This is a genomic window from Corallococcus exiguus (genome assembly GCF_009909105.1).
Classification (GTDB): Bacteria; Myxococcota; Myxococcia; order Myxococcales; family Myxococcaceae; genus Corallococcus; species Corallococcus exiguus.
This window is the reverse complement of sequence record NZ_JAAAPK010000006.1, coordinates 115,344-229,548: the sequence shown is the minus strand read 5'-3', so window position 1 is coordinate 229,548 and position 114,205 is coordinate 115,344. Positions and strand designations below refer to the sequence as shown.

96 protein-coding genes and 2 pseudogenes (2 of these 98 only partly in view) are annotated in these 114,205 nt (G+C 69.5%); 54 read left to right on the top strand and 44 right to left on the bottom strand.

Features of this window, described 5'->3' with window-relative positions; translation table 11 throughout:
- The 5 genes from gspC to GTZ93_RS24305 all read right to left on the bottom strand — a co-directional run.
- Positions 1-863, bottom strand: the 5' portion of a protein-coding gene (gene gspC / locus GTZ93_RS24325; RefSeq protein ID WP_167548360.1) for a type II secretion system protein GspC. The gene continues 52 nt to the left of window position 1, outside the view; only the first 863 of its 915 coding nucleotides appear in the window; it begins with the start codon at positions 861-863; the stop codon falls past the left edge of the window.
- 200 nt (positions 864-1,063) lie between these two features.
- Entirely contained in the window at positions 1,064-2,470 is a 1,407-nt protein-coding gene (locus tag GTZ93_RS24320; protein ID WP_161663024.1) for a sigma-54-dependent transcriptional regulator, read from the bottom strand.
- Between the two features lie 45 nt (positions 2,471-2,515).
- Positions 2,516-3,526 (bottom strand): ParB/RepB/Spo0J family partition protein, encoded by a 1,011-nt coding sequence (locus tag GTZ93_RS24315; RefSeq protein WP_139923522.1) that lies wholly within the window; start codon positions 3,524-3,526, stop codon positions 2,516-2,518.
- Between the two features lie 63 nt (positions 3,527-3,589).
- Positions 3,590-4,936 (bottom strand): TldD/PmbA family protein, encoded by a 1,347-nt coding sequence (locus tag GTZ93_RS24310; protein WP_121756065.1) that lies wholly within the window; start codon positions 4,934-4,936, stop codon positions 3,590-3,592.
- An 8-nt stretch (positions 4,937-4,944) separates the two neighbouring features.
- The gene (locus tag GTZ93_RS24305) at positions 4,945-6,426 is read right to left on the bottom strand and encodes a TldD/PmbA family protein (RefSeq protein WP_161663023.1); all 1,482 of its coding nucleotides are present in this window, start codon (positions 6,424-6,426) and stop codon (positions 4,945-4,947) included.
- Between the two features lie 297 nt (positions 6,427-6,723).
- On the opposite strand from GTZ93_RS24305, the gene GTZ93_RS24300 reads away from it, so the two are divergent.
- From GTZ93_RS24300 to GTZ93_RS24290, 3 genes are all read left to right on the top strand, one after another.
- Positions 6,724-8,661 (top strand): FHA domain-containing protein, encoded by a 1,938-nt coding sequence (locus GTZ93_RS24300; protein ID WP_257979342.1) that lies wholly within the window; start codon positions 6,724-6,726, stop codon positions 8,659-8,661.
- A 104-nt stretch (positions 8,662-8,765) separates the two neighbouring features.
- Entirely contained in the window at positions 8,766-10,103 is a 1,338-nt protein-coding gene (locus GTZ93_RS24295) for a cyclic nucleotide-binding domain-containing protein (protein ID WP_139920261.1), read from the top strand.
- Position 10,104: 1 nt separating this feature from the next.
- Complete coding sequence (locus GTZ93_RS24290; RefSeq protein WP_139920263.1) at positions 10,105-10,596, top strand: hypothetical protein; 492 nt, start codon at positions 10,105-10,107, stop codon at positions 10,594-10,596.
- Here GTZ93_RS24290 and GTZ93_RS24285 read toward each other — a convergent pair.
- Complete coding sequence (locus tag GTZ93_RS24285; RefSeq protein ID WP_120580041.1) at positions 10,593-12,200, bottom strand: tetratricopeptide repeat protein; 1,608 nt, start codon at positions 12,198-12,200, stop codon at positions 10,593-10,595. The two genes, GTZ93_RS24290 and GTZ93_RS24285, sit on opposite strands and share 4 nt — an antisense overlap.
- 144 nt (positions 12,201-12,344) lie before the next feature.
- On the opposite strand from GTZ93_RS24285, the gene GTZ93_RS24280 reads away from it, so the two are divergent.
- A complete protein-coding gene (locus tag GTZ93_RS24280; protein WP_139920265.1) occupies positions 12,345-13,313 on the top strand; it encodes a homoserine kinase in 969 nt (322 codons plus the stop codon).
- Positions 13,314-13,328: 15 nt separating this feature from the next.
- Here the strand turns inward: GTZ93_RS24280 and GTZ93_RS24275 are convergent, their stop codons facing one another.
- The 3 genes from GTZ93_RS24275 to GTZ93_RS24265 form a co-directional block, all read right to left on the bottom strand.
- On the bottom strand, positions 13,329-13,799 hold the full coding sequence (locus GTZ93_RS24275; RefSeq protein ID WP_139920267.1) for a nuclear transport factor 2 family protein: 471 nt from the start codon (positions 13,797-13,799) through the stop codon (positions 13,329-13,331).
- A 73-nt stretch (positions 13,800-13,872) separates the two neighbouring features.
- On the bottom strand, positions 13,873-14,400 hold the full coding sequence (locus GTZ93_RS24270; RefSeq protein WP_139920269.1) for an SRPBCC family protein: 528 nt from the start codon (positions 14,398-14,400) through the stop codon (positions 13,873-13,875).
- 54 nt (positions 14,401-14,454) lie between these two features.
- On the bottom strand, positions 14,455-16,818 hold the full coding sequence (locus tag GTZ93_RS24265; RefSeq protein ID WP_180946117.1) for a hypothetical protein: 2,364 nt from the start codon (positions 16,816-16,818) through the stop codon (positions 14,455-14,457).
- A 25-nt stretch (positions 16,819-16,843) separates the two neighbouring features.
- Between GTZ93_RS24265 and GTZ93_RS24260 the strand changes: the two genes are divergently transcribed.
- From GTZ93_RS24260 to GTZ93_RS24245, 4 genes are all read left to right on the top strand, one after another.
- On the top strand, positions 16,844-17,245 hold the full coding sequence (locus GTZ93_RS24260) for a TIGR02266 family protein (protein ID WP_043321926.1): 402 nt from the start codon (positions 16,844-16,846) through the stop codon (positions 17,243-17,245).
- Positions 17,242-17,793 (top strand): DUF192 domain-containing protein, encoded by a 552-nt coding sequence (locus tag GTZ93_RS24255; protein WP_180946118.1) that lies wholly within the window; start codon positions 17,242-17,244, stop codon positions 17,791-17,793. Before GTZ93_RS24260 ends, GTZ93_RS24255 begins: the two co-directional genes overlap by 4 nt.
- 148 nt (positions 17,794-17,941) lie before the next feature.
- Positions 17,942-20,269, top strand: coding sequence for an alkaline phosphatase PhoX (locus GTZ93_RS24250; RefSeq protein ID WP_161663022.1), 2,328 nt, complete (start codon positions 17,942-17,944; stop codon positions 20,267-20,269).
- A 42-nt stretch (positions 20,270-20,311) separates the two neighbouring features.
- On the top strand, positions 20,312-21,973 hold the full coding sequence (locus GTZ93_RS24245; RefSeq protein WP_139920275.1) for a hypothetical protein: 1,662 nt from the start codon (positions 20,312-20,314) through the stop codon (positions 21,971-21,973).
- Between the two features lie 704 nt (positions 21,974-22,677).
- Here GTZ93_RS24245 and GTZ93_RS24240 read toward each other — a convergent pair.
- The 7 genes from GTZ93_RS24240 to cglC form a co-directional block, all read right to left on the bottom strand.
- The gene (locus tag GTZ93_RS24240) at positions 22,678-24,456 is read right to left on the bottom strand and encodes a GGDEF domain-containing protein (RefSeq protein WP_139921438.1); all 1,779 of its coding nucleotides are present in this window, start codon (positions 24,454-24,456) and stop codon (positions 22,678-22,680) included.
- 139 nt (positions 24,457-24,595) lie between these two features.
- Positions 24,596-25,828: a hypothetical protein gene (locus GTZ93_RS24235; protein WP_139921440.1), complete on the bottom strand. Its 1,233-nt coding sequence runs from the start codon at positions 25,826-25,828 to the stop codon at positions 24,596-24,598.
- A gap of 69 nt (positions 25,829-25,897) precedes the next feature.
- A complete protein-coding gene (gene ybaK / locus GTZ93_RS24230) occupies positions 25,898-26,374 on the bottom strand; it encodes a Cys-tRNA(Pro) deacylase (RefSeq protein ID WP_120581269.1) in 477 nt (158 codons plus the stop codon).
- 5 nt (positions 26,375-26,379) lie between these two features.
- Positions 26,380-27,522: a 5-(carboxyamino)imidazole ribonucleotide synthase gene (gene purK / locus GTZ93_RS24225; protein ID WP_139921442.1), complete on the bottom strand. Its 1,143-nt coding sequence runs from the start codon at positions 27,520-27,522 to the stop codon at positions 26,380-26,382.
- Entirely contained in the window at positions 27,519-28,022 is a 504-nt protein-coding gene (gene purE, locus GTZ93_RS24220; RefSeq protein ID WP_180946146.1) for a 5-(carboxyamino)imidazole ribonucleotide mutase, read from the bottom strand. Before purE ends, purK begins: the two co-directional genes overlap by 4 nt.
- Before the next feature lie 169 nt (positions 28,023-28,191).
- Positions 28,192-29,625 carry a vWA domain-containing protein gene (locus GTZ93_RS24215; RefSeq protein ID WP_121759953.1) on the bottom strand — a complete coding sequence of 478 codons (1,434 nt, stop codon included), beginning with the start codon at positions 29,623-29,625 and terminating at the stop codon, positions 28,192-28,194.
- Between the two features lie 114 nt (positions 29,626-29,739).
- The gene (gene cglC / locus GTZ93_RS24210; protein ID WP_139921444.1) at positions 29,740-30,246 is read right to left on the bottom strand and encodes an adventurous gliding motility lipoprotein CglC; all 507 of its coding nucleotides are present in this window, start codon (positions 30,244-30,246) and stop codon (positions 29,740-29,742) included.
- Positions 30,247-30,516: 270 nt separating this feature from the next.
- Here cglC and GTZ93_RS24205 point away from each other — a divergent pair, with 270 nt between their 5' ends.
- The 7 genes from GTZ93_RS24205 to pcnB all read left to right on the top strand — a co-directional run bounded on the left by GTZ93_RS24205 (position 30,517) and on the right by pcnB (position 39,901).
- Entirely contained in the window at positions 30,517-31,344 is an 828-nt protein-coding gene (locus GTZ93_RS24205) for an outer membrane beta-barrel domain-containing protein (RefSeq protein WP_120581361.1), read from the top strand.
- Positions 31,341-32,234: an outer membrane beta-barrel domain-containing protein gene (locus GTZ93_RS24200; RefSeq protein ID WP_139921446.1), complete on the top strand. Its 894-nt coding sequence runs from the start codon at positions 31,341-31,343 to the stop codon at positions 32,232-32,234. Before GTZ93_RS24205 ends, GTZ93_RS24200 begins: the two co-directional genes overlap by 4 nt.
- Before the next feature lie 5 nt (positions 32,235-32,239).
- Positions 32,240-34,285 (top strand): adventurous gliding motility protein GltC, encoded by a 2,046-nt coding sequence (gene gltC, locus GTZ93_RS24195; protein WP_120581358.1) that lies wholly within the window; start codon positions 32,240-32,242, stop codon positions 34,283-34,285.
- 111 nt (positions 34,286-34,396) lie between these two features.
- On the top strand, positions 34,397-35,710 hold the full coding sequence (locus GTZ93_RS24190; RefSeq protein ID WP_161663021.1) for an MFS transporter: 1,314 nt from the start codon (positions 34,397-34,399) through the stop codon (positions 35,708-35,710).
- Between the two features lie 10 nt (positions 35,711-35,720).
- Positions 35,721-36,755 (top strand): phosphate acyltransferase PlsX, encoded by a 1,035-nt coding sequence (gene plsX, locus GTZ93_RS24185; protein WP_120581642.1) that lies wholly within the window; start codon positions 35,721-35,723, stop codon positions 36,753-36,755.
- A complete protein-coding gene (locus GTZ93_RS24180) occupies positions 36,752-37,798 on the top strand; it encodes a phosphatase domain-containing protein (RefSeq protein WP_120581641.1) in 1,047 nt (348 codons plus the stop codon). Before plsX ends, GTZ93_RS24180 begins: the two co-directional genes overlap by 4 nt.
- Before the next feature lie 384 nt (positions 37,799-38,182).
- Positions 38,183-39,901, top strand: a complete 1,719-nt coding sequence (gene pcnB / locus GTZ93_RS24175) for a polynucleotide adenylyltransferase PcnB (RefSeq protein ID WP_161663020.1) — start codon at positions 38,183-38,185, stop codon at positions 39,899-39,901.
- Between the two features lie 84 nt (positions 39,902-39,985).
- Here the strand turns inward: pcnB and dinB are convergent, their stop codons facing one another.
- On the bottom strand, positions 39,986-41,191 hold the full coding sequence (dinB, locus tag GTZ93_RS24170; protein WP_121759948.1) for a DNA polymerase IV: 1,206 nt from the start codon (positions 41,189-41,191) through the stop codon (positions 39,986-39,988).
- A 41-nt stretch (positions 41,192-41,232) separates the two neighbouring features.
- On the opposite strand from dinB, the gene GTZ93_RS24165 reads away from it, so the two are divergent.
- Positions 41,233-41,646, top strand: a complete 414-nt coding sequence (locus GTZ93_RS24165; protein ID WP_014398332.1) for a secondary thiamine-phosphate synthase enzyme YjbQ — start codon at positions 41,233-41,235, stop codon at positions 41,644-41,646.
- Here GTZ93_RS24165 and GTZ93_RS24160 read toward each other — a convergent pair.
- Together GTZ93_RS24160 and GTZ93_RS24155 are read right to left on the bottom strand one after the other, a co-directional pair.
- A complete protein-coding gene (locus GTZ93_RS24160) occupies positions 41,643-42,584 on the bottom strand; it encodes an RluA family pseudouridine synthase (RefSeq protein ID WP_139923756.1) in 942 nt (313 codons plus the stop codon). The genes GTZ93_RS24165 and GTZ93_RS24160 overlap by 4 nt on opposite strands.
- Positions 42,581-43,699 (bottom strand): serine/threonine-protein kinase, encoded by a 1,119-nt coding sequence (locus tag GTZ93_RS24155; protein ID WP_161663019.1) that lies wholly within the window; start codon positions 43,697-43,699, stop codon positions 42,581-42,583. The genes GTZ93_RS24160 and GTZ93_RS24155 overlap by 4 nt, the downstream gene beginning before the upstream one ends.
- A 127-nt stretch (positions 43,700-43,826) precedes the next feature.
- Between GTZ93_RS24155 and GTZ93_RS24150 the strand changes: the two genes are divergently transcribed.
- Together GTZ93_RS24150 and GTZ93_RS24145 are read left to right on the top strand one after the other, a co-directional pair.
- Positions 43,827-44,717 carry a serine/threonine protein kinase gene (locus GTZ93_RS24150; RefSeq protein ID WP_161663018.1) on the top strand — a complete coding sequence of 297 codons (891 nt, stop codon included), beginning with the start codon at positions 43,827-43,829 and terminating at the stop codon, positions 44,715-44,717.
- 93 nt (positions 44,718-44,810) lie between these two features.
- Positions 44,811-46,724 carry a serine/threonine protein kinase gene (locus tag GTZ93_RS24145; protein ID WP_139923879.1) on the top strand — a complete coding sequence of 638 codons (1,914 nt, stop codon included), beginning with the start codon at positions 44,811-44,813 and terminating at the stop codon, positions 46,722-46,724.
- A 21-nt stretch (positions 46,725-46,745) separates the two neighbouring features.
- On the opposite strand, the gene GTZ93_RS24140 is transcribed toward GTZ93_RS24145, so the two are convergent.
- Entirely contained in the window at positions 46,746-47,567 is an 822-nt protein-coding gene (locus GTZ93_RS24140; protein ID WP_257979559.1) for a MopE-related protein, read from the bottom strand.
- A gap of 14 nt (positions 47,568-47,581) precedes the next feature.
- Complete coding sequence (locus GTZ93_RS24135) at positions 47,582-48,454, bottom strand: tetratricopeptide repeat protein (RefSeq protein WP_161663017.1); 873 nt, start codon at positions 48,452-48,454, stop codon at positions 47,582-47,584.
- Positions 48,455-48,592: 138 nt separating this feature from the next.
- On the opposite strand from GTZ93_RS24135, the gene uppS reads away from it, so the two are divergent.
- The 10 genes from uppS to GTZ93_RS24085 all read left to right on the top strand — a co-directional run bounded on the left by uppS (position 48,593) and on the right by GTZ93_RS24085 (position 58,672).
- Positions 48,593-49,390, top strand: a complete 798-nt coding sequence (gene uppS, locus GTZ93_RS24130; protein WP_120578794.1) for a polyprenyl diphosphate synthase — start codon at positions 48,593-48,595, stop codon at positions 49,388-49,390.
- On the top strand, positions 49,387-50,214 hold the full coding sequence (locus GTZ93_RS24125; protein ID WP_120578791.1) for a phosphatidate cytidylyltransferase: 828 nt from the start codon (positions 49,387-49,389) through the stop codon (positions 50,212-50,214). The genes uppS and GTZ93_RS24125 overlap by 4 nt, the downstream gene beginning before the upstream one ends.
- Before the next feature lie 84 nt (positions 50,215-50,298).
- Positions 50,299-51,930, top strand: a complete 1,632-nt coding sequence (gene rseP, locus GTZ93_RS24120) for an RIP metalloprotease RseP (protein WP_139920743.1) — start codon at positions 50,299-50,301, stop codon at positions 51,928-51,930.
- Positions 51,931-51,940: 10 nt separating this feature from the next.
- Positions 51,941-52,423, top strand: a complete 483-nt coding sequence (locus GTZ93_RS24115; protein WP_139920753.1) for a septal ring lytic transglycosylase RlpA family protein — start codon at positions 51,941-51,943, stop codon at positions 52,421-52,423.
- Between the two features lie 22 nt (positions 52,424-52,445).
- Positions 52,446-53,189, top strand: coding sequence for a tRNA (adenosine(37)-N6)-threonylcarbamoyltransferase complex dimerization subunit type 1 TsaB (gene tsaB, locus GTZ93_RS24110; RefSeq protein WP_120578789.1), 744 nt, complete (start codon positions 52,446-52,448; stop codon positions 53,187-53,189).
- A gap of 67 nt (positions 53,190-53,256) precedes the next feature.
- Entirely contained in the window at positions 53,257-54,288 is a 1,032-nt protein-coding gene (locus GTZ93_RS24105; protein WP_139920745.1) for an aspartate-semialdehyde dehydrogenase, read from the top strand.
- A 126-nt stretch (positions 54,289-54,414) separates the two neighbouring features.
- Entirely contained in the window at positions 54,415-55,449 is a 1,035-nt protein-coding gene (locus GTZ93_RS24100; protein WP_139920747.1) for an MXAN_2561 family MXYO-CTERM-anchored protein, read from the top strand.
- The gene (locus GTZ93_RS24095; protein ID WP_120597705.1) at positions 55,446-56,165 is read left to right on the top strand and encodes an MXAN_2562 family outer membrane beta-barrel protein; all 720 of its coding nucleotides are present in this window, start codon (positions 55,446-55,448) and stop codon (positions 56,163-56,165) included. Before GTZ93_RS24100 ends, GTZ93_RS24095 begins: the two co-directional genes overlap by 4 nt.
- 11 nt (positions 56,166-56,176) lie before the next feature.
- Complete coding sequence (locus GTZ93_RS24090) at positions 56,177-57,985, top strand: PKD domain-containing protein (protein WP_121754850.1); 1,809 nt, start codon at positions 56,177-56,179, stop codon at positions 57,983-57,985.
- Positions 57,986-58,009: 24 nt separating this feature from the next.
- The gene (locus GTZ93_RS24085; protein ID WP_120578784.1) at positions 58,010-58,672 is read left to right on the top strand and encodes a molybdenum cofactor biosynthesis protein; all 663 of its coding nucleotides are present in this window, start codon (positions 58,010-58,012) and stop codon (positions 58,670-58,672) included.
- 9 nt (positions 58,673-58,681) lie between these two features.
- Here GTZ93_RS24085 and GTZ93_RS24080 read toward each other — a convergent pair whose 3' ends face one another.
- The 4 genes from GTZ93_RS24080 to GTZ93_RS24065 form a co-directional block, all read right to left on the bottom strand.
- Entirely contained in the window at positions 58,682-59,362 is a 681-nt protein-coding gene (locus tag GTZ93_RS24080; RefSeq protein WP_139920749.1) for a hypothetical protein, read from the bottom strand.
- A gap of 85 nt (positions 59,363-59,447) precedes the next feature.
- Positions 59,448-63,248, bottom strand: a complete 3,801-nt coding sequence (locus GTZ93_RS24075) for an ATP-binding protein (protein ID WP_161663016.1) — start codon at positions 63,246-63,248, stop codon at positions 59,448-59,450.
- A 163-nt stretch (positions 63,249-63,411) separates the two neighbouring features.
- Positions 63,412-64,830, bottom strand: a complete 1,419-nt coding sequence (locus tag GTZ93_RS24070; RefSeq protein WP_139923290.1) for a M50 family metallopeptidase — start codon at positions 64,828-64,830, stop codon at positions 63,412-63,414.
- A gap of 21 nt (positions 64,831-64,851) precedes the next feature.
- The gene (locus tag GTZ93_RS24065; protein WP_120529920.1) at positions 64,852-65,274 is read right to left on the bottom strand and encodes an NUDIX domain-containing protein; all 423 of its coding nucleotides are present in this window, start codon (positions 65,272-65,274) and stop codon (positions 64,852-64,854) included.
- A gap of 73 nt (positions 65,275-65,347) precedes the next feature.
- Between GTZ93_RS24065 and GTZ93_RS24060 the strand changes: the two genes are divergently transcribed.
- Both GTZ93_RS24060 and acs read left to right on the top strand, forming a co-directional pair.
- On the top strand, positions 65,348-65,830 hold the full coding sequence (locus GTZ93_RS24060; RefSeq protein ID WP_257979513.1) for a hypothetical protein: 483 nt from the start codon (positions 65,348-65,350) through the stop codon (positions 65,828-65,830).
- A gap of 63 nt (positions 65,831-65,893) precedes the next feature.
- A complete protein-coding gene (gene acs, locus GTZ93_RS24055) occupies positions 65,894-67,846 on the top strand; it encodes an acetate--CoA ligase (protein ID WP_139923294.1) in 1,953 nt (650 codons plus the stop codon).
- Positions 67,847-67,874: 28 nt separating this feature from the next.
- On the opposite strand, the gene GTZ93_RS24050 is transcribed toward acs, so the two are convergent.
- The gene (locus GTZ93_RS24050) at positions 67,875-68,030 is read right to left on the bottom strand and encodes a hypothetical protein (RefSeq protein WP_158620742.1); all 156 of its coding nucleotides are present in this window, start codon (positions 68,028-68,030) and stop codon (positions 67,875-67,877) included.
- Positions 68,031-68,266: 236 nt separating this feature from the next.
- Here GTZ93_RS24050 and GTZ93_RS24045 point away from each other — a divergent pair, with 236 nt between their 5' ends.
- The 4 genes from GTZ93_RS24045 to dusA all read left to right on the top strand — a co-directional run bounded on the left by GTZ93_RS24045 (position 68,267) and on the right by dusA (position 72,788).
- Entirely contained in the window at positions 68,267-69,982 is a 1,716-nt protein-coding gene (locus GTZ93_RS24045; RefSeq protein WP_121754853.1) for a dipeptidase, read from the top strand.
- A gap of 138 nt (positions 69,983-70,120) precedes the next feature.
- On the top strand, positions 70,121-71,092 hold the full coding sequence (locus GTZ93_RS24040; RefSeq protein WP_139923834.1) for a squalene/phytoene synthase family protein: 972 nt from the start codon (positions 70,121-70,123) through the stop codon (positions 71,090-71,092).
- A gap of 84 nt (positions 71,093-71,176) precedes the next feature.
- Positions 71,177-71,707, top strand: a complete 531-nt coding sequence (locus GTZ93_RS24035) for a hypothetical protein (protein WP_120578777.1) — start codon at positions 71,177-71,179, stop codon at positions 71,705-71,707.
- Between the two features lie 79 nt (positions 71,708-71,786).
- Positions 71,787-72,788 (top strand): tRNA dihydrouridine(20/20a) synthase DusA, encoded by a 1,002-nt coding sequence (dusA, locus tag GTZ93_RS24030; RefSeq protein WP_120578776.1) that lies wholly within the window; start codon positions 71,787-71,789, stop codon positions 72,786-72,788.
- A gap of 1 nt (position 72,789) precedes the next feature.
- Here dusA and GTZ93_RS24025 read toward each other — a convergent pair whose 3' ends face one another.
- Positions 72,790-73,857: a ribonuclease T2 family protein gene (locus tag GTZ93_RS24025; protein ID WP_161663015.1), complete on the bottom strand. Its 1,068-nt coding sequence runs from the start codon at positions 73,855-73,857 to the stop codon at positions 72,790-72,792.
- Positions 73,858-74,022: 165 nt separating this feature from the next.
- Between GTZ93_RS24025 and GTZ93_RS24020 the strand changes: the two genes are divergently transcribed.
- Entirely contained in the window at positions 74,023-74,415 is a 393-nt protein-coding gene (locus tag GTZ93_RS24020; protein ID WP_120576628.1) for a cupin domain-containing protein, read from the top strand.
- Between the two features lie 11 nt (positions 74,416-74,426).
- Here GTZ93_RS24020 and GTZ93_RS24015 read toward each other — a convergent pair whose 3' ends face one another.
- A complete protein-coding gene (locus tag GTZ93_RS24015; RefSeq protein ID WP_139915677.1) occupies positions 74,427-76,214 on the bottom strand; it encodes a hydroxysqualene dehydroxylase in 1,788 nt (595 codons plus the stop codon).
- 454 nt (positions 76,215-76,668) lie between these two features.
- On the opposite strand from GTZ93_RS24015, the gene GTZ93_RS24010 reads away from it, so the two are divergent.
- The 11 genes and pseudogenes from GTZ93_RS24010 to GTZ93_RS23960 all read left to right on the top strand — a co-directional run bounded on the left by GTZ93_RS24010 (position 76,669) and on the right by GTZ93_RS23960 (position 88,167).
- Positions 76,669-78,381, top strand: coding sequence for a chemotaxis protein CheA (locus tag GTZ93_RS24010; RefSeq protein ID WP_167548367.1), 1,713 nt, complete (start codon positions 76,669-76,671; stop codon positions 78,379-78,381).
- Between the two features lie 28 nt (positions 78,382-78,409).
- Positions 78,410-80,101 (top strand): methyl-accepting chemotaxis protein, encoded by a 1,692-nt coding sequence (locus GTZ93_RS24005; protein WP_120576631.1) that lies wholly within the window; start codon positions 78,410-78,412, stop codon positions 80,099-80,101.
- A 15-nt stretch (positions 80,102-80,116) separates the two neighbouring features.
- Positions 80,117-80,677 (top strand): chemotaxis protein CheW, encoded by a 561-nt coding sequence (locus GTZ93_RS24000; protein WP_120576632.1) that lies wholly within the window; start codon positions 80,117-80,119, stop codon positions 80,675-80,677.
- A 4-nt stretch (positions 80,678-80,681) separates the two neighbouring features.
- Positions 80,682-81,575, top strand: a complete 894-nt coding sequence (locus GTZ93_RS23995) for a CheR family methyltransferase (protein WP_120576633.1) — start codon at positions 80,682-80,684, stop codon at positions 81,573-81,575.
- Positions 81,576-82,113: 538 nt separating this feature from the next.
- Complete coding sequence (locus tag GTZ93_RS23990) at positions 82,114-82,407, top strand: hypothetical protein (RefSeq protein WP_161663014.1); 294 nt, start codon at positions 82,114-82,116, stop codon at positions 82,405-82,407.
- A 156-nt stretch (positions 82,408-82,563) separates the two neighbouring features.
- Positions 82,564-82,920 carry a hypothetical protein gene (locus tag GTZ93_RS23985; RefSeq protein ID WP_139915674.1) on the top strand — a complete coding sequence of 119 codons (357 nt, stop codon included), beginning with the start codon at positions 82,564-82,566 and terminating at the stop codon, positions 82,918-82,920.
- Positions 82,921-82,948: 28 nt separating this feature from the next.
- Positions 82,949-83,317: pseudogene (locus tag GTZ93_RS23980) on the top strand (DUF6310 domain-containing protein); the annotation flags it as partial.
- Entirely contained in the window at positions 83,314-84,069 is a 756-nt protein-coding gene (locus GTZ93_RS23975) for a DUF5953 family protein (RefSeq protein ID WP_139915673.1), read from the top strand. The pseudogene GTZ93_RS23980 and the gene GTZ93_RS23975, both read left to right, overlap by 4 nt.
- A 101-nt stretch (positions 84,070-84,170) precedes the next feature.
- Positions 84,171-85,040, top strand: coding sequence for a DUF2381 family protein (locus tag GTZ93_RS23970; protein WP_139915672.1), 870 nt, complete (start codon positions 84,171-84,173; stop codon positions 85,038-85,040).
- Positions 85,037-86,843: pseudogene (locus GTZ93_RS23965) on the top strand (serine/threonine protein kinase). The gene GTZ93_RS23970 and the pseudogene GTZ93_RS23965 overlap by 4 nt, the downstream one beginning before the upstream one ends.
- Before the next feature lie 160 nt (positions 86,844-87,003).
- Complete coding sequence (locus GTZ93_RS23960; protein WP_257978968.1) at positions 87,004-88,167, top strand: serine/threonine protein kinase; 1,164 nt, start codon at positions 87,004-87,006, stop codon at positions 88,165-88,167.
- Here GTZ93_RS23960 and GTZ93_RS23955 read toward each other — a convergent pair.
- Entirely contained in the window at positions 88,151-89,053 is a 903-nt protein-coding gene (locus GTZ93_RS23955) for a CPBP family intramembrane glutamic endopeptidase (RefSeq protein ID WP_139915671.1), read from the bottom strand. The genes GTZ93_RS23960 and GTZ93_RS23955 overlap by 17 nt on opposite strands.
- Before the next feature lie 98 nt (positions 89,054-89,151).
- Between GTZ93_RS23955 and GTZ93_RS23950 the strand changes: the two genes are divergently transcribed.
- Entirely contained in the window at positions 89,152-89,532 is a 381-nt protein-coding gene (locus tag GTZ93_RS23950) for a type II toxin-antitoxin system PemK/MazF family toxin (protein ID WP_139915670.1), read from the top strand.
- Between the two features lie 52 nt (positions 89,533-89,584).
- On the opposite strand, the gene GTZ93_RS23945 is transcribed toward GTZ93_RS23950, so the two are convergent.
- Positions 89,585-91,777 (bottom strand): RCC1 domain-containing protein, encoded by a 2,193-nt coding sequence (locus GTZ93_RS23945; RefSeq protein ID WP_139915669.1) that lies wholly within the window; start codon positions 91,775-91,777, stop codon positions 89,585-89,587.
- A gap of 263 nt (positions 91,778-92,040) precedes the next feature.
- Here GTZ93_RS23945 and GTZ93_RS23940 point away from each other — a divergent pair, with 263 nt between their 5' ends.
- From GTZ93_RS23940 to GTZ93_RS43300, 3 genes are read left to right on the top strand one after another with little or no spacing between them, the layout of a single operon-like run.
- Positions 92,041-92,619, top strand: a complete 579-nt coding sequence (locus GTZ93_RS23940) for a TetR/AcrR family transcriptional regulator (RefSeq protein ID WP_121778198.1) — start codon at positions 92,041-92,043, stop codon at positions 92,617-92,619.
- 2 nt (positions 92,620-92,621) lie between these two features.
- Entirely contained in the window at positions 92,622-93,476 is an 855-nt protein-coding gene (locus tag GTZ93_RS23935) for an N-acyl homoserine lactonase family protein (protein ID WP_139915668.1), read from the top strand.
- Between the two features lie 2 nt (positions 93,477-93,478).
- A complete protein-coding gene (locus GTZ93_RS43300; protein ID WP_139915667.1) occupies positions 93,479-94,291 on the top strand; it encodes a HEAT repeat domain-containing protein in 813 nt (270 codons plus the stop codon).
- A gap of 24 nt (positions 94,292-94,315) precedes the next feature.
- Here the strand turns inward: GTZ93_RS43300 and GTZ93_RS23925 are convergent, their stop codons facing one another.
- Complete coding sequence (locus tag GTZ93_RS23925) at positions 94,316-95,272, bottom strand: hypothetical protein (RefSeq protein ID WP_139915666.1); 957 nt, start codon at positions 95,270-95,272, stop codon at positions 94,316-94,318.
- Positions 95,273-95,510: 238 nt separating this feature from the next.
- Positions 95,511-96,386: an aldo/keto reductase family oxidoreductase gene (locus tag GTZ93_RS23920; RefSeq protein WP_139915665.1), complete on the bottom strand. Its 876-nt coding sequence runs from the start codon at positions 96,384-96,386 to the stop codon at positions 95,511-95,513.
- Positions 96,387-96,480: 94 nt separating this feature from the next.
- Here GTZ93_RS23920 and GTZ93_RS23915 point away from each other — a divergent pair, with 94 nt between their 5' ends.
- The gene (locus tag GTZ93_RS23915) at positions 96,481-97,389 is read left to right on the top strand and encodes a LysR family transcriptional regulator (protein WP_139915664.1); all 909 of its coding nucleotides are present in this window, start codon (positions 96,481-96,483) and stop codon (positions 97,387-97,389) included.
- A 12-nt stretch (positions 97,390-97,401) separates the two neighbouring features.
- Here the strand turns inward: GTZ93_RS23915 and GTZ93_RS23910 are convergent, their stop codons facing one another.
- Positions 97,402-98,013 (bottom strand): hypothetical protein, encoded by a 612-nt coding sequence (locus GTZ93_RS23910; protein ID WP_139915663.1) that lies wholly within the window; start codon positions 98,011-98,013, stop codon positions 97,402-97,404.
- A 729-nt stretch (positions 98,014-98,742) separates the two neighbouring features.
- Between GTZ93_RS23910 and GTZ93_RS23905 the strand changes: the two genes are divergently transcribed.
- Positions 98,743-100,296 (top strand): AAA family ATPase, encoded by a 1,554-nt coding sequence (locus GTZ93_RS23905; protein WP_306464175.1) that lies wholly within the window; start codon positions 98,743-98,745, stop codon positions 100,294-100,296.
- Positions 100,293-101,915 (top strand): VWA domain-containing protein, encoded by a 1,623-nt coding sequence (locus GTZ93_RS23900; RefSeq protein ID WP_139915661.1) that lies wholly within the window; start codon positions 100,293-100,295, stop codon positions 101,913-101,915. Before GTZ93_RS23905 ends, GTZ93_RS23900 begins: the two co-directional genes overlap by 4 nt.
- A gap of 9 nt (positions 101,916-101,924) precedes the next feature.
- On the opposite strand, the gene GTZ93_RS23895 is transcribed toward GTZ93_RS23900, so the two are convergent.
- The 3 genes from GTZ93_RS23895 to GTZ93_RS23885 all read right to left on the bottom strand — a co-directional run bounded on the left by GTZ93_RS23895 (position 101,925) and on the right by GTZ93_RS23885 (position 104,851).
- Entirely contained in the window at positions 101,925-103,646 is a 1,722-nt protein-coding gene (locus GTZ93_RS23895) for a GMC oxidoreductase (protein WP_139915660.1), read from the bottom strand.
- A gap of 130 nt (positions 103,647-103,776) precedes the next feature.
- Complete coding sequence (locus GTZ93_RS23890) at positions 103,777-104,388, bottom strand: VOC family protein (RefSeq protein WP_139915659.1); 612 nt, start codon at positions 104,386-104,388, stop codon at positions 103,777-103,779.
- Positions 104,378-104,851, bottom strand: coding sequence for a MarR family winged helix-turn-helix transcriptional regulator (locus tag GTZ93_RS23885; RefSeq protein ID WP_139915658.1), 474 nt, complete (start codon positions 104,849-104,851; stop codon positions 104,378-104,380). The genes GTZ93_RS23890 and GTZ93_RS23885 overlap by 11 nt, the downstream gene beginning before the upstream one ends.
- Before the next feature lie 106 nt (positions 104,852-104,957).
- Here GTZ93_RS23885 and GTZ93_RS23880 point away from each other — a divergent pair, with 106 nt between their 5' ends.
- The gene (locus GTZ93_RS23880) at positions 104,958-106,763 is read left to right on the top strand and encodes a DUF885 domain-containing protein (protein ID WP_139915657.1); all 1,806 of its coding nucleotides are present in this window, start codon (positions 104,958-104,960) and stop codon (positions 106,761-106,763) included.
- 31 nt (positions 106,764-106,794) lie between these two features.
- Here GTZ93_RS23880 and GTZ93_RS23875 read toward each other — a convergent pair whose 3' ends face one another.
- The 8 genes from GTZ93_RS23875 to GTZ93_RS23840 all read right to left on the bottom strand — a co-directional run.
- Positions 106,795-107,820, bottom strand: a complete 1,026-nt coding sequence (locus GTZ93_RS23875; protein WP_139915656.1) for a zinc metalloprotease — start codon at positions 107,818-107,820, stop codon at positions 106,795-106,797.
- 103 nt (positions 107,821-107,923) lie between these two features.
- Positions 107,924-109,225: an SH3 domain-containing protein gene (locus tag GTZ93_RS23870; RefSeq protein ID WP_139915655.1), complete on the bottom strand. Its 1,302-nt coding sequence runs from the start codon at positions 109,223-109,225 to the stop codon at positions 107,924-107,926.
- 155 nt (positions 109,226-109,380) lie between these two features.
- Positions 109,381-109,743: a DUF3060 domain-containing protein gene (locus tag GTZ93_RS23865; protein WP_139915654.1), complete on the bottom strand. Its 363-nt coding sequence runs from the start codon at positions 109,741-109,743 to the stop codon at positions 109,381-109,383.
- A gap of 102 nt (positions 109,744-109,845) precedes the next feature.
- Positions 109,846-111,033, bottom strand: coding sequence for a C39 family peptidase (locus GTZ93_RS23860; RefSeq protein ID WP_139915653.1), 1,188 nt, complete (start codon positions 111,031-111,033; stop codon positions 109,846-109,848).
- Positions 111,034-111,147: 114 nt separating this feature from the next.
- A complete protein-coding gene (locus GTZ93_RS23855; RefSeq protein ID WP_121753611.1) occupies positions 111,148-111,783 on the bottom strand; it encodes a hypothetical protein in 636 nt (211 codons plus the stop codon).
- On the bottom strand, positions 111,780-112,658 hold the full coding sequence (locus GTZ93_RS23850) for a ribonuclease HII (protein ID WP_120576658.1): 879 nt from the start codon (positions 112,656-112,658) through the stop codon (positions 111,780-111,782). Before GTZ93_RS23850 ends, GTZ93_RS23855 begins: the two co-directional genes overlap by 4 nt.
- A 279-nt stretch (positions 112,659-112,937) precedes the next feature.
- Complete coding sequence (locus GTZ93_RS23845) at positions 112,938-113,327, bottom strand: carboxypeptidase-like regulatory domain-containing protein (RefSeq protein ID WP_167548359.1); 390 nt, start codon at positions 113,325-113,327, stop codon at positions 112,938-112,940.
- 67 nt (positions 113,328-113,394) lie between these two features.
- Positions 113,395-114,205, bottom strand: the 3' portion of a protein-coding gene (locus tag GTZ93_RS23840; protein WP_139915652.1) for a tol-pal system YbgF family protein. It continues 614 nt past the right edge of the window; only the last 811 of its 1,425 coding nucleotides appear in the window; its start codon lies off the right edge, out of view; it ends in the stop codon at positions 113,395-113,397.

Here is a 114,205-nt window from a genome sequence, read left to right as displayed (position 1 = left end):
ATCTCGATACGGGAGGAGTCCTTCAGCTTCGAGTAGATCTCCAGCGCCTTCTCGGGGCTGTTCATGTCGAAGCCGTTGATGCGGCGGATGACGTCACCGTTCTGGACGCCGATCTTCGAATAGATGCTGTCCGGGCGGATGGAGAACAGCTTGAAGCCCACCGCCTGGCCGTCCTTGAAGGCCGGCACGATGCGCGCCTGCATCGCCACGTCGTTGAGGTTGCTCAACGTCTTGTCGATTTCGGCCTTGGGGACTTCGTACTCGTTCTCACCCGTGGACTTGATGCCGTTGCCCAGGTTGTTGGTCGGGGTGGCGGTGGGGGCGACGGGAGGCGGGGTGTAGGCGGCGACGGCGCCGTCACCGGGCTGCCCGTCGATGAACTCGCGGCGGCCGTTGTTGTTGATGATCACGCGCTCGCGTTCGATCTCCATGACGGTGGCGCCCATCAGGTTGTTGCCGATCATGTACGTCTGCGAACGCTGCGTGTTCATGTCCTGGATGGACGCGAAGGACCAGTCCGGGTTGGCCGCGACGAGCGTGCCCAGCAGCTTCACGCGCAGGCCGCTCTTGGCCGGCGGGGCGTTGGCGTCGAACTCCGGCGACGTGGGCGGCTCCCTCACCGCGACCTCTTCCGCGGGCAGCTTCACGCCGGTGAGCCGCGACAGGCGCTCCGCGTCGATGGTGGCAAGGCCGCTGTCCGCGGCGTGGGTGCGCTGCGCGACGCGGGCGGGAGCCTCGGACGCGGGCGCGGGGGAGATGGAGGATTCGACGAACAGGTTCACCGTGCGCGCCGCCAGCAGGGCGACGAGCAGGATGAACAACAGGTTCACGCTCCAGAAGTACTTGCGAAAGAAGAGTTCCATCACGCTTCCGGGAGAAAGCCAGCCCCAGATGGGACCTTGAGCAAGGCAGGTGCCATCGCTGGGCGGGCGTCAAACCCACGACTTACGGCCAAGTCCTTGAAATTATTTCGGAATAGGACGGGGCCCCGACCAGGGGGACAGCCGGGACAGGACGTCCGGACAAATTGTCAAAAGCGGGCGGGGGCCGGTGTGACGGCCTGTCAGTCCGCGTTGGTGGGAGGGGAGGGGGGGACTGGAGGCGCGTCCGGGCCGCCCTGCTCGCGCTCGAGCTTGCGGTAGATGGTGCGCGCGGCGATGCCCAGCAGGCGGGCGGCGAGCGTCTTGTCCCCGCGCGTGTGGCGCAGGGTCTCGTGGATGACGCGCCTTTCAATCTCCTCCATGGGCGTCCCGATGGGGATGACCAGCTGTCCGGCGGAGCCCAGGGGCCCCTTGCGCACGGACTCCGGCAGGTCGCTGGCCTCCAGCACGTCCGTGCGGGCCAGCACCACGGCGCGCTCCACGGCGTGCTCCAGCTCACGCACGTTGCCGGGCCACGCGTAGTTCTCCAGCACGCCCAGGGCGTCCGGGGAGAAGCCGCGCAGCACCTTGCCGTTCTTCGCGGAGAAGCGGCGCAGGAAGGCCTCCGCCAGGAGCGGGATGTCCTCGCGGCGCGACGCGAGCGCGGGCACGCGGATCTCCACCACGTGCAGGCGGTAGTAGAGGTCCTCGCGGAAGCGCCCTTCGGCGACCTCCTTCTGCAGGTCCTTGTTGGTGGCGGCGACCAGCCGCACGTCCACCTTCACCGTCTGCGTGCCGCCCAGCCGCTCCAGCTCTCCCTCCTGGAGCACGCGCAAGAGCTTCACCTGCGCGGAGAGGGGCATCTCGCCCACCTCGTCCAGGAAGAGGGTGCCGCCGCTGGCGCGCTCGAAGCGGCCCTCGCGGCGGGTGACGGCGCCGGTGTACGCGCCGCGCTCCACGCCGAAGAGCTCCGCCTCCAGGATGCTCTCTGGAATGGCGCCGCAGTTGACGGCGATGAAGGACTGCTTCGCCCGGGCGGAGTGCTCATGCAGCGCTCTGGCGGCCAGCTCCTTGCCGGTGCCGGATTCGCCCAGCAAGAGCACCGTGGCGGTGGAGGGCGCCGCCTGGCGGATGGTGTCCAGCATGGCGCGGAAGGCGGGGGACTGGCCCACCATGGCGCGCCCGCCCGCGGGGTTGATCTCCGCGAGCTTCGCCTTGAGGGAGGTGTTCTCCTGGACGAGCGCCTGCTTCTCCAGCGCCTTCTGCACGGCCTTCACCAGGGCGTGGCGCTTGAGGGGCTTGGTGATGAAGTCGTAGGCGCCGTCCTTCATGGCGGCCACGGCTGTCTCCACCGTGCCGTAGGCGGTCATCAGCACCACCTCCACGTCCGGGCGGATGGCGCGGCTGGCCTTGAGCAGCTCCTGGCCGTCCATGCCGGGCATCATCAGGTCGGTGACCATGACGCTGACCTCGGGGCGACGGAGCATCTCCAGCGCCTCCGTGCCTTGCGCGGCGGACAACGTGGCGAAGCCTTCCCGCTGGAAGATGCGGGCGACGGAATCGAGGTTGGCGCGGTCGTCGTCGACGACCAGGACCGTGGGAGATGTCATGGGAGTGCGGGGCCTCTCAACACTGCCCTGCAATCCCCATTCCCATCAGGCCTGCTCTTCGTCCGGTTCCATGGGCCCGCCGCCCATGCGGCCAATGTCCTCGCGGCGCACCTTGTCCACGTTGAAGCGCAGGGCGCTGGTCAGCATGCGGCGCACGGTGGTTTCGAAGGTGGGAGGTGGGCCGTCCTTGCGAAAGCGCAGGAAGTTGAGCCGGGCGACGACGAAGTTCTTGAGGTAGGGGCTCTGGAGGCCTCGCTCCTTGAGGGCGTTGACGACGGCGACCACCGCGTCGTCCAACTCCAGCAGCTGCTCCGCCTGGGCGTCGCGCACGGCCAGGGCCTGTGCCAGCGGCACGTCCTGGAAGCCGTCCACCACCTTGACGAAGGGGTGGTAGGCGCCCGCGGAGAAGCGGGGGCGCTTCTCGTAGGCGGCGCCCAGGGTGAGGAAGGAGGGCTCCTCGAAGAGGTGGGAGAAGGCGGACTCCTTGCCCTGGCGGTTCGCGCCGACGAGTCCCCGCGCCATGCGGATGACCTCCAGCGAGCGCTCCTTCAGGTTGTGGGCCTTCTCCGTGTTGAGGGCGAGGATTTGATAGGCCACGTCCTCGTCCGGCAGGAGCAGCGCGACGATGGACTTCGCGCCCAGCAGCTTGCTGGCGTTGAGGCGGTGGTTGCCGTTGGGCGTCCAGTAGCGGCCGTTCATGCGCACGGCGATGACGGGGTCGAGGAAGCGGTCCAGGCGCTCCATGGCGGTCGCGAGCCGTTTGACGTGGGGCTCGGACAGGTCGCGCTGGTAGGGCGTGGGCTCCACCTTGTCGATGGGGAGCACGGCGAAGACGACGGGGTGTCCGCCCAGCGGGTCGCGGTAGACGGACAGCACCTGTCCGCCGTCCTCGCGCACGGCCTGGAGGAGGGTGTCGGGGAAGGCCACGGCCTCGCTCGCCACCTCCGCCGCGCTCAGGCCCCGTGACTTCGGTTCGGCCTTCTTGCGGCGCGGCTTGCGCGGGGTGGCCGACTTCGACTTCGCGGGGGCGGACTTGCGAGCGGACTTCGCGGCCATGCGCACGGACCTCGTACCGTTGGGGGAGGAGGTCCGCGAGCGTAGGCGACCGGGCCGGGCTGGCTACGCGCCCGACACGGTGAGCTGTCGGAAGCGGACAGTGGGCGCGCCCACGCTGCCGCCCCGGAACTGGAGGTCGCTGCCCACCGCGTCCACGTCCTTCAACATCTGGAGGAGGTGGCCCGCGACGGTCACCTCCTGCACCGGGTGGGTCAGCTCACCGTTCTCGATCCAAAGGCCGTTGGCCCCGCAGGACATGTCCCCGGACACCGGATCCGCGCCGTGGCCCAGCAGGGCGGTGACGTAGAGGCCCTGGGGCACTTCGCGGATCAGCTCCTCCGGCGTCTTGGTGCCCTTCTCCAGGTAGAGGTTGGTGGTGCCGATGCCCGGCAGCGCGCTGTAGCCGCGCGACGCGTTGCCCGTGGTGCGCGCCTTCGCCTTGCGCGCGGTGAAGGCGTCGTAGAGGAAGCCGGACAGCACGCCCTGATCCAGGATGGGCGTGCGGCGCGTGGGGACGCCCTCTCCGTCGAACGGCGCGGTGGCCAGGCCCCGGGGCAGCAGGCCGTCATCCACCAGCGTGACGTGCTTGCCCGCGAGCCGCTTGCCCAGGTGGGGCGCGAGCACGCTGGACTGCTGGTACACGGCGTTGCCGTTGGCGGCCTGGGACAGGTTGCCCACGAAGCTCGCGGCCACCAGCGGGTCGAACACCACCGGCACCTGCTGCGTCTTCACCGGCTTCGCGCCCAGCATGCGCACGGCGCGCTTCGTGGCCTCGCGGCCGATGGACTCGGGGGACTCCAGGTCGTCCAGGAAGCGCTTGTAGTCCAGCCAGTAGCCCGTCTGGAGCTGCCCGTTCTGAGACGCCACCGGCACCGCGACCAGGTACACGTACGTGCCGGAGTAGCCGCCGGACGTGCCCTCACTGGACGCGAGGTACACCTCCGCCACGAAGTCACCGGCGGACACGGAGTCGAAGGTGACGACGCGCGCGTCCTGGGCCCGGCCCGCGCGCTCCGCCTCCAGCGCGGCCTGGATCTTCCAGTCCCCGGGCAGGTTCGCGACCTTGGGGTCGAAGAGGATGCCGGTGTCGCCGCGCTTGCCCAGGTCCTTCGCGCCGGGCAGGCCGTTGAGCTTGTTGGGCGCGGCGGCCTCCGCCAGTTGCACGGCCAGGTCCACCACGCGCTCCAGGCCCGCGGGCGTGAAGTCGGACGTGTACGCGAAGCCCAGCCGGTCCTTCACGATGACCCGGATGCCCAGGCCCTTGCTGGTGGCCTCCGTGAGGTCCTCAATCTGTCCTTCGCGGACGCGCACGCTGCTCTGGCGGCCCACCTCCAGATACGCCTCCGCCTGCTTCGCGCCCTTCTTCACGGCGCGCTGAACGACCTTCTTCGCGAGCTGTTCGTAGTTCACGGTTGTCCTCAGCCGACCTTCGTTCCGCCCACGGTGACGTTGTCGATTCGCACGGTGGGCAGGCCCACCCCCACGGGCATCATCTGCCCGTCCTTCACGCAGACGCCCATGCCGGGGTCCGGCATCGGGTCGCAGCCCACGCGGCTGATGTTCTTCAGCGCCTCTGGCCCCACGCCAATCAGGATGGCGTTCTTCACCGGGCGGCCCAGCTTGCCGTCTTCAATCTGGTAGGCCTCGCTGACCTCGAAGACGAAGTTGCCGTTGCTGATGTCCACCTGTCCTCCGCCGAAGGTGGCGCAGTACAGCCCGCGCTTCACCTCCTTGAGGATGTCCTCCGGCGCGTGGTCTCCGGGCGCCAGGAAGGTGTTCGTCATGCGCGGCAGGGGCAGGCTCTTGAACGACTCCCGCCGGCCGCTGCCCGTGGAGCGCTGGTTCATCAGCTTCGCGTTGAGCTGATCATAGAGGTAGCCCTTGAGGACGCCGTTCTCGATGAGGACCTTGCGCTCGCCGGGCACGCCCTCGTCGTCGATGTTGATGGAGCCGCGCGCGCTGGACACCGTGCCGTCGTCGATGACCGTCACCAGCTCCGAGGCCACCTTCTCCCCCAGCTTGCCCGCGAACAGCGACGTGCCCTTGCGGATGAAGTCCGCTTCCAGGCCGTGGCCCACGGCTTCGTGCAGGAGGATGCCGCTCCAGCCCGGCGCCAGCACCACCGTCTGCGGCCCCGCCACGCAGTCCACCGCGCCCAGCGTGGCGATGGCCTGGCGCGCGGCCTCCTCCGCCACGGACTCCGGCGTCACGCCGTCCCAGTAGCTGAAGGACACCCGGCCGCCGCTGCCGTACATGCCGGTGCGCCGCTCGCCGTTCTTCCCCAGCGCCACCACGTGCACGCTCATGCGGGACTGGTCCTGCGTGTCCTCGCTGAAGCGGCCGGTGGTGTTGGCCACGGCGATGCGCTTGGTCTGATCCACGTAGGACGCGTTCACCTGCTGGATGCGCGAGTCGAAGGCGCGGGCGGCCGTGTTCGCGCGGGTGAGGAGCGCCGTCTTGCGCGCCACCGCCACGTCCTCCAGCGGCTGGGCCACGCGGTAGTGGCTGGGCACCGGCACGCGCTTGACGGGGTAGGCGCGCTCGGAGCCGCCGCCCTGGGCAATCATCGCGGCGGTGCGCGCGGCGCGGACGAGCGCGGCCTCGTCCCAGTCGTCGGAGTAGGCATAGCCCACCTTGGCCCCGGCGATGACCCGCACGCCCACGCCCTGCACCAGGCCCACCTGCGCGCTGCGGATGCGCTGCTCCTCCAGCACCACGGCGGTCGTGGACGTGCGCTCCACGTACACCTCCGCGAAGTCCGCGCCCCGGCCCATGGCTTCCGCCAGCAGACGTTCCAGGAGACCGGGGGGCAGGAGCGGGGAGGCGGCCGACTGCCTCGCGGCCGGGGGGGCGAGCTGGGCGGGACGGGCGCGCCGGGAGGACGCGAGGGCTCGGGGCATGGAGGGGCTCGTGGCTCTTGGGGAAGCGGGAATGGAGGAAACCTACATCGGAGACGGGACGCCGTGCGGGCCAACGAACCGGATTGAGCCCGTCTTCCCTGAAAGGAACGCTGGGAGCGCATTCCCACCGTGCGGTGGGCGCTCTAAGATGATCGCCGCTTCAACCTGGACCCACCCATGCCTCCTCGCCGTCCATCACCGTCATCGCGTTCGGGCACCGGCCGTTCGGCCGGAGGCGCGACGGCGGACCGCCGACCCAAAGCTCCCGCGGGGGGTGGCTCCCGCCGCGTCTCCGCCGTGCCGGATGAAGACTGGTCCGCGCCACTCTCCGGCGAAGACAGCCAGGACGGGGGAGACCCGGAGCTGTACGGCGACGCGGAGCCCGTTCGCTCGCGCACGGGCGAGACGCGGGTGGCCTCCATTGACGACGTGCGTCCGGAGGCGGAGGAGCCCGCCGAGGAGGAGGACAACTCCGAGACGACGCGCGCCGGCCCCCCGGTGCTGATGCTGGTGCTGGACGGCCCGGACAAGGGGCGCAAGAAGCGCTTCAAGGGCGTGCGCATGGTGGTGGGGCGCAGCAAGGACTGCGACTTCGCCCTGGGCGACCAGACGGTGTCCCGGCGTCACCTGGAGCTCGTCTACGGCGAGAGCGGCGTGGTGATGCGCGATCTGGGCGGCATCTCCGGCACCCAGGTGAACGACCAGAAGGTCGACGAGTGCATCCTGAAGCACGGAGACGAAATCTCCGTGGGCAAGACGCGCCTGCGCTTCGTGGACGAGGGCGAGCTCATCAAGGAGATGCGCGCCAAGGCCGAGTCCGGCGAGTCGGATGAGAAGAAGGAGGAAAAGAGGGAGGAGAAGAAGGACCCGCGCCTGGATGAGAAGACCAACGCGAACTACAAGATCGCGGACCTGATGCGCGACGAGAAGGCGCGCAAGACGGGCGTACCCCGTCCGCGTCCGGTGCGTTCGACGGCGCGCGAGGGCTTCAAGATCACCTTCAAGATGAAGGTGGGCGCGGCGGTGGGTGGCCTGGTGCTCCTGATGCTGATCGCCGGTCTGGCGATGTCCGGCGGGAACAAGCCGCCGCCCAAGCCGGTGGTGGACCCCAGCCAGGCGCGCGCCCAGGAACTGATGCAGCGTGCGCGCGACAAGGTGCGCGACGGCGACTATCCGGACGCGGTGCGCTTCGCCCAGGAGGCGGAGAAGCTGCGCGTGGGCATCGACGTGGACGGCGTGGCCAAGGCGGCCCAGCAGCTCCAGGACATCATGGACGCCTTCCAGGCGACCCGGGACCTGATGGCGGAGAACCGCTACCCGGACGCGCGCGCGAAGCTGACCGGCACGCCGCAGGGCACGGCGCGCACGGACGAGGTGCGCAAGAAGCTGGAGGAGGAGCTGGACGCCAAGGAGCAGGCGTACACGCTGAGCCTCGTGGAGGCCGCGCTGACGGAGCGCCGGCCGGACGACGCGCGCACCCTCATCGCGGAGCTGCCGCAGGGCACGCGCTCGCTCTATGAGGAGAAGCTCACGGACCTGGTGAACCAGCTGGCCAAGGAGGCGCAGCAGGCCGCGCGGCAGGCGGGCGTCCGGCAGGCGGTGGCCGCGGAGAACGCCAAGCAGCGCCGCGCGGAGTTCGTGGCGGAGGCCTTCCAGGACGTGGAGCGCCGCTTCAACGGCGGAGACTTCCAGCGCGCGTCGCTGGAGGTGGACCGGGTGATGGACAAGTACCGGAGCGAGGCGGACATCCAGGCCCGTGCGCGCAACCTGAAGAAGCTCATCCCCCAGTTCCGCTCCGCCTTCGAGGAGGGCCAGAAGAAGTACGAGAACAACTCGCTGGAGGCCTCCGTGAAGCCGCTGCGCCGCGCGGTGGAGGTGTACCGGCAGATTGGCTTCGCGGGCTCGCTGGGCGACACGCTGGACAACGAGCTGGCCTCCGCGTCGGTGGCGGCGGGGCAGGCGGCCTTCAAGCGCAAGGAGTTCCCGCTGGCGGGCCGCAGCTTCCGCGAGGCGCTGCGCCTCAACCCGGGTGACTCGCGCGCCCGCGACGGCCTGGACGAGCTGCAGAAGAAGGTGGAGGAGCTGTACCTGTCGGCGTACATCTCGCGCGACCGCGACCCGGCCCTGGCGACGGAGCAGTTCAAGATCGTCATCGAGTCCTCCGCGGAGGGCGCGGACGTGAAGCGCAAGGCGGAGATGGCGCTGAGCGACCTGCAGAAGGCCGGCGGTTCGTAGCGCGAAGCTGGAGTCAGGGGGCCGCCGCCCGTGGGATGAGGGTGGGCGGCCTCTTTCATGTATCCCTGTCACACCTGTCGTCGTGCGCGGTCTGGAGACACCGGATGAACGAGTCGTCGTTGCGTGAGCTGGGCATGGACCTGTTCGAGGAGCGCCAGTTCGAGCGCGCCCTCGCCGTCTTCGCGGAGGCCGTTCGCCGCGTGCCCGCGGACCACCGCTCGCGCATGTTGGCGTCCCGGTGTCTGGCGGAGCTGGGGGAGCGCGAGCGCGCCGTCACCGCGTACCACGCGTGCGCGGAGGGGCTGCTGCGCCGCGACTACCTCTTGAGCGCCATGGCCGCGTGCAAGCTGGCCCTGGAGCTGTCGCCGAACGAGCGCCGCCTGAAGGAGACGCTCTACCGCGTGCACTCGCGCGCCGCGCGCAGCGCCCCGGGCCGTGCCGCCGTGCCGCCGCCGCTGCCGCCGGAGCACCTGTACGACGGCAAGGTGGACACGGACCTGATGGGCCTGGTGGGCGAGGAGCTGTCCAACCGCGCCATTGAAGTGCTGGCCGCGCCGGACACCGGCGGCACCGCGGATCCGCAGAGCCGTCCGCCCCTGCCGCTGTTCGCGGACCTGGACCGGGACGCGTTCCTGGACCTGGTGGGGCGCATGGTGTGGCGCACCATCAAGCCGGAGGAGGTCATCAGCCGCGAGGGCGAGCCGGACGACCACCTGCACGTCATCGTCGCCGGCAAGGCGGAGGTGACGCGCCGGACGGACGGCGAGGAACGCACGCTGGGCTTCCTGGGCGGCGGCTCCATCTTCGGCGAGCTGGCGCTGCTCACGGGCGCGCCGCCCACCGCGTCGGTGACGGCGGTGTCGGACTCGGAAGTTTTTGAAATCCGCCGCGAACACCTCAACGCGGTGGCGAAGAGCCACCCGGCGGTGCCGCAGCTGCTGGCGGACTTCGCGCAGCAGCGCATGATGCGCAACCTGATGGCGAACTCGCCCCTGTTCCAGCAGCTGCCGGAGTCGGAGCGGGGCGCGTTCTTCCAGCGCTTCACCTTCCGCGCGCTGCAGCCCGGCGAGAGGGTCCTGGTGGAGGGCGAGTACTCCCAGGGCCTCTTCCTGGTGCTGGCCGGCGAGCTGACGGTGCAGAAGGAGGACCCGGCGGGCGGCATGGTGACGCTGGGCGTGCTGCGCGAGGGCGACGTGGCGGGAGAGATTTCACTGCTCACGGGCCTGAGGGCCACGGCCACGGTGTCGGTGACGCGCAAGACGGCGGCGGGGTGGCTCAAGCGCGAGGCCTTCCAGGAGCTGGTGACGTCCTTCCCCAACATCCGCACGTACCTGGAGCAGCTGTCCGACCGGCGCCTGAAGCAGATTGGCGAAGCGCTGCGCCCGCTGGAAATCATCGACGCGGACGACATGATGCTGGAGCCGGAGACCGGGGCCGCCTGAGATGGTGCTGACTCGAACCCGGGTGGTGAGCGGCATGGCGGCGGTGCTCGCCGCCGCGCTCGTGTTGTTCCTCTGGCCGCGCGAGGAGCCGGGCGTGAAGGACGCCGTCACCCGGCGCATCATCGCGATGACGCGCTCGGCGGAGGAGAAGGACGTGGGCGGGGTGATGGAGGGCGTGTCCGAGCGCTTCAAGACGAAGGAAGGCTGGAGCAAGCAGGACGTGCGCGGAATCCTGGCCGCGCAGGTGCTGCGGGGCCAGTGGGTCCGCATCTTCACCACCGACATCGACGTGCACGAGGTGTCGCCCACGCAGGGTGACTTCCAGGCGCGCTTCATCTTCGGCCGCTCGGAGGCGGACAAGCTGGAGGACCTGGCGAAGGACAGCGTCCTCAACGCCTACGCCATCGAGGGCACCTTCGAGAAGGAAGAGGATGGCGAGTGGCGCGTGGTGAAGGCGAAGCAGCGCCAGTTGGACCCCTCGGAGCTGCTCTAACGCGTCACCGCTTCGGGTGACTGCTGCTGGAAGAGCGGCCCTGCCTCCGTGAGCCAGGCCTTGGCCATGGCGGGCTGGCCGCTGGTCTCCAGGCGCTTCTTGATGTCGTTGGCGCGCGTGGCCAGCTGCTCCACGGGCGCGCCCTGGGCGCGGGCGCGCACGAGTGAGAAGTAGTGCTGCTGGCACCCGGAGGCGAACTCGCCCTGGGCGAAGAGCAGCTCGCCCAGCGCCGCGTACGCCTCCGGCATGCTGCCCGCGCCCGTCTCCGGAGCCACGGCGGTGAGCAGCGACTTCGCGCCGTCGAAGTCCTTGCGTGCGAGCAGCAGCGCGCCCTTGGCGTACTGCGCCCGCGCCAGCCCCACGCCGCGCGCCGAGAGCGCCTTGTCGTAGGCCGCGAGCGCGTCGTCCTGACGGCCGGCCGCCTCCATCACGCCGCCGCGCGTGAGCCAGTACCGGTCGTCCTTGTCCAACGCGGGCAGCTCCTTGCCGTCCGCCGTCCGCACCTTCACCTCGCGGAAGGTCTTCTCGTAGGCGTCCAGCATGGCCAGCGCGCCCTCGCCGTCGCCCTGGGCCTGGAGCAGCCGCGCGCCCTCCAGCGTCAGGAGCGGCGCGGTGGGCCGCTTCGCCGCCGCCGCCTCGAAGGCCTGGCGGGCGTCCGGGGCGCGCTTCACCGCGAGCGCACGGCCCCGGGTGAAGAGGGCGTAGTGCTCGTCCGGCCAGGCCTTGAGCGCCGCGTCCACGTGGGTGAGCGCCTCGTCCGGGGAGCCCTTCGCCAGGGAGACTTCCGCCTGGGCCACCGCCATGCGGGCCTGGAGCGCGGGCGTCAGCTCCTTGCCGCGCGAGCGCACCTCCTCCAGCAACGCCGTCACGCCGTCCGGAGGCCGCCCCGCGTACAGCTGCGCCAGGGCGGACGTCACCCGCGACAGCAGGTGGTCCGGGTTCGCGGTGGTGGCGCGCGCGAAGGCCTCCACGGCCTGGGGGAACATCCCCTCGTCGAGCAGCGCTTCACCGTAGGCCACGGAGAAGCGCGGATCCTTCCAGGCCCCTTCCGCCGCGCGCGCGAAGGCCTGGCGGGCCTCCGAGAGGTGCCCCTCCTTCTGCAGCAGCCGCGCCTGGGCCAGCGTCAGCCGGGGGCTGTTGGCGCCCTGGGACTTGAGCTCCTCCAGCAGCTTGTGCGCCTCCGCCGTCTGCCCCGAGCCCACGAGCAGCAGCGCCCGGGCGCCGTAGCGCTCACCGGAGCGCGAGCCCAGCGTCTCCGCGCGCTCCAACTGTTCGCGCGCCTTCGCTTCCGCGCCGGGCTGGTGGTGGGTGAGCCACAGCTCCGCCTGGAGGTCCGCGGCCAGCGCCCGCGCGTCGCGCGAGTCCGGCGCGAGCGCGAAGAGGGCCTCCAGGTTCTGCTGCGCCATGGCCAGGTCGCTGGGGTTGCCCTTCAGCACGGCGGAGCGCGCCGTGCGCAGGTGGGCGTCCACCTCCTGGCGCACCTGCCCCTGGTGCACGTACCAGGCGACACCCGCGGCGAGCAGCGCGGCGACGGCGCCAATCTGGGCCAGGGCGCTGCCCAGTCCCTCGCGACGCTTCCAGTCACCGCGGCCCGACGTTTCCATGGGGGTGGCCTCACGCGCAAAGATTGAAGATTTTCAGACAGTTATGCGAAGTAGGACGGGCATGGACAGATAGGTCCGGCCCCCTGGGGTGTCAACGGGTGGGGGCAGCACGCACGCGGGGGCGGCACGCCCCGGAGGCACGTCATGGCCGTCTACACGACACTTCCCCCCGAGGCCTTCACCCACGTGGCGGAAGTCTGGGGCCTGGGGGCGGTGCGCTCCATCACGCCGATTCCCCAGGGATCCATCAACACCAACCACCGGCTGGAGACGGACTCAGGCCGCGTCTTCGTGCGCCACACGACGGTGCGCTCGCCGGACGACCTGCGCTTCGAGGCGTCCCTGTTGGAGCACCTGTCCCAAGCGCACTTCCCCGCGCCGGTGCTGCTGGTGCCTCCGGGGCCCACGCCCTTCCTGGAGCTGCACGGCGGGCGGATCAGCGTCTTCAAGTGGCTGGCCGGCGAGGAGTACACCCGCGACCGCCTCACGCCGGAGGTGCTGGAGCGCCTCGGCGCCGAGCTGGGCAAGCTGCACCGGGTGACGCAGTCCTTCGGGGGCACGCGCGCGAACCCCTACGGCCCTGGCGTGGTGAAGGGCTGGCTGGAAGGCCTGTCCCAGCGGCCGGAGCCGGAGCTCGTCTCGGTGGCGACGGAGCTGGAGCGGTACCTCTCTCGCGTGGAAGCCGAGCGCCAGGGACTGGAGCCCCGGGGCGTCATCCACTCGGACCTCTTCCTGGACAACGTGAAGTGGCTGGGCGACCGCGTGGGCGCCTTCTTCGACTTCGAGATGGCCTGCGTGGACGCGTACGCGCTGGACGTGGCCGTCACCCTCAACGCGTGGTGCTTCGAGGGGGCCTACCAGCCGGAGCGGTGCCAGGCGCTGCTGCGCGGCTACCAGGACGCGCGGCCGCTGTCGGACGTGGAGAAGCGGGCGCTGTACGGCCACGCCCTCTACGGCGCGGTGCGCTTCACCACCAGCCGCATCCGCGACTACCACCTGTCCCCGCTGGGCGCGGACAAGCTCGCGCCCAAGGACTTCCGCACCTACCTGTCCCGCGCGCGGGCCCTGGATGACATGGGCCCGGACGGGCTGAGGGCGCTCGTGGGCGCCTGAGGGGAAGGCAGGTGGCTAGATGCCGGAGAGGATCTTCCAGTCGCCGCCGACCTTCTGGAACACCATCTGCTCCAGCTCCGAGTCCTGCTGGGGCCGGGCGTTGAGGCCGGGCATGCGCCAGGACGCGTTCCAGTAGTAGATGGCGAGCGCGACGTCGTCCTCGCGGAACTCCACGCGGCGGATGTTGAAGTCCACCTTGGGGTTCTGCAGCTTCTGGAAGAGGGACCGGAGGTGGGACTCGAGGTTGGCGGCGGTGAGGTCGTCAGACGGGTCGTCCGGGGTGCCGCCGTCGTCGCGGAACTTCGGGGACACCAGCGCCTGGATGGCCTTCGCGTCGCGGGCCTCCAGGGCGGCGCGATACTTCTCCATCACGGAGAGGATGGCGCGGGTTTCACCGGTGTCTTCCAGCTCCGTGCCGGGGATGCGCTTCGGGGCGCATGCGGCCAGGAAGAAGACGGCGCAGAGGGCGAGGAAGCGGTTGTGCATGGCGGGGCCTTATGGGTTCAACCGCATTTGTGTCAACCCATTCCCCGGCCCCGCCGCCCTCCGTGCGCTTTGACTATTTGGCGCGGATGACTTCAGCGATGAAGCGGTTGAGCACGGGCAGCTCGCCGTCGAGGATCTTGAGGCCCTCCGTCTTGATGAGCGGCTCGGCAATCATCGCCACCGGCTTGAGCAGGAAGGGCACCTTGAGCGACAGCTCGCCCTCCATCTTGCGCTCCGTCTGGCCATTGCCCAGGTCGCGCAGCTTCAGCACGCCCGAGTTCACCAGCATCTTGGAGATGGTGTGGGACGTGGGCGTGTTGGTGAACGTGAGCTGCTTGGTGCGCTTGTCGTAGGTGGACGTCTCGATGAAGGCGAACCACTCCGGCGACACCTTCTTGGGGCCCACGGAGGAGATGACGGGCTTGGGGCGGTAGCGCACCTTGCGGTGAACGCGGTCACCGTCGACGCGCACCTCCTGGGGCTGCAACTCCAGCAGCACGCCGTGGTGCTGGAGGAGGTACGGAAAGTAGCGCTCGTCCAAGAGCGCGCGCTCCACTTCGTCCACCGTCCCCTGGATGTACTGCGTCTTCTCGAAGTGCATGCCCCATCCACCTTTCCGTCGATGCGTGAGTCGTCTCTGCGCAGGGGCCCGCGTCTAGCGGAAAGCCTGACGCGGCACCAGGGGCCCGCGATAGGCCGTCTGCTCGAAGTCACAACGGGCCTGCCACTCGGAGGCCGACGCACGGAAGGCGGCCCCGTAGTCCGGCAGTGCGCCCATTTCATGCCGCACGGCGCCGCAGTCGCCCGCCAGGTAGGCGGCCTCGATTCGCAGCCGCGTGGCTTCCCGGCGGATGGCCTCCGGGAGGGTGGTGTCCGAAAGAGCGCGCTGGAGCTGTTCGCCCGCGAGCGCCGGGGCCCCCACCTGATGCAGCCGCCGCCCCAGCAGGTAGCGCAGCCATGGATCCATCGGCGAAGCGAGGAGGGCTCGGTCCAGCAGCAAGAGGCGCAGCTCCTCCTGCGGCGCGCGGAAGTACGCCTCGATGGGCGCGCGGCGCGACGGCGTCTCCAGCGCGGCCAGCTTCACCTGGGCGGTGCGCGTGAGCTCCGGCCCCGGATCCAACGCGAGCGCGGCCTGGAGGAAGGCGCGCGAACCCTCCACGTCCTCCAGGTGGAGGGCCACGTCGGCGCGGGCCACGGCCACCTCCGCGGCGAGCGCGGGCCGGTCCTTCACCTGGTCCGCGAGCGTGGCCAGCACCTTCGCCGCGTCGGGCCCGCGCTCCAGGGCGTCCAGGGCCACGGCCTGGCCCAGCTGGTAGGACGGCTCCTCCGGCTGGAGCCGGGCGGCGCGCTGGTAGCGCTGGAGCGCGTCCTGCGGGTCGCTGGCGAGCGATTCGCGGGCGGAGTCCGACAGGCGGGCCACCTCGCGGGCGCAGGCGCGGGTGAAGAGGCTGCCGGTGCGGAAGCGGGCGAAGGCGCGCGCGAGCGCGGACGCGTCCAGGGGCAGCGCGTCCAGGGTGCGCTCCCACTCGGTGACGAGCTCGTCCAGGGGGCGGCCGTAGGCTTCGTTGAAGTCCGCGTGCGCGTAGACGGCGCGCAGCCGGTCCGCGCCGTAGGTGTCCGCCAGGTAGCGCAGGAACGAACCCGCCACGGTGTACGCGCGCGCCGGGGCGGATTGGTAGAAGCCCTTGGGCCCCATGAGGTCGCGCATGTCCGGGGCCAGTCCCTGCCGGCGCATGCCCGCGGCCCACTGGTGCAGGGTGAGCTCGCCCTGGACGGGGTCGTCCGCGGCCACCGCGAGCCCTTCAATCACGCCCATCAACGGCCACACGCCCAGCCGGGTGGTGACGCGGAAGAAGCCGGAGCCCGCGGGGCCTGCCATCACGTGTGCCAGCTCATGGTGCAGCGTGGAGTGGGGGAAGGGCTTGTCCTGGATGTGCAGCTCCGTGCGCCAGGGCTTGGCGAACTGGGTGCGGCCGGCGCCCACCAGCCGCTGCTTCTCCTCCTCGGTGCGGTAGAGCCACACTCGCACGCGCTCCGTGGGGGCCACGCCCAGGAAGCCCGACGTCTGGGTGAAGCGGAACTCCAGGTCGCGGGCCATGCGGTCCACGTCCTGGCGCGCCTTGCCGCGCGGGTAGTGCAGGACGAAGTGCTCCGTCTCCCGCACGCCGCCCAGCTGCTCGGAGAGGTACGTGTCGCTCATCCGCAGGCCCAGCTGCGGCGCGCGGGACTCCAGCCAGAGGATGCCCAGGACACAGGGGAGCACCAGGCCCAGCAGTCCACCGGGGCGCGCGCCCTTCAGCGTCAGGCGCCCGGTGCGCACGTCCAGCAGCGCCATGGCGAGCCCCGCGAAGACCCCCACCCACAGGAGCGTCTCCAGGCGGAACCAGCCCAGCGCGGCCGTCATCTGGAGGGCCTCGTCGTAGAGCGGGCCGGGCAGGTGGCCCAGGAAGATGTTGAAGGCGAACACCTGGGGCCCGAAGACGATGGGCCACACCGTCACCGCCAGTGAGGCGAGGAGGAGCAGGGCGTACAGGCCCGCCGCGCCCCGGGGCCGGGCCGTCGCGAAGCCCAGGAGCACGCCCGCCGCGGAGGCCACCAGGGCGGAGGGGATGGTGAGCAGGGGGTAGAAGCCCGCCAGTTCGAAGGGGTCGCACGCGGTGCGAAGCCGGGCGAAGAGCAGGGCGCACACGAAGGGGGGGACGAGCACCCCCAGGTTCAGGACGGCGCTGGCGCCCAGGGCGCGGCCCACGGCGGTTCCGGGCAGGGCGGACGCTTCCACCCGGGCGGGCAGGGGGGCGGCGCCCGTGAGGATGCGGCGCTCCTGGGCGGCGGCGGCGATGCCTGTCCCCCCTCCGAGCAGGCCGACGGCGATGGACAGGGCCAGGCCCAGTTCGAAGCCGGGGACCCCGAAAAGGGGGAGGAGGACGAGGGCCGACCCCCCACCGCCGAGCAGCAGCACGGTGGCCAGGACGGCTGGACGGCCCAACAGTGCACGGGCACGGGGGAGGACTTGCCGCATGGCGTCCCCTATACTCCCCGGCCGCATGTCCGAACAGAAGAGCGGATCCGAACTGCGCACCCACGGTCGTGCGCCCATCGAGCTGAAGGTCGACTACAAGAAGCTCAATTCGTTCTTCGCTGACTACACGAAGAACATCAGCAAGGGCGGCACGTTCATCAAGACGAAGAAGCCGCTGCCCATTGGCACGCGCTTCCTCTTCAAGCTGACGGTGCCGCACCGAGAGGCACCTTTCGAACTACTGGGCGAAGTCGTCTGGTCCAAGGCCGACGCGGAGGAGCCCGGCATGGGCATCCGCTTCATCTACAGCAGCGAGTCCCAGCGCGTGGACTTCGAGACGCTGGTGGAGCGGCTCATGTCGGACAGCCTGGGCTCCGAGCTGACCGAGAAGCTGCTCAACAAGCCCCTGCATCCCCAGCATCCATGAAGATGCGCCTCACGTTCGTCCTGGCGGCGCTGGCCTTCGCGGGCGGCGCGTGTCAGGAAGCGCCCGCCGCGCCTCCGAAGCCCGCCGCGCCCGCTCCGGCGCGTCCCCGGTCCAAGGACGTGTCGGCGGAGGACTACGTGATGCCGACCCTGCCGCGTGCGCACGTGCGGCTGAAGGATGCCTACGGTGGTGTGCACCGCGTGGAGGTGGAGGTGGCCGCCACGGGCGAGTCGCGCACGCGCGGGCTCATGTGGCGCAAGGTGCTGTCGGCCGGGCAGGGCATGCTCTTCATCTTCCCGGATGAAGAGGTGCGCGGCTTCTGGATGCGCAACACGCTCATCCCGTTGGACATGTTGTTCATCACGTCCGAGGGCCGCGTCGTGGGCATCATCGAGAACGCGGAGCCGCGCACGCTGACGAACCGCACGGTGGGCATCCCCAGTCAGTACGTGCTGGAGGTGCCGGGCGGCTGGTGCCAGAAGAACGGCATCGTCCGCGGCGGCACGGCGGAGTTCGAGGGCGTCAGCACCATTCCCATCATGCCGTGACGCAAAGGGGGCCGGTGATGCGCGTTTGTCGCGCGCCCGGTTTGCCCGTGATGAAGAAGTGACGCGCTGCTCAAGGTAGCGCCACGCTGCCTCCGCAGGATTCGCGCCGCGCGTCGAAGCGCGCGCCACCTTCTGGAGGATGCACTGCATGGCTTCTCGTCTTTTGAGCCGCGCCACTGGCGCGATGCTCCTGCTTGGCACCGCGACGTGGGTGGGTTGCGAGGGAGACTCGGGTCCCGCGGGCGCGGATGGCCCCAAGGGCCAGGACGGAAAGGATGGCGCCCAGGGACCGGCGGGTGAGCCGGGCACTCCGGGCCCTGGCACCCAGGGACAGCCGGGGCCTGGTGCCACGGCGCGCGCGCCGGGCGTGGAGTCCAGCACGCCGCTGTCGTCCGTCATCGCCGTGACGTTCCGGGGGGACCTGGGCACGGGCGCGACCAACGTGGCGGAGTACGTGAAGGCGCGCGTGGAGCAGGTCGTCACGGGGAAGCTGCCCTCGCCGCTGGTGTTCCCGCTGTCATCCGCGTCCACGGACACGGTGCGTTCGGTGCCGGGGCTGTATCCGACCACGGTCATCAAGTGGATGGATCCGCTGGCCTTCGCGAAGGGCGGTGCGCGCTTCGGCGCGAACGTGGACTACATCGCCTTCTTCGGGGACGGCTGGTCGCAGGACGGACGCGCGCCGCAGTACCACGGGCAGGCCGCGGCCGGCTGGATGTGGATCAACCACGAGTACATCTCCGGCACGAAGCCGCGCGTGGGCACGGCGCCCATCGGCCAGCACCTGGACTTCGCGCGCTTCCTGCGCAACACGGGCTCGCTCTCCAACACGGTGGCGGACGGCACGCAGTGGCAGGCGGACGCGCTCGTCTCCTACAACCGCGAATGGAAGAAGCAGGTGGGCGGCACCTGGATGCGCGTGGTGCAGGACCCCGCGACGGGCGGCTGGGCGGTGGACCGCAACGCGGCCAACGTGCGCTACGACGCCTCCAGCGCCACCCTGGCGAAGGTGGTGGGTGTGACGCTCTCCGGCGAGGAGCATGACGACTCCGGCCTGGCGCTGGTGGCGGGCGTGGTGCCCGGCACGCACTCCAACTGCTCCGGTGGCCAGACGCCTTGGGGCACGGTCATCGTCGGCGAGGAGAACGTCCAGGGCGTCTATGGCGATCCGGAGGCCGCGCTGTGGACGGGGAAGAACGACTGGATTCCAGCGGCGCCGGGCTTCTCGCCGGGGGCTCCGCTCGCGCCTGATTTCTCCGCGCCGGCGGAGGGCGACATGATCAGCGGGGACCGCGACTCCACACACCTGAAGGATGGCTACGGCTACCTGACGGAGGTGGATCCGGGCCAGCCGGCGGACCTCTGGTACGGCAAGGACGCGGAGAAGCCGGGCGCGGGTCACCGCAAGCTGGGCGTGATGGGCCGCGCGCACTGGGAGAACGCCACCTTCGTGGTGGGCGCGGACTGGAAGCTGCTCGCGAACCAGCCCGTGGTCATCTACGGCGGCGATGACCGGCGCGGCGGACGCATCTTCAAGTTCGTGTCGCAGGGCCGGTACACGCCGGGGATGACGAAGGCGCAGGTGCGCGCGCTGCTGGACGTGGGCACGCTCTACGCGGCGCACTTCGCGGGCCTGGACAACGCGACGGGCGACACGCTGGTGGGCGGGGTTGTGCCCACGGACGCGGTGCCGGGCCACGGCCGGTGGATCCAGCTGGGCATGGACAGCACGGACCTGGCGCCGAACGGTGCGGCCTTCGGCCAGCCAACGCTCCAGGTGGGCGCGGCGCTGCGTGACGCGAACCACAACGCGATGGGCGGCTTCGTCAACGACGACCAGGTGCGCAAGCTCTTGTGGACGGCGGCGAACAAGGTGGGCGTGATGGAGCTCAACCGCCCCGAGGACACGGAGTGGAACCCGAAGGACCCCAGCGGCACGCCGCTGCTCTACGTGGCCTTCACCGAGCACGGTGACCCCACGGCGTTGGATCAACAGGGCCGGGTGGCCACCGCCGAGTTGAAGGACGGCGCGTGGGTGAAGAAGGATCGCGGCGCGCAGGACAACCGCGCGGTGGACAAGGTGGGCTCCCTCTTCGCCATCCGTGAGGCGGATCCGGCGGCGCCCGCGGGTTCGAAGACGTTCGACTTCTTCCGAGTGTGGAAGGGAGAGGCGGCGGCCACCAGCGCGGCGCCTGAGTTCGCGGCAGCCAAGCCGGACAACCTGGTCATCGACCGCGAGGGCGGCGTGTGGTTCGGCACGGACGGCAACTTCGGGGTCAACAAGGTCGCGGACGGCATCTTCTACCTGGACCAGGCGCCCGCGCACCGTGAGAGCCCGTACTTCCGCAAGGCGTTCCGAGTGCTCTCCATGCCGAGCGACGCGGAGGCCACAGGCCCGGCGTTCAACGCGGACATGACCAGCCTGTTCGTCAGCGTCCAGCACCCGGGCGAGGACAGCTTCAGCGTCTGGCCGTAGTCGTCGTTCCTTTCGATGGTCGACGAAGACGGAGCCTGACGCATGCGTTCATCCGTGCTCGATGGGGTGCGAGGCCCCGTCTTCATCGTCCTGACGTTGGGGGCCTTCGCCGCGGCGGCGGGCGTGTGGCGTTTGCGCACGCCCGCCGAGGTGGATGCTCCGTTTGATCCGCTCGCGCACGCCCTGGAGGCGGGGAGCCGGGTGGCCAACCGCGAGGCCCCGGTTCCGTCCATGTGTTACACGAAGACGGCCGGGGTCTCGAACCCATGCTGGACGTGTCACACGGGCGGCGTTGGCAACAACGTGATGGCGGACGACTCGCTCCAGGCGGAGTACGCCTTCAGCGACGTGGGGCTGACGAACCACTGGACGAACCTCTTCACGGACCGGACGCGCGCGATGGCGTCCATCACCGATGACGAGGTGCTCGAGTACATCCGCGAGGACAACTACACGCCGCTGCGCGCCGCGCTCCTGGGGCGCGCGGGCGGCTACAAGGGCTGGGTTCCGGACCTGGACCTGACGCAGGGCTTCGACGCGGAGGGCTTCGCGAGGGACGGCAGTGGCTGGCGGGCCGTGCGCTACAAACCGTTCCTGGGAACGTTCTGGCCCACCAACGGCAGCACGGACGATGTCTACGTCCGGCTCCCGGAGTCCTTCCAGAAGGATGCGCGCGGGCAGCCGTCGCGCGAGGTGTATCGCTTCAACCTCGCGGTGTTGGAGGCCGCGATGACGGTGGACCCGGACCTCCTGGACGTGAAGGGTGCGAGCCGCCGCGTGGAGCCGGTGGACGAGCGCGTGGGGAACATGGACCTGGATGGTGACGGCGTCCTGTCCCCGAGCGTGGATCGAGTGCGCGGGTTGCCAGCGCATTACGCGGGGAGCGCGGCGGACGTGAAGGTGCGGCGGTACACGTACCCGAAGGGCACGGAGTTCCTGCACACCGTGCGCTACGTGGATCCGGACGCGCCCTCGCTGCTGTCCACGCGGCTGAAGGAGCTGCGCTATTCGCGCAAGGACGAGGAGCCGGCGGACGACCGCGTGCGGAACTTCTACGCGGAGGAGCAGGAGAAGAAGGTGCGCGGCCGGCTGCCCGCGTTTCCTGGCACGCCGGAGTTGGGGCTGATCAACGAATTCGGCTGGCGCCTGCAGGGCTTCATCGAGGATGCGAAGGGACGGCTGCGCCTCCAGACCCTGGAAGAGCACGCCTACTGCATGGGCTGCCACACGAATCTGGGCGTGACGGTGGACCAGACCTTCGCGTTCCCCCGCAAGGTGCCGGGGCTCGAAGGCTGGCGGATCCAGGATCTGCGAGACCTGCCGGACGTGCCGCAGGCAGGCCACACCGCGCCAGAAACCGCGACGTACTTCGAGCGCGTGCAGGGCGGCGATGAGTTCCGTGCGAACGAAGAGTTGCTCGCGCGCTTCTTCCCGAACGGAGTGCTGGACCTGCCAGCGGTCAGGCGCGCGGCGTCGGGAGGAGACCGCGACCTCGCGTGGTTGGTGACGCCGTCACGGGAGAGGGCGCTTCAACTCGACAAGGCCTACCAGGCGCTGGTGCGGGAGCAGGCATTCGCGCTGGGACGGGACACGCTGCTCGCACCGCCCGCGAACGTGCACAGCGCCGTGGAGAACGGCTCCACCGAATTGGAGGCCACGGGTCGCCTCTACACCGACGGCCGGTTGCACCTCACCTGGGAGTAGGACGCGGTGCACGCGAAGCGGTCTGTCGCACAGCGTCGGGACCGGCCAGCGATTCGCCGCACCGCGTCCAGGAGCGACGATCACCCGCCCAAGCAATCCAGAGTGCCCGCCGTCCGCCGGACGCGGCAAAACCTGTCGGACAGTCGGACAAGTTTCCGCAGCACGGGTGGCGCCGAGGCCCTTGGCCCGGTCCGCCCAAGCTGTCGGACAGTCGGACAGCTTTCCGTGGGGCGAGCGGAGGGGCCGGGCCCCGGCCATGACCTTCAATACCTGTCGGACAGTCGGACAGGTTTTTGCTGCTCGGGTCGGAGGCGGCCTCGGCTCCTGGTCACGGACTTCCAATCCTGTCGGACGGTCGGACAGGTTTCCGGCGCCCAAGTGGCCGCCGCCATCGGCCCGGTCCGCCCAACCTGTCGGACAGTCGGACAGGTTTCCGCCGCGCGGCTGGACCAGGTGGCCCTCTCGCCACGGTGCATCCAAACTTGTCGGACAGTCGGACAGAGGTTTCCGCTACGCGAATGGGGCGGCGGGCCCCATCGCCGGTCCTCCCAACTTGTCGGACAGTCGGACAGGTTCGTGCGGGGGCCGCTGGCGGGGAGTCCCGGCGGGGCCGGGGCATCTCCGTAGGCCGACAGCGTGCCGTGCCGTTTCGGTGGGCTCGGACGGACGACCGCGCCTCACTCGGGACGTGAGGCGCGTGCCGGCTACTTCACCGCGCCCGGCTGGAACAGGAACGTGCTCGTGTGCGTCTGCGCGGAGACGGCCTTCACTCGCTTGCGCAGGGCCGCGGCGACGGCGGACAGCTCCGCGGGGTGGGGGTTGGCGGACAACCCCTGATGGTCCACCGCCGCGAGGCTCAGCGTCACCGGCACCGTGTTGCCTGCCGCGTCCTTGGCCGTGAAGCCGCCGCGCCGCAGGTCCTCCGGACCGTAGAGCGGCACCTTCTCCGCGTCGAAGCGCTGGCAGAGCGTGCGCAACACCTCCGGCGCCACCGCGTCCGGACACACGAGCACGAAGTCGTCGCCGCCCACGTGGCCCAGGTTCGAGCCTTCCGGTAGCAGGTGCAGGCACTCCGACAGCACGCTCGCCGTGTAGCGGATCACCCGGTCGCCCTGGAGGAATCCGTAGCGGTCGTTGTACGCCTCGAAGTGATCCAGGTCCGCGTAGATGACCGTGAACGCACTGCCCTGGAGCGCGGCGCGGATCCACCGTTCGATCATCCGGCTGCCGGGCAAATCGGTGAGCGGATGCGCGCCCGTCGCCGCGTGCTGCTCCAGGTCCGAGGCCCGCGCGATGAGCTGCTTCATCGTCACCGTGCCCAGGAAATGGCCCTTCGCGTCCGTCACCACCACCGGGTCGTAGACGGACTCGGGCGGACGGCGCATCGCCATGCGCGCCAGCGCCGTGATGGCCGTCGCGTCCTCCACCACCATCGGCGCCTCGCGCGGCTCGTCCGGAAGCGCGGACTCCGTGCTGGCGGCGGTTCCCCCGAAGCGCGCGTAGAAGCTCCGCCGCGTCACCACCGCGTGCGGCTGCTCGCCGTCCAGCAGCACGACGTGGTCCTCGCCCGGCGTGCGGCGAAAGAGCCGGTCCAGCTCCACCGCCTGCGCCGTCACCGGCGCGCACGGCGGGCGGATGATCATGCTGCCCACCGTCTCGTCATCTTCGTGCTCGCGGTGGTGCAGGGCGCGAATGGCTTCGCGGCAACGCTCCGCGAAGTCCGCTCCCGGCCGCTGCGGCGAGCTCACGGGCCGTGCCAGCAGGTAGCCCTGCGCGTGCCGGATGCCCAGGCGCAGCAGGACCGCCAGCTCGTTCCACGTCTCCACGCCCTCGGCGATGAGCACCGCGTCCACGCGCTGGGCGAACGCCACCAGCGACTTCACCAGGTGCTGCCGGTACGTGTGCAGGTGGATGTCCCGCACCAGCGCCTGATCCAACTTGATGAAGTCCGGCGCGCTGTGCACCAGAGTCACCAGACCCGAGTGCCCCGCGCCGAAGTCGTCCAGCGCGATGCCGAAGCCCTGCTCCGAATACCGCCGCGCGAGCATGCGCAGCTGCTCCGTGTCCTCGAACGTGCTGCGCTCGGTGATCTCCAGCACCAGCTGCTGGGGACTCAGGCCGTGCTGACGCAGCAGCTCCAGCGTGGACGCGCCGCCAAAGCGCTCGTCGCTCAACACGTCCGGACTGACGTTGAAGAAGAACGGTCCGCGCCGCTGCGCTTCCGGCAGCGTGGCGATGCGACGCACCGCCGCGGTCCAGCATGCGCGCTCCAACTCGTAGGTGAAGCCCTCCACCCGCGCGCGGTTGAACAGCTCGTTGGGGGACTCCACCGGGCCCAGGCCTCGCGACAGCACCTCGTGGCCGAGGACTTCGCCGCTGAGCAGATCGACGATGGGCTGGAAGACGGTGGCGACCCTTGGCTCGTCACCGTTCCAGAGCCAGGGCGGAGGTGGTGCGGGCTTGCTGGGGGAGGGCAGGCTCATGGCTCCCGAAATGTACCGCGCTCTGGCTCAAGCTTCAGTCCCCCCCGACCACTCGGCAGGGCCAACATCGAAAACGGACGCTTGCCACGGACGTCCCCCAGGGCCCGGGGCGGGAGGGCCCCGTGAGCCTCCCCAGGTCCTATTCCCCTTGAATCCGCTGGATTTCCGGCACCTTGGCGCCCTCGGACGCGTCCGGCCCCGGATCCACAGGGGGCACCGGGGCCACGTTCGCCGCCGCCACCTGGGTCAGCGTGACCTGGGCCGCGACCGCGTCCATCGCCTGGCCTTCCTCTCCCTGGGCGGTCGAGAGGGCTCGGAACCGGCGGGCCAGCGAGGCCAGCTCCGCCGCCTTCAGCTGGGCCTGACCGCTGCGCAAGGACAGGAGCGCCACGCGCGCACGCTCCAGCAGGGCCACCTCCGCGCGCAGCCTCGCGAGGATTCGCTCGCGCCGCTGACGCATGTCTCCCAGCCGCTCCACCTCCTCCGCCAGCGACGCCGCCGCGGCCTCCAACTGCCGGCGCGCCACCACGTCCGTGCTCGCGCGAGCGCTGCGCTCCAGGCTCTCGCGCTCCGCCTGCAACTCCGCGGCGGCGCGCTCCTCCAGCTGCGCTTCCACGCCAGCCCACTCGGACGCCAGCTCCACCGCGCCCCTGGTGATCCGCGCCAGCGTGCGGGCCAGCTCCTCGCGCGCGGGCTCGCGGGGCAGCTTCGCCAGGGACTGACCGCATTGACGGTAGAGGGACAGCGCGCGTTCGGACAGCGTGTGGAAGTCACCGGAGAGCTGGGGCAGCAGCTCCTCCGCGCGCGCCTCCACCGGATCCGCCGTCAGCCCCAGGTGCGCGGCGATGGCGCCCAGCCCCACGAAGAGCCCCACGATGCCGCCCACCACCGCCGCCGCCAGCAGCGTGGGCGTGGCCACGGACGCCAGCCGCACCGACAGGATGTTCGCCACCACGCCACCCGCCAGCGTGAGCCCCGCGCCCAGCACGGCGCCCAGGCCGTAGTGCACGAGCGTGGGGCGGGCCTCCGCGACCTGTCCCTCCTCGCCCAGGTCGTTGAGGCGGGAGCGCACCAGCAGGGCACCCGCGGCCGCGCCACTCGTGGCCACCGTCCACGCGGGCGACAGGCCCAGCCCATAGGGCATCGCGACGAGCAGCAACCCCAGGCCACTCAAGAGGCCCCGGTCCCACCGGTCGCCTCGCGCGCACGCCAGCACCACCGCCGCGGGTACCAGCCACGTCAGCGGCATCGGCATGCCCACGCGGAAGGACAGCCACTGCACCAGCCCCGCTCCGGCGCCTGCCGCCAACGCGCGCGTGACGGTGTGCTCGAAGGCTTCGCGGTGGTGGAATTGCAACACGGCGGCATTCATCGGGACACCCCGGGAACGGCCCCCAAGGGCCGGGAATGTCTCTTCGAACGCGCGGCTCGCGAAAAGGGTCTACGCCTTCGGACGCGAAATGGGTCCCGGCTTGCCCTTCGTCACGCGGAGGTAGTCCGCCGGGGCGAGGACAATCTGCGTCCCGCGCACCCCGGCCGACACGGCGACTTCATCGAACAGCTCCAGCGTCTCATCCACGAAGACGGGGTAGTCCTTCTTGCCCCCCAGCGCGGTGACGCCGCCCCGGATGTAGCCGGTGAGCGGCTGCAATTCCTTGAGGGGGATGGTGTCCACCTTGCGGTCGCCGGACAGCCGCGCCAGGGCCTTCAAATCCAGCTCCGCGTTGCCCGGCACCACCGCCATCAACACGCCGGTGCGGTCGCCCTTGGCCACCAGCGTCTTGAAGACCTGCTCCGCGGGCATGCCCACCTTGGCCGCCACCGTCTCCGCGGAGAGGTCGTCCGGATCCACGTCGTAGTCGCGCAACGTGTACGCGATGCCGAGCGAATCCAGGAGCCGGGCGGCGTTCGTCTTCATGGGCGTTACATCCCCAGGGCCGTGGCGGCGGCCTTCACGCGCTGGAGCGCGTCCTCGGGCGAACTTCCCACCGCGGACAGGTGGCCCATCTTGCGACCCTTGCGCGCGTCGCGCTTGCCGTACAGGTGCAGCCGGACGCCGGGCAGCGCCAGCGCCTGCGCGAACCTGGGGCCGCCCTCCTGCCGCCACAGGTCGCCCAGCAGGTTCACGATGGCCGCGGGGCGCACTACTTCCACCGAGCCCAGGGGCAGGTTGCACACCGCGCGCACGGCCTGCTCGAACTGGCTCGTCAGGCACGCCACTTCCGTCGAGTGGAAGCTGTTGTGCGGCCGGGGCGCCACCTCGTTGACGAGCAGCGACCCGTCACCCAGCAGGAACATCTCCACCACCAGGAGCCCCTCCACCTTCAGCCCGGCGGTGATGTCGCGCGCCACCTGCGACGCCTGCGTCAGCACGGCCTGGGGCAGCGGACCCGGCAACAGCGACCACGCGAGGATGCGCTCCTCGTGGTGGTTGAACGCGGGCGGGTACACCGCGAGCTGCCCATCCGGCCCGCGCGCCACCAGCACGGACAGCTCCGCCTTCAGGTCCAGCGCGGCCTCCGCCACCACGGAGCGCTCGCCCAGCTCCTTCCACGCGGCGCCCGCCTCGGAGGCGGACTTCACCTCGTACTGGCCGCGCCCGTCGTAGCCACCCTCGCTGGACTTGATGAAGCACTTGCCGCCCAGCGCGGTGATGGCCGCGGCCAGCTCCGCCTCCGAGTGCGCCTCGCGCCACGGGCCCAGCGGGAAGCCGCCCTTCGCGAGCCAGGCCTTCTGCCGGCCGCGGTGCTGCACCACCTCCAGCACGGAGGCGCCGGGCCGCATGGGCGCGTGACGCGACACCGCGTTGAGCGTGGACAGCGAGACCTTTTCAATCTCCAGCGTCACCACGTCGCACTGGCGCGCCAGGTCCTCGGCCGCCGTCGTGTCGGAGAAGGACGCGGTGAGGCAGCGGTCCACCACGGAGCGGGACGGGCACGCCGAGTCCGGATCCAACGCCTGCACCTGGTAGCCCAGCGTGCGCGCCGCGAGCGCCATCATGCGCCCCAGCTGGCCGCCGCCCAGGATGCCCAGCGTTCCGCCCGGCAGCACCATGGGGCCGCTCATCCCGCCACCTCGCGCTGCGCCAGCACTTCATCCGTGCGGGCCTTGCGCCAGGCGGCCAGCCGCTCGCGCAGCTCCGGGTACTTCAGCGCCAGGATGGCCGCCGCGTGCAGCGCCGCGTTGGCGGCCCCCGGCTTGCCAATGGCCTGCGTGCCCACCGGGACGCCCTTGGGCATCTGCACGATGGAGAGCAGCGCGTCGAAGCCGGACAGCACCGTGGTGGGCATGGGCACGCCCAGCACCGGCAGCAGCGTCTTGCTGGACACCATGCCGGGCAGGTGCGCCGCGCCGCCCGCCGCGGCGATGATGACGGACAGCCCGCGCGACTCCGCGCTGGACGCGTACTCCATCATCCAGTCCGGCGTGCGGTGCGCGGAGACGATGCGCACCTCGTGCGGGATGCGCAGCTCGGCGAGGATGTCGATCGCCGGTTGCAGGTGCTCCAGGTCGCTCTTGCCGCCCATGATGACCCCGACCCACGGGGTGCTCGCGCTCGCCGCCATGCTTGTCCGCGCCTCCAGTGCGCCCTGCTTCCAGGGGGTGAAGCCTGGAAGAACGCGGAGATAGGGCCACGCGATTCCGGAGGTCAACCGCGAAGATGTGACGTCGCGATGGCGGGCGGGCAGGGAGGCGGGCGATGCCCCCCTGCATGCCCCTCGAAGCTCCGGAGTCTCAGTACGTCGAGCCCATGCGCCCGAAGCTCTTGAGCGCCTTCACCTTGCTGTTCTTCACGGCGGCCTTCTGGGCTTCATAGGAATCCGCGTCGTCGTATTCCTGCATCGCGCGGGTCTGCTCGGCCTGATCCGCCGCCACCGCCGCCGCGCCCGCCACCACGCCCGCCTCCTCGAAGAGGGCCTGGTTCTGGGAGAGGTAGCCCTTGGCTTCCGCCTTCTTGCCCTGGCTCATGGCCTCCGCGGCCTTCTGGAGGTTCTGCGCGCTGCGGGCCCGGGCCGCGTACACCGTGGCCTCCTTGTCCTGGCGCTGGACGACCTCCTCCAGCACGTTGGTGGCCACCGCGGCCAGCATGGACTGGTCCTCCACGTTCTTCTGCACGAGCAGGTCCGTGTACGCGACCTTCAGCCCCGCCACCTGCACGGACTGGCCCGGCGTGGTGCCCGTCACGTGCAGCCGCGCCACCACGCGCTCCGTCTGGCCCGCGGAGAAGTCCGGCAGCGCCACGCGCACGGTGTTTCCGGCCTGGTGCGCGCGGTAGCCCAGCACCTCGCCCAGCGTCGTGCCCGGGGGCAGTTCGAAGGACAGCTCCACGTTGCGCGCCACCGCGGTGGTGGCCTGCTGCAGGTCGCGCTGGAAGAGGGTGGACAGCTTGCTCGCGTCCTCCAGGAAGCCGTACGCACCGGCGCCGTACTCCGCGAAGGCCTGCATCAGGTCCTCGTTGAAGTCCGTGCCCACGCCAATGGAGCTCACCGTGATGCCGGAGGCGCGGATCTCCTTCACCACGTTCTTGAGGCCCTCCTCGTCGGACACGCCCTCGGTGGGCTGGCCGTCGCTCATCAGGATGAGGCGGTTCACCGTGGCCGTCCCGCCCATGGCGGACGCCAGCTGCGTGCGGCCCACGGACAGGCCCGCGCTGATGTTGGTGCCGCCGTCATCCCAGATGCCGTCGATGAACTGGAGCATCCGCTCGCGGTTGCCCGCGGTGGCCGGCAGGGACGGCAGGCTCTTCACGTCGCTGCCGTAGTGCACGATGGCCAGCCGGTCCTCGTCGCGCAGCAGCGTCACCAGGTGCCGCGCGGCCTGCTTCGCCTGCTGGAGCTTGTAGCCGCTCATGGACCCGGACCGGTCGATGACCACCGCCAGGTTCACCGGGCTGCGCTTCGCCCCGGGCACCTCCGCGCCGGTGAGGTCCACCGTCACGTACGTCTCCGAAGGGCCCACCGGCACGTACGGGTGCGACAGCCGGCTCGTCACCTGGAGGCTGCCCGTGGACACGCGCGGCCCCGGCGGCGGGACGGGCGGAGGGGGCGTGGGCGACGTCACGACGACGTGCGGCGTGGGCGGCTGGCCGCCCCCGCGGGGCATGCCCAGCACCAGCGCGGTGAGGGCAAGGCCACCAGCCAGGGCGAGGAACAGGACCGTACGATTCATGGCAGGGCTCCAAAGGCGTTTGAAACGCGGGCCCTGCCTTTACGAACGGGGAGCGCGAAAAGGTCTAACCCTTTCGCGCGAGGCGACTGTTCAGTGGGCTGTTCAGCCCGGACTTCAGTTGCCCTGGGCCGCCGGGACGGCGCCCGCGCAGAAGTAGGGCGAGTTGTTCTCGCCGAAGGTGCGCCGGTAGAAGGACTCGTCCGAGATCTTGATGGCGTCCAGCGTGTCCTGGTCCAGGAGCAGGGGACGGCACGTCATGCGCTCCTTGAGGCCCGGCTCCACGTCATCCACGGTGCGGGTGATCTCGCAGCCCGTCGTGGTGCCCTGCACGCACTCCTTGCTGCAGTAGCCCAGGGCGAACGCCTCCGGGTTGTCGCTGCGGGGGCTCTGGTCGTCACGGACGCAGACGAGGTCCTCGCAGTCCAGCGAACCGAAGGAGATGAAGTCCTGATCCACGGCGATGTCCTTCTCCTGGATCTCCACGAACTTGCGGCCCTGCTCCTCCCGCTCCTGGTCCGTGGCCCTGCGCACCAGTTGGCACGGCTTGCCCAGCTCGGTGGTGACGTCGCAGCCTCCCAGCATCAGGGCGGCGGACAGGAAGAGCGCGGTTCGCACGAACATCTTTCAGACCTCTAGGAAGGATGGAAACAGGGCGCGTGGGGGATGACGACGCCCGGAACCCGGGAACGGTAGCACACCGCTTCTTCGCGCCAACCCCTGACCCGCGGGGCGTGAGCACAGTGGAATTGTGAAGGGATACGAGAGGAATACAGAGGAGGCAGGCGCATTCTGCTGGTTGATGGTTGGGAATACGGCCGATAGGATGGTGCGGCTGATGTCATGCTGCCTTCCGGTGGCAGTACGTTCCCTCCCCCCACGGAGCGCCCGGACTTGAACCGCCCCACGCTGCTGCTTGCGCTGAGCCTGATGTGGCCCGCGCTGGCCCCCGCCCAGAACCAGCAAGGCATGGGCCTCGATCTGACCGAGGACTCCCAGGCCAAGCCACCCGAAGAGAACCCCGCGCCGCCGCCGGACGAGGAAGCCCGTCCCGCGTCGCCGCCAGCCGCCACCCCGGCGAAGGACATCCCGATCGAAGCGCTGATGCCGCTCACGGACATCACCCAGGACGACCGGGTGAAGAGCGTTCAGCGCAAGGTCTATCTGAAGAAGAACCGCCTGGAGATCTCACCGTTCGTGAGCATCTCCGTGAACGACCCGTTCTATTCGAAGTTCGGCGGCTCGTTGCGCGCGGCCTGGTACCTGTCGGACACGCTGGCCGTCTCGGCGCGTGGCTCGCTCATCCAGGTCATCCCGTCGGATGACGTCCGCACGGCGAAGCGCACCTTCAACAGCAAGATCTACGGCTCCGTGCCGAACTGGTCCGCCATGGGCGACCTGGAGTGGGCGCCGCTCTACGGCAAGGTGTCCTTCCTGAACTCCATCCTCCACTTCGACGGCTACCTGCTGGGTGGCATGGGCGTGGTGAGGACGGAGACCTCCGCGCTGCCGGACCGCGGCCTCAACCCGGCGTTCGACCTGGGCCTGGGCATGCGCTTCGTCACCAAGGACTACCTGGCCGTCAACGTGGCCCTCATCAACACCTCCTACGTGGACCAGCCCCTGGGCAGCAGCAAGGGCGCCCTCCAGAACGTCATGACCCTCAACGCGGGCATCTCCATCTTCCTGCCCCTCAAGTCGACGGGGAGGGAGTCCGAATGAAGCCCGCCTTCCGTCTGCTCCTGACCCTGTGCGCGGGCGTGCCCACGCTCGCCGCCGCCGACCAGGCGCCCGCTCCGGCCGCCGCCGCTCCGGCTCCGGCCACGCCTGCTCCGGCTCCGGCTCCGGCGACCCCGGCCCCGAAGACCGCCGCCAACTCCAACCCGCCCGCCGGCTCGCAGGAGGAGGAGGCCGGCGACGTGTCCGAGGTGGACAAGGACGCCCTGGGGCCTCTTCGCGAGCGCATCCGGCCGGTGTCCGGCCACATGTTCCTCAAGAAGGGCCGCTTCGAGGTCAGCCCGTCCGCGTCCATCACCATCCGCGACGCGTTCTACAAGAAGTACATCTTCGGCGGCACCGTCACCTACTTCCCCACGGAGACGCTGGGCGTAGGCCTTCGCGGTGGCTACGCGCTGAACTCCGTGGCGGGCTCCGCGCAGATCTGCACCTTCACGCCGGGCGAGGACGGGGACACCCGCGGCTGCCGCGCGCCCACCAAGGGTGAGCTGGACGGGTATGCGCCCGGCCAGATGACGCTCACGGGCGGCGTGGACGTCCAGTGGGCGCCCATCTACGGCAAGCTGTCGCTGCTGGCGGAGAAGTTCGTCCACTTCGACATGTACGGCGTCGTGGGCGCGTCCGTCGTCCAGTACAAGGGCCCGGCGGAGTCGCTGGCGGACGGCTCGCCCGTCGCGGGCAGCAAGTCGTACCTCACGGGCGGCGGCAATGTGGGCGTCGGCCTGCGCTTCTTCTTCAACCGGTGGATGACGCTGCGCACGGAGCTGCGCGACATCATCTACGTGGAGAAGGGCCGGGATCCCACGCCCAACTACCTCCGCAACCAGATCCTGTTCGAGCTGGGCCTGTCCTTCTTCTTCCCCTCCGGTTCCTGAGACTCATGCGCACCCACCGGTTCCTCCGCCTCGCCGTCCTCGGGCTCACGCTCGCGTACACGGCCCCCACGCTGGCCCAGTCCTTCGAAGGGCTGGACCTGGCGGGCCAGTCGAAGAAGAAGAAGAAGGGGGCCTCGTCGAAGGCTTCCTCGAAGAAGAAGACGTCCGTCAAGCGTGGCAAGGGCAAGACGACCGCCCCGGCCGAGGACGCGGACGAGTCCGCCTCCGACACCAGCGCGCCCGTGGGCAACCCCGCCACGCCGCCCGCCGCGGTGACGACGACGCCGGCGCCCACGGCCACTCCGGCCGCGCCCGCCGCGAAGCCCACGCCGCCCTCGAAGCCGGCCGGGCAGGGCAGCCCCGGCCTGGGGCTGGACCTCACGGGTGACAACGACAAGCCGCCCGCGCCCACGATGTCGTTCGACGCGGTGGACGTGTCCGGCAAGACGGCGGACCGCCAGCGCCTGGACGCGGCCATCAGCCTGTTCAAGAACGACGAGTACGAGAAGGCCGCGATGGCGTCCCACGAGCTGTTGGGGGACCCCAAGCTCCAGGGCCTGCACGTCGAGGCCCGCTACGTGCTCGCCAAGTCGCTCTACCGCATGGGGCTGTACCACTCGTCGCTGGGCGAGTTCTCCAAGATCCTCGCCGCGGGCCCGTCCACGAAGTTCTTCAAGACGAGCCTGGAGTGGCTGTTCTTCATCAGCCGCAAGACGCAGAACGAGACGGTCATCCTGGATGAGATCGCCCGGTACGCGAACTACGAGTTCCCGGAGAAGTTCCGGAACGAGTTCCGCTACCTGCTGGCGCGCTACCACTTCGTGCGTGGCCGCGCCCTGGATCAAGTGGGCCAGACGGAGAACGCGGACAAGTCCTTTGAAGAAGTGAAGCGCCTGGCGCTGACCATCCCGCGCACGGACGTGTTCTACCCGCGCGCGAAGTACCTGGAGGGCCTGGCCTTCTTCCGCAACGGCACGAACCACAAGGACGCGGCGGCCAAGCGCGGCAACACGGACGTCATGGCGTCCGTGGAGGCCATGAAGGAAGTGGTGCGCCTCACCCGTCCCATGGCGGGCCGCTCCGGCGAGCAGGCGAAGCTGGACAAGTCGCTGCGCGAGCTGGCGTTCATGCAGCTGGCCCGTACGCACTACGGCATGCAGCAGAACCGCTTCTCCATCTTCTATTTGAACAAGGTGGAGCGCGGGAACACGCAGTGGCTGGAGGCGCTCTTCGAGTCCTCCTGGGCCAACTACCGCATCGGCCAGTACGAGCAGGCGCTGGGCAACCTCATCACCCTGTCGTCGCCCTTCTTCCGCGAGGAGTACTTCCCTGAGGCGCTCATCCTCAAGGCGGTCATCTATTACGAGAACTGCCGCTACCGGGAGTCCAACCTCATCCTCCAGGACTTCGAGCGCACCTACCTGCCCGTGCACGACGAGCTGGACGGGCTGGTGAAGAAGAACATGGACGCCTCCGAGTACTACACGGTGCTCGCGGACGTGCAGAAGAAGAACAAGGACGGCCTGGAGAAGAACGGCACGGACGTGCTCCTGGAGCGCATCCTGCGGCTGGCCCTCACGGATCAGGACCTGAAGAAGACCAACGACTCCATCCTGGAGCTCGAGGGTGAGATGGACCTGTTCTCCAACAAGGGCGACACGTTCAAGTACTCGGAGCTGACCAAGCAGCTGCTGGAAGAGCTCAAGGTCCAGCGCACCAGCCTCATCTCCAAGGCCGGCATCATGGCCAAGGGCAAGCTGGAGACGGAGCTGGGCGCGCTCAAGCTGCTGCTGGCCAACGGCCTGCGCATCAAGTTCGAGACGACCACCAAGGAGAAGGAGTTCCTGGAGGAGCAGCTCAAGGCGGGCGGCCGCACGGCCATCGTCAAGAAGTACAAGTACTCCGTGGCGGTGGCGGACGATCAGCTCTACTGGCCCTACGAGGGCGAGTACTGGCGTGACGAGCTGGGCACGTACCAGTACACGATGACCAAGGGCTGCATCGAGCGCGACACGGCCAACCGCCAAATCCAGTCCGCCGAGGCGATGTAGACGCCTCGCGCTGAGAGTGGGATTCTTCCCGGCCGCCGGAGCGCCCCGTACGCGCGCTCCGGCGGTCTTGTCTTTTCCAACGGTCCCTCGAAGGGACGAGGGAGTGCGAAGTTGGCTCGGGAGGCGTCGCTGCGGGTGGTGTTCGGCATCGCCGTCCTGGACCTCATCGGGTTCGGCATCCTGATTCCGCAGCTGGGCGTGTACGGCGTGCGCTTTGGCGCTTCCCCCTTCGCGGTGGGGCTGCTGGTCGCGGTGTACTCGCTGATGCAGCTGGTGGCGGCGCCCATCATGGGGCGGCTGTCGGACCGGTTCGGCCGGCGGCCGGTGCTGCTCATTTCCCAGGTGGGTTCGCTGCTGGGCTACGTGCTGTTCGCCTTCGCGCACACGCTGCCCCTCCTGTTCCTGTCCCGCGTCATCGACGGGGTGTCCGGCGGCAACGTGTCCACGGCGCAGGCGGTGGTGGCGGACATCACCAAGCCCCATGAGCGCGCGCGGGGCATGGGCATCATCGGCGCGGCGTTCGGCCTGGGCTTCGTGCTGGGGCCCGCGCTGGGCGGCGTGCTGGGGGCGTGGGGCGGCAACCTGGCCATTGGCCTGTTCGCGGCGGGGCTGTCCGCGCTGAACCTCATCAACACCTGGTTCTTCCTGCCGGAGACGCGCAGGGCGGACTCGCCGTCCGCCACGTCTCGCAACATGCGGGGCGCGGCCGCCGCGTTGACGCTGCCCGTCGTGGGCCGGTGCGTGGTGCTGGTGCTGCTCTACACGGTGGCCTTCGCGCAGATGGAGGGCACCTTCTCCGTGTACCTGCTGACGCGCTTCCTGTCCTCCGGGCCGGTGCCGCTGGAGGGCGGGTGGCTGGTTCACGCGGTGCATCCGGACGCGTCCATCCTGAAGGAGGCGAGCCTGCGCTCCGGGGCGCTCTTCGCGGTGGTGGGCGTGCTGTCCGCGCTGGTGCAGGGCGGGCTGATGCGCCGGCTGGTGGCGGCCGGGCATGGCGCATCAGGCCATGGGGCGGCAGGTGCCCCGGGGGGCAGGGGAGGGCGGGAGGCCCCGGTGGCCGTGGTGGGTTTCGGGCTGACGGCGGTAGGGCTGGCCTTGCTGCCCGTGGCGCCGTCGTACGGGTGGCTTTTCCCGGTGATGGGCCTGTTGGCGGTGGGCTCCGCGCTGGTGACGCCGTGCCTGTCCGCGCTGGTGTCCCTGCACGCCCCCATGGAGCGGCAGGGGGCGGTGCTGGGGGCCTATCAGGCGTCCGGCTCGCTGGGCCGCATCATCGGGCCCGCGCTGGGCGGCCTGCTCTTCACCCGACTGGGCCCGACAGCCCCGTACGGGACGGGCGCGGTGCTGGTGGCGCTGGGTGGACTTTTGGCACTGTCGTTGGTGACACAGGTGCGATTGTCGGGAGCAGGCGCGGAGCAAAGCTCATAGGATGGGGACCATGGTGGGCAAGCCGCAGCACATCACCATCGCGTTCGACGTGATGGGGAGCGATCACGGCCCGTTGGAGGTGGTGCGAGGCGCCGCCCAGCTTTCGCTGGAGTCTCCGCACATCCACGCGCTGCTCGTGGGGGACCGGCCGGTCATCGACGAGGCCCTGGCGAGCATCAAGCACAACGGGGAGCGCATCTCCGTGCACCACGCGGGCGACTACGTGGGCATGGACGAAAAGCCCGGCGAGGCGCTGGCGCGCAAACCCGAGTCCTCCGTGGCGGTGGCCGCCCGGCTGGTGGCGGAGGGTGAGGCGCACGCGCTGGTCTCCGCGGGCAACACGGGCGCGGGCGTGCTCGCGTGCAAGCGCCACTTCCAGCTGATTCCCGGCGTGCGCCGCGCGGCCCTGGCCACGGTGTACCCCACGAGGGGCGTGCGAGGCGCGAAGCAGGACCCGTTCAGCCTCATCCTCGACGTGGGCGCCACGGTGGAGGCCACCGCGGAGGACCTGGTGGCGTTCGCCGTCATGGGCTCCGCCTACGCGCGCATCATCTCCCGCAACGAGCGGCCGAAGGTGGCGCTCCTGTCCAACGGCGTCGAGCCCCAGAAGGGCCCGCCGCGCGTGGTGGAGGCGCACCAGCGGCTGTCGCAGATGGCGGGGCTCAACTTCACGGGGAACGTGGAGGGCATCGACATTCCGCGCGGCACGGTGGACGTCATCGTCACGGACGGCTTCGTGGGCAACGTGTGCCTGAAGATGCTGGAGGGCGTGCACGACACGGTGATGGAGCTGGCCCAGTACGCCTACAAGGAGAGCCTGCGCTGGCGCGCGGGCCTGGCCATGCTGTCGTCCGGCATCGAGCGGCTGAAGGACATCACGGACTGGGAGCAGTACGGCGGCGCGCCCATCCTGGGGTTCGACCGCATCTTCATCAAGGCGCACGGCCGCTCCAAGGCGCGCGCCATCGCGAACGCGGGCAAGGTGGCCGCGAAGGCGGTGGCGAACGAGCTGGGCACCGCCATCCAGGAGGGCCTGGCGAAGTGAGCCTGCCGGACCGCATCGACCCGCCCCCCCCGCGCCGCATCTACCGGTGGGACCTGGACAAGACGTACCTCCAGACGGACTTCGAATCGCTGCGCGACCTGTTCCGCACGGCGTTCCAGAAGGCCCATGAGAAGGTCGCCATCCCGGGCGCGTCCGCCCTCATCCGCGAGCTGGCGGAGCAGGGGGACTCGCGGCTGTGCATCGTGTCCGGCAGCCCCAAGCAGATGCGCGCGGTGCTGGAGGAGAAGCTCAAGCTGGACGGCATCCAGTGGGATGAGTTCGTCCTCAAGGACAACGTGGGCAACCTCCTGCGCGGGCGCTTCCGGGCCCTGCGCGGACAGGTGGGCTACAAGCTGCCCGCCATCCTGGAGAGCCGCGTCCACGCGCCGGTGGAAGCGGAAGAAGTGCTCTTCGGCGATGACGCCGAGGCCGATGCGTTCATCTATTCGCTCTACGCGGACCTCATCGCGGGCCGGGTGGACGAGCGCGTGCTGTCCCAGGTGCTGGAGGCGGGCGGGGTGTACCCGGACGACGTCGCGCGGGTGCAGGAGGCATGGAAGAAGATTCCCATCGCGGACCCGGTGCGGCGCATCTTCATCCACCTGGACAAGCTGACGCCGCCCGCGCACTTCACGCCGTATGGCCCGCGCGTGGTGCCCATCTTCAACTACTTCCAGGCGGCGCTGGTGCTGCTGGCGGACGGCCACCTCACGGCGCCGCAGGTGCTGAAAATCGCCGTGGAGATGGTGCAGACGGCGGGGCACAACATCATCACGCTGTCGAACTCGTTCCAGGACCTGCTGAGGCGAGGACTGCCGCTGCAGCAGGCGGCCATCGCGCTGTCCCAGGCGATGGAGGGGCCCAACGCGCTGCTCAAGGCCATGCGCCCCATGCCGGACATCCTGGCCGCGTTCAGCAAGCGTCTGGCCGCGCTGGGCACGCAGCCCCCCCCACCGCGCGTGCAGGCGGTGGACTACGTGTCGCTCATCTCCCACGCGCTGCCCCGGACCCATAAGGGGCGCACCCTGAAGCCGCCCACCTGAAGCGCCCGGCCTTCGGGCCCGGCCGTCTGCCTGCCTGCTTCCCGGCCCCTCCAGCATTGAGGGCCCGTGGCGGCCGGAGTCTGGCCCGGATTGGGGTGTTATCCAGTGGAAGCGCCTCCCACGGGCAGCGGGCGCACGGCGGGCGAGCAGGGGGCCCCAGGTGGACCCCCAACGTCCCTGAAGAATGTCCTTAAGCGCGACCCCCATGGGTGGGAGGATGCGTGCTAGACGGCTGCCCTGCCGAGGCGAATGACGCGAGACCCGACCCATCCCCCGCCCCCTGGCGGAACGCTGCCAGCCGCGCCCGGAGACGACGCGCGCGGAGAGGCCTCCTTCGAGGCGGCAGCGGACACGGCATCCGGGTCCGCGCACGAGGTTTTTTCCATGTCTTCCCCCCTGGACCTGTCGGGCCCCGAGGAGCGCGGCGAGCGCACCGAGGCCCAGGTGCCCGCGGACTCCGCCGAGCACCCCAGCGATTTCGAAACCCCTTCCCGGGCCGCCCCGGCCCCCTCCGAGCCCCCCTTCGCCGCGGACGCGGCGGAGGACGACGGGTTCGACGACGATGACGATGACACCGAGGACGCCGGCCCGGAGGTCACCGACGAAATCCTGGCCGCCACCGAGGCCCTGAAGGCCGCGGAGGCGGAGGACGCGCAGGCCGCCGCCGAGGCGGGTGACGAAGCCGAGGAGCCCGAGGCCGTCATCCTGGAGCCGGAGCCGGAGCCCGCCGCGAACGAGCCGGAGTTGCAGGCGCCCACCACCACCCGCACGGGTGAGCCCGCGGAAATCGACCCGGACGAGATGGATCCGGACGCGCTCAAGGTGGTGCTGCGGCTGCACCAGCACGGCCACCAGGCGTACCTGGTGGGTGGCTGCGTGCGCGACCTGCTGTTGGGCAAGAAGCCCAAGGACTTCGACGTGGCCACCAGCGCCCACCCGGGCGAGGTGCGCGCCATCTTCCGCAACTGCCGGCTCATCGGCAGGCGCTTCCGGTTGGCGCACGTCTACTTCAAGGGCGGGAAGATCGTGGAGGTGTCCACCTTCCGCGCGAACCCCACGGAGCTGGAGCCGGCGGCGGCGGGGGTGGAGGAGGGGCAGAGTGGCGAGGACCTCCTCATCACCCACGACAACGTCTTCGGCACCGCGCAGCAGGACGCGCGCCGCCGCGACTTCACCATCAACGGCCTGTTCTACGACGCGGCTGAAGGCCGGGTCATCGACTACGTGCGCGGCCGGCGCGACCTGGATGAGCGCTTCATCCGGACGATTGGCGACCCGGAAATCCGCATGCGCGAGGACCCGGTGCGCATCCTGCGCGCGGTGCGCTTCGCGGCGAAGCTGGACCTGGACATCGAGTCGCGCACGTACGCGGCGATGGAGGGCGCGGTGGAGGACCTGCCGCGCTGCGCGCCCGCGCGCCTGCTGGAGGAGACGTTCCGGCTCATCCGCGGCGGCGTGTCCGCCCCGGCGCTGAAGCTGCTGGCGGCGCTGGACTCGCTGAAGATTCTGCTGCCGCCCGTGGACGAGTACCTGCGTGAGAACGGCAAGGAAGGGGAGAAGACCTTCTACGCCTTCGCGCAGGCGCTGGATAAGCGCGTGTCCGCGGGAGAGGTGCTGGACGACGCCATCCTGCTGGCGGCGTTGCTGGTGCCCATCAGCCGCGCGCACCCGCCGGTGGAGGAGTCGCAGGACGAGGGCCGCGCGTCGGTGTCGCGCGTCATCGAGGACCTGCTGGCGGGCTTCGTGGAGTCCGCGCGGCTGCCGCGCCGCATCGCCGAGCGCTGCCGCATGCTGCTCCTGATGCAGCGCACGCTGTCCGGGGAGCGCCGCCGCAAGACGGGCGCCTTCCGCCGCCACCCGCTCTTCAACGAGGCGCTGGCCGTCTACGCGATGACGGTGGAGGCCACGGACGAGGGCCGCGAGGCGCTGGAGGCCTGGCAGGCCGGAGAGGTGCCTCCGCCGCGCGCCGGAGCCGCTGGCGGTGCGGACGCGGAAGGCCCGCGCCGCAAGCGCCGTCGCCGCCGTCGCCGCCGTTCCGGCAACGGGAGCGGAGAGGGCGGCGGTTCGGGCGCCTCCTCCGGTTCCGACGCGGGCGAGGGGTAGTTCCTTCGCGGTGGTGTCGCAGCGAAAGGGCTGGAGTGCTTCAGGCGCTCCGGCTTTTTTCGTGTCCGCAAGCCCGGGGACGCGCTACCGCTTCGGCTTGTCCACCGGCTTCTCGGAGCGGTGCTGGTCATCGTCCGACGCCTCCGCCCCCGCGATGTCCGCCATGGTGATGGCCTTGCTGCCGAAGCGCGCCGCGATGCGGTCCATCGCCTCGTTCAGCTTCGACGACTTCGGCGCGGCCGCCGGGAACAAGCCCAGCTGCGGCTCGTCCTCGTCCAACTGCACGCTCACGCCGGTGAGCCGCAGCGCCTTGCCTTCGTGCGCGCGCTCCAGCAGCTCCAGCGCCGCGCGGTAGATGACCTGCCCGTCGTCCGTGGCCTCGCGCAGCGTGACGCGGCGGGTGATGAGCGTGAAGTCCGCGAACTTCAGCTTGAGCTGCACCACGCGGCCCTTCAGCGTCGCGCGCCGCAGCCGCCGGGCCACCCTCAGGGCCTGCGCGTGCACGTGCGGCTTGAGCGCCTCCAGGCCCGTCAGGTCCTCGTCGAAGGTGTCCTCCGCGCCCACGCTCTTGGCCGCCCGGTCCGGCACCACGTCCCGCGCGTCGATGCCGTGCGACAGCTCCCACAGGTGCTTCGCGCTCGCCGCGCCGAACCGCTCCTCCAGCCAGTCCACGTCCCGCGCCGCCACGTCGCCAATGGTGACGAGCCCCGCGCGCTTCATCGCCTCTTCCGTCTTCGGCCCCACGCCCCACAGGCGCGACACCGGCAGCCCGGCGAGGAAGGCCACCGTCTCCTCCGGGCGCACCTCGCGCTGGCCGTTGGGCTTCGCCAGGTCGGAGGCGATCTTCGCCACGAACTTCGCCGTGGCGATGCCCGCGGACGCCGGCAGGTTCAGCTCGTGGGCGATCTCCTTGCGGATCCGCTTCGCGATGTCCGCCGCCGCGCCGAACAGCCCCACCGACGCCGTGACGTCCAGGAACGCCTCGTCCAGCGACAGGGGCTCAATCAGCGGCGTGTACCGCTCGAAGATGGCGAACACGTGCTCGCTGGCCTCCGCGTAGGCGGAGAAGCGCGGCTTCACCACGATGGCGTGCGGCGCCTGCTTCATCGCCCGCGCCATGGGCATGGCGCTGCGGACTCCGAAGGGGCGCACCTCGTAGGACGCGGCCACCACCACGCCGCGTTGTGCATGCCCGCCAACGATGACCGGCTTGCCCCGGAGGGACGGGTTGTCGCGCTGCTCGACGGACGCATAGAAGGCGTCCATGTCCACGTGGAGGATGGCTCGCATGACGTGAGTCACTCTAGTGGTCCCCTCTGACAGTGCGAGCCATGAAGACCCTCACCGAATACCTCTGGTTCGAGACGAAGGCCCGGCGCGAACTGGTGCGCCTGACGGACACCGTGGCCGCCCTGCTGAAGAAGAGCGGCATCCAGGAGGGCATGGTGCTGGTGTCCGCCATGCACATCACCGCGGGCGTCTTCGTCAACGACGACGAGCCCGGCCTCCACGAGGACATCTGGGACTGGCTCCAGCACCTGGCGCCCCACGGCCCCGACTACCGCCACCACCGCACCGGCGAGGACAACGGCGACGCGCATCTGAAATCCATGCTCGTCCACCATCAGGTGCTGATTCCCGTCACCGCCGGCAAGCTCGACCTGGGCCCCTGGCAGCAGGTCTTCTACGCGGAGTTCGACGGCCAGCGCCGCAAGCGCGTCATCGTCAAGGTGATGGGCGACTAACCGGCCACGGGCCACGCCAGCCCGTGGCGTCCCAGCTCCGCCACCAGGTCCGGCGGCAGCGGGCTCTCCACCTTCACGGGCTCCTTCGTCACCGGGTGCTGCACGGTGAGCGAGCGGGCGTGCAGGAAGAACCGCCCCAGCTCCGGCGCCTCGCGGCCCCCGTAGAGCGCGTCCCCCACGAGCGGCGCGCCCACCCCGGCCAGATGCGCGCGCACCTGGTGCAGCACGCCGGTGAGGATTTTCACCTCCACCAGGCTGTAGTCGCCGGACCGGGCCAGCACCCGGAAGTGGGACAGCGCCTCGCGGGCGTCCTCGGCGCCGTAGGGGGCGGGCTCCACGCGGTCTGGATGGCGCGGGTGGTGGCGCAGAGGCACCTCCACCTCGCCCTCGTCCGCCAGCGGGCCCGTCACCAGGGCGACGTAGCGCTTGTCCACCGCGCGGTTGCTGAAGGCCTCGCGCACGGTGGTCCAGGCCTCTCGCGTGCGGGCCGCCGCGAGCACCCCGGACGTCTCCACGTCCAGCCGGTGGCACAGGCCGCCCTCGCGCGGGTCCTGGGACGCCTGCGCGACCTCCGGGTAGCGCGCCACCAGGGCGTTGGCCACCGTGCCCGTCTCACCGGGCTGCAGGGGGTGCGACGGGCGGCCAGCGGGCTTGTCCACGAAGAGCAGGGCCGCGTCCTCATGCAGGACGACGAGCGGGAAGTCCGTGTCGGGCACGGCCTCGCGCGAGGACTCCTCCACCGTCACGGCGACCTTCTGGCCGGCGGTGACGAGGAGGCCCTTCTTGGCGGGGCGGCCGTCCACGCGGACCTGACCCTCCTCGAAGAGGCGCTTCATGCGCGCGCGGGACAGGCCCAGGGCCTCGCCCGCGAACAGGTCCACCCGCTGGCCCGCCTTGTCGGCGTCCACGGTGAGGGTGTGCGTCGTCGTCGTGGTCACTCGGAGAGGGCCTCGTACACTTCCTCGGCCGTCTGGAACCGGTCGTCCGGCTCCTTGCGGATGAGGCGATGGGCCACCCGCGCCAGCTGCGGGTCGCCATGCAGGTTGAGCGCGAGCAGCGGCGGAGGTTCCGTCTCCAGCACCTGGCGCCACAGCTCGTGCGGCGTTTTCGCGTCGAACGGCGGACGCCCGCTCATCAGCTCGTACAGGATGACGCCCAGGCTGTACAGGTCCGAGCGCCCGTCCAGCGGCTCGCCCAGAATCTGCTCCGGAGCCATGTACCGGTAGGTGCCCACCAGCTTGCCGTCCGCGGTGATGCCCGCGTCGTCCGCGAGGAACTTGGCCAGGCCGAAGTCCATCAGCCGCACCTGGCGGTCGTCGTCCACCATGATGTTGGACGGCTTCAGGTCGCGGTGCACCAGCCCGTGGCCGTGGATATACGCCAGCGCCTCGCACACCTGGAGCATGGCGTCCTTCAGCTTGCCCATGCGCTCCGGACGGTTGAGGTCCGCCTCCTTCGGCGTGGTGGGGCGGGAAGGGGGCTGCGGCGCGCGAGGGGCGGCCCGGCGCGGATCCACCACGCGCATCCCGTCCGAATCCGAGTCGTCGTCCCCGGCGCCGTGGAAGCTGGCCAGGTCCTCGCTGGGCGCTTCCTCCGCGAAGGCGTTGAGGTCGAAGGTGCCGTCGTCCTCCACGTCGTCGTCCTCTTCCTCGTCCGGACTGTCGACGCTGCCGAAGTCGTCGTCCGCGGTGCGGCGGATGGTGAGCGGGCCGCGCGAGGAGGGCGTGGGCGTGTGCAGGTCGTTGAAGCTCACGTCCAGGTAGTGGCGCAGCGTGAGCCCCTCGATGAGCTCCATGGCCAGGTACGGCTGGCCCGCGTGGACGCCGGCCTCGAAGACCTTCACCACGTTGGGGTGGGCCAGGTCCGCGAGCGTCTCGAATTCGCGCGCGAGTCTCCGGGCCGCGCGGTCGTCCAGCGACGGTCCACCCGTCGACAGGAGCTTCAGCGCGACCTCGTCGTTGCTGCGGCGGTCCAGGGCCCGATAGACGGTCCCGGCCCCGCCACTGCCGAGCGTTTCCAACACGCGGTAGGGACCAATGGCCTTGGGAGGCATGGGAGCGCGGATCCTACGGACCACGTCACGTCAGGGTCAAACATGCAGACGGCGCTTGAGAGGTTGCGAACGCCTGGCCCCTGGGCTGTTTCACTTTTCCAGTGAGGCATGGGAAGCCTCACGGACCATGCAAATCGGGAAGTATCGGCTCATCCAGAAGCTCTCCGAAGGAGAGAGGGTGGAGACCTTCCTGGCGGAAGACGCCAGAGGCCCGTGTGAGCTCCAGCGCGTCCTTCCCGAGCTCACGAGGCGCCCCGAGCTCGTGAAGACGTTCCTGTCCGAGGCCGAGAATGCTTCGTGCCTGGTCCATCCGAACGTGCAGCGGGTCCTCGACTTCGGGACGGAGGATGGGAGCGCATTCCGGGTGACGGAGCCCATCGATGGGCCTTCGCTGCACTCACTCATCCAGGCGTTGGCGGCGCAGGGGGCGCCGCTGCCGCTCGGCGTGTGCGCAGGGCTCGTGGCCCAGGCCGCCATGGGGCTGGCGTACGTGCACGCGCTGACGGATGGGGCGACGGGAATGCCGCTGGAGTGGGCGCACCGCGACGTGCGGCCCGGGACCGTCCGGGTGTCCCGGGAGGGCGTCGTGAAGGTGAGCGACTTCGGCATCGCGAAGCTGGCGGTGCACGACCTCCGCACGCGGCTGACGCCGGTGGATGCCCTGGCGTACAAGCCGCCGGAGCTGTTCCAGCGCCAGTCTCCGGACCTGCGCGGTGACGTGTACGGGTTGGGGATGGTGCTCTACGAACTGCTCACCGGCCTGCGTCCCTTCGTCGGGCAGGACCTCGTGGGCGCGCTCAATGCCATCCGCTCCGCTTCCTACGTGCCCGCGGTGGAGCGCCGGCCGGACCTGCCGGAGGCGATGCAGCGCATCCTGGAGCGGGCGCTCGCGACGGACCCGGTGGAGCGCTATCCGGACTGCCCCGCGTTCCATGCGGACCTGGAGCGCTTCATGTCCTTCCTGGACGAACCGGTGGGGCCGGACGTGCTGGCCCGGTGGGTGGCACGGGTGACCTGAGGCGGGGGCAGGCAGACCCAGGGTGGGCGGGTGGACGTCCCGGGTGGGGCGGGGATTTCCCTTTCCCGCGAACCATGGGAAAGCTCTGGGTCCATGCAATTGGGGAAGTACCAGTTGGTGCGGAAGCTCGCCTCGGGCGGGATGGCCGAGGTGTTCCTCGCGAAGGCGGCGGGGCCCCGGGGGTTCGAGAAGACGCTGGTGCTCAAGCGCATCCTGCCGCACCTGGCGGAGGATGAAGCGTTCGTGGAGATGTTCCTGGGCGAGGCGCAGCTGGCCGCCCGGCTGGACCACCCGAACGTGGTGCAGATCTTCGACTTCGGCGAGGCGGACGGCAGCTACTTCCTGGCGATGGAGTACATCGACGGGCCCACGCTGCGGCGGTTGATCAAACGCTCGCAGGAGCTGAAGCAGCCGTTGCCCGCGGGTGTGTGCGCGAAGATGGTGGCCGCCGCCGCGGAGGGCCTGGCGTTCGCGCACGAGCTGGCGGATCCGGAGACGGGGGCGCCGCTGGGGTTGGTGCACCGGGACATCAGCCCGGAGAACGTCCTGGTGTCGCGGCAGGGCGCGGTGAAGGTGGTGGACTTCGGCATCGCGAAGGTGGCGGGGCAGGGGCACCGCACGCAGACGGGCGTGGTGAAGGGCAAGGTGGCGTACATGCCGCCGGAGCAGCTCCAGGCCCGGCCCATGGATGGGCGCGTGGACGTGTACGCGCTGGGCATCGTGCTCTACGAGCTGCTCACCGGCCGGCGTCCCTTCGACGCGACGACGGACGTGGGCATGATGCAGGCCATCCTCTTCGAGCCCTACGTGCCCGCGGTGCAGCGCCGGCCGGACCTGCCGGAGGCGATGCAGCGCATCTTGGAGAAGGCGCTCGCGAAGGACCGGGCGGAGCGCTACCCGGACTGCCGCGCGTTCCAGGCGGACCTGGAGCGGTTCGTGGTGTCGCTGGGCGAGCCGGTGGGCGCGTACCAGATTGCCCGGCTGGTGGCGCAGGTGATGGAGGGGGTGGAGACGATGCCCCCGGTACCCACTCCCGCGAAGGGGCGGGAGACGGCGGAACTGGTTGGGGCAGGCAGGGAGCCTCCCGCGAAGGAGCCGGGCAGGAGGGCGGCGGTGACGACGCCCATGCCCGGCCGTGTGGTGGGCACGGCGTGGGAGCCGGTGTCCTCGCGAGCGTCGATGGAGGCGCCAGCGGTGACGGCATCGGGGAACGACGTGCCCTCGAGCCGGTTCGACGCGGCGACGGATCCCGCGACACCGTCAGCGGGCAGTCTGTTGGCCGCCGCGTCTCCGGAGGCCCGGTCCGAGCGGTCTACATGGTTCAAACCGGTGGAGGTTTCGGAGTCCGGCAAGGCCCTGGTGACACCGCGCGCCTCCCGGAGGATGGCGGCTGGAGCGGTGGTGTTGGTGAGCATGGCCGGGCTTGCGGGCGGCTTTGCGCTCCTGGGCCGGAGTGAGAAGGCCGCTGTGCCCGTGAGTCCGTCCACGCCGGTGGCTCGGAAGGACGACGTCCCCGTGAAGCCGCTGGAGCCGGAGGTGACGCCGGTCGTGCCGGAGGTGCGCGTGGAGCCGGTGGCCGCCGGGACGGTGGACAGCGGAACTCCGGTGGTCGTAGCCGAGGTGAAGCCCACGACGGGGGCGCCCGTGGATGCACGCGATGGGGGCCAGGTGGTGGAGATGACTCCGCCCGTGCCGCCGACTCCGCGGCCCGTGGTTGTGGCGAAGCCCGTGGTGGCCAGCACGAACCCGCCGCCGGTCCGACGGGTGGCCCCCCCGGTCCGTCGCGAGCTACCCAAGGGCAAGGTGGAGTTCCGCGTCCGTCCGTTCGGCACGGTGTACCTGGACGGCAAGAACCTGGGTCAGACGCCCTTCGCCGCCGTGGAGGCGACGGAGGGGTCGCACCAGGTCCGCGTCGTGAACAAGGACCTGGGCAAGGACGTGACCCGCTCCTTCGTGGTGAAGGCGGGACAGGACAACGTCTTCAAGCTGAACCTCGCGGCGGAGTGACGGGCGTTTCTTCAAGTCTGCTCAACCGGTACAGGTGATGCGTGACGGGTTCGCTGGGTCACAGGTAATGACCCCTCGTCCACCCTTTGGCAACACGCATGTGGCCCCGATATTGAAGGCTTCATCGACGCGGTTGTCGCAATTGTCATCCCGTCCGTCGCAGCGGAGTTCAGCCTGTCCGGGGCTGATCAGGGAGTCGTTGTCGTTGCAATCCCTGTTGTTGTTTGCGTATTGGCTGGGGCCGCTACACGCACGGACGACAGGCGCGGTGTTGGAGTTGCTCCCGTAGCCGTCTCCGTCCATGTCGGGATACCACAAGATTTTGTCTTTGATGGACCAGTCAGAGTCGTTGCAGTCGGTGCCTCCAGTGCCTTTGGAGATAAATCCATCTCCATCCGCATCAAGGGCAGGCAATTCGATAAGGGACTGTGCGATTTGTCCCTTTTCGGGGTGCCCCACGGTGAACGCGTGGCTTGTGACAGGCGCCGCGTCACAGGTCTGTTCGAATGCATCCACTTCGAGCCGGAGTTCGTCTCGCAATGCGTCGGATAACAAGGCAACCACGTGGAACGCAGCCCCGTGACTCATGTTCGGGTTCCGCGGTACCACGGTCGACGCGGCCCCTGTGCCGTCCTTCGCCCAAAGCGCCGCGCGAATGCAGCCAGGGTTGAAACCCATGGGCTGGACGATCAGCTCCAGTCCACGGTCGCAGGTGCTGGGATCCGCACGCAGGACTCCTTCAAACGCCTGCGACCCCTGTCCTTCACAGAGCCGCTCCAGCGTGAATTGGTCTGTCTCCGGCACTGTGCATCCGATGCCCAGACACCCCGAGGCCACGGCCATCACGAGCCAGTGCCTCACTGTCCACCCTCCGCGACGGTGGAATCACCGCTCAGGAAGTACGTGGTGATGGCGCCCACCGCCGCCGCGGCCGCCGTGCCGAAGAGCACGTTCGCCACGACCGCCTGGCCCCGCGCATCGTCCAGATGCCCGCTGACGTCCCCGGACAGGTCCGCGTCGCGCGCGGAGCTCACGTTGCCTCGCGACTGGAGCCCGATGACGGACCCCACGCCGCCCGCCACCACGCCGGTCCCCAGCAACACCCACGACACCGTCGGAATTCGCAGCCCCGCGCGCTCCGCACCCGCTGCCTTCAAATCCACGCCCGGAGCCGGCTCAGACGCCACTGCGACCCGAGGCGGATTCAGCGTCACCTGCTTCTCCACCACCGGAGGCCGCACCGGCGTATCCGCAGGCTTCGCCACCACCGGAGGCCGCGTTGGCTCCGCCGGCTCCTCCACCACCACGCGCTCCTGCCGCACCGTCTGCCGCACCGCCTCGAAGTCCCCCACCACCTTGGGCGACACCTTCGCCGGCAGCTTCGCCTCCGGCGCCAGCAGCAGACCCGCCCGGAACGAAGCCAGCGCATCATCGCGCCGTCCCATGTCCGCCAGGATGACGCCCTCGTAGATGGCCGCCGCGCTGCGCTCCTCGTCCGTCCGCGCCAGCCGCCGCGCCCGGGTCACCGCCGCCAGCGCCTGCTCGGACTCCAGGTCCTCATAGAGCCGGGCGGCCTCCTCCATCGCCGCGTCGAAGTACGTGCCCGCGGGCCGCGCCGCCGCCGCCCCCGTCCCCGCCGCCTGCCCGAAGGCCGGACCCGCCCCGAACACCCAGAACCCGAGCAGCCCGCCGAGCACCCGGAAGGAAGGACACCCATGAGGAGTTTTCATGGAAGACCACTTTAGCCGGGTTCATGTCCCCTCTCGAACCGTTCAACCCCAGCAGGCGACCATCCAACACCCCAGAGGGACCGGGCGGCCACGCGCCCGTGGACGCGACGCGGCGCCGCCGCTAGGGTGCGCGGCTTCATGGATCGCCCCCCCACAGTGTTGCCCACCGCCCTTGAGATCCAGGTCAAGGCCCGGCCACTCCCGCGCCATGTGGGCATCATCATGGACGGCAACGGCCGCTGGGCCGAGCTTCGCGGCCAGCCCCGGCTGGAGGGCCACCGCGAGGGCAGCGTGAGCGTCCGGGAAGTCACCCGCGCCGCCCGCCGTGTTGGCGTCCAGGCCCTCACCCTCTACGCCTTCTCCTCCCAGAACTGGGCCCGCCCGCCGGAAGAGGTCGCCGGCCTCATGGACCTCCTGCGCGAGTACCTGGAGTCCGAGCGCGCGGAAATCCTCGACAACGGCATCCGCCTCAACGCCATCGGCGAGGTGGACAAGCTGCCCCGCTACGTCCGCGAGCCCTTGGAGCGCCTCCGGGCGGACTCCGCCCACAACACGGGCATGGTGCTCACCCTGGCGCTCTCCTACGGCGGCCGCGAGGAGCTCCTGCGCGCCGCGCGCGACCTGGCTCAGGCCGCTGCCCGTGGCGAGCTGGACCCCGCGCACCTGGACGCTGACGACCTGGAGTCGCGGCTGTGGACCGCCGGACTGCCGCCGGTGGACCTCATCGTCCGCACCAGCGGCGAACAGCGCATCTCCAACTTCCTGCTCTGGCAACTGGCGTACGCCGAGCTGTGCTTCACCGACGCCCTGTGGCCCGACTTCCGCACCGAAGAGTTCCTGCGCTGCCTGTCGCAGTTCCAGGGCCGCGAAAGGCGCTTCGGTCTGACGTCCGCCCAGGTCAACCGGGACGACACCCCCCAGCGGGCCAAGGCGTGAACGAGAAGAACAAGAACCTCCTCATCCGCGTTGTCACAGGCGTCACCCTCCTGCCGCTGGTGCTCCTGCTCCTGTTCCTGGGCGGGTACTCCAGCGCCATCCTCCTGGGTGCCGCCGCGGCCGTGTGCGCCGGCGAGTACTACCTCATCACGCAGAAGCGCCTGGGCGCCGCCGCCTGGGTGGGCATGGCCTTCGCCTTCGTGATGCCGCTCTTGCCGCTGCGAGACGCCGCGCGCACGGGCGAGGCCGCCTTCTGGCTGACGTCCGTCTTCTTCTTCTTCGCGTGGATCTACAACCTGTTCCGGGGCGTGCTCGCGGAGGCCCCCACCCGGGCCGCGCACCTCGTCACGGGCTTCCTCTACGGCTCCATTGGCCTCACCGCGCTGTCCGCGCTGCGCCTGCTGCCGGAAGGGCACGCGTGGGTCATCTGCGCGCTCACCATCACCTGGGCCAACGACACGCTGGCGTACTTCGCCGGCCGCTTCCTGGGGAAGCACAAGCTCTACCCCGCGGTGAGCCCGAACAAGACGTGGGAGGGCTTCTTCGGCGGCATGGTCGGCTCCGTGCTGGGCATGTTCGTCGCCAAGCTCGGCTTCTTCCCCATCTTCACCGTGTGGGACTGTGTGGTGCTGGGCATCCTGGGTGGCCTGTTGGGCCCCGTGGGTGACCTGTGCGAGTCCATGCTCAAGCGCGCGTACGGCGTGAAGGACTCCGGAAAGCTCATTCCCGGACACGGCGGCGTGCTGGATCGCATCGACGCGCTCATCTTCAATGCGCCGCTGGTGTTCGTCTATGTGCAGTTCGTGAGGCACCTGCTGCCGTAAGTGCCTGATTTCGCGCCTGCCCGCCCGCCTTGCGGCGTGCGTTGTGCGTTGTCCGCCCCGGGGGGCGCGATTACTCTTCCGGCCATGCTCCTGAACCTCGGGTACTTCATCCTCCTGCTGGGCGTGCTCGTCACGGTGCATGAGCTTGGCCACTTCCTCGTGGCCAAGGCCTGCGGAGTGAAGGTCCTCAAGTTCTCCATCGGGTTCGGACCGAAGATCATCGGCTTCACCAAGGGGGAGACGGAGTACCAGGTGGCGCTGCTGCCCCTGGGCGGATTCGTGAAGATGGCCGGAGACCTTCCGCACGAAGAGCTCCCGCCGGAAGAGGCCGCGCGCGGCTTCCTGGCGCAGCCGCCCTGGAAGCGCGGGCTGATTGTGCTCGCGGGTCCGGCCTTCAACCTGCTGTTCCCCATCCTGGTCTACTTCTTCGTCTTCCTTGGGCCCCAGGAGACGCTGTCCACGCGCGTGGGCATGGTGTCGCCGGACATGGCCGCCGCCGCCGCGGGCGTCCGCCCCGGAGACCGCATCCTGTCCGTGGAGGGCGAGCCGGTCCGCACCTTCGACGACATGCGCGACGCGTTCGTCGGCAAGTTCAACCGCCCCGTCCCCATCACCCTGGAGCGCGACGGGCAGCAGCAGGTGGTGGAGGTGACGCCGGAGAAGAGCTCGGAGGTGTCCCCGGTGGACACCATCGAGCGCGGGATGATTGGCGTGAGCCCCTACCCGCAGCCGCCGGTGGTGGGCGTGCCGGCGACGTCCCCCGCGGCCACCGCGGGCCTGAAGAGCTTTGACCGCGTGCTGTCCGTCAACGGCGTGCACGTGCAGGACGAGGCCGCCCTCTACCGGGAGGTGGCCAAGGTGCCGGAAGGCACCCCCATGGAGCTGAGCGTGGCGCGCCTGGCCCCCGTGGACGTGGGCGCCGTCACCGGCCGGCTGCCGGAAGTGGTGAAGGTGTCCCTGCCGCGTCAGCCCGGCGAGGGCGCGGCGGCGCTGGGCGCGGAGGCGGTGGACCTCTACGTGGCGAGCGTGGCCACCGGCAGCGTGGCGGAAGGCGCGGGCATCGTTCCGGGCGACCGCATTGTCGCCATCAACGGCACGCCGCTGAAGTCCTTCAACAAGCTGGCGACGGTGCTCAACGGCCTGCAGGCCCAGCCCTTCACGCTCACCTGGCGCGGTGCCCAGGGTGAGCGCACGGAGAAGCTTGCGCAGGCGCCGCTCAAGACCCGCGACGACTACGGCCAGACGAGCGCCCCGCTGGTGTTCGGCGTGCGCCCGTGGAGCTACAGCAGCGCGGACCTGCCGCCGGTGGAGAAGGTGACCATCGACCTGGGCCCGGCCGCCGCCTTCAAGGAAGCCGCGCTCATCGTCCCCAAGATTGTCGGGCAGATGGTGCAGGTGCTGGGCGGGCTGTTCGTGGGCAAGGTGTCGCCCAGCACGATTGGCGGCCCCATCATGATGTACCAGCTGGCCGCCAAGAGCGCCGAGCAGGGCCTGGACAGCTTCCTCAACCTGATGGCCATCATCTCCATCAACCTGGGCGTGATGAACCTGCTGCCCATCCCGGTGCTGGACGGCTTCCACCTGCTGTCCGCCGCGTGGGAGGGCATCCGCCGCCGCCCCATCCCCGTGCGCGTGCGCGAGGTGGCGAACATGGTGGGCCTGGCGCTGCTCATCCTGCTCATGCTGCTGGCCGTGACCAACGACGTGACCCGCTAGCGAGGTGATGATGCGAGGACGTACCGCGCTCCTGCTGCTGGGGATGGGATTCTTCGCTGGCTGCGCGTCGCGCGCGGCGAAGCCCCAGCCGCCGGAGACCTCTTCCGGTGAAGGGGGAACGAAGGTGACGCGCCGGGAGAAGATGCCCCGCAACTACCTGGGGGAGGGCGTCGCGTCCTTCTACGGTCCCGGCCTCCACGGCCGGTCCACCGCCAGCGGGGAGAAGTTCAACCAGAACGCCCTCACCGCCGCGCACCGCACGGAGCGCTTCGGGTCGTGCGTGAAGGTGATGAACATGGAGAACGGCCGCCAGGTGGAGGTGCGCGTCAACGACCGCGGCCCCTTCGTGGACGGCCGCATCATCGACGTGTCGAAGGCCGCGGCGAAGCAGCTGGGCATGCTGGACAAGGGCCTGGCGCGCGTGCGGCTGTACCGGTGCGGCAGCGACCGCGTGTCGCAGGTGCCGGTGGAGTTCTGGGCCGTTCCGGCCTGAGTGCCTTGAAACGAAAGAAGGGATGTCGCCTGTGTTGCTCGCGCTGGACACCTCCACGCTGACGCTGTCGCTTGCCCTGGTGGAACGCCAGGGGGACGCCGTGCGCGCCGTGGAGCACGTGGTGGTGCTTCCGCCGGAGAAGCAGAGCGAGGCGCTGCCCGGCGTCGTCGGGGACCTGCTCCAGCGCCATGGCCTGAAGCTGAAGGACCTGGAGGGGCTGGCGGTGGGCCTGGGGCCGGGGTCCTTCACGGGCCTGCGCATCGGCCTGGCCACGGTGAAGGCGCTGGCGTACGCCACGGGCCTCAAGGTGGCCGGCGCGTCATCGCTGGCGGCGGTGGCGCTGGAGGGACCGGAGGGCGTGCCGCTGTTCTGCCTCGCCGTGGCGCGCAAGGACGACCTCTATCTGGGCGCCTACCGCCGCGTGGGCTTCGCCGTGGAGGCGCTGGCGCCGGAGACGGCTATGTCACCGGAAGAGGTGGCCCAGCGCATGGCCGCCGAACCGGAGGCCGTGGCCCTGGGCCCCGCGCTCGCGGACTACCGCCAGGCGCTGGAGAAGCACGGCGTCGCGCCGCACCGGCTGCTGTCCGGCCCGGCCTTCCCGTCCGCGGTGGAGGTGGGGCGGCTGGCGAGGCTGCCGGAGGCGTACTCCCAGGAGGCGCTCTTCGCCCTGGAGCCGCACTACGTCCGCGCCTCCGAGCCGGAGCGCAACCCGAAGTTCCCGCCGCTGCCGGGCCCCGCGCCCACGGCGCGGCTGAAGGAAGACTGAAGCCTCCGCCTGAAGGGCGCTTCGTCGTGCTCGCGTGGGCGGAGGCGCTGACGTAAAGGAGCCCGTCATGAGAGAGAACCTTCGGATTGCCGTGGTGGGCGCCACGGGCGTGGTGGGCCGCGAGGTGCTGGCCAATCTGTACGCTCGCGACGTGCCGATGGAGCAGGTGCGGGCCTTCGGCTCGGAGCGCTCCAAGGGCCTGGAGGTGGAGTACGGCGAGGACACGCTGGAGGTGGAGCACGCCTCGGCGGAGGCCTTCCGGGGCATCCACGTCGTGCTGCTGGCCACTCCCGCGGAGGCGTCCCGCACGCTGGCTCCGGCCGCGCAGGCCGCGGGCGCGTGGGTGGTGGACGCAAGCAGCGCCTTCCGGAGCGACGGCAACGTGCCGCTCATCCTCCCGGGCTTCAACACGGAGGCCCTGGGGCCGGGCTTCAGCTTCAAGGGCCGGGTGGTGAGCCTGCCGGGCATCGTCACCAGCGCCACCGTGCACCTGGTGGAGCCGCTGCGCCGCGCGTTCGGCGTGGTGCGCGCGCAGGTGACGGCGCTGATGGGCGCCTCCAGCGCGGGCGTGCGCGGCATCTCCGAACTGGAGAAGCAGACCGCGGACCTGCTGTCCGGCCGCGAGCCGGAGCCGCAGGTCTTCCCGCACCGCGTGGGCTTCAACCTGGTGCCCCAGGTGGGCGGCTTCATGGTGAACAGCCCGTGGACGGAAGAGGAGGGCGGCTGGACGCTGGAGGCCGCGCGCCTGTTCTCCGCCCTGGGCGAGACGCCCGTCCTGGCCGGCACCGCCGTGCAGGTGCCCACCTTCCACGGCCACGGCCTCACCGTGAACGTGCAGCTGAAGAAGCCGGGCCCCGTGGAGCAGGTGCGCGCCGCGCTGAAGACGTCTCCCTCGCTCAAGGTGCTGGATGCCCCCGGCGAGCGCATCTACCCCATGCCCATGCTGGTGATGAGCGACCCGGCCGTCCACGTGGGCCGCGTGCGCGCCTTCCCCCAGGCCCCGGAGTGGGTGACGCTCTTCGCGTCCGTGGACAACGCCGGCCGGGCCGCCGCCCACCTGGTGGACGCGGGCCTCAAGCTGGCGGAACGCCCCGCCTGACAATTTGGCAAAGCCCCCGGGGGCACCTTGCCTGTTTGGCGCGCGAACCCGGGGTTTTCCTTGGGAAACAGGCCGTCTGGACGGGGCTTGAGGGTGGCCCCGCCCTTGCTAGCTTCCAGCCCATCCATGCGCCTTCCCTTCATTGGCCTCCTGCTCTTCGCGTCCACGGCCGTGGCCCAGACGGGGCCCACGGTGGTGTTCACGAGTTCGTCCACCGCCACGAACAACACCGTCACGGTGCCCAAGAGTGAATGTGGCCAGGAGCGCCGCTTCAGTTGGCAGCGCAGCGGGAGTGCCTGTGAGGACTCGATCTATCTCTACGTGACCACGGGGTCCTGCGGCACGCGGCCCGCGTCCACGGACCTGGTCCTGGCTTCGCTCGACTCGGCCAACACGACGACGAACGGCGTCGTGACCTTCACCGTGGGGGAGGCGCTCGCCGCGCGCGGCGGCGGCTCGGACGCGGGCTCCGTGACGACGTGCGACACCCAGGACACGGAGATCTCCTTCAAGCTGTGCGCGTCCGCGCGGCGGCTGGGCGGCAGCCTGGGGTTCGATTGCCAGGAGACCTTCTCCAACGTGGGCAGCCCCCCCTTCGTGGTGAAGTACGACCCGCAGCCGCCCGCCACGCCCTCCATCGCGAAGGTCATCGCCCGGGACTCGGCGCTGTCGGTTCAGGTGGATGGCGCGGAGGCGAACTCCACCGTCGTGGTGGAGGCGGCGAGGGTGGCCACGGCGGGCTCGGATGACGCCGGGACGGATGAGGATGCCGGTACGGACACCGATGCCGGGACGGACGTGGACGCGGGCACGGAGGACGGCGGGCAGGGGCTGGTGGGCGCGCTGGCGCTGGAGGGCACCACGGGGCCGGTGACGCGCGTCACCAAGGCGTCCGGCGAGGGCAACGTCGTCGTCAACGGCCTCACGAATGGCGTGACGTACCGGCTCCAGGCGACCATCATCGACACGGCGGGCAACGTGAGCACGGGGTCCACCCAGGTGGATGCGACGCCCGTGAAGAGCAATGGTTTGTTCGATGCCTATGTGGAAGATGGCGGTCAGGAGCGCGGCGGGTGTGCCGCGACCGGCGGCGGCATCGCGGGTGGCGCGGTGCTGGCCGCCCTGGGCATCTGGCTGTCGTCTCGGAGGAAGGTGTCATGAGCAGCACGGCTGTGGGCCTGGGAGTCGCGGCGCTTCTCTTGGCGGTACCGGCGGTGGCGCAGGAGGTGACCATCCCCACGCGCTCTCCGCGCACGGGCGCGGTCATCTTCCGCGCGGGCGGCTACAAGCCGCGCATCGACACCGAGAAGGCCCTGAACGGCAACACGCCGTACAAGGACACCTTCGGTGACACGTCGCTGCTGCTCGTCGAGGGGGAGCTCCAGCGCTTCTTCTACCAGGGCATCGGCACGGCGGGCCTGGGCCTGGGCCTGGGCTACGGGGAGAAGTACGCGGACGCCAAGCTGGATGACGGCTCGGCGGCGGCGGACAAGGCGGCGCTGAAGGTGCTGCCCATCCAGCTCAACGCCTTCTACAAGTTCGACTACGCGGCCTTCCGCTGGGGCATCCCGCTGGTGCCGTACGCCAAGCTGGGGCTCATCTACTCCCCCTGGTGGATGACCAAGGGCAGCGCCACGGAAGAGGTGGAGGGCAGCAAGGGCAGCGGCGGCAAGTGGGGCTGGGGCGGCACCGCCGGCGTGTCGTTCCTCCTGGACGTGCTGGAGCCGCGCTTCGCGCGCGACTTCGACTCGGACCTGGGCGTGAACCACTCGTACCTCTTCGCCGAGTACACGCATGCGGATGTGAACAACTTCGGCGGCAAGGGCCTGAACCTGGGCAGCCGGCGCTGGATGTTCGGTCTGGCGTTGGACTACTAACCGAAAGGCCCATGGCCTCCCGACCGCGCGCGCACCCGTCCCCGCTTCCGTTCCTCCTCCTCCTGGCCGCCGTGGGCCTGGGAGCCTCCGGCTGCCGGGGGCTGAGGGCGGACCTGGGACCGGAGCGCACGCTGGAGGCGGGAGTGCCGGAGGCCTTCGGCTCCACCTCCCCGAAGGCGCCCTCCATCACCTGGGACTTCGGGGACGGCACGCCGCCCCAGACGGTGCCGGGCGTCCGCCACGCGTGGGCCACCGCCGGCCGCTACACCGTGCGGGCGCTGGACGGGGACAAGGAGCTGGCCCGGGTGGTGCTCACCGTGGTGCCGCGCCCGGTGCTCCGCGCGGTGCCCGAGGACGCGCAGACCGTGCTGTGGGTGCCCCGTCTGCGCGGCAACGTGGAGGGGTTGGTGAACTTCTACGGGCGGCTGGTGGGCGAGGGCAACATGCGCCAGACGCTGGCGGACACGCCGCTCGTGCCGCTGCTGCTGCGCAGCCTGGGGCCCGGTCCCTCGGAGGTGGACCCCGAGGAGGGTTTCGGCTTCTTCCTCCTTCCGGACTTCGACGGCGTGGTGGCGCTCCTGGGCGTGACGGATTCGCGGGCGGCGCTCGCGGCCGTGGTGCGGGAGCTGCGGAGCGCCGGCCACCGGGTGCTGCCCCGTGAGGACGGCAGCGCGCGCGTGGAGCCGGTGGACGGTGGCAACGCCATGCTGCTCTTCGCGGACCGGGGCTACGTGTACCTCGCGGTGCCGGATTCGCCGGACGCGCCGGAGCCCGGGGAGACGGTGAAGGCGCTGGCGGTGGCGGAGTCTCCGGACGTGGAGCTCGTGCGCCGCAAGGTGGAGGCGCTGTCCGGGCCGGGCATCTCCGAGAACGCGCTCCTGGCGGAGCTGCGCGGCAAGGTGCGCGACGGCAGCGTGTTCCTCTTCTCCGCGCCGCCGGTGCCGGAAGCGGAGAAGGAGGACATGCCGGTGCGCGGCTTCTTCGGCGCGCTCGCGGTGCAGGCGGACCAGGCGGAGCTGGACGGCTTCTTGGCCTCGTCCCGGCCGCTGCTGGGCGGCGCGCGGGGGCCGGCGTCGCAGCTGCTGGGACGCGCGGCGGTGGGGCCGGTGGCGGCGGCGCAGCTTTCGGTGCCTCCGGAGGAGCTGGCGCGGCTGGTGTTCGGCTCGCCGGAGTCGCCCCGGCGGCAGCGGACTTTGGAGCGCTGGCGCAAGCAGGGGCTGGACGCGGAGCCGCTCCTCAAGGCGCTGCGCGGCGACGTGACGATGCTCGTCTACTTCGACGCGGCGGCCTTCTTCCGGAGCTTCATCCAGGACCAGCGCCCCGCGCCCAAGGGCACGGTGGTGATGGAGGCGGGCCTCGCGTCCGTGCCGCCGGTGCTCCAGCTCATCCAGAAGCAGCTGCAGGACAACGGGCTCGTCTTCCAGAAGGAGGCGCAGGGCGGCACCACGCGCTTCCGCACGCGGCTCATGGAGCAGCCGGTGTCGCTCACGCTCACCCCGGAGCGCGCCACGCTGGAGGCGGGCGAGGTGCTCAACGGCCGCGAGCTGGGGGACGTGGGCAAGACGCTGCGCACGCGCTTCGGCGCGGAGGCGTTCGGGCCGGGCCACCTGTCGCTGATGGTGGACATGGGGCAGCTGCGGGCGGACCTCGCCGGGGTGCGCTCGGTGCCGGGCGTCGCGACGGCGAAGCTCCTGATGAGCCAGCTCTTCGTGACGGCGCTCCTGGAGAAGTTCACCCCCTTCGAGTACGGGTTCCTCGACTTCTCCCCGGTGGACGGCGGCGGGCGGCTCCAGGGCCGCGTCGTGCTGCGCGAGCGCTAGGGACACGCAAGCAGGAGGCAGGCCATGTCCGTCACGGTGCTGTACTTCGCCGCGGCCCGCGAGCGCGCGGGCCTGTCCCGCGAGTCGTTGGACGTGCCTCCCGGGGCGCGCGTCTCGGACGTGCTCGCGTTGCTCGCCTCGAAGCACCCTCCGCTGGCGCCGCTCCTGCCGCACCTGCGCGTGGCGGTGCAGCAGCAGTTCGTGGGGCTGGACTCACCGGTGGCGCCGGACGCGGAGCTGGCGTTGATTCCGCCCGTGGCCGGTGGGGCGCCGCGCCTCTTCTCCGTGGTGGGCCGGCCGCTCCAGCTCGCGGAGGTCGTGGACGCGGTGGCCTCGCAAGGGGCGGGCGGGCTGGTGACGTTCTCCGGCGCCGTGCGCGACCAGACGAAGGGCCGGCGCGTGCTCCGGCTGGAGTACGAGGCCTACGCGCCCATGGCGGAGGCGAAGCTCACGGAGATTGGCGACGAGGTGGCGCGCACGTGGCCGGGGACGCGGCTGGCCATCATGCACCGCGTGGGCACCCTGGTGCCGGGCGAGCTGGCCGTCGTCATCGCCGCGGCGTCCGCGCACCGCAAGGAGGCCTTCCTGGGCTGTGAGTACGCCATCGAGCGGCTCAAGCAGGACGTGCCCATCTGGAAGAAGGAGTACTTCGAGGACGGCGAGGTCTGGGTGGGCCTGGGGCCCTGAGCCCGCGTCCTAGCGCACGCCGAAGCTCGCCGGGACGGTGACGCGCACGCCGCCGTCCTGCTGTTGCGTGGCGCGCTCGGCTTCCGTCATGGGCTTCATCGGCTTGTCCAACCCCATGGCCTTGCGCCGCGCCTCTTCCTTGTCGTGGGCCACCTGCAGCGCCCGCGCGTTGTTCGCGGCCATGCGCGCCGGATCCGGCCCCATGACGAGGAAGGCGACGGGCGCGCTCAGGAAGAGGATGGCCACCGTGATGAGCCAGGCCACGTCCCGCACGCGGAAGCGCCCCGCGCGCTCCTTCACCACCGACGGCTGCAGCAGCAGGTTCAGCTCGCCCTCCACGAGGCGCAGCGTCATGCCCTCGCGCAGCTCCACCGCCGTGCGGCCCGGGGCGCCCGTCAGCTCGTCGGGGCCCACCGGTTGGAAGTCGTGGCCCTTGAGGCTCTTCTCCACGCGGGCGGCCGGCGGCACGTGGATGCGCCAGCCCTTCGGAGTGCGTTCGGCGAGGAGGAAGGGCTCCTCCGGCAGCGTGAAGCCGTAGAGGGGCAGGGGGGCTTTTTCGTCGGGCGCGGCGTGGACCTGGCCCAGCTCGGGGCCATAGCTCCAGGCCTCCGCCAGGGAGGTGCCCCAGTACAGCTCGCAGAAGAGTCCGCCGTCCGCCACGGAGGCGGAGGGCGCGGAAGGCGTGGGCATGTCGGGCCGGAGCATAAGGCCTTGGCCGCCGCCCGGCCCGGCTTCGTGAGGCCGGACGTCCCCTGGACGACGGGCGGCCTGCTGCTCAGTCGCCCGTCAGGTCCTTGAGCAGCGCCTCCAGCGTCTCGAAGTGCAGCGGCTTCACCAGGTGCGCGTCGAAGCCCGCGGCCTTGGAGCGCTGGCGGTCGGACTCCTGGCCGTACCCCGTCACCGCCACCAGCTTGAGGGGACGGGGCTCCTCCTGCTGGCGCAGCAGGCGGGCCAGTTCGTAGCCGTCCATCACCGGCAGGCCGATGTCCAGGAGCGCGATTTCAGGGCGGAACTCCTTCGCCGCCTCCAGGCCGCTGGGGCCGTCGTAGGACACGCGCGTCGTGCAGCCGAGGAACTCCAGGGACTCGGAGAGCACGTCCGCCGCGTCCCGGTTGTCGTCCACGATGAGCACGCGCGCGCTCACGGAGGTGGGCTCCTGGGGGACGAGCGCGCCGGGCTGCGGCGTGGGCAGCGCGGCGGGGGCTTCCGCCTCCAGCGCGGGCAGGCGCACGGTGAAGGTGCTGCCGCGGCCGCGGCCCGCGCTGTGCGCGCTGATGGCGCCTTCGTGCAGCATCACCAGGCTGCGCGCGATGGCGAGCCCCAGTCCCAATCCGCCCTGCGAGCGGTCCAGGGCCTGATGCTCCTGCACGAAGAGGTCGAACACGCGTGGCAGCATCTCCGGCGCGATGCCCACGCCGGTGTCGCGCACGCTGAGGACGAGCTCGCGGCCCTCGCGCGTGCCCGTCACGGCCAGGAAGCCGCCCGGCTCCGTGTACTTGGCGGCGTTGGTGAGCAGGTTGGCGAACACCTGCGCCAGGCGCGTGGGGTCGCCGTTCAGGTCCATGCCGCGGTCAGGCAGGTCCACCTCCAGCGTGTGCTGGCGCTGGTCGATGAGCGGGCTGATCTGCTCGATGGCCTTGGCCACCACGTCGGTGAGCGTGACGCGCTCGCGCTTGAGGGTGACCTTGCCCCGGGTGACGCGGCTGACGTCCAACAGGTCGTCCACCATGCGCACCAGGTGCGTCACCTGCCGCTCGATGAGCGTGCGCTCACGCTCCGCCGCCGTTTCACCCCTCAGGCGCATCAGCTGGAGCGCGGTGAGGATGGGGGCCAGGGGATTGCGCAGCTCGTGGCCGAGCATCGCGAGGAACTCGTCCTTGGCGCGGTTGGCGGCCTCCGCCTCGCGGCGCGCGGTGGCCAGCTCCGTCACGTCGAAGGCGACCACGATGATGGACTCCACCTGGCCCTTCGCGTCGCTCATGGGCTGGTAGACGAAGTCGAAGAACACCTCGCGCGCGGACTGGTTGGGGCCGTCGTTGAAGACGACGCGCAGGGAGCGGCCGATGTACGGCTCACCCGTGGTCAAGACGCCGTCCAGCAGCTCGTAGATGCCCTGGCGCGCCAGGTCCGGCAGGGCGTCGCGGATGGCCTTGCCCGTCACGTCCCGGTTGGCGACGAGCTTGAGGTAGTTCTGGTTGGCGAACTCGAAGACGTGCTCCGGGCCGCGCAGGATGGCGATGCCCACGGGCGTGTGCTGGAAGATGCGCGCCAGCCGCTCGCCGTGCGCGGCCTCCAGCTTGCGCAGCCGGGAGCGCGTGAGCTGCGCGGTGACGCGCGCGAGCAGGTCGCGGGTGGAGAAGGGCTTCACCAGGTAGTCATCCGCGCCAGCGTTGAGGCCCTCTTCCTGGGCCTCCTCGCCCGCGCGGGCGGACAGCAGGATGACGGGCACCGTGCGGGTGCGCTCGTCCGCGCGCAGGGCCTGGAGCAGCCCGAAGCCGTCCAGCCGGGGCATCATCACGTCGGACAGGATGAGGTCCGGGGGCCGGGCGAGCGCGGCCTGGAGCGCGGCCTCGCCGTCCGCCACCGCTTCCACCGTCCAGTGCGCGCCGAGCAGCCGGCCCACGTACTCGCGCATGTCCGCGTTGTCGTCCGCGAGCAGCACGCGCCCGCGCTCCTCCATCCCCAGCGGCGCCGGGTCGATGGTTGGGGGCGTCCCGTCGTCATTGGCCGGCGGGGACGGCACGTCCGTCAGCCAGCCGAGCGCGTCGCGCACGTAGGGGTCCGCGCCCGCGGGCAGCGAGCGTTGGCTCTTCGCGGACGTCACGTGCTCCAGCGGCAGGTGGGCGAAGCCCGTGGGGATGCACACGGTGAAGGTCGTGCCGCGCTCCAGCTCGCTCTGGACGGTGAGGGTGCCGCCGTGCAGCCGCACCAGCTCGTGCACCAGCGCCAGGCCAATGCCGGAGCCTTCGTGGGAGCGCGCGCGGGCGCCGTGCACGCGGTGGAAGCGCTCGAAGAGGCGGGGCAGCTCGTGCGCGGGGATGCCGGTGCCGGTGTCGGTGACGCGCAGCTCGATGTGCCCGTCCTTCAGCGCCTGCGCCACGGTGATGGTGCCGGTGAAGGTGAACTTCAGCGCGTTGGAGACGAGGTTGAGGACGATCTTCTCCCACATCTCGTGGTCCACCCAGGCCGGCTCCGGCAGGGTCGGACAGTCCACGTCGAGCACCAGGCCCGCGCGCTCGATGGCGGAGCGGAAGGCGCTGGCGAGCCCGGCGGTGAGGGCGGCCAGGTCGGTGGGCTCGTAGGCGGCGCGCACGCGCCCGGCCTCGATGCGCGCGAAATCCAGCAGCGTGTTGACCAGCTTGCGCAGGCGCACGGCGTTGCGGTGCACCGTCTCCAACGAGTCGCCCTGGAGCGTTCGCTCGGGGCTGGCGAGCGCGTCCTCGGTGGGGCCCAGGAGCAGCGTGAGCGGCGTGCGCAATTCGTGGCTGATGTTGCTGAAGAAGGCCGTCTTCGCGCGGTCCAGCGCGGCGAGCTCCTCCGCGCGCTGACGCTCTGCCTGGTAGGCGCGCGCGTTGGCGACCGAGGCCGCGACCTGCTCGGCGGTGGCCTGGAAGAAGGCGTGATAGCTCGCGTCGAGCAGCCGCCGGGGACTGACGCCGCCCACGAGGAAGCCGGACGGCCGGGACTGGCCGGGCTGCGTCAGGGCGCGCACCACGGCGAGCGATGGCGGCGTGTTCCAGCGGCCGCCGGGCAGGGCGTGGAGGCGCTGCCCCAGGTCCTTCACGATGACGGAGTCACCGGTGCGGGCGGCCTCGGCGAAGGGCCAGTCGGTGCCGGACTCGGAGGAGAGGGACTGCTGCGTGGGCAGCGCGGCCAGGACGGTGTCGGGCAACCGGCTGCTGCCCGCGAGGCGCGCGGTGTCGCCGTTCGCGTCCAACAGGTAGAGCAGGGAGAACGGCAGGTCCAGGTCGTTGCCCGCGAGCACGTCCAGGCTGGTGAGGCAGGCCTGCTCCGGGGACTTCGCGTCGGCGGAGCGGGCCGCCAGGTCGCGCAGCATGCGCAGCTGCCGGTCGAACTGCACCTCCTGCGTCGTCTCCCTCACGGTGACGAGCACTCCGCCCACGCCGCCCTGCTCGTCGGGGATGGGGCTGTACGAGAACGTGTGGAACGTCTCCTCGACGAATCCCCGGCTGTTGAGGAACAGCGCCAGGTTCTCGCTCCAGGTCGCGGGGCCGCCGTTGAGCACGCCCTGGGCCATGGGGCCGACGACGTCCCAGATCTCCGACCAGATCCTCTCGCCCGGCGCGCCCAGGGAGCCGGGGTGCTTGCGGCCCAGCACCGGACGGTACGCGTCGTTGTAGACCTGGATCATCTCCGGGCCCCACCACATGAGCATGGGGAACCGGTTGTGGAGGACGACGCCCACCATCGTCTTCAGGCTGACGGGCCAGTCGCGTGACGGACCCAGCGGCGTGCGCGACCAGTCCAACGAGCGCACCAGTTCACCCATCTCACCGCCGCCCGCGAAGTGGCGCTCCTCGGAAGGGGGGACGGGGGGGAACGGGGGCTGGAGCATGCGGATCTCTGATGGGCGGCGCGAGGTGGAAGAAGCCTTGGGCTTCTATGGGCGCACACGCAGCCGTGCAATCGCCGAGGTGGATCGCAACCGTGCAGCACCTGCCATCCAACAGTGGCTCCGCTTCCTGGCTGGAGGGCAGTGGAGCAGGCGGACGGACGCCTCAGGGAGGCAAAGGCGTCACGACGCGCGCCGGTTGCGCGGACGTCCCCGCGTCCAGAGGCGCGACGGCGGACGCGGACGTCCCCGCATCCAGAGGAGTAACGGTGGACACGGACGTCCCTGCATCCGGAGGCGCAACGGCGGACACGGATGTCCCTGCATCCGGCTGCGAGGTGGTGGACACGACCGTGCCTGCGTCCTGCACCTTGGGGACGACAACGGTCGCGGACGTCCCGGCATCTGGAACCGCGGGCGCCACGGCCACCGGTTTCGGCGCCACCGGCGCGGGGCTCGCCACCGCGAGGACGCCCGCATCCAGGACGACAGTCGCGGGCGTGGCGACGGGCGCGACAGCGGGGGCCTTCACGCCAGGGGGCGGAGCCTCTGACGACGGCAGCGCGCGGCGGATCTCCGCGCCTGCAGTGGCCACGATGCCAATGGACAGGAAGAGGAACCCGGCCGTCTGCGCCACCGTCTCCACGCGAGGCGGGATGCGCCGTCCACTCACCGCTTCGATGGCGAGCAGCAGCACCCGGCCGCCATCCAGTCCCGGCACCGGCACCAGCGTCAGCATCGCCAGCGCCACGGACGCCGCCACCAGCGCGCGCACCAGCGCATCCGTCCCGGACGCGGTGGACGACGCGACGTCGGACGACTCCTGGCGCATCATCGCGCCCGGCCCGGCCTTGCCCGCGACCTCCGGCCCGCGCACCATCGCCACCAGCGTGGACAGCGCCTCGGACGCCACGCGCCCGGTGTGCACCAGCGACTGGGTGAACGCCTCTCCAGGCGCGTGCGTGCGGAACACGTACTGTTGGCTCACGCCGATGCGCCCCGCGCCGCGCTCGTCCGCCCGGGGCCGCACCGTCACCGTGCGCGGCTCGCCGTGCCGGTCCACCGAAAGCTCCAGCTGCCCGCCCACGCCGTCCGCCACCCGCGCGACGAAGTCGGACCAACTCGCCAGCGGCTTGCCGGCCACGGCCACCAGCTTGTCTCCGGGCAACAGCTGCGCCCGCGCCGCCTCCGAACCCGGCAGCACCGTGCCCACCGTCAGCGGCACCACCACGTGCGTCCCGGATGAATACAGCGCGAACAAGAGCCCCAGCGCGACCGCGTAGTTCGCCAGCGGCCCCGCCAGGATGATGGCCATCCGCTTGAGCGGCCCCAGCGTGCCGAACCCGGACGTGTCCTCCTCCGCGGAGCGGTGCGGGTTCATCCCTTGAAGATTGGCGGACGCGCCCAGCGGCACCGCGCCCAGCACGAACTGCGTCCCGCCCAGCCGGAACGACAGCAGCGGCGGCCCGAAGCCCACGGTGAAGCGCGGCACCCGCACGCCCAACAGGCGCGCGGCCACCAGGTGCCCCAGCTCATGGACGATGAGCAGCGCTCCGAGCGCCAGGAGGACGAACAGGTAGTGCATCCGTGGAGGCCCGTCCTACGCCTACAGCTTGCGGCGCTTCCCGGTGCGCTTGTACGTCAGGTAGTCGGACAGGATGGTGCCGTGGTCGAAGCACAGGTCCTTGGGCAGCGCGTCCACGGTGAACGTCTTCGCCTCCGCCGCGTCGTCCGCGCCCACCGGCTCGCCCGTCGCCTTCGCGATGAACACCGTCGAAATCGTGTGCAGGCGCGGGTCGCGCTTCGGATCCGAGTAGCTGAAGAACTGCTCCTCCAGCGTCACGTCCAGGCCCGTCTCCTCCTTGGCCTCGCGGATGGCCGCTTTGTCCAGGGGCTCACCTTCGTCCACGAAGCCGCCCGGCAGCGCCCAGCCCACCGGCGGGTTCGCGCGGCGGATGAGCACGATGCGCTCTCCGGACAATTCGATGATGCAGTCCACGGTGGGTTTGGGGTTGCGGTATTCAGGCATGGCGTCGCACTCTACCCAAAGCCCCCTGGCGAGCGCCCGTTCCGGATGCCTCCCGTGGGCGATGGTGCGTGCCGTGTCTACCCTGCGACGCCTCAGCCTCACCGCCCTCCTGGCCTCCACCCTGGCGGGCTGCCTGCCCTACAGCCAGAACGAGGGTGTGTACGAGCTCATCCCCACGGAGACGCTGCGCGACGACTGCGGCCTCCTGGAGCAGTTCCAGGGCAACCTCCAGTTGAATCTTCAAATCGCCGGACGCGTGGTGCGCGCGGACTTCGGCGTGCAGAACATGCAGCTGCTCGGCTACGTCCTGGAGGACGGCGAGGCGTTCACCGCCGACGGCAGCGTGGCCAACGTCAGCACCACCGTCGACGGGACGAATGAGTGCCTGCTCGACCAGGTCCGCGTGCACCTGGACGCGACCACCGTGTGCGCCACGAAGTTCAGCGGGCAGATGCGGCTGGCCTACGACGCCAACAACAACACGGACTGCACCTGCGAGATGTGGATCCGCTTCGACGGCGTTCAGGGGAACACCCGCTGCGAAGGGAACCCTTGAGATAGCGAGGAGGGCTTCCTACAACATGGGGGCTGTTCCCACGCTCCAGCTGGAGGAACGCCCATGGCAGACCCGCAGGAAATCGTCTCGGTCCTGACCGAGTCCCGCGTCTTCCCCCCGCCCGAGGACTTCTCCCGGCGGGCCCACATCCGCGACATGCAGGACTATCAGCGGCTGTGGGACGAAGCCGCGAAGGATCCGGACAAGTACTGGGGCGACCGCGCCCGCGAGGAGCTCTACTGGAAGGAACCCTTCCAGACGGTGCTGGACTGGAAGCCGCCCCACGCGCGCTGGTTCGTCGAGGGGAAGACCAACCTCGCCTACAACTGTCTGGACCGGCACCTGCCGAAGCTCAAGGACAAGCCCGCCATCCTCTTCGAGGGCGAGCCGGGCGACCGCCGCACCCTCACCTACGGAGAGCTGTCCCAGCAGGTGAACCGGCTGGCCAACGGGCTCAAGTCGCTGGGCGTGAAGAAGGGCGACCGCGTGGGCATCTACCTGCCCATGGTGCCGGAGGCCGCCGTCGCGATGCTGGCGTGCGCGCGGCTGGGCGCGGTGCACTCGGTGGTGTTCGGCGGCTTCTCCGCGGAAGCGCTCCAGGACCGCATGAAGGACGCGGGCGCCAAGGTGCTGCTCACCGCGGACGGCGGCTGGCGCAAGGGCGCGGTGGTGCCACTGATGAAGAACGTGGAGGCCGCGCTCCCGAACGCCCCCAGCATCGAGAAGGTCATCGTCCTCACCCGCACCGGTGACGGCAAGCTGCCCGAAGGTCCGAAGTTCCTGGCCTGGGACGCGCTGGTGAAGGGCCAGTCCGACGTCTGCGAGCCGGAGTGGGTGGAGAGTGAACACCCGCTGTTCATCCTCTACACGTCCGGCTCCACCGGGAAGCCCAAGGGCGTGCTGCACACCACGGCCGGCTACGCGATGAACGCGTCGCTCACCACGCGCTGGGTGTTCGACCTGCGCGATGACGACGTCTACTGGTGCACCGCGGACGTGGGCTGGGTGACGGGCCACACGTACGTCGTCTACGGCCCGCTGATGAACGGCGTCACCACCATCATCTACGAGGGTGCGCCCACGCAGCCGGGCCCGGACCGCTTCTGGGACATCATCGAGCGCTACAAGGCCACCATCCTCTACACCGCGCCCACCGCCATCCGCGCCTTCATGCGCCTGGGCGACGAGCCGGTGAAGAAGCACGACCTGACCTCGCTGCGCCTCTTGGGCAGCGTGGGCGAGCCCATCAACCCCGAGGCGTGGATGTGGTACCGCGACGTCATCGGCGGGGGGCGCTGCCCGGTCGTGGACACGTGGTGGCAGACGGAGACGGGCAGCATCATGGTTTCACCGCTGCCCGGCGCCACGCCCACCAAGCCCGGCTCCGCCACGTTCCCGCTGCCCGGCATCCACGCGGAGATTCTCGACCGCGACGGCAAGCGCGTGCCCAAGGGGCAGGGGGGGCTGCTCTTCGTGACGAAGCCCTGGCCGTCCATGCTGCGCACCGTGTACGGGGACCCGGAGCGGTACGTGAACACGTACTTCAGCGAGCTGCCCGGCATGTACTTCACCGGCGACGGCGCGCGCACGGACGCGGACGGCTACGTGTGGCTGATGGGGCGCGTGGACGACGTGGTGAACGTGGCGGGCCACCGCCTGGGCACCGCGGAGGTGGAGAGCGCGCTCGTGGCGCACCCGAAGGTGTCCGAGGCCGCCGTGGTGGGCCGCCCGGATGACCTGAAGGGCACGGCGCTCGTCGCCTTCGTGACGCTCAAGCAGGGCAACGCGCCTTCGGAAGCGCTCAAGAAGGAGCTGGCCGTGCACGTGGGCAAGGAGATTGGCGCCATCGCGCGGCCGGATGTCATCCGCTTCGCGGAAGGGCTGCCCAAGACGCGCTCCGGGAAGATCATGCGCCGGCTGCTGCGCGACGTGGCCGCGGGCAAGCAGTCCTCGCAGGACACCACCACGCTGGAGGACCTCAACGTGCTGGCGGCGCTGCGCCAGAACGACGAGTAGCCGCCAGGTACCGCAATCCGGCCGTCCCCTAGGCGTCCTTCGCGCCCTTTTGGGGGCGGCCGTGCTTGTCCTTCACCTGCTCGCGGTCCGCCTTGCTCCACCAGATGCGGGAGCTCCACAGGGCAGGGCCGAGCACGACCGTGAGGACGAAGAACACCACCAGGCCCACCACGATCTCCGCCACGGTTTCCTCCAGAGGGAGCCCTGGGGTTCGGAACGCCCCGGGCAGGAAAAGGCAACCCTAGCGTCCCCTCACGACGGGTGCCATCCAACGTGGGGGCCGGGAAGTAGCGCGAGGCTCAACGGCCATCGGCTTCTCGCATGGCGTCATGCGGCAGGGCTGCCGGGGCCCGGGCGCTCGGGTGCCGGGCAACCTGTCTGGGCGGGCAGCGGGCGGCGGTCCTGCTAGATTGCGCCGCCATGAACCGATTTCCTTCGACCCTCTTCACCGCGCTGCCGCTGACGGCGGTGCTCGTCGCCCCCGTTGTCGCGGACGCCTGCACCAGCATGCTGGTGACGAAGGGCGCCACGACGGACGGCTCCACGTTCATCACCTACGCGGCGGACGCGCACGAGCTGTACGGCGAGCTGTACTACACGCCCGCCCGCCGCCACGCGGCCGGCTCCATGCGCGACGTCATGGAGTGGGACACCGGCAAGTTCCTGGGCCGCATCAAGCAGCCGGCCGCCACCTATTCGGTGGTGGGCAACATGAACGAGCACCAGCTGTCCATCAGCGAGTCCACCTTCACGGGCCGCAAGGAGCTGGAGGGGCCCTCGGGCATCATCGACTACGGCTCGCTCATCTACATCGCGCTGGAGCGCTCGAAGACGGCGCGTGAAGCCATCCAGGTGATGACGGACCTGGTCGCCGAGTACGGCTACGCGTCCACCGGAGAGACGTTCTCCATCGCCGACCCCAAGGAGGCGTGGCTCCTGGAGATGATTGGCAAGGGCGAGGGGCAGAAGGGCGCGGTGTGGGTGGCCCGCAAGCTGCCGGACGGCTACATCTCCGCGCACGCCAACCAGTCGCGCATCCGTCAGTTCCCGCTCAACGACAGCGCCACCACGCTGTACTCGCCGGACGTCATCTCCTTCGCGCGCGCGAAGGGCTGGTACACGGGCGCGGACAAGGACTTCAGCTTCGCGGACACGTACCACCCGCTGGACTTCGGCGGGCAGCGCTTCAGCGAGGCGCGCGTGTGGAGCATCTTCCGCCGCGCGGCCCCGTCCCAGAAGCTGGGCGTGGAGTTCGCGGACGGCGCGGACACCACGAAGCGGCTGCCCCTGTGGGTGAAGCCGGACAAGAAGGTGTCCGTGCAGGACGCCATGGCGCTCATGCGCGACCACTTCGAGGGCACGCCGCTGGACATGTCCAAGGACGTGGGCGCGGGGCCCTACGCGGTGCCCTACCGCTGGCGCCCCATGACGTGGGACGTGGACGGCAAGAGCTACGTGCACGAGCGCGCCATCTCCACGCAGCAGACGGGCTTCTCCTTCGTCGCGCAGATGCGCTCGACGCTGCCGGACGCCATTGGCGGGGTGCTCTGGTTCGGCGTGGATGACACCTTCACCACCGTCTACACGCCCATGTACGCGGGCATCCGGCAGGTGCCGAAGAACTTCTCCCAGGGCGTGGCCAGCCGCGGCGAGTTCTCCTGGGACTCGTCCTTCTGGGTCTTCAACTGGGTGTCGAACCAGGCCTACGGGCGCTGGAGCGACATGATCGTCGACGTGCAGAAGGCGCAGGGGGACCTGGAGGGCCAGTTCCTGGCGGACCAGGCCAACATCGAGAGCATCGCGCAGGTGCTCTACAAGCGGACGCCGGAGCAGGCCCGCCAGTACCTCACCGAGTACTCCCTGCAGCAGGGCGACAAGGTGCACGCGCGCTGGCGCAAGCTGGGTGAGCAGCTGCTCGTGAAGTACATCGACGGCAACGTGCGCGACAACACGGGCAAGGTGGGCCACCCGCGCTACCCGGACGCGTGGTACCGCCGCATCGCGGCTGACAACGGCAAGATCCTGGAGTCGCACGAGAAGCCGGAGCCGAAGCCCGCCGCCCCCGCCGCGCCGGCCCAGCCCGCTGCTCCCGCGCAGCCCGCGGCCCCGAAGCCCACGGTTGCTCCGGCGCCCTGAAGCACCGGTAAAACCCGGGCGCGCGGTGTCCGTCCTGGCCCCGCGCGCCGGGCTCGCACGTTCTCGCGTGTGTCGGTGGATGGCTTGTGGCAGTGAGGGCGCGGGCGGCAGGCACGCCCGTGCCCGGAGGACGGTTCCTTGAGTGACGCCCCCACCGCGACGGCCCTTCCGTTCCGGGATGACGAACTGGCGGACTTCCTCGTGCGGACCAGCCGCACGTTCGCGCTCGCCATCCCGCTGCTCGACGAGCCGCTGCGCCGCGAGGTGGGCCTGGGCTACCTGCTGTTGCGCGTCGCGGACACGCTGGAGGACGCCGCTCCCTGGACGCGCGACGAGCGGCGGGAGTCGCTGGCCGCCTTCGAAGCCCTGCTCCAGGAGAAGCCGGGCACGGACGCCGGGGCGTTGTCGCGCGAGTGGCTGTCGCGCCCTCCCAGCGAGAACGCGGGCTACCTGGACCTGCTCGCGCGCACGCCCACACTGCTGGCGAGCCTGGACGCGCTGCGCCCGGAGGCCGGCGCCATCCTGCGCCACTTCGTGCTGAAGACGGTGCAGGGCATGGGACAGGTGCTGGCCGGTGCGTCCGAGGACGGGCTGTTGAAGCTCGGGTCGCTCCAGTCCCTGCGTGACTATTGCTACATCGTGGCGGGACTGGTGGGGGAGCTGCTCACGGAGCTGTTCGTCCTGGATCCGCGCCTCGCGCTGTACGCGCCGAACCTGCGCTCGCTGGCCCCGCTGTTCGGAGAGGGGCTCCAGCTGGTCAACATCCTCAAGGACGCGCGCCAGGACCGGAAGGAGGGCCGCGTGTGGCTTCCGGACGGCGTGCAGCTCCAGGACGTGGAGCAGCTCGCGGGCCAGGACCTGATCGCCGCGGCGCGCTACGTGCGCTCGCTGTTCCTGGCGGGAGCGCCCCGGGACATGCTCGCCTTCACCACGCTGCCGCTGCTCCTGGCCCAGGCCACCCTGGAGCTGCTGGTGCGCGACGGCGCGGGCGCCAAGGTGTCGCGCGCGGTGGTGACCGCCCAGATGATGACCCTCCACGCCGCGCTCGAACGGGGCACGCTCCCCGAAGCCGTGGAGGCGCTCGCCGGGCCCATGCCGGGCGGCCCCTGAAAAGCGTTGACCGGGAAGCAACTCCAGGGCGTCCGCGCCGGATAATTCCGGTGCAGGTGTTCCCCCTCTGGAGTCGTGTCCCTCATGAACTGCGCCCGCTCCACACCGGCGGTCATCGTCTACTTCCCCGCGCGTTCGGAGAGCTCGCCTCCGCGGGTGCAGCGCCGGGCGGTCCAGGTGGAGCGGCGGGGTGGGGGGCTGCCGTTCGCCGCCACGCGTCAACGCGGCCTGTGGACATTCCAGACGTCGGCGGGGCCGGAGCGGTGGCTGCCCGGGCGGGTGCGCGGCAAGGACCGGATGCAGGCGTTCCTGGTGGACGTGCTGGGCTTCGGCGCGGTCATCCAGACGTATGACGTGTCGGCGGACACGCGCAGCGACTCGCTCCCCGGGCACCCGGACTTCGCGAAGAACTTCGACCTGTTCCTGCACCACTACGCGGGCGCGCTGCTCAAGCAGGCGGCTCCGGAGGTGGCCTTCGCCCGCGCGCTGGGGCAGGTGGTGATGCTCAACGGCCAGCAGTGGGCCGGGCTGGGCTTCACCCTGACGGACGCCGGCCAGCGGCTGGTGGACGCATGGCTCGCGGAGCAGGGCGTGGTGCTCGGCCCTACCGCGTGAGCCCGGTCGTCCGCCTGCTTCCAGAGGGAGCCTCGGGAGACCCTGGGCGGACGGCGGGAGTCCGGATATGGGTAGGGCGATGACTGCCCTGGCCTACCCCATGCCGCTGTGTGTCGCGCCGATGATGGACTGGACAGACCGGCACTGCCGGTACTTCTTCCGGCTCATCTCCCGTCACACGCTGCTCTACACGGAGATGGTGACCACGGGCGCGGTGCTGCATGGCAAGCGCGACCGCCTGCTGGGCTTCACGCCCGCCGAGCACCCGGTGGCCCTCCAGCTGGGCGGCTCGGAGCCCGCGGACCTGGCCGCCTCCGCGCGCATTGGCGAGGAGTGGGGCTACGACGAGATCAACCTCAACGTGGGCTGCCCCAGCGACCGCGTGCAGTCCGGCCGCTTCGGCGCGTGCCTCATGGCGGAGCCGGACCTCGTCGCGCGTGGTGTCGCCGCCATGCGCGAAGCCGTGCGCATCCCCGTGACGGTGAAGTCGCGCATCGCCATCGACGACCTGGAGGAGTGGTCCACGCTGGAGGACTTCGTGAAGCGCGTCTCCGCCGCGGGCTGCACGCGCTTCATCGTGCACGCGCGCAAGGCGTGGCTGCAGGGCCTGTCTCCCAAGGAGAACCGGGACGTGCCGCCCCTGCGCTACGACCTGGTGCACCGGCTCAAGGCCGAGTACCCGCACCTGGACATCAGCCTCAACGGCGGCATCAAGACGCTGGACGCGGCGGCGGAGCACCTGGGCCGCGTGGACGGCGTGATGATGGGCCGCGCGCCCTACGAATCCCCGTACCTGCTGGCGGACGCGGACCGGCGCTTCTTCGGGAGCACGCAGGCGCCCCTCACGCGGCACGAGGTGGTGGACGCGATGCTGCCGTACATCGAAACGCAGATGAGCCAGGGGGCGCCGCTGGGCGCCATCACCCGGCACATGCTGGGCCTCTTCCAGGGCCTGCCCGGCGCGCGAGCCTGGCGCCGGCACCTGAGCGAGAACGCCCACAAGGACGGTGCGAGCCCGGAGGTGGTGCGCACCGCCGCCGCGAAGGTGCCGCGCGACGCCGACCTCCAGGCCGTGGCCTGATTCAGCGCTTGGGCACGGTGGTGCAGCACCCGGAGCGCGCGCAGCGGACCCAGCCCTGGTTCTGGCAGAGCTGATCATTCGTGCACGCGGGGCCCTGGCCCGGCTGTCCGCAGGTGGAGGACGGGCCGCCTCCGCCCCCGCCGCTGTCGAAGGGCACCGCGGCCTGGATCTTCACCATGGGGCAGCGGGGCTGTGAGCCATTGCCCACGCAGTTGTTGGAGGCGCCGCTGGTGACGTTCGTCGGGCACGTCATGGGCGCCGAGGGGCGCAGTTGATCATCCACGGAGAAGCAGACGCCGATTTCCAGGAGGTTGCATTTCGGGTCGCAAGAGAAGGCGACGCTGTCGCGCTGTCCGAACGCGGCGCGCAGGTTCTCCAGCGCCACGCTCCCGCCGACGTTGTCCGTGAGCGCGGCCGGAGTTCCCTGGTCGCCCGGCAATGACAGCAGCGCGTCGATGGTGCTCTGGAAGTAGGTCCGGGCGTCCATTCCCGTGCAGCTGCCGTGCTTGGGCCACTCGTGGTTCGCGAGGAAGTAGTTGTCCGTGATGAAGCCCGGCCCGTAGGTGCCCATGGCGTGTGGAATCGTGGCGGGGTCGGGGAAGCACTTCGAAGGGGCATTGCTGCCCTGGCATTCGCAGAGCCCGCCGCAGAATGCCGGATAGGTGCAGTTGAGCTCTCGCGCCTCCTCGTCGTTGAACTGGGGCCACAGTCCGTGGATCGTGAGGTGCGTCGCGCCGAAGGTGCCTTCCAGGTGCTCGCACTCCTCCTTGTCCGGATGGGTCCGGCAGAAGGTGGGGGCCCACGTCAGCGCGAGCAGGTACGTGCCGAAGCGCGGCGTGGCGCACGCGCCCCCGTCCTGCGCGCTGGCATCACGCTTGAAACAGTTGCAGGCGGTGGCCTGGGGCCGGCCGAACTCGAACTCGATGGCTTCCGGCTTCGCCAGGTGGAGCGGCCGGGCGGTGGCCGTGGGCGGCGTGGGTGGGGGCGCGGGAGGCGGCTCGTGATGCGAGCGGCATCCCTGCGCGATGACCAGACATGCCCACAGGGCAAGGCGCGACGTTGGGCGCATGGCTTGATTCCCTCGGGACCGGATTGCGGCACGAAGGTACGGAGGTGGGGACGGGCGCTACACCCCGTGCTCCGGTCCACCGCCCGCGTCCGCGCCCGAACCCTTTCCACCGGCGCGCGGAGCCCCCAGCTTTCCCGGGACCCATTCACCGGGAGGGATTGCACCATGGGACGCGCCATCATCAAGAAGGCCAACGAGGCGGACGAGCGCCGGCCCTTCGTGTCGCACGGAGAGGCCATCGTCCTGAACATGGGAGCGCTCAGCATTGGCCGTGGCTACTTCGAACCCGGCTGGCGCTGGTCGGAGCACGTGAAACCCATCGCGGGCACGGAGTCCTGCGAAGTCGTCCACACCCTCAGCATCCTGTCCGGGCGGATGCACGTCGTGATGAATGACGGTCAGGAGCTGGACCTGGAGCCGGGCGACGTCGCCTTCATCCCGTCAGGCCATGACGCCTGGGTCGTGGGCGATGAGCCCTGCCGCGTCGTCGACTTCACCGGCGCGGAGGACTACGCGAAGGCCAGCAAGGAGGAGCAGGAACAGCCCGCGCTCCAGTAGTCAGCCAAGGCTCAATCGATGCCCAGCCGCTCCAGCAGCGCGTCCACCATGCTGGAGACGCGGAACTGATCCAACCAGTCATCCACGTCGGTGAGGCCCGTGAGCGCCGCGAACCGGCGCAGCACGTCCGAGGCCTGGACCGCGGTGCGCAGGCCCAGCAGTTCGAACAGGTGCGGGCGCCCGCGTTGATAAAGCGCCGCGTCCAGGCGCTTCCACGGCTCCACCCACGCCGGCTCCTCCAGGGGCCAGATGAGCGCGCGGCGGGACTGGGACTGCGTCCGGTCAAGGATGGCATTGACCGCACGGCGGCCCGCCTCGCACGCCCCTTCCATGGAGGCCAGGTCCGTGTGCGTGCGGACGTAGTCCCCCGCGAGACAGAGATTGGGAATGGCGCTCGCGGCCTCCGGACGCACCTCCCAGGAGCCGGGCGGATGGACGAGCAGGCCGGACGAGTTACGCGGCGGCAGCCCGCCGCCGTAGTCCAGGTCCGCGTCCAGGTGGAAGGAGTGCAGGAGCTCGTCGGTCAGCACCTGCTCGTCCGGATCCAGCCCGTTGAGCGCCGCCTTGAGCTGTCCCCAGACCTCCGTCTTTATCTCCTCCGGCGTGCAGTCCTTCGCGCGCTTCGGAACGAAGGTGCCGGGCGTGTTCCAATCCGAGACATCGATGGACAGCAGCCCGCCCACCTGCCCATCCCCGAACACGCGCCGGAACAGCCCCAGCTCGCGCCAGAACTGCGGCTGCGAGATGGACGTCAGCGCCCACGGGGAGTCCGGATAGAAGGTGTGGCCGCGGACCAGCGGCACGTCCTCGTAGAGGAAGAACTGGATGCCCACCATCCAGGACACCAGCTGCTCCACGTCCGCCGCGCGCAACCGCGCCAGCGCCGGGTCCATCGCGGCCAGCTCCGGGGTCATCAGCGCATGCGCCGCCTCCAGCGGCACCGCGAGCACGTAGTGGTCGGCCGTGCGGGACTCGCCGTTGGCGAAGCGGACCCCGGCGATGCGCCCGCCCGCGACGTCGAGCCCGGTGCATGGGACGCCCGCGTGGAATTGCACGCCCAGTCCGCGCAGGTGGGCAAGCCAGGGCTCGAGCCACATCTGGCTCGTGGGGCCGCCCATCGTCCGGTCGTTGTTCACCCCGCTCTGGGCGAAGTCGAGGATGAGCTGCATGGAGATGGCGCCAATCGTCCGCGCGGACCCGCGCTGCGGATCCATGGCCACCATCGTGCGCGGCACGGCCCGCAGCTGCCGCTGGAACTTCGGCGAGTACAGGTCCCCCTGCGCGAAGTCCCACCAGGACATCCGCTCGTACTGGCCGAACCGGCGGGCCTCACTGGATGAGAGGAATTGGAGGATCTTGAGGCTGTAGAGGCTGCTGTCGGCCTTGTCGAAGTCCAATTTCTGGAAGAACAGCTCCAGCGCCTCCAGGACGTCATAAGGCTTGTCCAGCTTGCGGCGGGAGAAGCGGTACCACGTGTCCTCGTCGATGAGCGCGATGGCGCTCTCCGTGGTGGCCTTGAGGTGCTGCTCCACGGAGGGCGTGGCCGCGCCGGGGACGGCGGGCGTGCGCTGCATCATGTCGATGACGTGGCGGTAGAAGCGTGGGTAGAAGCGGAAGCCGTGCTCGCCCGGCAGGTCGCGCCGCCCGTTCGTCCCCGTGCCCGCCACCGGCTGCGAGCGGGCCTTGCCGCCCCAGGTCGTCCGCGTGTCGAAGACCTGGACCTCGAAGCCGCGCTCCACCAGCTCGTGCGCGACCGTCAGTCCCGCGACGCCCCCTCCCACCACGATGACGCTGGGCATGAAGCACCTCCGGCTGCTCGGCGTGCGCTCAAGCCAGCGTCGCGTATGCCCAGGGGAGTCCGCATCACCCCGGAGTGCGAGTGAGATGTCTTGGACGAACGTACGAGACGCAGTGTGTTGGATGTGGATGGGATTGAAACAAGTAACTCACGACAGGTGAGATACGCTCTCGTCGTGGAGCCTCGCTCAGCCAACCTGTGACGTCCTGCTCTGTCCCGGGCCTTGTTTTCCCGTGGATTCCAACGCTGCGTGAAATCACTGGTGAGGTTGTTTCTTTGTGTTCATTTCGCTACTGTTCAGTTCTTGATTCATTCCTCGCCTGGGGGACGGCCCACCTTCATGGCAATGCCTTGCATCCTGAGGAAGGGGGGCGCGCGTCCGTGTTCTTGAGAATCCCTCCACCCATCCCGCTACGTGTGCCGGTCTCCCTTCGCCCCTGGGGCGGAAGGTGACGATGGGCCCGGGGGACATCCCGTCAGAGACCGCCGCGGAATGGCAGAAGGTGCTGGCCGTCTTCGCGGACGAGGCGGAGGGGCTGGTCTCCTCCATGGAAGAGAACCTCATCGCGCTGGAGGTCTCTCCGGCGGAGGGGCTGCTCCCGGGCATCCTGCGCGGTGCGCACACGCTCAAGGGCGCGGCGGCGTCGCTCGGCTTCCAGGCCGTCACGGACTACACGCACGGCGTCGAGGACCTCCTCCAGGCCCTGCTCGACGGGCGCCTCACGCTGGATGAGACGCGGGTGTCGTTGCTGCTGGGCGCGGTGGATCACCTCCGCGAGCTGTGCCAGGCGTCGCTCGCGGGAGTGGACTCGCTGGGCGCGGTGCACCAGACCCACCTCACCCTGCTGCGCGAGGGCATCGTCGCGGGGGCTCCCACGGAGGCGCTGCCGATTCCCGCCGCGCTGCCGCGCCTGCCGGAGGTGCGTGGCACGACGCGGACCCGCGTGCGCATGGACATGGAGCGCCTGGACCGCATCGTCACGCTCACCGCGGAGCTGTCCGTGGCGCGCGGGCGGATGGCGCAGTTCCTGTCGCGCGCGGAGGAGTCCGGGGCCAGCTGGGAGGACGCGCTCAACCAGCAGCGGGAGATGGATCCGCTCTTCGAGGCGCTCCAGGAAGAGGTGATGAAGGTGCGGATGGTCCCGGTGGGGCCGCTGTTCCGTCAGCACCTGCGCACCGTGCGCGACCTGGCCCGCTCCCAGCAGAAGCTGGCCCAGCTGGAGCTGGAGGGCGAGGACGCCACGCTGGACACCGCGGTGCTGGACGCGCTGCGCGACCCGCTGCTCCACCTGCTGCGCAACTCGCTGGACCACGGCATCGAGACGCCGGACGAGCGGCGCGCCGCGGGCAAGGACCCCCGGGGCCGCCTGCGGCTCAAGGCCTACCATGACGCTGGCAGCGTCGTGGTGGAGCTGTCCGACGACGGCCGCGGCATCCAGCGCGAACGGGTGCGCGAGCGCGCGAAGCAGAAGGGGCTGGTGGCGGCGCCCGAGCGGCTGCGCGACGACGAGCTGCTGCGCCTCATCTTCGAGCCCGGCTTCTCCACGGCCACCGAGGTGACGGAGCTGTCCGGCCGCGGCGTGGGCATGGACGTGGTGCGCCGGGACATCGAGGCCCTGCGCGGCTCCGTGTCCATCCAGAGCCAGGAGGGGCAGGGCACCACCTTGACGCTGCGGCTGCCGCTCACGCTCGCCGTCATCCAGGGCTTCGCCATGGGCGTGGGAGACCAGGTGTACGTGGTCCCCATCGAGGGCGTGCAGGAGTGCATGGAGGTCCCCGCCAACGAGCGCACCTTGGAGTCGTCCGGTGTGCTGTCCCTGCGAGGCCAGCCGCTGCCGTTCCTGCGGCTGCGCCAGGTGTTCTCCCTGGGCGGGAGCACGCCGGCCCGGGAGAACGTGGTCGTCCTCAGGCATCCGGACGGCGTCATCGGCCTGGCGGTGGATGAGCTCCAGGGCGAGGGTCAGCGGGTCATCCGCCCCCTGGGGCGCCTCTTCCAGGGCATCCCCGGCATCTCCGGCTCCACCATCCTGGGCGACGGCCGGGTGGGGCTGCTGCTGGACACGCCCGCGCTGGTGCGCCGGGCCATCCTCCACGCCTCCGAGGCCGCGCTCAGTCCTCCCTCCCCCCTGGCAACCCCTTCTCCCGCGAACGCCACCCGGGCGCCGTAGCGGTCAGTCTTCTGTTTCTGGAGTCATCATGTTCAACAACCTGAGCATCACGGCGAAGCTGACGCTCGCCTTCAGCGCGATGGTCGCCATCATCATCGCGCTCGTGGTGGTGGTGTACACGACCATCCTCAAGGTCTCCGTCACCGCCGAGGGCGATACGGAAAGCCACAAGGTGCTCATCGCCGTGCGCACCCTGGAGGGTGACATGGCCGACCTGGAGACGGGGCAGCGCGGCTTCCTCATCACTGGCGACGACAAGTTCCTGGAGCCCTACAACATGGCCCGGATGAGCGTGTCGCAGAGCCTGGACAGCATCCGCCAGCTCACCCAGAGCGACCACCGCCAGCAGGAGCGCCAGCAGGAGATCCGCGACCTGTTGCAGCAGTGGATTTCCCAGCACCTGGAGCCCCTCATCGCGCAGCGCCGCGAGGTCAACGCGGGCCGCGGGGAGCTGGCCCAGCTGGTCGCGGTGGAGCAGTCCGCGCGCGGCAAGCAGACCGCGGACCGCATCCGCATGCTGCTCACCAAGCTGGGGGACGACGAAACCGCCCTGCTGGCCGAGCGCACCACCCGCACCGCGGGCATGGTGGTGGACCTCTACGACATGATCATCATGGGCGGCGTCCTGGGCGTGGTGCTCGCGGCCCTGCTGTCCTTCTTCCTCACCCGCAGCATCGTGCAGCCGCTGACGGAGGCCGTGCAGGTGACGTCGCAGGTGACGGCGGGCGACCTCACGGCGAACATCACCACGCGGGGCACGGACGAGACGGGCCGGATGATGGGCAGCATGCGCGACATGATCCACCGGCTGTCGGGCGTCATCAGCGAGGTGCGCGGCGCCGCGGGCTCGCTGTCGTCGGCGTCCCTCCAGGTGGCGTCCGCCGCGCAGGGGCTGTCGCAGGGCACCAGCTCCCAGGCGGCCTCCGTGGAGGAGACCACCGCCAGCCTGGAGCAGCTCAACGTCAGCATCCGCCAGAACTCGGAGAACAGCCGGGAGATGGAGCAGACGGCCCTCAAGGGCGCCCGTGACGCGGAGGAGAGCGGCCGCGCGGTGAAGGAGACCGTGGAGGCGATGAACGCCATCGCGGAGCGCATCGACATCGTGGAGGAGATTGCCTACCAGACGAACCTGCTCGCGCTGAACGCCGCCGTGGAGGCCGCGCGCGCCGGGGAGCACGGCCGGGGCTTCTCCGTCGTCGCCACGGAGGTACGCAAGCTGGCGGAGCGCAGCCAGAAGGCCGCGAAGGAGATTGGCAGCCTGGCCACCTCCAGCGTGAAGGTCGCCGAGCGCAGCGGCCAGCTGCTGTCGGAGCTGGTGCCCGCCATCCGCCGCACGTCGGAGCTGGTGCAGCAGGTGGCCAACGCCTCGCGCGAGCAGTCCATCGGCGTGTCGCAGATGAACCGCGCCATGACGCAGGTGGATCAAGTCACGCAGCGCAACGCGTCCGCCGCGGAGGAGCTGTCCTCCACCGCGGAGGAGATGGCCACCCAGGCGGAGTCGCTGCTGCAGATGATGAACTTCTTCCGGCTGGTGGAGGGCATGAGCTTCAACGCCTCCTCCACGCAGCATCGCCCCATGGCGCCCCGGCTGCCGGCCTCGCCCGTCCGGGGCCTCCAGGCGGCGGCGCAGGGGCCGCTGGCCACGTCCACGAACGGGGCGCTGTCCCGGCTCCAGAACGGCGCGGAAGCGCCGGCCCCCCATGACTTCCAGCGGTTCTAGGAAGGGGCTCGTACCATGAGTCAGTCCACCGAACCGGGCAGCGGCAGGTCCAGTTACCTGAGCTTCATGCTCGCGGGCGAGGAGTACGCCGTGGGCCTCCTGCGGGTGCGGGAGATCATCGAACACCGCCCCGTCACGCGCGTGCCGGGGATGCCCGCGGCCGTGCAGGGCGTCATCAACCTGCGCGGCAGCGTGGTGCCCGTCGTGGACCTGGCGGTGAAGTTCGGGCTGCCGCCCCGGCCCATCACCCGCTGGTCCTGCTTCGTCATCGTGGAGGTGGTGCTCGACGGCCAGCAGACGGTGCTGGGGCTGCTCACGGACACGGTGCGCGAGGTGCTGGAGCTGGGCCCCGCGGACATCGAACCGCCCCCCGCCTTCGGCACGCGCGTGCGGCTGGAGTTCCTCCGGGGCATGGGCCGCCACAACGACACGTTCATCCTGCTGCTGGACCTGGACCGGGTCCTGTCGCTGGAGGAGTTGCTCCGGCTGACGGCCGCCACCGACGAGGCAGCGGCTCCGGCGGCTCCGGCCCTGGCGGCTCCGGCCTCGGCACCGGAAGCATCGGGCAACGGGTGAGGGGATGAGCGAGGACGCGCTCTGGCCGTCCGCGCTGCCTCCGGCGCTGTCGCGCTCGGAGCTGGCGCTGTTCCAGCATCTGGTGGAGACGGAGGCGGGCATCCACCTGTCCGCGGCCAAGAACGCGCTGGTGGCGAACCGGCTGTCGCGGCGGTTGCGGGAGCTGGGGCTGCCGTCCTTCGCCGCCTACCACGCGTACGTCACCGCGCGGGGGAACGAGGCGGAGAAGGTGCGGATGCTCGACAGCCTCTGCACCCACGAGACGTCCTTCTTCCGCGAGCCCCGGCACTTCGACCTGCTGCGTGAGCACGTCTTCCCGGAGTGGGCGGCCCAGGCGGCGCAGGGCCGGCGGCCCCGGAGCATCCGCGTCTGGAGCGCCGGGTGCTCCACGGGCGAGGAGCCGTACTCGCTGGCGATGGAGCTGCTGGAGGCGTTCCCCAAGGGCTCTGGGTGGAGCCTGGAGCTCGTCGCCACGGACCTGTCCACCTGGGCGGTGAAGCGCGCGGAGGAGGGCCTCTGGAGCATGGAGCGGGCCCGGACCATTCCGCAGGTGCTGCTGCGCAAGTACATGCTGAAGGGCGTGCGCACCCAGGAGGGCTTCATGTCGGCGGGCCCGGAGCTGCGCCACTTCATGCGCTTCGCCCGCGCGAACCTGCACGCGCCCGCCACCTGGCCGGTGGGACCGTTCGACATCATCTTCTGCCGCAACGTGCTCATCTACTTCGGCACGGAGGCCCGGACGCGCGTCATCCAGGGGCTGCTGTCGCGGCTGCCGGAGACGGGCTACTTCTTCCTGGGGCACGCGGAGAGCCTGATTGGCATCACCGCGGCGGCGCGCTCCGTGAGCGCCAACGTGTACACGCCGCGCCCGGGACCGCCGTTTCCGTCGCGCGAGTAGGGGAAGGCGCCGCTTTCCATTTGTGGAAAGCAGGTGCCCGCCGCTGCCCGTTGTTGCTGGGGTGGCCGGCGCCCATCCTGGTCCCATGAAACGATTTGATTTCGCGGGCAAGACGGTGCTGGTGACCGGTGCATCCATGGGCATTGGCGCGGAGTTCACCGTGATGCCCCGTCCGCAATGAACCCACCGCGGCCCGGCGTAGCAGGCTGCGAACCGGGCCGGTCGTGCTCCGGGGGGCTCGGTAGATCTGGCGGGAGTCCACCCCCATCCCGGCCTGACCACTGGAAAAACCATGGAGAGAGCGGCCAACAGCGGGAAACCGTCCACCCGCCAACAGCCAGGTGCTCTTACGGGCGAAGCAACCTTGATCCGCACGCGCTCGCCAATGCCCTGATTGGCCAGGAGAGCATGGGTTGCCTGGAGAAGTTGACTATGCGGAGCGCGAGCACACCCGAAAGAGTCCGCCGACAGCGGCGGCTGCGCATGGCGGTAGGCGCATTGATCTTCCCCGTTGCCGTGGCTCTTGGCGGATGCTCCCATGCACAACGGCCTGAGCATCGCACTTATGTCATTTCAGAAGACACCAGCGGAATGGGTGGCTCTGGCGGGCGGGATTGCGATGCCGAGCATATCCAATGTTTCGACAGATGCTGGAATTCCGTCCCTCCATTGTCGAGCATCAAAAGGGGCTCTGGCAAACACCATGAGTATTGCACGGAGGAGTGCCGGAAACAGTACATGGTTTGCATCAACGGGAAAGAGCAGAAAGCACAAAGAAGTGGAAGCGAAGCGCTTCGATTCTCAAACATTGACGGGGCGCTTGATTGGTTGAGGGCGCACCGTACCGAAGTGGCAATCGGAACGGTCGTCGTCGTCGCGGGCGTGGCCTTTGTTGTCGCAACTGGCGGCACGGGCGCGCTCGTTCTCGCTCCCCTTGCTCTCTGACTCAACGAAAAGGTGCACAGTGACAACCTCAAACGAATTTGACATGGATTCGACTCTCCGCATCCTGGATGCGGCAAGCAAAAGCTACCCGTCTGGCTCGAAGGAAGAATCAACGATCCAGCTTGCAGCGATTTCACTGCTCTACTTGCGCCGAACCAGGAATCTGGATGATTTTCTGAAATACTATCAAGAGTTTTCAGATCCGGCATTCAGTGTCCCGATTGCAAAGACATTTTCAACACAAGAGGAGGCGGATGGATGGCTGGCCAGCGGCGCGGCATCTGATGGAGATCTTGTCAGAATCAAAGACCAAGGCTTCCAGGTCATTCAGTTGCCAAATGGAATGAAATTCCTTCGAACGCCACTTCCCGAAGAGCTTGGCCCTCCGGTTTCGAAGTAGGCGCTCTGTGTCCGTGGACCGGACTGGACGCGCCAGTTGCGAGCCCGTTCCAGTGCCCCACGCGGGCGAGGACGACCCGCATAATGAATGTGCCGACAAGTTCCCACCCAACCGTTATCCCGGAATGGACGTGCTCGTTGGCGGTGTGCGCTTCGATGCGTTGCAAGTCGGCGTGCGCGTGCTGTGGGAGATCAAAACCCATCAATTTGACACGTACAATGCTTATATCCAGGACCAGGAGATTGAAAAGGAACTCAAGCAATTGCGCCAGGAGCGCGCTGCGGCGCGGGCTTGCGGATATGACTTCGTTATTGGCGTGAGCACCGACGCGCACAGACTCGCGCTGCTCAAGCAAGATCCCACCTTCAAGATCGTAGTAACGAGGTGCAGACGATGACCGCTCGCGGCCCCCTCATTATCAACGTCTATGCGCCTGCACTTGTGGGTAACGACAACCGCACACTCGCGGCCGTTCATGGCTTGGAACGAGCGTTGCCCGGCTTGCGCCTGGAGTGGAGAGTTACCGAGAGGCGACGGCTTGCCGCGTTGCCACAGCGCGATGCGTGGTTGGCTGAGGAGGCCACGCGCGGTGAGTTTCCGATGGTATGTAACAACGATGAACGTTACCCCGTGATGATTTCCGGGATGCAACGCTCCGAGTATGAGAGTCCAGGTGGACGGCCTCAGCTCCAAGTCCATGCGAAGTTGCCTCTAGATGCTGCAGTTATCGCGGCAGCGGCGGATGTGCTTGATTCAGTGGCAAAGGGCGCATGCGCGTTCTGGGGGCAGGCGACGCCGGACGGCGCTTCGGGGGACATCGCGGAGCAAATAGCTCCCACGCTAGAAGGGCCGCCGTCCCCTCCCCGGGGCCTGCCAGCCCTCAAGGTCTTCGAGCACCTCCGCTCACCCGAGATTCCCTATTACCTCGGGTGGCTGAACTTCTGGTCTGCCGCTGCCGCGGAGGCCATCGGGTTCCCGGACCCAACCCGTGACGCCGAACTGCTCACACGGGCGCGGCGCACGGCGTCTGGTGGGTGGGTCGTACAGCTCACGGATACGCCGCTCGACCTGGAGAATCCCGCCCACCTGGACGCGCTCAAGCGCGCCTACGAACGCTTTCCGGAAATCGGCGGACGAGCAGCGCCTTGACCTCGATTCAGCGGCCTGGGACGTGGCTCCGGTTGTAGGAAAGTGACCCGCTGCGCGGGCATCCGCGATGGTAGCCTTCCCATCTGGGAGGTCATGCACCATTGCTCCAACCGTTCAGATTGGCCCTGGCGCTCGCGCTTGTCTCGGGAGCTGCTGCGTGGGCTGAGTCGGCACCGGGGGCGCGCGTCAGGCGGGAACGACCCGTCACCGTCTCCAGCACGCCCACGGGACCGCTGCCCGTCGTCCACGTCGCGGGGGACACGCCGACCGTGTTCCTGTTCTCCTCACCGATCCAACGCAAGACCCTGACCTTCGATGAGTCCCGGATCCGCGTCCTGGATGCGGGCGAGCGGTCGATCATCGTTCAGCCCGTGGCCAATCTTGGCGACGGTGAGCGACAGGAGATCGCGGTCTTCTTCGCGGACGGCCACCAGCCGACGCGGGCCGCCTTCGTGCTCGTGACCGATCCGGCCGATGTGGACTCACGGATCGACGTGCAACGCCCGGAGCCGCCGAACACGGCCTGCCAGCCCACGGACCAAGCCCCGGCGCCGAAGCCGGAAGACTTCGTGCTTCTCGGCTACGTGGACGCGAAAGGAGTCACGACGTCCAGCCGCAAAGGCAATCTCAATGGAGCGCAGGGGTTTCAGTTGGAATTGATCGTCGCCTTTCGAGGCGCGGGGTGGATTCTGGCGGACGTGAAGATCATGAACAACTCCGACCGCCCAGCATGGACACCCCGAGAGGCGACATTCGTGGGGCGAGTCGGCATGCCCCTGCGGGCGCGGCTCGTCGCGGAGACGCCGGGGGCAATTCTTCCGGGGGAAGGCGGGCGCGTTCTGGCGGTCATGGAAGTGCCAAAGACGAATGCAGACCTCGTCTTCACGCTGGAGGTGCATGGGGATGGGGAGCGTCGGCTTACGATTCCAGACGTGCGCTTCCCGAAGCCCGCCGCAGAGGAGGCCCAATGAGTGCGCCGCTGCTTCATGTTCCGCCCGGTTCTCTCATTGACGGCTGGCAGGTGGCCAAGGCTCTTGGCGACGGAGGCTTTGCGTTCGTCTTCCTTGGCGAAAAGAACGGCAGGCACCGTGCCATCAAGATGGCCCAGCACCGGGAGTCCAGCGGCGACCTCAAGCAGACCCATGCCCGGACGCTGCGGGAGTTGACGGCGCTGCTCATGCTGGACCATCCGAACATTGTCCGTCCGCAAGGGCATGGCCTCGCGGAGAGTGGGAACCTCTACCTCGCGCTCGACTACGTGGACGGATGGACGCTGGCGGAGTGGGCCGAGCGCAAGCACCCGACCGTTCGTGAAATCCTCGCAGTCTTCGAGAAGATCTCCGGTGCGCTGTCATACATGCACGGCCGGGGCATCCTGCATCGGGACCTGAAGCTGTCCAACGTGCTCATCCGCAAGAGCGACGGCGAGCCCGTCATCATCGATTTCAGCTGCGCGACCTACACCCTCGCCGAAGATCTGACGGACGGGGGCTTGCCTCCGGGAACGGACCGCTATCGCGCCCCCGAGCAGTTCAAGTTCCTGCGCGAGCACAAGGACGAGCACCGGGCCCGCTACGCCTTCCAGGTCTCCGACGAGATCTTCGCGGTCGGCGTCATGCTCCATGAACTGCTGACCGACCCGCGGCCGACGGAGTTTCGTCCGCGCTTCGACTTGAACAGTCTTGCCCTTCCACCGCCGCCACCCCGCTTGATGAATGCGCGGGTTCCAGCGGAGTTGAGCGATCTCGTGGAGTGCATCCTGGCTCGAGACCCCAAGAAGCGTCCGGTCGACACCGAGGCGCTGCGCCGCGAGTTGGCGGATCTCCGCGACTCGCGCTCCGCTGAGTATGACGTGCCGGCTCATGAGCCCGCTGAACAGCGTCACGGAGGGCCGGCACCTGCGGCACTGGTCATGCCCTCCACGCAGCAGTCCCTCAAGCGACATGTGGCCTTGACGGAGCGACCGCGCCGGTCGGGAAGGTGGCTCGCAGGCATCGTTTGTATCGTCGCGCTCGTCATGGCTTCAGTCCTCTGGCGCTCGTCGAGGAGCGTCCCAGGCGGGCCAGCCGAGTCGCGCGACGCCGCAGCCCCACGTTCTCCCACCACCGCTCATTCCGCACCGCCTACGACAGCACCGCCTACTATGACACCTGCTGCCCCCTCGTCCGTGACAGTCCCGGGGCCAGCAATCGCCATTGCCCCGAAGGAAGGATCCGCCTTGAAGACCCCAGCACCCGAAGCCTCGCCCCCAGGACGTGCGCCCCGCCTGTCGAAGAAGTCCGTTGCCGCCGTCGAATGCGCGTCGCTGTCGCTCGTCGCGGCGCTGGCGGCGGGTTGTCCGGGTGCCCAGATCCGGCCCGAGGCGTTCACCTGCCCGGCCGGGGCGCAAGAGGCCATGCGGGAGCAGCTTCACTGGGAGGACGGAGACATATTCTCCCTCACAATCGACGAGCGCCAGCCCGTTGGGGGGATTCGTGTGGTTCACCGCAGGCGCGGAGGTGGTGGGAGTCGTCCCGAAAGGCATCAACAATCCCAGGCAGCGCGCGGTCGCCCCACTTGGGACACGCTTCTACGGCAAGGCGTACTACCTCTCAGACAAGATGGGGCGTGCGGATGGAGAGACACTCGTCATCCGGTATGACCGGGTGAAACTCCCAGGGCAGGAGGTGTACCCCATCTGCTTCGTGGTTGAGACCAATGCCGAAGAGTTCAAGGACGGCAGGGTAAGGGCGGCAAATCGGGGTGCCGGGTTCGTTGTGGATCGCTGGCCCTGAGGGAGCCTGGGACGACGTGGTGGGTAGGTGCTCGATTTCGCGCCCCTCCTCCCCGAACCCGACATGCACTCCCAGGGTCGTTCCGCTTCTTCCCATCCCACGGGTACCGTCGCCCGCGACGCGGGGGGCAGGGATGCCTGCGCGAAGAGGAGGAAGACACATGTCGGAAAGGGAGTTCAGGCTTCCACGCGGGGCGATTCTCTTCACGAGGGACGGCTTCCAGTATGAGTTCCGCGAAGACCTGGGAGAGCTCCACCACGGGTTGAGTCTCCTGCTGGCCCGGCGACGCACTCCAGAAGGCAGCATCCGAGGCAGGGTGCTGCTCAAGGCGGTGGGCGTTCCGAAATTGATGGAGATGCCCCGCGTCAAGCGGGCGCGGGCGAAGCTGGAAGAGCAGGTGCGCCTCGCGACGTACCTCGACCATCCGGGCATCCTCCGTGTCCACGGGCTGCACAAGGCGGAGGGGTGCTGGTACGTCATTACCGAGCATCCTTCGGGACACACCATCAACACCCTGCTGACGCTCTCCGGGGAGTGCGGTCGCCGGTTCTCGCCCCTCTTCACCCTCCATGTCGGGGCGCGCGTCGCCGAGACCCTGGAGCATGCCCACGAGGCGAAGGACGCGCAGGGGCGCTCCCTCCACATCGTCCACCGGGCGCTCGACGTCGAGCACATCTTCGTCGATTGGAACGGCGACGTGCATGTCTCCGACTTCGGACTTGCCCGTTCGGACCTGCCCGGCCGCGTTTCGTCGACGGTGCGCCAGCCGCAGGGGGATGCGTTCTACTCCTCCCCGGAGATGCTCCTGACCGGGCGTGTGGATGCGCGTTCGGACCTCTTCGCGCTCGGCAATGTCCTGCTCGAATTGGCGACAGGGAAGAACATCCTCGATGCCCCGGACGTCTTGACCGAAGAGGTGAAGGACTTGCTTTCGGTCAGGCAGCGCATGCGGGCCCGCCGTGCCGTCAGGAGGGCTCGGCTCGCTGGGAGCCCTGCCGGCGTGGAGGACGCGATCTGGCGCGCGGCGACCTACACGCAAGCGGACCTGGAGGCGTTGACGGAGCCGCTTCCACAGGGGCTGGGCCTGGTCCTGCGCAAGCTCCTCCAGCCACGCCCGGACGCCCGCTACCAGACCGCGCGGGAACTGGCGGTGGACCTGCGCCGGTGGCGAGGTGCTGCACGACCTCCCGCACGTGGGCGTCGATGTGGACAGGTGGGGCTGCCAGACCTGGTGGAGCGGGTGAAGGGGCGCTTCCCCCGGCTCCAGACCGTCACTGTCACAGGCGAGCGTGGCTTCGAGGAGACCGTCACATTGGAGGCGTGAGCGCCGGAGCCTCGTTGGGGCGGGGCAGTGCCTCCGGCTCCGGCGCGGCGGAACCCTTCCATCGCGTCAGGGCAATGATTGCCACGCTCAGGACGACGACGCAGAAGATGGACGCTTCCAGACCATAGGCGCCGCCCGTGAGCCACTCCGGGCGGCCCTCGAAGACGGGCGTCCACCAACCGCGGGCTTCCTTGCCGCTCACTCCGAAGCCCATCGTGCCCAGGAACCAATTCCAACCCATGTGCACGCCGACTGGCAGCGCCAGGTGCCGCGTGCGCAGGTAGCACAGGCCCAGCATCCAGCCCGCGAGGAAGGTGGTGACCATCGCCACGATGCGCGTGGGGGCCTCCATCTCCGTGTTGAAGGGGTGCGCCAGACAGAAGATGAGCGAGATGACCACCTGCGCCCAGCGCGTTCCCAGTCCTCGGATGGCGCGCTGGAAGAGGTAGCCGTGGAACAGCGCCTCCTCGAAGAGACCGACGCCCAGCATCAGCCAGGCCGCCTTCACGATCGCGGTCACCGGCGTGTTCGCGGCGCGCTCCAGGTGGTAGCCACCGGCCACCCAACCGAGCAGGGCCACGAGCCCCACCAGGACCATGCCGGCCAGGGCCCCCACGCCGAAGTCACGGCCCGCGCGCCGGTCCAGCGACATGCCGAGCGACGACAGGGTCAGGGGCTGCTTTTCGAGATACAGGAAGTCCAGGCTCACGAGCAGCACGCCCAGGAAGCCGAAGAAGGAGTGCGGCACGAACGGCTTCACGACGGCGGGCAGCAGCGTCCAGACCCACATCAGAATGCCCGCGAGGATGGCGGCCGTCACGACGAAGCCCAGGCCCTTCCACCCGTTGCGCAAGTGCCCTTCGCCATCCCGGAACACGGCCTTCATGATGAACCTCGCAGCGTGGTTGCACGCCCTGCCTACAACCAACGCGCGGCCCTGGGAAGGATTGCCCTGGTTCGACACGGCGTGGCACAACCCGGCGCATGAGCACGGGCCCGAAGACGATCCGCCGGGGTGACCTGTACTGGTGCGAGCCGGATGAGGCACGGGGCTCCGTGCCGCCCATCGCCCACCCGTACCTCGTCATCCAGGATGACGTCTTCAACCGCTCCCGCATCCACACCGTCATCGTCTGCGCGCTCACCTCCAATCTGAAGAAGGCGAGCGAGCCCGGCAACGTGCTGCTCGAAGCGGGGGAGGGCCACCTGGCGAAGCAGAGCGTCGTGGTCGTGTCGCAGGTGTCGTCAGTGGAGAAGTCGCGGCTCGGCGAGCGCATCGGGGCGCTCTCCGACGCGAGGGTCGAACAGGTCCTCGCGGGCCTGCGCTTCCAGCAGGCGTCCTTCTTCCGCGACCTCGACAGCTGACCCGGAGCGCGAAGGGCCTTCCGCGCTCCGGGCCGCGTGTTTCACGGAGTCATCAATACAGCAGGGATCGGATGGGGACGGTGGCGTTGACCGGATGCCCGCTGCCGAGCTGACCGGCCGAGTTGTAACCGAAGCCCCACAGCGTGCCGTCCGAGCGCAGGGCCAGCGTGAACGTTTCACCCGCGGCCACGGCGGTGGCGCCGCTCAGTCCCACCACCGGTGACGGCGTGGCGACCAGGGTGTCGAGCGTCGCCGGGTTGCCCAGACTGCCTTCGAAGTTCAACCCCCAACCCCAGAGCGAGCCGTCCGCGCGCGCAGCCACGACGTGGTAGGCCGCCGCCGCCAGGACGCCCGTCCCGCTCCAGCTGGTGAGTTGGTAGGGCACGAGGTGGCTCGCGAAGGTGCCGTCGGCCAGTTGCAGGTAGGTATTGTCCCCCCAGGCCCAGAGGGTGCCGCCCGTACGGAAGGCGAAGGAGGACTCGCCGCCCGCGCCCAGGGACACGACGCCGCTCAACCCGGCCACCAGCACCGGCAGGGACCGCGAGGTGGTGGTGCCGTCGCCCAGCTGGCCGCCGGAGTTCCACCCCCACGCCCGCACCGTGCCGTCCGAGCGCAGGGCCAGGCTGTGTTGCGCGCCCGCTACCACCGCGACCACGTTGCTCAGTCCCACCACCTGCACCGGGACCTGCCGGCTCACGGTCGTGCCGTCGCCCAGCTGTCCCTGGCCGTTGTAGCCCCAGCTCCACACGGTGCCGTCGGAGCGAAGCGCGAGCGTGTGATAACCGCCAGCCGCCACCGCGACGACGCTGCTCACGCCCGTCACCTGGCCCGGGAGGGTGCTGCCCATGGTGCTCCCGTTGCCCAGCTGCCCCCAGGAATTGCTGCCCCAGGTCCACACGGTGCCGTCGGAGCGCAGCGCCGCGGAGTGCCCGACGCCCGCCGCCACGCCCGTCATGAAGGACAGGAGCGGGAGCTGGGTGGGCTCGGCGCGGTTGCTCGTGTTGCCGATGCCCAGCTGGCCCTGGGTATTGGAGCCCCACGCCCAGACCGTGCCATTCGAGCGGAGCGCGACGGCGTGCGCGGTGCCAGCGGCCACCTTCGACACGCTGCCAATGACAGACACCGCGCTCGGCGTGGCGCGCGTCCCGAGCGTCCCGTCCCCGCGCTGGCCCGCGTCGGAGGTGCCCCACGCCCACAGCGTCCCGTCACCCAGCGCGGCCAGGGAGAAGCCACTGCCCGCGGCGATGGAGACGGCGCCGGAGAGTCCGGACACGAGGACGGGAGCGTTGCGGTTCGTCTGGGTGTCATCCCCCAGCTCTCCCCGGAGGTTCTCCCCCCATGCCCAGACGGTGCCGTCCGCGCGCACCGAGAGCGAGTGACTGGTGCCCGCCGCGACGGAGACGGTCGGCACGTCGCCCATGAGGGAGATGCCCACGGGCAGGGTGTAGGACGCGAAGTTTCCGGTCCCGAGCGCCCCGGAGCTGTTGCTGCCCCACGCATAGACGGTGCCGTCCGCGCGCACCGCGAGCGAATGGTAGTCGCCGGCCGCGAGCGCCGTGACCTGGGTGAGCCCGATGACCGCGATGGGCAGGGTGCGGTCCGTGGTGGTGAAGTCTCCCAGCTGGCCGTAGACGTTCCAGCCCCAGGCCCGGAGCGTGCCGTCCGCGCACAGCGCCAGGGTGTGGCCGGCGCCCGCCGCCACGGCGACGACGGAGGGCAGCCCGGTGACCTGGCCCGGCGTGGAGCGGTTCGTGGTGGTGCCGCTGCCGAGCTGCCCCTGGCCGTTGTTGCCCCAGGTCCACACGGTGCCGTCGGAGCGCACGGCGACGACGTGGTGGTCACCGGCCGCCACGGACACCACGTTGGTGAGCCCGGTCACCTGCACGGGCGTGGTGCGCTGGATGGTGGTGCCGTCGCCCAGCTGCCCCCAGGAGTTGCTGCCCCAGCCCCACACGGTGCCATCCGAGCGCAGCGCCACGGAGAAGCTCCGGCCCGCGGAGACCGTGGTGACGTTGGCGAGCCCCAGGACTCGCACCGGGCTCGCGCGCCGGACGGTGGTGCCGTCGCCCAGCTCTCCATTGACGTTCCAGCCCGAGGCCCAGACCGTGCCGTCCGGACGGACCGCCAGCGCATGCGCCAGGCCGGCCGCGACCCGGGGCGGGGCGGCCAGCGAGGGAGCCTTCGGCCCCAGTGCTGCTTCCGGCGAGTCCACCTTCGCGCCGTACGCGGTGAGGCTCAGCAGCATCCCGAAACATAGACATGAAAGCCTGCTCACGACGCTCGTCGAATGGCTGCGCATCCCTTGGGCTCCTTCGCGGGTAGACGCATGCCCGGGGCCGTCCGGCCCGGCGCGTGATGTCTCGTTTCCCTGGCATGCCCCCGCTGAACGAACTCGCTGCTCGTTTCGTGGTGACTATTTCACTTCGTGTGAATGCAAATATTTGTAATTGGACAGTCTCGCGAATCCGGTATTTTACCTGGAGGTACAAAACGACGTAGAGGGCCGCCATGGCACGTCCCCGGAAGTTCCAGCCGGAAGCCGTCGTGGAGAAGGCGATGGAGGTCTTCTGGGAGAAGGGCTACGCGGCGGCGACGCCGCAGGAGCTGGGCGAGCGGATGGGGTTGGGGCGGGGCAGCCTCTACAACACGTTCGAGAGCAAGCACGGCCTCTTCGAGCACGCGCTGCGCCACTACCTGGACCATGAGGCGGTGAAGCTGCTCGCGCTCCTCCAGCGGCCCGGGCCGGTGAAGCAGCGGCTGCGGGCGTTGATGCTGGCCATCATCGAGATGGACCTGGCGGACCCGGAGCGCCGGGGCTGCATGGCCATCAACACCGCCATCGAGCTGGCCGGTCGGGATGCCTCCGCGACGAAGCTGGCGGCGCGCATGTTCGACCAGACGGAGGCCGCGTTCCTGGCCGTCCTCCAGGAAGGGCAGCGCACGGGAGAGCTGGCTGCCCACCAGGATGCGGAAGCGCTGGCGGCCCTCCTGCTCAACACGCTCACCGGCTTGCGAGTCCTCGGAAAGACGGCCGAGGACGCCACGCGGTTGGAGCGGATTGTCGACACCGTCCTGAAGGCCTTGTGAACATGCCTCGAAATCCCTCCACCCCACTCGCCGTGCTCCTGTTGGGGCTGCTCACGGGCGCGTGCGTGCGTTCGACGGCGCCAGGCGCGTCGCCGGTTCCCGCGCTCCGTCTCTACGCGTTGGACTGCGGCCACATCGACGTGAAGGACATGGGGTTCTTCGCGGACGGAAGTCCTCCGGGAGGCAAGCCCGGTGAGCTGATCGTCCCGTGCTTCGTCATCCATCATCCGCGGGGCACGCTCGTCTGGGACACGGGATTGAGCGACGGGCTCCCGGTTGGAGCGGAAGACCCGGTGGGCAATCGCTTGCGGCTGGAGACCTCCCTGGCCGTGCAGCTCCAGAAACTGGGGCTCACGCCCGCGGACGTGAGCTACGTGGGATTCTCCCACCTGCATGCGGACCACGCGGGCAATGCCAATGCATTCCCCTCGTCGACGTGGCTCCTCCAACGGCGCGAGCTGGAGTGGGCGACCCGGACGCCGGCCCCTCCGGGCGTGGACCCCAGCCGCTTCTCCGCCTGGCGCGAGGCCCAGGTCCAGCTGCTGGACGGCGAGCTGGATGTGTTTGGCGACGGCACCGTGAGAATCATCCCCACCCCGGGCCATACGCCCGGACACCAATCGCTGGTGCTGCGGCTGCGGAAGGCGGGGACGTATGTGTTGTCCGGCGACCTCTGTCACACGCGGGAGAACTGGGAACACCACGGTGTGCCGGCCTTCAATGACAGCCGCGAGGACACCCTGGCGTCCATCTCCCGGGTCGAGGCGCTGGTGAAGGACTCGCACGGAGCCTTCGTCGTGGAGCACGCCCCCGAGGACTTCAAAGCCCTGCCCTCGTTCCCGGCTGCCCTGGAGTGAGCGTGGCGCACGAACCAGACAAGGATGAACGGACGGTGGATGCGCTGGTGGCCACGGCGCTGCGGGGCGTGCCGGAGAACTCCGAGGCCTGGGAGGCCATCTACGCCCTGCACCGCAGGGGAGGGGATGCTGTCTTTGACGCCGCCAGCGCGCTGCTGCGCTCGCGCCTCCCCCGGGAGCGCGCACGGGGCGCCGACATCCTGGCGCAGCTTGAACAGTCTTCCGACGTGCGGTCGCGCGCCGCGGACCGGATGCTGCCGCTGCTCCTCGAGGAACAGGACGCGCAGGTCCTGCCAGCGCTCATCGCGGGCCTGGGACACCTGGGTGACGTGCGGGTGCCGCCAGCGATTGCACCCTTTCGGGACCACGGCTCTCCCCACGTCCGGGGCGCGGTGCTGCTGAGCCTCCTGAAGTCGTCGGGTGAGGAGCCGCTGTCCGTGCTCCTGCCGTTCCTGGATGATCCGAATGAGGACGTCCGGGAGCTGGCGATGGCCCACCTCCGGACCTTGCCTCCGGAGGTCGATACGCCAGTGCTCCGGGATTCACTCGTGCGCCGCATGGATGACGGGAGTCCGGTCCTCCGGGCCGACGCCGTGCTCCTGCTCGCGCAGCGCAAGGATCCGCGAACGCTGGAGTCGCTGCGCAAGGCCCTCCGCCGCTCGCGGGTCCGACAGGAGTTCGTGGAAGCCGCCGGAGCGTTGGGAGACCCGGCGTTGCTCCCCGCGCTGCGCGCGTTGGAGGGACAGCGCCAGGACGACCGGCCGTTCACGCGGGCCCTGGCGCAGGCCATCAAGTTGCTGGAGGCGGTGGGCTGAGGCTCCTCACCGCCCTGTCCAGGGTCAGGGAGGGTTGTCGCAGCCGATCCAGGAGCAGCTGCTCCTGAACGCATACGAGAAGTGATACCCGTCGCCCGCCGCGTCCAGGACATCCCACCGATGCGTGCGGAGGTAGTATTCCTGTGTGCCGCAGGCCTGCCAGACAGGACAAGGATAGTAGGTGCCGCTCAATTGCCGGAACGACCACTCTTCTCCGGCGAACGTGGCCCAGGCCCCCTTCACGGCGTTGTCATAGGAGACCTGCATCCTCATGCTTCCCCTGTAGGGGGCGAGCCGGGTGAAGGACGATTTGGAATTGGCGGATGCCCAGGTATCGCCTGTGATGTTGGGCAGGCAATTGAAGAAATCCCCGGCCTTGAAGCAGTACTGGTCCCTGAAGACGACGCCGTCGCCGCTCCCCAGGGATTGGGTGACGGACGCGAGGCCGTCACCCCGCTGCGCACCGCGATCCAAGGCGAAGGCCCCTGAGGACTTCAGGTTGGGATCCGCCTCGTCCCTCGCGAGAACGTTGGCGTCATCAGGAGGCGTCACGAGGCGCTCGGCCTTGACCAGGGCTTCTGGCGGCGTGGCGCCGCCCGTCAACTGCCGATAGAGTTCGACGGCTGAGTGATCGGCAATCCCTGATTCACTCAGGATGCGTCCTTCTCCCGCGGGTCCGCGCTCCGCGAGGAGGATGCCACCGGGCTGCAAATCATAGAACTCAACGTAATGGTTCGGTGACGTCTCGACCCGCGTAAGCAAGTGATTGAGCTCGTCGAGCTTCGGACGCAGTCGCTGCGCGGCGTCCAGGGCAGCCGCGGGATCCGACTCATAGAGTTGATCGATCTGCTGGAGGGACCGTTGCGCTTCGGTGAGTGATGCGGGGTTGAGCTCGACTGGCGCTGGATCTTCATTGCATCCGGGGAATGCCATGGCGGCTATCAGCAGAACACTCAGCCGAAGTGGGCGCTTGCTCTTCATGATGTGTCCTCCAAGACGCTGATTGAGATGCGAAATCACAGTCGTTCAGTCTGTAGGATTTCGTCAATTGCGGCTGGTGCCTGGAATTCTGGTTCTAGGGGCAACTGTTCGGGGGTGGACGTTTCGGTTGCCATCACTGTCAACTCTTACAGTGGGGCGCTGTTGCGCCGATCTCCAGGACTGGGGTTGTCCCAGGCCGCGGCGGAGATGCGCCACGGCCGGGAGGCGCCACGGGAGGTCAGGCGTTCGCGCTCGCCACGGACTCCAACTCCTTGAGCGCGTCATCCGGCAGCGTGAGCTCGGCCGCGGCCAGGTTCTCCTTCAGGTGCGCGGCGGACGACGTGCCGGGGATGAGGAGGATGTTGGGCGAGCGGCGCAGCAGCCACGCCAGCGCGGTCTGCATGGGCGTCGCTTTCAGACGGGCCGCCACGGCGGACAGCGTGGACGACTGCAGCGGGCTGAAGCCTCCCAGCGGGAAGAACGGCACGTAGGCGATCTTGTCCTTCGCGAGCGAGTCGATGAGCGCGTCGTCGTGCCGGTGCGCGAGGTTGTAGTGGTTCTGCACGCAGACGATGTCCGCGATGCGCCGTCCGTCGGCGACCTGTTTGGCGGTGACGTTGCTCAGCCCGATGTGGCGCACCAGGCCCTGGCGCTGGAGGTCGGCGAGGACGGTGAGGGCCTCTTCGATGGGCCCTTCGGCGGGCCCGTGCGTGTCGAACATGAAGCGCAGGTTGACCACGTCCAGCACGTCCCGTCCCAGGTTGCGCAGGTTGTCGTGCACGGCCTGGGTCAGCTCTTCCTTCGAGAAGGCCGGGAGCCAGGAACCGTCATTGCCGCGCCGGGCGCCAATCTTGGTGACGATGACGAGGCCGTCGGCGTAGGGCGCGAGCGCATCGCGGATGAGCTGATTCGTGACGTGCGGGCCATAGTAGTCGCTGGTGTCGATGTGGTTCACCCCGCGGGCCACGGCCTCGCGCAACACGGCACGGGCGGCGTCCGGATCCTTGGGCGGGCCGAAGACGCCGGGTCCCGCGAGCTGCATAGCCCCATAGCCGAGGCGCTTCACGGGGTGGCCCCCGAGGGGGAAGGTGCTGGATGAGTCGATACCGGGCATGCTCCATCTCCTTTTGAGATGGAGCATGCATAGCCACCGTGGACTTTCTGCATAACGGGGCACGACCCGTACAGGTTGTGCGGAGTGGCGAACAGTGAAGGTCGACCTGGGTGATTTGAACGCCTTCGTGGTGGTGGCGCGGGCTCGCAGCTTCCGCGAGGGTGCCCGCCTGAGCGGGAGCAGCGCGTCCTCGCTGAGCGATGCGGTCCGCCGGCTGGAGGAACGCCTGGGCGTCCGCCTGCTCAACCGCACGACGCGCAGTGTTGTCCCCACCGAAGCCGGAGAGGGTCTGCTGGAGCGCCTGGCGCCCGTGCTGACGGAGATGGAGGCCGCGCTCGACGTGGTGAACGGGTTCCGCAACCGGCCCGCCGGCGTGTTGCGCCTCAACGTGCCCATCAGCGCGTCACGGCTGGTGTTGCCGCGCATCGTCCCGCCGTTCCTCGCCGCGTACCCCGACATCCAGCTGGAGGTCATCACCGAGGACAGCTTCGTGGACGTCATCGCGGCCGGCTGTGACGCGGGCATCCGCTACGACGAACGGCTGGAGCAGGACATGATCGCGGTGCCCATCGGGCCTCGCGTCCAGCGCCACGCCACGGCCGCGGCACCGGCGTACCTGGAGCGGCATGGACGGCCGGAACATCCCCGGGACCTGCTGCGGCATGCGTGCCTGCGCGGCCGTTTCGCCAGCGGCGCGATGACGCTCTGGGAGTTCGAACGCGACGGCGAGGTGGTGACGGTCGAGCCGACGGGGCCGCTCATCGTGCGAGCGGGCGGGGCGACGGACCTCGCCGTCGACGCGGCGATCGCGGGCACCGGCATCGTGCATCTCTTCGAGGACTGGCTGCGTCCGTACCTGGACCGCGGCGCCCTGGTGCCCGTGCTCGAACCCTGGTGGCAGCCCTTTCCGGGGCCGTTCCTCTACTACCCGGGGCGGCGCTTCGTGCCCGCGCCGCTCCGGGCGTTCATCGACTTCATCAAGGCGCCGGAGACCCGGCCTTGATGCCAGGGGGCGTCAGGGCTCGGATACGCTCACGGTGAAGCCACTGGGGACACTGGAGTCATCCAGCACGTGCATGAAGGCCTGGGCCGTCCACTCCACATCGACCGTGCCGGGGTCCACGACCGTGCCGGAGTCCGCGTCGGATTGGACGTCGATGCCAAAAATGGCCTCCACGGTCCACTCGCAGCCTTGATCCTCCGAGCATTTTTCGTCGAGGAACTTCGTGCTCTCCACCGTCACGGCGACGTCGGGCTCCAGGATGCTTCTGCGGTCTTCATAGAGGGCTTCTCCGTGAAGGTAGCTGATGACCAGCGACGGCTTCGTCGTCTGGGCGGGGTCGGCCGGCGTCCACTTCGCCTTGGCGTTGATGCGCACCTCGCCTTCCACCGGATCCGACAACTTCTTCTTCGCGGAGGCCCGGACGACCACCGTGCGCGTGACCCTGCCGGTCTCCGTCGTCAGGCGGAAGGGCGTGCCGGTGTGGACCGGGGACGCCACGTCGTTGGACTGGGCTCGCGACGTGGCCACGACGCTGGCGCAGGCCAGCAGCAGCACCAGGCGCGATGCCCAGGCGCGGGTCGCGGTGGGGATTCGCTCGAAGACGGAGGGACGGGCTGGACGCATGGCTTCCTCGGGCAGGCGTGAAGGTTCCGGGCGTACGGGAACGCCGGGTGGCGCGACGCAGAGCAATCGCAATGCCACACACGTCCAGAGGGAAGAGGGGGTTGCGGACCGGGTCCCGGCGTTCTCCGCACGACATGCGTGTCATACGGCGCCCTGGCGCCCCATCTCGGTGCACCCTGCCTCGAGAAGGCGGATGCGGACGGAGGCGGTCAGCCCGGACACATGGGGCCGGCAAGGGCCATCCCCCGGGGGACCGGTTGCCGCGTCGTAAGCGTTCACGGGGTCGGGCCGGGCTGGCCTCCGGGCTCACGCCCGGTCGGCTCCGGATTCTTGAGCGGCGTCCCAGGCGGGTCCGAGGACGAGGCTTCGAGGAGTTTCGGGAGGTGCTACGCAGCCGTGCCTCCAACTCCGCAATGCGGGCCACCTGCTGCGCAATGCGAGCCTCCTGTTGCTCGATTCGCGCGAGCGCCGCGTCCAGCAGTCGCTCCAGCTCTGCGATACGCGCGTCTCTCGGGTTGGTCGTGGCCACCCCCCCAGTATTTCTAATCTGCTCCCGGCCCATGTCGAGCGTGGGGAGGCCCACCGGCCGCAGCCCATCTGATCCTTCAGGCGGGCGCCCCACGTGAGCGCTGACCCTGATGGAACCGGGTCCAAGATGCACCTCCGTTGTGCTTTTTGAATGGTTGGCATCTGCTTGCGTCTGCCCAGGGGATTTCTCCCTCGCCATTCATGCAGCCTCGCGGAGGCGCTGTGCGACATCCTGAGTCTGATTCCTCGATGAAGACCCGTCTCGCGACACTGCGGGACCAGCTGGCCGAGGGCCTCATCGAACGTGAAACCCCGCTCCGTCTGGCGTTGCTCGCGGCCCTGGCGGGTGAGCACCTGCTGTTGGTAGGGCCTCCTGGCACGGCCAAGAGCGAGCTAGCCCGACGCCTGCGGTATGCCTTCCGGGATGCCCCGCTCTTCGAGCGGTTGCTGACGCGCTTCACGGTTCCCGAGGAACTCTTTGGCCCGCTGTCCATCAAGGAGTTGGAGGCGGATCGCTATCACCGGCAGACCGAAGGCTACCTGCCCACGGCGGCGTTCGCATTCCTGGACGAGATTTTCAAGGCCAACAGCGCGATCCTCAATGCGCTGCTGACGCTCCTCAACGAACGCGAGTTCGACAATGGAACGGAGCGTGTCCAGACGCCACTCATCTGTGCCATTGGCGCGAGCAATGAGCTTCCCGAAGGCGAGGAGTTGTCGGCGCTCTACGACCGGTTCCTGTTGCGCTGCCACGTCGGCCCGGTGTCGGCGGAGGGCTTCGATACATTGTTGGACCTCCGTGGCACCAGGCCTCCGGAGCCGCCCCTGGCTTTGCGCCTCAGCCGGGCGTCGCTGGATGCCTTCCGCACCGAAGCCCGGATGGTCGTCCTGCCCGCGGACGTGAAAGCGCTGCTCAAGGCCTTGAGGACGTTCCTGGAGGGGCAGCGGATTCCGGTTTCAGATCGGCGGTGGCGCAAGATCGTCTATCTGCTTCAGGTCTCCGCCTGGAGTCACGGCAGGACGGAGGCCTCCGTCTGGGATGGCTGGTTGCTCCAGCACTGCGCCTGGGAACGCCCGGAGCAGCGCGAAGCCATCTTTCACTGGTACCAGGAACGGCTGGGAACGCTGTCGCCGTCGGAGCCGGAGCGTTTCTCGAAGCTGGTGGGGGCGCTCGAGAAGCAGTTGGAATTGGAGAAGCAGTCCCGCTCCCAGGCCCGGAACATGAAAGGGCAGCCGTTGTTCCTTCATGAGGATAAGCCGGTGACAGAGCCGGAGGGCACGCGTCGCAAGCGGGGGGCAGACAAAGAGCCCCTCTTCCTGGCGCCACCGGAGCGGCACTCGGAAAGAACTCTGGGCGGGAAGGGAATGACCCGAGCGGAGATCGAGCATCACTTCAATGGTCATTATAATTACAATCGACACGCGGCCTACGTCGCGGACGAGAACAATCATTACATGGAGCCGTATCGATTCCCTCCGATGATGGAGCCCACCCGCTACTCGGCGGTCCACATCCAGGGCCGGGAGCGGCAGGTTCAGGAACTGACCGCAGAGGTCGCGCGGTACCGCGCAGGGTTGGACGCGCAGGTGCAATCCATCACGACGGTGGTTGAGGACCACCTGTGGATCGCTCCCGGCTTCAGCCGTCCCGCCCGAGCCAGCCTGGAACAGCGACAGGCGCATGCTGCCATTCTCTCCGCGCGCTTGGAGAAGCTGCGTGAGGGGTTCCAGGTTCTACCCCAGGACGCCACATGATCGAGGCCGGTGGCTTCAACGCGAACGCTCTTGAGCGCCGCTATGAGTTGCTGGACCGGCTGCCGAGCTCTCTCTTCCACGCAGCCGCTGTGAATCTGAATGGGACCCTGCGGGACCGCGTCGCCGGAGTGCTCCAGTGGCATTCGGCCCTGATGGACGGTTCGCTCCCTTCGCTAGAGGGGCTCTCCTGGCCGGACCGTCCGACCGCGGAGCTCCTTCAGCAGGAGCTCACGGACCTGCGATTGCCGCATTTCTGCAAGGGCGAGGCGTCCCTCGTCGAAGCGCTGCTGCTGGACGTCCTCGAAGGCACCGCGACCGTGGCCCAGAAGTGCGCGGAGTGGGAAGCCGCGCAACTTCGGGAGCTGATGAAGCAGGAGCGTGCACGCCGGCAGAAGGCCCAGGCCGCTTCAGGCACCTCTCCCTCCGAACCGACGACCTTCAAGGCCAAGGGGCGGACGGTTGTTCTCGAGGAACCGCTCGACGCAAGCACCCTTGCCACGCTCCAGGAGGAGGCCGCGCGGCTGGCGAAGAACCAGGGACAGGCGGTCCTTCGGGAGCGGATCCAAATGGCCTGGCAGGAGCGGGTGCGAATCTGGGCGCAGTTGGAGGAGGTCTTCGGCGAGCTCGCCATGATGTTGGGCCGAGGCTGGGACCTGGGGCGCGGGCTGTTCCGTTCACGGGGATGGTTGGAGGTGGCCCGGCTCCGTGAGCTGCTGGAGAAGCTTCCCGCCTTGAGGCACCTCATCCAGGTGCTCGGGCGGATGAAGACCTCGGAGGACGCGTCCCAGCCTCCCGTGATGGAGACCGTCATCGGGCCCATGCGGCGGGTCCATGAGGAACGCCGGGAGGTCCGCAGCCCGTTCGCCCGTTCGGAGACTCGCGGTATCGAACGCTCCGGAGACATCCAGCGGATGCTTCCTCCGGAAGCCGTGTTGCTGGGACACCCGACGCTGCGGCGGCTCTGGCACGCCCGCCGCGCCGAGCGGACCCTGCTGACCTACAAGGTCGACGGGACGGTGCTGGAGCGGTTCCAGACGGAGCGTGAGGCCCTGGAGGCGCAGCAGCGCGCCTCTCCGCCAATGACACGCGGCCCCATCCTCATCTGCCTGGATACCTCCGGCTCCATGACGGGACTCCCCGAAACCGTCGCCAAGGCGCTGGTCCTGGAATCGGTCCGGGTGGCCTTCACGGAAAAGCGCGCCTGCTATCTCTACTCCTTCAGTGGACCCGGAGACGTCGCGGAGCACGAACTGTCGCTGACGGAGTCGGGACTCGCTCGGCTGATGGCCTTTCTCACCCATTCCTTCGCCGGAGGCACGGACGTGGAGGCTCCACTCGAACGCGCCGTTTCCCGGCTGGACTCCGAAGCGTGGTCGCGCTCTGACCTCCTCCTCGTCAGTGATGGTGAGTTCGCTGTCTCCGAAAAGACGCGAGGCTTGATGGCTCAGGCCTCGGCACGCAAGGGCATGCGTGCGCAGGGCGTCCTCATTGGAACAGGGCACGGTGCCTCCATGTCCGCGCTCTGTTCGCAGGTCCACCGCTTCAGTGATTGGCAGTCGCTGCTCGAAAGCCCCGGGAAAAAGCCAACCGCGGCGCGTGCGGAGGGCTGTTCCCTCTGAGGGACCGCCTCAGCCGCGCAGGCGGTCCGCCAGGTCCTGCGCCAGACCGCACATGGTGAGCGTGGGGTTCCACGAGCCCGAAGTGGGGAACAACGCGCCGCCCGTCACGTAGACGTTGTGGACGCCGTGTGGCCGGTAGTCCAGACCGACCACCGACGTCGCCGGGTCCCTGCCCATCCACAGCGGCGAGGCTTCGTGCACGATGATGTTCAGGCGGATCTTCTTCCGGTCCGGCCGCTCGGATTGCCAACGGCCGCCGTTGCCGCTCGCGTCGTCGACCCAGTACTCGACCTCCGGGTTCGAGCACCCGGCATGCCCGGCCATGACGTCGATGGACTGGTAGGTCGCCTCGTCGAGCACGTCCCACAGGTGGTGGTCCTGCACGCCGGGCTGGAGCTGGAGGGTGATGTTGGTGGCGGGGTCGGTGCCGCCATTCATCCGGATCCAGTTGTCGGGGTTCTTCTCGCTCACCTCGCCCAGGGTCGCGCAGACGAACACGACGTAATCCTCGGAGCCCTTCAGCTGCGCCATCGACGCGACGGCCGCCGCGTCCGGCGCCTCGTGGGCGATGGTGCTCTCGTCGGCCTCCGGGTTCGCGGAGGCGAAGGCGCTGGTCTGCACGTGGTACTGCAAGCCATTGGGTGCCTTGCCGTCCAGGTAGGTGGCGCCAATCTCCAGCGCGGCCAGGTCCTTGAACGCCGAGCGCTTCACGCGCGCCGTGATGTGAGACATGAAGTGGCCGGTGTAACGCTTGCCGATGTTCGGCAGGGCCTCCTTGAAGGAGTTCATCAGCAGCGTCGCGGGCGGGATGGTCCCCATCGCCAGCACGACCTTCGCCGAGCTCACCGCCAGCGGGCCGCGGGTGGTCTCCAGCGCGGTGACCGTCCCATGGCCGTCATGCACCAGGCGGTCCACGACGCAGTGGTCGACGATGGCCAGGGGCTGCCCCTTGCCCTGGGCCGCCAGCGCCTTCTGTGATTGCTGCAGGTCCAGCAGCGTGCCCACGGTGGAGTACTTGTAGAACTTCACGCCCTTCCAGGGCGTGTGGCCCACGGCGATGGGGGCCGGGAACGCGCTCTCCGCCGAGGGCACGTAGCGCTTGAAGTTCTCCCGGAGGTTCACATCGATTTGATGCTGGAGGCTGCCGTAGACGCCGTCGTGGACCTTGTCCATCGTGGTGACGTGCAGGAACGCGCGGGCGCGGTCCCAGAAGCCCGGCTGGAGCGTGACGTCGATCAGCTCCTGTGGCCAGTCGCGCATCAGGTCGGGAGTCGGGGCGGGGCACCAGGCGCTCCAGTAGGTGGAGCGTCCGCCCAGCACGGGGATGTAGCCGGCCTGGAAGAACTCCAACTCCGTGGTCGCCATCCGCGTCGTGCGCGTCCACGGGTACGTGGTGGGCGGTGAGCCGGTCGCGGCCTGGAATGCGAGCGGGAGCATCTGATAGTGCGTGGGCAACCAGAAGCCGCCTCGCTCCAGCACGAGGATGCGCGCGCTCGGGTTGTGCTTCAGCGTCTGCTCGATGAAGGCCACACCGGTGGGCCCGGTGCCAATCACGATGAAGTCATAGGCCGAGGCCTGGATGTCGCTCCAGTCGTTCGGCGTGGCGAAGAACGCCTGTCCGGCGATTTGATCCGCGCTGGCCTCCTGCGGACCGGGGACGGGGTAGCCGAGGGAGATTCCTTTCGGAATGTTTCGGGAGCCAGCGAAGAACTTCGTGTAATTGGCGGCCATGGGACCTCGGCAAGCAATGGGGCTGGAGGTGCTTGCCTTTGGATTTGCAGGTGCCATGCCGAGATGGCCCGGAGGCGGGGACTCCCGCGCGAGCAGAGAAATGCGTCGCTTCAGGAAGCGCTGGCGTCTTTCAGGGACGCAGGGGGGCGGGCACTTCCCCCAGGGCCACGGCCAGCTCCGCGCGGTCCGCGAGCGCCTGTTCCCGTTCCTTCTCCGTCCCCGCGTCCGGCTTCTTCAGCGCGGCATCCAGGACCTTCGCGGCGGCGACGTCATCGCCCTTGAAGTCGCGCAGGCGCCGGGCCGTCTTGAGGGCCTTGCCGAGGATGGAGGTGGGTGTGTTCCCGTCATCGCCATAACCGTCGGGTTCATCCCGGCGGATGAACATGAGCGAATTGCCGGAGGGGTCGGTGAGGGTGAAGCGCGACTGTCCCTTCCGCATGCGAGTCATGCGCGGGAGCCCCCGGACGGGAGTCCGGCCATAGGCCTTCCGCAGCGCGTCGAGGAAGCGCGCGTGCAGCTCCTCCACCTCGTCCACGATGATCAGACAGCTGCTGAAGGCCTTCAGCGGATCCAATCCCTTCAGGCCGAAGAAGTGGAGCTGCGCACCTCCCCGCTGTGTCGCCGCGTAGGGATTGGGTGCCCGTTGTTGGTACGTCACCTCGAACCCGAGCAGCGCGTAGAACTCGAGCGTCGACGTGAGCTCCACGCAGGGGAGCAGGGGGATGCTGGTGTCACTTTTCATGGGAGCGCTCCGCTTCGGCCAGGTCCTTTTCAAGCCGCAGGCGCGCTGCGCGGACGCCGTCGACCGCCGCGTCGAGGAGCGCTGGGGTGAGGCTGGCACCCAACCGGTCCGCCCATGTGGCATGCGCCTGTTCGACCTTGCGCAGGGCGCGGCGCCCGGCGGCCGTGAGCGCGACGCACTTCGCCCGCTGGTGATTCGGGTTGTCGACGAACTCCACGAACCCGTCGCTCGCGAGTGCGTCCGCCGTCTGCTGCACGCTCTGCCGCGCGAGGCCCATCGTGCGCGCCACGGCCGCGACCGTGGCGGGACCATGGTCGATGACGCCCAGCACCTGCCAGCGGGCGCTCGTCAGTCCCGCCGGAGCGCTCAGCCGGTCTCCAGCCTGGAGCAGCAACCCATTCAACTGGAACACCTCCAGGACCAGGGCACTGAAGGTCTCTGCTTTTGGGGTCAACGGTGGCATTGGCAGGAACCTGTCAATATGACAGGTTCATGTCAACTCTCCGGGTCGCTTGTCGTGTGAGGGGCCATGGGCGACGCTCCCCGCGTCTCCTTCCCCCAGAGGCTCCATGAACGCACTGCGAACCCCGAGCGTCCTCGCCGCGTTGCTGCTGCTGTCCCCTGGCTGCACCACGTCCCGCCCCGCGGCCCGGGACGACGTGCAGGCCGCCGCGCCCTCGGAATCCTCCGCACAGGTGGCGCTGCGCGGCTTCGTGGACGGGTACTTCGAGGAGCACTTCCGCCGCTCGCCCATGTCCGCCACCTCCGCGGGCGTGCACACGTATGACGGCGAGCTGCGTGGCTTCCGGCCCGAGGATCGCGCGTCGCACCTGGCATTCCTCAAGGACCGGCTGGCGGCGCTGCCCAAGGCAGTGGACCGCGCCGCGCTGCCACCCGGGGACCGGGCGGACTACGACATCCTGGAGAACCACCTCCGCGCGCGCATCCTGGACCTGGAGACGGTGCGCTCGTGGGAGCGCAACCCGAACGCCTACCTGGGCTTCGCGTCCAACGCCGTGTACCAGCTCATCAACCGCGACTTCGCTCCGCTGGAGGAGCGGATGCGCTCGGCGGTGAAGCGCATGGCGGTGGTGCCGGAGGTCTTCGCGGCGGCGCCAGCGAACCTGAAGAACCCGCCGAAGCTGTGGACGGAGATCGCCCTGGAGCAGGCGAAGGGCACGCGCTCGCTCTACGCGCAGACGCTGCCGCAGGCCTTCGCGCCGGTGCAGGACGCCGCGCTCCAGGCGGACTTCAAGCAGGCGCAGGGGAAGAGCCTGGAGGCCATTGATGGCTACATCCGCTTCCTGAAGGACGACCTGTTGGCCCGCTCGAACGGGGACTTCGCCATTGGTGAGGCGACGTACCGCCAGAAGCTCCAGTACGAGGAAGGCGTCACGGACAGCATCGACTCGCTGCTGGCCTGGGGGCGCGCGGAGATGAAGCGCACGCAGGAGCAGTTCACGGAGGTTGCCGGGCGGATCGCCCCGGGCAAGGCGCCCATGGACGTGTACCGCGAGCTGGGCAAGGAGCACCCGGCGGGCGCGGAGCTGGTGTCCACCACCACGGCGACGCTGGAGGACATCCGCCAGTTCCTCATCGACCACCGCATCATCACCGTGCCCAGCGAGGTGCGCGCGAAGGTGGCGGAGACGCCGGTGTTCAGCCGCGCGCTGTCCTTCGCGAGCATGAGCACGCCCGGCCCGTTCGAGACGAAGGCGACGGAGGCGTACTACTACGTGACACCGCCGGACCCGGCGTGGAGCGCGGAGCAGGCCGAGCAGCACATGAGCTTCTACAACCGCTACGCGCTGCCGCTGGTCTCCATCCACGAGGCGTACCCGGGGCACTACGTGCAGTTCCTGTGGACCAACCGCATCCAGTCCAAGGTGCGCCGGCTCTTGGGCTCAGGCTCCTTCAGCGAAGGATGGGGTCTGTACACGGAGCAGATGATGCTGGACGAAGGCTACGGCGGCACGGGCCCGCAGGCGGACCGGCTGCGGCTGAACCAGCTGGCGCTCTACCTCCAGCGGCTGGCGCGCTACGTGGCGGGCCTGTCCCTGCACACGCGCGGGATGACGTACGACCAGGCGGTGAGCCTCTTCGAGAAGGAGGCCTACATGACGCGCATCAACGCGGAGCGCGAGGCGCGCCGTGGCACGTCCGACCCGACGTACCTGGTGTACGCGCTGGGCAAGAAGATGCTGATGGAGCTGCGTGAGGACGCGAAGGTGAAGTGGGGGAGGGACTTCACCCTCCAGCGCTTCCACGACGCCGTGGTCTCCCACGGCTACCCGCCGGTGCCCATCGTGCGGCAGCTGTTGCTTGGCGAGGACGCGGCGCCTCCCGCGTCCCGCCAGGAAGCGCATGCCCCTTGAGGCAGGACCCCCAGGAGCGGAGGCTCCTGCGCTACGGCACGTCCGGGAAGAATGGCGTGACGTAGTTGGGCGTGGCGGACGACGCGCACACCTTGGCTCCGGAGGCGGGGGAGAAGGTGCAGATGCCCGTGAGGCATTGCGAGTGCTCGCGGCAGGTGAAGGTCGCCGGGATGTTCTGCGCCTGCTTGGGATACGCGGGGGTTGGCAGGCACCAGAGCCGGTCCCCGCTGTAGTTGCCGCCGCAGCGCTTCGTGGCGCACTCGTAGTCGATGCTGCAGTAGTCCCAGTTCGCCTTCTTCGGCAGCGTCGCCGGGTTGGCCTCCACCGTGGTCGCGGCGGTCGCGGTGAAGTGCCGCGTCGTATACGCGTCGTGGAAGGACATGATGGAGTCGGCCACGGTGTCGTGCGGGAGCGTGAAGGTGTGTCCCAGCTCGTGCGCCACCGTGCCGTGCCAGAACTCCTGGGTACACCACCAGTTGCCCGAGCACTTGGACAACTCCAACAGCGACTCCAGGCCCACGATGGCCAGACCGCGTCCATCCGTGTAGCCATTGGCTCCCGCCCAGCCCAGCAGGTCCCGGCCCATCACCAGCGCGATCCGGTGCGCTCCGCCCGTGTACGCCCAGGGGTTCCAGCCGAACTGGCCCTGAATCTCCCCCGGGATGTCGTTCCACACGTTGTTGTTGGTCAGGTAATACGAAGCGCTCTGCGCCCCCTGCATGACCTGGATGGGGGCCCAGTTCAGGTTGCGATTCGGCAGCTCCCGCTCATACCAGCGCCGGACGTTGGAGAGCGCCTGCCGCACCGTGTTCAGCTCCACCGTGCTGAGGGCCTGGCTGCCGGCGGGAACGAGCACGATGGGGACGACCTGGGACGTCACGGCTTGCGACGTCACCTGCCGCGCCGCCACGGACCGGTCCGTGCCTTCGGGTGGCGCCAACTGGCGGCAGTTCTCGAGCGTCGCCTCCTGTTCCAGGTCGACGGCGTCCTGACTCGCACCGCACCCCAGCCAGCACGCCGCCAATCCCAATATCCATCCGCGAAGACCGCGCTTCATTCTGTTTCCCCCTTGTAAAAAGGCTCAATGAGTGAAAACCATTTAAATTCGATTTTCAAGTAAAGCGGGCCTGAAGCCTCATGGCCGCCCACTGCGTGAGCCCCTACGCCCCTGAACGGGGGCCGGGCGTCGGATCGTAGATGCCGATGGCGCCCGCGTTGCCACGCATGAAGGCGTCCAGTTCCGCGGGCGTGACCTCGATGGGCGTGCGGACCTCGACCGCCGGGTCGCACACGATGAAGTTGCCCTCCGGCGTCACGCCCACCACGGCGACCAGGTGCTCCCGGGCACCGCCGCCCCGAGCCCAGGTGTCGCCCTTGTTCATCCGGTCGATGATGGGCTGGCCCTGGTTGTTCGTGTCCGGTGCGCCGTCCTTGTTGCTGTCGAGATAGAGGACGTTGTCGGGGCCCACCAGCGCCGGGGGAGTTCCCTCCGGTGCCTGCTTGGGCGTCTCGACGAAGGTCCCCGAGATGACCACCGACATGCCGGACTCGATGGCCTGCTGGATGCTCTCCGAGTTCGCGGCCACCTTCGCCCAGCTCCCGCGCGCGGCCGTCACCACGTTCTTCACGTCCTCGAAGCCGGTGTACTGGGAGTTCTCCGTCGTCAGCGAGTACACCGTCTCCCCCGCGTCGTTGGTCGTCACGCCGTCGCTGCCGTTGTCGCTCCCGGTGTTGCCCCAGTAGCGCACGGCCTGCACATCCGCGCCGGCCGTGCCGTTGTGCGTGATGCCGGGGATGGAAGGGATGTCGAGCCCTTCGTTGCGCATCGCCATGAGCGTGGAGGCGGGACCGCAGTTGGCGTTCCGACCATCGCCTCCCACCTGCGTCTCGGCGTCGAACTGGTTGACGTAGATGTCCTGGTACTCGTCCGCGGCGTCCGTCTGGTGGTTCCCGGCCCGCTGATTCGAGAGTTCGGCCTGATACTTCGAGAGGTCGTCCGCGCTGAGCTCACCGACGTAATCCGTGTGGACCCAGCCCTTCTGCCCCTTTGAATTCTCCACGTAGACGAAGTCCTTCTGGCGCACGGCGCCGTTGTCCGGCGGCGCGATGACCTTCAGCTTCGTTCCCACCCCGAAGGTGGTGTTTTTCGCGAACTCTGTTCCCGGCCCCTGGCGCTGGTTCACGCCCTGCGTGACGTTCAGCCAGTCACCCGCCCCCAGATTTCCGTCTCCCTGCACATTGGGAGGCGATGGCGGTGTCACGACGGTCGGCGTCGCCTGTCGGATGACGGGCGGGTTCAGGACGACCGGCTGAGAGGTGCCGCGCTCGAACGAGGACACGGCGAAGTTCGTGACCGCCTTGGCGGCGGGCTGGAGCGGCGGTGCGACCACCTTCTCGACGGTGGTATTCGCGACAGTGCGCAGCAAAGGCCCCAGGGTACGGCGGATGCCATCCGAAAACATGTGTCACTTCCCCCTCTACACGGCGAGACAGCACCGTGCGGATGGGGAGATGAAAGCGTTTGGGGCACCGGCCGGCGAGTTAAACGGGATTAATTCTGACGCCGTAGAGCCGGGCGCCCCCGCTTCCGTGCCGAAGCGGGGGCGCGGTCCGGCAGCTACTTCTCCTGCGTGATCTTGTTGTCCACGCCGGTGCGGCTGATCTTCGGCTTCGACTTGCCGTGGCCGCGCTTCCAGGTGACGGAGTTGGAGGTCCCCGTCACGGAGATGGCACCGGTGGTCTCCACCTTCACCTTGTTGTCGGTGCCGTTCACCTCGACGCTCTTGCAGTCACCGGTCAGCGTCACGGTGTTGGAGTTGCCGGTGATCTCCACCGTGCTGCCCGGCGTACAGGCGTGGGTCGCTGTCTCGTCATTGCCGGTGATGTCGATATTGCCCGAGCCCTCCTGTGCGACGGCCGTCATCGGGCCGAAGGCACATGCCACCATCATGAACACCGCCGCGCCGAGCTTCCTGTTCATCCGTTTGTCCCCCGAGGAGAGGTGCGGGCCTGATGCCGCACGCCTCCCATCTACGTGACGGCCGACGGAAGATTCAATCCTGAGATGGACGGGCGGGCGCCCCTACGCCTCTGAACCGGGTCCGGGTGTTGGCCCGGAGATGCCAATGGCGCCCGGGTTGCCTCGCATGAAGGCGTCCAGCTCCGCGGCCGAGACCTGGATGGGCGTCCCGCAGTCGGACGCCGGGTCGCAGATGATGAAGTCGTCCCCCTCCATGCCCACCACGGCGACCAGGTGATCCGTGGCTCCGCCGCCTTGCTCCCAGGTGTCGCCCTTGAGCACCGGCTCGGCATCCTCGGAGCCCTCCGAAGCCTGCGCGGGCGTCTCGACGAAGGTCCCGGAGACGACCACCGACATGCCGGATTCGATGGCCTTCCGGATGCTCGCCGAGTCCGCGCTCACGTCCTTGGAGCTCCCGCCCGCGGCCGCCACCGCGTTGCTCACGTCTTCGAAGCCGGTGTACTGGGAGTTCTCCCACCCCAGCGCGTACACCGTCTCCCCCGCCTCGTTGGTCGTCACGCCGTCAGTGGCGGGGTCGGTTTCGCTATTGCCCCAGTAACGCACGGCCTGCACATCCGCGCCGGCCGAGCCGTCGTGCGTGATGTCTGGAATGGAGGGGATGACGAGCCCCTCGTTGCGCAGCGCCATCAGCGTGGAGGCGGGGCCGCAGTTGGCATTCCTGCCTGTCTCATCCCCCACCTGCTTCTCGGCGTCGAACTGGTTGACGTAGATGTCCTGATACGCGTCCGCGGCGTCCGTCTGGTGGTTGGCGGCCCGAGCCTTCGCGAGCTCGTCCGCGAGGGCCTTCTCGGCGACCTCCGCGCTGATCTCCCCGACATAGTCCTTGAAGACCCAGCCCTTCTGCCCGGTGTTGCTCTCCACGTAGACGAAGTTGTTCTGAACCACGGCGCCGTTTTCCGGCGGCGCGGCGATCTTCAGCATCGTTCCCCGCGGGAAGGTGGTGAGCAGCTTGGAGGTCTTGCCCGCGTCCTTGCGCTGGTTCACTCCGTCGTTCACCGTGACCGTCAGCCAGTCTCCCGCCTCCAGCTTCCCGTCCACCTGCGGGGTGGGAGGCGGCGGCGGGTTCAGCGCGACCAGCGGCGAGGTGCCGCGCTCGAACGAGGACACAGCGAAGTTCGCGACTGCCCTGGCGGCGGGCTGGAGCTGCGGCGCGACCGCCTTCTCCACGGCTGTGTTCGCGACGGTGCGCAGCACGGGCCCCAGGGCACGGCGGATTCCATCAGAAAACATGTGTCACTTCCCCCTCTACACGGCGAGACAGCGCCATGCGGATGGGGTGATGAAAGCGTTGGGGGCACCAGCCGGCGAGTTAAATGGGATTAAACCGGGGTGCCCCTGGCCGTCTCACCGCGCCCGCTGCAGATGGACCATCGCCTCGTCCAGCAGTGCGGCCACGCCCCGGCGCACCACGTGCACCACCTTGCGGTGATGCGAGGACGCCAGGTGCGTGTAGTGCGTGGACACCTTGTGGTGCAGCTCCGTGGCTCCCCACACCAGCACCAGGTCCGCCCACTCCAGGTCGCTCTTCGCGCGGTCCGCCGTGCGGCGCTCCGTGCCGTCCACCATGCGCAGGGAGATGGGGCCGCTCAGCTTCGCCTCCAGCTCCTCACGCACCGCGGGCGAGCCACCCACCACCACCACGCGCTGCACGCCGCGCTGATGGCACATCTCCAGGAACGCCACCTCCGCGCGCCGGTTGGCGGAACCGCCGCACCGCGCGCAGTGGCTCCGGGGCTCCACGCGCAGGGGCTCCCGGCCGCTCGCCGAGGCCACCTGGATGCAGCCGGGATCCGCGCACACTTGGAAGAAGCGCTCGGACAGCACCTCGGCCGCTCGCAGGAGCTTGGGCTCGCTCATCCGCGCCTTGCCCGGCCTCGTGAGGCCTGCCTCCTCCAACACGCCCCTCGCCCGCGCACGCGCGTCCATCAGCGTGACGCCCCGCTCCGCCAACCACCCGTCGATGTCCTTGTCCGCGCTCATCGCTTCGCCATCGGAGCAGGAGTAGCGGCGAACAGCTCGGATTGCATCGGGACGGGCCCGGAGGGCTGCGCCAGTCCGAGCGCCTCGCGCACCGGACCGAAGCTCCGGCGGTGGATGGGCAGCACGCCCAGGGCCTGGATGGCCTGCACATGCTGCGCGGTGGGGTAGCCCTTGTGCGCCGCCAGTCCGTAGCCGGGATATTGCGCGTCCAACTGAGCCATCAGCCGGTCGCGCGTCGTCTTCGCCAGCACGGACGCCGCCGCGATGCTCAACGACAGCGAGTCTCCCTTGATGATGCCGCGCTGCGGAGCCGGGCACTGGGGAATCGTGCGCGCGTCCACCAGCACGTAGTCGGGCGTCAGCCCCAACCCCTCCACCGCGCGCCGCATGGCCAGCAGACCCGCGTGGTAGATGTTGAGTTGATCAATCTCCTCCACCTCCGCCCGGCCCACCGCCCACGCCACCACGTCGCGCTTGAGGGCTTCCGCCAATGCCTCGCGCTTGTCCGGGTCCAGGATCTTCTTCGAGTCGTCCAGCCCCTTGAGCTTGTAACCCCGGGGCAGGATGGCCGCCGCCGCGACGACGGGGCCCGCGAGTGGCGCCATGCCCGCCTCGTCCACGCCCGCGACCTTCAACAGGCCCTGCTCCCACAGCTCCGTCTCGAACTTCAGCAGGTGCCGCAGCCGCTGACCCTCCGCCCGGTTCTTCTCCTGACGCGAGCGCAGCTTGCGCGCGAGCGTCTGTGCACCCTGACGGGGGTCTGCTTCCAGCGCCTCCAGCAGACCCTGGGGGACGGGCTGCGCCTGGGTGACGAACCGCCCGGTCAGCTCGGTGACCGAGCATTCGAGCAGCGCCTGCACACTCTCTGCGGACATGGGGGACCTTCGGGATTGCCTACCCGGCGGGTAGCGCGGTTGCACGGCTTACTGGAGTGGGGGGACACCAGTGCCGCGACAACACGCCCGCTCGCACGCCGTCAGGCCAGACGGGCGTGCGGCGAGGCTGGAGGAGAGCCGGACCGACGCATTCGCGCGCATGCGGGTTTGACGCATGGCGTAAGTGGTACCGCGCACAGGTGGGTGTGCACAACCACCCCACGGCCTGAGGCGGCGGATTTTCCGCGCCCGCCGGCCCTCACTGGCGGGTCTTCCGGCTCAATCCTGGAGCTTGAGCGTCACCGTGTCGGGAACAGGCGTGCAGTGGCATTCGTCACAGGTCCACTCCACGCGCTCCGCGTGCGTCACGTGCGAGCCCGCCGTGGCCACCACTCGGATGGGGCTGGGCGCGAGCGTTTCGTTGATGGCCGTGGTGACGCCCCGGTCATCCGTCACGCCGGTGATGCTGATGTTGCTCTCCAGGTTGGTGGCCGTCACGGACGCGCCCTGGATGTACGCGCCGTCCGACGACATCACCTCCACGCGCAGCGACCGCGGCTCCGCGCAGGTGTCCTCGTGCCGGTTCGCGCTGGGGGCATCATCACAGCCCGTCATCAGCACGCCCACGAGCAGCCCCAACCCGCCATACGTCTTCAAACGCTTTCCCATCCCCACGCCCCCAACCCGTCCCATGCATGGAATCTGGTACCGGGGGACGGGTGCTGCAATGCGTATGTCAGGCGGCGGGCGGCAGCCGCGCATGGGAAAAACGTGCGGCCTCCGTGTCCGGATAACGATGCACGATGTAGCGATAGATCTCCTCCGCGCGCACCGTGTTTCCCAACTTCTCCCCCTGCACGCGCGCCAGCAGCACCAGCGCGCGGGGCGCGGTGGGTTCATCCGGCGCCGTGTCCGCCGCGGCTTCCAACGCTTTGACCGACAGTGGGAAATCTCCTTCCACTGCCGCGGCCTGTCCGATGAACAGATGGTGTGACGGCAAAAGCTTCAGGCGGGGCAGAACGTGGAGCGCGCCATACAGCGCCAGCGCCTTCGCCACGTCGCGCGCCGCCACCGCCGCGCCCAGCTCGGCCACCTTCGCTTCGACTCCGGCGTCGGCGGGGCCCGGGGCTTCGAGCACCGGGGACTCGAGAAGGGACACGGGCACGCGTTGGGGCGCGGTGTCACCCAGCGTGGGCTCCAGCAGGTCGCGCGCGGGCAGATAGCCCAGCGCGTCCCCGTGCACGTACAGCACGAGCCCCAGCAGGCTCGCGGCGGCGAAGGGCGCCAGGCACGTGAGCGCCTCCGCGAGCCACGTGGAGACGAAGGGCACGGGCAGGTAGAACACCCAGGCCGCGCCCCAGTGCATCACGGCGTGGGCGCACGCCAGCAGCACGAACACGCCCGTCATCAGCCCCGCGTCGGGCCCCACCGCCCGCAGGCATCCGAGCGTGCGCAAGGGATTCAAGGCGGTGAACACCGACTGCGAGGTGGCGGCCAGCAGCAGCGCCCACGGCAGCCACAGGAGTCCCAGGCCGGCGAGCCCCCAG

Coding starts and splice junctions, on each gene's coding strand:
- GTZ93_RS24320 (WP_161663024.1), bottom strand. CDS start 2,470: ATGACATCTCCCACGGTCCTGGTCGTCGACGACGACCGCGCCAACCTC.
- GTZ93_RS24315 (WP_139923522.1), bottom strand. CDS start 3,526: ATGGCCGCGAAGTCCGCTCGCAAGTCCGCCCCCGCGAAGTCGAAGTCG.
- GTZ93_RS24305 (WP_161663023.1), bottom strand. CDS start 6,426: ATGCCCCGAGCCCTCGCGTCCTCCCGGCGCGCCCGTCCCGCCCAGCTC.
- GTZ93_RS24295 (WP_139920261.1), top strand. CDS start 8,766: ATGAACGAGTCGTCGTTGCGTGAGCTGGGCATGGACCTGTTCGAGGAG.
- GTZ93_RS24290 (WP_139920263.1), top strand. CDS start 10,105: ATGGTGCTGACTCGAACCCGGGTGGTGAGCGGCATGGCGGCGGTGCTC.
- GTZ93_RS24285 (WP_120580041.1), bottom strand. CDS start 12,200: ATGGAAACGTCGGGCCGCGGTGACTGGAAGCGTCGCGAGGGACTGGGC.
- GTZ93_RS24280 (WP_139920265.1), top strand. CDS start 12,345: ATGGCCGTCTACACGACACTTCCCCCCGAGGCCTTCACCCACGTGGCG.
- GTZ93_RS24275 (WP_139920267.1), bottom strand. CDS start 13,799: ATGCACAACCGCTTCCTCGCCCTCTGCGCCGTCTTCTTCCTGGCCGCA.
- GTZ93_RS24270 (WP_139920269.1), bottom strand. CDS start 14,400: ATGCACTTCGAGAAGACGCAGTACATCCAGGGGACGGTGGACGAAGTG.
- GTZ93_RS24265 (WP_180946117.1), bottom strand. CDS start 16,818: ATGCGGCAAGTCCTCCCCCGTGCCCGTGCACTGTTGGGCCGTCCAGCC.
- GTZ93_RS24260 (WP_043321926.1), top strand. CDS start 16,844: ATGTCCGAACAGAAGAGCGGATCCGAACTGCGCACCCACGGTCGTGCG.
- GTZ93_RS24255 (WP_180946118.1), top strand. CDS start 17,242: ATGAAGATGCGCCTCACGTTCGTCCTGGCGGCGCTGGCCTTCGCGGGC.
- GTZ93_RS24250 (WP_161663022.1), top strand. CDS start 17,942: ATGGCTTCTCGTCTTTTGAGCCGCGCCACTGGCGCGATGCTCCTGCTT.
- GTZ93_RS24245 (WP_139920275.1), top strand. CDS start 20,312: ATGCGTTCATCCGTGCTCGATGGGGTGCGAGGCCCCGTCTTCATCGTC.
- GTZ93_RS24240 (WP_139921438.1), bottom strand. CDS start 24,456: ATGAGCCTGCCCTCCCCCAGCAAGCCCGCACCACCTCCGCCCTGGCTC.
- GTZ93_RS24235 (WP_139921440.1), bottom strand. CDS start 25,828: ATGAATGCCGCCGTGTTGCAATTCCACCACCGCGAAGCCTTCGAGCAC.
- ybaK (WP_120581269.1), bottom strand. CDS start 26,374: ATGAAGACGAACGCCGCCCGGCTCCTGGATTCGCTCGGCATCGCGTAC.
- purK (WP_139921442.1), bottom strand. CDS start 27,522: ATGAGCGGCCCCATGGTGCTGCCGGGCGGAACGCTGGGCATCCTGGGC.
- purE (WP_180946146.1), bottom strand. CDS start 28,022: ATGGCGGCGAGCGCGAGCACCCCGTGGGTCGGGGTCATCATGGGCGGC.
- GTZ93_RS24215 (WP_121759953.1), bottom strand. CDS start 29,625: ATGAATCGTACGGTCCTGTTCCTCGCCCTGGCTGGTGGCCTTGCCCTC.
- cglC (WP_139921444.1), bottom strand. CDS start 30,246: ATGTTCGTGCGAACCGCGCTCTTCCTGTCCGCCGCCCTGATGCTGGGA.
- GTZ93_RS24200 (WP_139921446.1), top strand. CDS start 31,341: ATGAAGCCCGCCTTCCGTCTGCTCCTGACCCTGTGCGCGGGCGTGCCC.
- gltC (WP_120581358.1), top strand. CDS start 32,240: ATGCGCACCCACCGGTTCCTCCGCCTCGCCGTCCTCGGGCTCACGCTC.
- plsX (WP_120581642.1), top strand. CDS start 35,721: ATGGTGGGCAAGCCGCAGCACATCACCATCGCGTTCGACGTGATGGGG.
- pcnB (WP_161663020.1), top strand. CDS start 38,183: ATGTCTTCCCCCCTGGACCTGTCGGGCCCCGAGGAGCGCGGCGAGCGC.
- dinB (WP_121759948.1), bottom strand. CDS start 41,191: ATGCGAGCCATCCTCCACGTGGACATGGACGCCTTCTATGCGTCCGTC.
- GTZ93_RS24165 (WP_014398332.1), top strand. CDS start 41,233: ATGAAGACCCTCACCGAATACCTCTGGTTCGAGACGAAGGCCCGGCGC.
- GTZ93_RS24155 (WP_161663019.1), bottom strand. CDS start 43,699: ATGCCTCCCAAGGCCATTGGTCCCTACCGCGTGTTGGAAACGCTCGGC.
- GTZ93_RS24150 (WP_161663018.1), top strand. CDS start 43,827: ATGCAAATCGGGAAGTATCGGCTCATCCAGAAGCTCTCCGAAGGAGAG.
- GTZ93_RS24145 (WP_139923879.1), top strand. CDS start 44,811: ATGCAATTGGGGAAGTACCAGTTGGTGCGGAAGCTCGCCTCGGGCGGG.
- GTZ93_RS24140 (WP_257979559.1), bottom strand. CDS start 47,567: ATGGCCGTGGCCTCGGGGTGTCTGGGCATCGGATGCACAGTGCCGGAG.
- GTZ93_RS24135 (WP_161663017.1), bottom strand. CDS start 48,454: ATGAAAACTCCTCATGGGTGTCCTTCCTTCCGGGTGCTCGGCGGGCTG.
- uppS (WP_120578794.1), top strand. CDS start 48,593: ATGGATCGCCCCCCCACAGTGTTGCCCACCGCCCTTGAGATCCAGGTC.
- rseP (WP_139920743.1), top strand. CDS start 50,299: ATGCTCCTGAACCTCGGGTACTTCATCCTCCTGCTGGGCGTGCTCGTC.
- GTZ93_RS24115 (WP_139920753.1), top strand. CDS start 51,941: ATGCGAGGACGTACCGCGCTCCTGCTGCTGGGGATGGGATTCTTCGCT.
- tsaB (WP_120578789.1), top strand. CDS start 52,446: ATGTCGCCTGTGTTGCTCGCGCTGGACACCTCCACGCTGACGCTGTCG.
- GTZ93_RS24105 (WP_139920745.1), top strand. CDS start 53,257: ATGAGAGAGAACCTTCGGATTGCCGTGGTGGGCGCCACGGGCGTGGTG.
- GTZ93_RS24100 (WP_139920747.1), top strand. CDS start 54,415: ATGCGCCTTCCCTTCATTGGCCTCCTGCTCTTCGCGTCCACGGCCGTG.
- GTZ93_RS24095 (WP_120597705.1), top strand. CDS start 55,446: ATGAGCAGCACGGCTGTGGGCCTGGGAGTCGCGGCGCTTCTCTTGGCG.
- GTZ93_RS24090 (WP_121754850.1), top strand. CDS start 56,177: ATGGCCTCCCGACCGCGCGCGCACCCGTCCCCGCTTCCGTTCCTCCTC.
- GTZ93_RS24085 (WP_120578784.1), top strand. CDS start 58,010: ATGTCCGTCACGGTGCTGTACTTCGCCGCGGCCCGCGAGCGCGCGGGC.
- GTZ93_RS24080 (WP_139920749.1), bottom strand. CDS start 59,362: ATGCCCACGCCTTCCGCGCCCTCCGCCTCCGTGGCGGACGGCGGACTC.
- GTZ93_RS24075 (WP_161663016.1), bottom strand. CDS start 63,248: ATGCTCCAGCCCCCGTTCCCCCCCGTCCCCCCTTCCGAGGAGCGCCAC.
- GTZ93_RS24070 (WP_139923290.1), bottom strand. CDS start 64,830: ATGCACTACCTGTTCGTCCTCCTGGCGCTCGGAGCGCTGCTCATCGTC.
- GTZ93_RS24065 (WP_120529920.1), bottom strand. CDS start 65,274: ATGCCTGAATACCGCAACCCCAAACCCACCGTGGACTGCATCATCGAA.
- acs (WP_139923294.1), top strand. CDS start 65,894: ATGGCAGACCCGCAGGAAATCGTCTCGGTCCTGACCGAGTCCCGCGTC.
- GTZ93_RS24045 (WP_121754853.1), top strand. CDS start 68,267: ATGAACCGATTTCCTTCGACCCTCTTCACCGCGCTGCCGCTGACGGCG.
- GTZ93_RS24035 (WP_120578777.1), top strand. CDS start 71,177: ATGAACTGCGCCCGCTCCACACCGGCGGTCATCGTCTACTTCCCCGCG.
- dusA (WP_120578776.1), top strand. CDS start 71,787: ATGACTGCCCTGGCCTACCCCATGCCGCTGTGTGTCGCGCCGATGATG.
- GTZ93_RS24025 (WP_161663015.1), bottom strand. CDS start 73,857: ATGCGCCCAACGTCGCGCCTTGCCCTGTGGGCATGTCTGGTCATCGCG.
- GTZ93_RS24020 (WP_120576628.1), top strand. CDS start 74,023: ATGGGACGCGCCATCATCAAGAAGGCCAACGAGGCGGACGAGCGCCGG.
- GTZ93_RS24015 (WP_139915677.1), bottom strand. CDS start 76,214: ATGCCCAGCGTCATCGTGGTGGGAGGGGGCGTCGCGGGACTGACGGTC.
- GTZ93_RS24010 (WP_167548367.1), top strand. CDS start 76,669: ATGGGCCCGGGGGACATCCCGTCAGAGACCGCCGCGGAATGGCAGAAG.
- GTZ93_RS24005 (WP_120576631.1), top strand. CDS start 78,410: ATGTTCAACAACCTGAGCATCACGGCGAAGCTGACGCTCGCCTTCAGC.
- GTZ93_RS24000 (WP_120576632.1), top strand. CDS start 80,117: ATGAGTCAGTCCACCGAACCGGGCAGCGGCAGGTCCAGTTACCTGAGC.
- GTZ93_RS23995 (WP_120576633.1), top strand. CDS start 80,682: ATGAGCGAGGACGCGCTCTGGCCGTCCGCGCTGCCTCCGGCGCTGTCG.
- GTZ93_RS23990 (WP_161663014.1), top strand. CDS start 82,114: ATGCACAACGGCCTGAGCATCGCACTTATGTCATTTCAGAAGACACCA.
- GTZ93_RS23985 (WP_139915674.1), top strand. CDS start 82,564: ATGGATTCGACTCTCCGCATCCTGGATGCGGCAAGCAAAAGCTACCCG.
- GTZ93_RS23975 (WP_139915673.1), top strand. CDS start 83,314: ATGACCGCTCGCGGCCCCCTCATTATCAACGTCTATGCGCCTGCACTT.
- GTZ93_RS23960 (WP_257978968.1), top strand. CDS start 87,004: ATGTCGGAAAGGGAGTTCAGGCTTCCACGCGGGGCGATTCTCTTCACG.
- GTZ93_RS23955 (WP_139915671.1), bottom strand. CDS start 89,053: ATGAAGGCCGTGTTCCGGGATGGCGAAGGGCACTTGCGCAACGGGTGG.
- GTZ93_RS23950 (WP_139915670.1), top strand. CDS start 89,152: ATGAGCACGGGCCCGAAGACGATCCGCCGGGGTGACCTGTACTGGTGC.
- GTZ93_RS23945 (WP_139915669.1), bottom strand. CDS start 91,777: ATGCTGCTGAGCCTCACCGCGTACGGCGCGAAGGTGGACTCGCCGGAA.
- GTZ93_RS23940 (WP_121778198.1), top strand. CDS start 92,041: ATGGCACGTCCCCGGAAGTTCCAGCCGGAAGCCGTCGTGGAGAAGGCG.
- GTZ93_RS23935 (WP_139915668.1), top strand. CDS start 92,622: ATGCCTCGAAATCCCTCCACCCCACTCGCCGTGCTCCTGTTGGGGCTG.
- GTZ93_RS23925 (WP_139915666.1), bottom strand. CDS start 95,272: ATGAAGAGCAAGCGCCCACTTCGGCTGAGTGTTCTGCTGATAGCCGCC.
- GTZ93_RS23920 (WP_139915665.1), bottom strand. CDS start 96,386: ATGCCCGGTATCGACTCATCCAGCACCTTCCCCCTCGGGGGCCACCCC.
- GTZ93_RS23910 (WP_139915663.1), bottom strand. CDS start 98,013: ATGCGTCCAGCCCGTCCCTCCGTCTTCGAGCGAATCCCCACCGCGACC.
- GTZ93_RS23905 (WP_306464175.1), top strand. CDS start 98,743: ATGCAGCCTCGCGGAGGCGCTGTGCGACATCCTGAGTCTGATTCCTCG.
- GTZ93_RS23900 (WP_139915661.1), top strand. CDS start 100,293: ATGATCGAGGCCGGTGGCTTCAACGCGAACGCTCTTGAGCGCCGCTAT.
- GTZ93_RS23895 (WP_139915660.1), bottom strand. CDS start 103,646: ATGGCCGCCAATTACACGAAGTTCTTCGCTGGCTCCCGAAACATTCCG.
- GTZ93_RS23890 (WP_139915659.1), bottom strand. CDS start 104,388: ATGAAAAGTGACACCAGCATCCCCCTGCTCCCCTGCGTGGAGCTCACG.
- GTZ93_RS23885 (WP_139915658.1), bottom strand. CDS start 104,851: ATGCCACCGTTGACCCCAAAAGCAGAGACCTTCAGTGCCCTGGTCCTG.
- GTZ93_RS23880 (WP_139915657.1), top strand. CDS start 104,958: ATGAACGCACTGCGAACCCCGAGCGTCCTCGCCGCGTTGCTGCTGCTG.
- GTZ93_RS23875 (WP_139915656.1), bottom strand. CDS start 107,820: ATGAAGCGCGGTCTTCGCGGATGGATATTGGGATTGGCGGCGTGCTGG.
- GTZ93_RS23870 (WP_139915655.1), bottom strand. CDS start 109,225: ATGTTTTCGGATGGCATCCGCCGTACCCTGGGGCCTTTGCTGCGCACT.
- GTZ93_RS23865 (WP_139915654.1), bottom strand. CDS start 109,743: ATGAACAGGAAGCTCGGCGCGGCGGTGTTCATGATGGTGGCATGTGCC.
- GTZ93_RS23860 (WP_139915653.1), bottom strand. CDS start 111,033: ATGTTTTCTGATGGAATCCGCCGTGCCCTGGGGCCCGTGCTGCGCACC.
- GTZ93_RS23855 (WP_121753611.1), bottom strand. CDS start 111,783: ATGAGCGCGGACAAGGACATCGACGGGTGGTTGGCGGAGCGGGGCGTC.
- GTZ93_RS23850 (WP_120576658.1), bottom strand. CDS start 112,658: ATGTCCGCAGAGAGTGTGCAGGCGCTGCTCGAATGCTCGGTCACCGAG.
- GTZ93_RS23845 (WP_167548359.1), bottom strand. CDS start 113,327: ATGGGAAAGCGTTTGAAGACGTATGGCGGGTTGGGGCTGCTCGTGGGC.